Source organism: Phaeobacter sp. S60 (assembly GCF_000826845.1).
GTDB lineage: Bacteria > Pseudomonadota > Alphaproteobacteria > Rhodobacterales > Rhodobacteraceae > Phaeobacter > Phaeobacter piscinae.
Map to the genome: position 1 here is coordinate 1 of NZ_JSWJ01000001.1, position 113,253 is coordinate 113,253.

110 protein-coding genes (1 of these 110 only partly in view) are annotated in these 113,253 nt (G+C 61.4%); 61 read left to right on the top strand and 49 right to left on the bottom strand.

Annotated elements, in window-relative coordinates; all coding sequences use genetic code 11:
• Positions 1 to 166: 166 nt before the first annotated feature.
• The 4 genes from OO25_RS00005 to OO25_RS00020 all read left to right on the top strand — a co-directional run bounded on the left by OO25_RS00005 (position 167) and on the right by OO25_RS00020 (position 2,756).
• On the top strand, positions 167 to 541 hold the full coding sequence (locus OO25_RS00005) for a VOC family protein (protein ID WP_040177900.1): 375 nt from the start codon (positions 167 to 169) through the stop codon (positions 539 to 541).
• A gap of 70 nt (positions 542 to 611) precedes the next feature.
• Positions 612 to 980, top strand: a complete 369-nt coding sequence (locus OO25_RS00010) for a MerR family transcriptional regulator (protein ID WP_040177902.1) — start codon at positions 612 to 614, stop codon at positions 978 to 980.
• Positions 973 to 1,344, top strand: a complete 372-nt coding sequence (locus tag OO25_RS00015) for a carboxymuconolactone decarboxylase family protein (protein WP_040177903.1) — start codon at positions 973 to 975, stop codon at positions 1,342 to 1,344. Before OO25_RS00010 ends, OO25_RS00015 begins: the two co-directional genes overlap by 8 nt.
• A gap of 131 nt (positions 1,345 to 1,475) precedes the next feature.
• On the top strand, positions 1,476 to 2,756 hold the full coding sequence (locus OO25_RS00020) for a DUF3422 family protein (protein WP_040172752.1): 1,281 nt from the start codon (positions 1,476 to 1,478) through the stop codon (positions 2,754 to 2,756).
• On the opposite strand, the gene OO25_RS00025 is transcribed toward OO25_RS00020, so the two are convergent.
• From OO25_RS00025 to OO25_RS00040, 4 genes are all read right to left on the bottom strand, one after another.
• Positions 2,692 to 3,765: a YeeE/YedE family protein gene (locus OO25_RS00025; RefSeq protein WP_040177904.1), complete on the bottom strand. Its 1,074-nt coding sequence runs from the start codon at positions 3,763 to 3,765 to the stop codon at positions 2,692 to 2,694. The two genes, OO25_RS00020 and OO25_RS00025, sit on opposite strands and share 65 nt — an antisense overlap.
• Positions 3,766 to 4,045: 280 nt before the next feature.
• Positions 4,046 to 5,017 carry an ABC transporter permease gene (locus OO25_RS00030; RefSeq protein WP_040172755.1) on the bottom strand — a complete coding sequence of 324 codons (972 nt, stop codon included), beginning with the start codon at positions 5,015 to 5,017 and terminating at the stop codon, positions 4,046 to 4,048.
• On the bottom strand, positions 5,010 to 6,017 hold the full coding sequence (locus OO25_RS00035; protein ID WP_040172757.1) for an ABC transporter permease: 1,008 nt from the start codon (positions 6,015 to 6,017) through the stop codon (positions 5,010 to 5,012). The genes OO25_RS00030 and OO25_RS00035 overlap by 8 nt, the downstream gene beginning before the upstream one ends.
• 149 nt (positions 6,018 to 6,166) lie before the next feature.
• On the bottom strand, positions 6,167 to 7,867 hold the full coding sequence (locus tag OO25_RS00040; protein WP_040177905.1) for a peptide ABC transporter substrate-binding protein: 1,701 nt from the start codon (positions 7,865 to 7,867) through the stop codon (positions 6,167 to 6,169).
• A gap of 328 nt (positions 7,868 to 8,195) precedes the next feature.
• On the opposite strand from OO25_RS00040, the gene OO25_RS00045 reads away from it, so the two are divergent.
• From OO25_RS00045 to OO25_RS00065, 5 genes are all read left to right on the top strand, one after another.
• Positions 8,196 to 10,016: an ABC transporter ATP-binding protein gene (locus OO25_RS00045; protein WP_040177906.1), complete on the top strand. Its 1,821-nt coding sequence runs from the start codon at positions 8,196 to 8,198 to the stop codon at positions 10,014 to 10,016.
• A 4-nt stretch (positions 10,017 to 10,020) separates the two neighbouring features.
• Complete coding sequence (gene argE, locus OO25_RS00050) at positions 10,021 to 11,187, top strand: acetylornithine deacetylase (RefSeq protein ID WP_040177907.1); 1,167 nt, start codon at positions 10,021 to 10,023, stop codon at positions 11,185 to 11,187.
• A gap of 224 nt (positions 11,188 to 11,411) precedes the next feature.
• Entirely contained in the window at positions 11,412 to 12,578 is a 1,167-nt protein-coding gene (locus tag OO25_RS00055) for a M20 aminoacylase family protein (protein WP_040177908.1), read from the top strand.
• A gap of 10 nt (positions 12,579 to 12,588) precedes the next feature.
• Entirely contained in the window at positions 12,589 to 13,752 is a 1,164-nt protein-coding gene (locus OO25_RS00060) for a M20 aminoacylase family protein (RefSeq protein ID WP_040177909.1), read from the top strand.
• Between the two features lie 91 nt (positions 13,753 to 13,843).
• A complete protein-coding gene (locus OO25_RS00065; protein WP_040178019.1) occupies positions 13,844 to 15,007 on the top strand; it encodes a M20 aminoacylase family protein in 1,164 nt (387 codons plus the stop codon).
• Between the two features lie 97 nt (positions 15,008 to 15,104).
• Here the strand turns inward: OO25_RS00065 and OO25_RS00070 are convergent, their stop codons facing one another.
• From OO25_RS00070 to moaA, 3 genes are read right to left on the bottom strand one after another with little or no spacing between them, the layout of a single operon-like run.
• On the bottom strand, positions 15,105 to 16,148 hold the full coding sequence (locus OO25_RS00070; RefSeq protein WP_040177910.1) for a glycosyltransferase family 4 protein: 1,044 nt from the start codon (positions 16,146 to 16,148) through the stop codon (positions 15,105 to 15,107).
• Positions 16,149 to 16,161: 13 nt separating this feature from the next.
• Positions 16,162 to 17,505, bottom strand: coding sequence for a 3-deoxy-D-manno-octulosonic acid transferase (locus tag OO25_RS00075; RefSeq protein ID WP_040177911.1), 1,344 nt, complete (start codon positions 17,503 to 17,505; stop codon positions 16,162 to 16,164).
• Position 17,506: 1 nt separating this feature from the next.
• Entirely contained in the window at positions 17,507 to 18,514 is a 1,008-nt protein-coding gene (moaA, locus tag OO25_RS00080; protein ID WP_040177912.1) for a GTP 3',8-cyclase MoaA, read from the bottom strand.
• Between the two features lie 102 nt (positions 18,515 to 18,616).
• Here moaA and OO25_RS00085 point away from each other — a divergent pair, with 102 nt between their 5' ends.
• Positions 18,617 to 19,090: a hypothetical protein gene (locus OO25_RS00085; RefSeq protein WP_040177914.1), complete on the top strand. Its 474-nt coding sequence runs from the start codon at positions 18,617 to 18,619 to the stop codon at positions 19,088 to 19,090.
• 70 nt (positions 19,091 to 19,160) lie between these two features.
• Here OO25_RS00085 and OO25_RS00090 read toward each other — a convergent pair whose 3' ends face one another.
• Genes OO25_RS00090 through glmU form a run of 3 tightly spaced genes read right to left on the bottom strand, consistent with a single transcriptional unit; the run spans position 19,161 to position 23,067 of the window.
• Positions 19,161 to 19,907: a DNA alkylation repair protein gene (locus OO25_RS00090; protein WP_040177917.1), complete on the bottom strand. Its 747-nt coding sequence runs from the start codon at positions 19,905 to 19,907 to the stop codon at positions 19,161 to 19,163.
• Complete coding sequence (gene glmS / locus OO25_RS00095) at positions 19,904 to 21,712, bottom strand: glutamine--fructose-6-phosphate transaminase (isomerizing) (protein ID WP_040177918.1); 1,809 nt, start codon at positions 21,710 to 21,712, stop codon at positions 19,904 to 19,906. Before glmS ends, OO25_RS00090 begins: the two co-directional genes overlap by 4 nt.
• Complete coding sequence (glmU, locus tag OO25_RS00100; protein ID WP_040177919.1) at positions 21,712 to 23,067, bottom strand: bifunctional UDP-N-acetylglucosamine diphosphorylase/glucosamine-1-phosphate N-acetyltransferase GlmU; 1,356 nt, start codon at positions 23,065 to 23,067, stop codon at positions 21,712 to 21,714. The genes glmS and glmU overlap by 1 nt, the downstream gene beginning before the upstream one ends.
• Before the next feature lie 132 nt (positions 23,068 to 23,199).
• On the opposite strand from glmU, the gene OO25_RS00105 reads away from it, so the two are divergent.
• Complete coding sequence (locus OO25_RS00105; protein WP_040177920.1) at positions 23,200 to 23,865, top strand: HAD-IA family hydrolase; 666 nt, start codon at positions 23,200 to 23,202, stop codon at positions 23,863 to 23,865.
• A 63-nt stretch (positions 23,866 to 23,928) separates the two neighbouring features.
• Positions 23,929 to 25,131: a DegT/DnrJ/EryC1/StrS aminotransferase family protein gene (locus OO25_RS00110; RefSeq protein ID WP_040177921.1), complete on the top strand. Its 1,203-nt coding sequence runs from the start codon at positions 23,929 to 23,931 to the stop codon at positions 25,129 to 25,131.
• Positions 25,132 to 25,138: 7 nt separating this feature from the next.
• Here OO25_RS00110 and OO25_RS22105 read toward each other — a convergent pair whose 3' ends face one another.
• Both OO25_RS22105 and OO25_RS22110 read right to left on the bottom strand, forming a co-directional pair.
• On the bottom strand, positions 25,139 to 25,903 hold the full coding sequence (locus tag OO25_RS22105; RefSeq protein ID WP_052465573.1) for an HD domain-containing protein: 765 nt from the start codon (positions 25,901 to 25,903) through the stop codon (positions 25,139 to 25,141).
• A complete protein-coding gene (locus OO25_RS22110; protein WP_052465574.1) occupies positions 25,900 to 26,496 on the bottom strand; it encodes a TetR/AcrR family transcriptional regulator in 597 nt (198 codons plus the stop codon). Before OO25_RS22110 ends, OO25_RS22105 begins: the two co-directional genes overlap by 4 nt.
• A gap of 156 nt (positions 26,497 to 26,652) precedes the next feature.
• Here OO25_RS22110 and OO25_RS00125 point away from each other — a divergent pair, with 156 nt between their 5' ends.
• Positions 26,653 to 27,813 carry an isovaleryl-CoA dehydrogenase gene (locus OO25_RS00125; protein ID WP_040177922.1) on the top strand — a complete coding sequence of 387 codons (1,161 nt, stop codon included), beginning with the start codon at positions 26,653 to 26,655 and terminating at the stop codon, positions 27,811 to 27,813.
• A 145-nt stretch (positions 27,814 to 27,958) separates the two neighbouring features.
• Here the strand turns inward: OO25_RS00125 and OO25_RS00130 are convergent, their stop codons facing one another.
• Positions 27,959 to 28,561 (bottom strand): OmpW family protein, encoded by a 603-nt coding sequence (locus OO25_RS00130; protein ID WP_040172784.1) that lies wholly within the window; start codon positions 28,559 to 28,561, stop codon positions 27,959 to 27,961.
• A 164-nt stretch (positions 28,562 to 28,725) separates the two neighbouring features.
• On the opposite strand from OO25_RS00130, the gene OO25_RS00135 reads away from it, so the two are divergent.
• The 27 genes from OO25_RS00135 to OO25_RS00265 all read left to right on the top strand — a co-directional run bounded on the left by OO25_RS00135 (position 28,726) and on the right by OO25_RS00265 (position 56,050).
• Positions 28,726 to 30,279 (top strand): AMP-binding protein, encoded by a 1,554-nt coding sequence (locus OO25_RS00135; RefSeq protein ID WP_082035269.1) that lies wholly within the window; start codon positions 28,726 to 28,728, stop codon positions 30,277 to 30,279.
• A gap of 76 nt (positions 30,280 to 30,355) precedes the next feature.
• Positions 30,356 to 31,960, top strand: a complete 1,605-nt coding sequence (locus OO25_RS00140) for a carboxyl transferase domain-containing protein (protein WP_040177924.1) — start codon at positions 30,356 to 30,358, stop codon at positions 31,958 to 31,960.
• 9 nt (positions 31,961 to 31,969) lie between these two features.
• A complete protein-coding gene (locus tag OO25_RS00145) occupies positions 31,970 to 33,907 on the top strand; it encodes an acetyl/propionyl/methylcrotonyl-CoA carboxylase subunit alpha (RefSeq protein WP_040177925.1) in 1,938 nt (645 codons plus the stop codon).
• A 104-nt stretch (positions 33,908 to 34,011) separates the two neighbouring features.
• Positions 34,012 to 34,872, top strand: a complete 861-nt coding sequence (locus tag OO25_RS00150; RefSeq protein ID WP_040172793.1) for a hydroxymethylglutaryl-CoA lyase — start codon at positions 34,012 to 34,014, stop codon at positions 34,870 to 34,872.
• A gap of 82 nt (positions 34,873 to 34,954) precedes the next feature.
• Complete coding sequence (locus OO25_RS00155) at positions 34,955 to 35,737, top strand: crotonase/enoyl-CoA hydratase family protein (RefSeq protein WP_040177926.1); 783 nt, start codon at positions 34,955 to 34,957, stop codon at positions 35,735 to 35,737.
• 238 nt (positions 35,738 to 35,975) lie between these two features.
• Entirely contained in the window at positions 35,976 to 36,341 is a 366-nt protein-coding gene (locus OO25_RS00160) for an NADH-quinone oxidoreductase subunit A (RefSeq protein WP_014874151.1), read from the top strand.
• Entirely contained in the window at positions 36,332 to 36,865 is a 534-nt protein-coding gene (locus tag OO25_RS00165) for an NADH-quinone oxidoreductase subunit B family protein (RefSeq protein ID WP_014874152.1), read from the top strand. The genes OO25_RS00160 and OO25_RS00165 overlap by 10 nt, the downstream gene beginning before the upstream one ends.
• Positions 36,866 to 36,889: 24 nt before the next feature.
• Complete coding sequence (locus OO25_RS00170; RefSeq protein WP_014879588.1) at positions 36,890 to 37,495, top strand: NADH-quinone oxidoreductase subunit C; 606 nt, start codon at positions 36,890 to 36,892, stop codon at positions 37,493 to 37,495.
• Positions 37,495 to 38,706 carry an NADH-quinone oxidoreductase subunit D gene (locus tag OO25_RS00175; protein WP_040172804.1) on the top strand — a complete coding sequence of 404 codons (1,212 nt, stop codon included), beginning with the start codon at positions 37,495 to 37,497 and terminating at the stop codon, positions 38,704 to 38,706. Before OO25_RS00170 ends, OO25_RS00175 begins: the two co-directional genes overlap by 1 nt.
• Entirely contained in the window at positions 38,706 to 39,899 is a 1,194-nt protein-coding gene (locus OO25_RS00180) for an NADH-quinone oxidoreductase subunit E (RefSeq protein WP_040177927.1), read from the top strand. The genes OO25_RS00175 and OO25_RS00180 overlap by 1 nt, the downstream gene beginning before the upstream one ends.
• A gap of 52 nt (positions 39,900 to 39,951) precedes the next feature.
• Positions 39,952 to 40,179 carry a DUF5337 domain-containing protein gene (locus OO25_RS00185; RefSeq protein WP_040172809.1) on the top strand — a complete coding sequence of 76 codons (228 nt, stop codon included), beginning with the start codon at positions 39,952 to 39,954 and terminating at the stop codon, positions 40,177 to 40,179.
• A 6-nt stretch (positions 40,180 to 40,185) separates the two neighbouring features.
• Positions 40,186 to 41,484 carry an NADH-quinone oxidoreductase subunit NuoF gene (gene nuoF / locus OO25_RS00190; RefSeq protein ID WP_040172812.1) on the top strand — a complete coding sequence of 433 codons (1,299 nt, stop codon included), beginning with the start codon at positions 40,186 to 40,188 and terminating at the stop codon, positions 41,482 to 41,484.
• Between the two features lie 18 nt (positions 41,485 to 41,502).
• Entirely contained in the window at positions 41,503 to 41,853 is a 351-nt protein-coding gene (locus OO25_RS00195; RefSeq protein ID WP_040177928.1) for a hypothetical protein, read from the top strand.
• A gap of 113 nt (positions 41,854 to 41,966) precedes the next feature.
• On the top strand, positions 41,967 to 42,371 hold the full coding sequence (locus OO25_RS00200; RefSeq protein ID WP_040178022.1) for a DUF5333 domain-containing protein: 405 nt from the start codon (positions 41,967 to 41,969) through the stop codon (positions 42,369 to 42,371).
• 3 nt (positions 42,372 to 42,374) lie between these two features.
• On the top strand, positions 42,375 to 44,393 hold the full coding sequence (gene nuoG, locus OO25_RS00205; protein WP_040177929.1) for an NADH-quinone oxidoreductase subunit NuoG: 2,019 nt from the start codon (positions 42,375 to 42,377) through the stop codon (positions 44,391 to 44,393).
• Entirely contained in the window at positions 44,390 to 44,776 is a 387-nt protein-coding gene (locus tag OO25_RS00210; RefSeq protein WP_040177930.1) for a hypothetical protein, read from the top strand. The genes nuoG and OO25_RS00210 overlap by 4 nt, the downstream gene beginning before the upstream one ends.
• A 6-nt stretch (positions 44,777 to 44,782) precedes the next feature.
• Complete coding sequence (gene nuoH / locus OO25_RS00215; protein ID WP_040177931.1) at positions 44,783 to 45,820, top strand: NADH-quinone oxidoreductase subunit NuoH; 1,038 nt, start codon at positions 44,783 to 44,785, stop codon at positions 45,818 to 45,820.
• Between the two features lie 3 nt (positions 45,821 to 45,823).
• Positions 45,824 to 46,318 carry an NADH-quinone oxidoreductase subunit NuoI gene (gene nuoI / locus OO25_RS00220; RefSeq protein ID WP_014879596.1) on the top strand — a complete coding sequence of 165 codons (495 nt, stop codon included), beginning with the start codon at positions 45,824 to 45,826 and terminating at the stop codon, positions 46,316 to 46,318.
• Positions 46,315 to 46,734 (top strand): carboxymuconolactone decarboxylase family protein, encoded by a 420-nt coding sequence (locus OO25_RS00225; protein WP_040172825.1) that lies wholly within the window; start codon positions 46,315 to 46,317, stop codon positions 46,732 to 46,734. Before nuoI ends, OO25_RS00225 begins: the two co-directional genes overlap by 4 nt.
• On the top strand, positions 46,731 to 47,333 hold the full coding sequence (locus OO25_RS00230) for an NADH-quinone oxidoreductase subunit J (RefSeq protein WP_040172828.1): 603 nt from the start codon (positions 46,731 to 46,733) through the stop codon (positions 47,331 to 47,333). The genes OO25_RS00225 and OO25_RS00230 overlap by 4 nt, the downstream gene beginning before the upstream one ends.
• 4 nt (positions 47,334 to 47,337) lie before the next feature.
• A complete protein-coding gene (gene nuoK, locus OO25_RS00235) occupies positions 47,338 to 47,643 on the top strand; it encodes an NADH-quinone oxidoreductase subunit NuoK (protein ID WP_014874166.1) in 306 nt (101 codons plus the stop codon).
• A gap of 6 nt (positions 47,644 to 47,649) precedes the next feature.
• On the top strand, positions 47,650 to 49,764 hold the full coding sequence (gene nuoL / locus OO25_RS00240; protein WP_040177932.1) for an NADH-quinone oxidoreductase subunit L: 2,115 nt from the start codon (positions 47,650 to 47,652) through the stop codon (positions 49,762 to 49,764).
• Entirely contained in the window at positions 49,764 to 51,311 is a 1,548-nt protein-coding gene (locus tag OO25_RS00245; protein WP_040177933.1) for an NADH-quinone oxidoreductase subunit M, read from the top strand. Before nuoL ends, OO25_RS00245 begins: the two co-directional genes overlap by 1 nt.
• 13 nt (positions 51,312 to 51,324) lie before the next feature.
• Complete coding sequence (gene nuoN, locus OO25_RS00250) at positions 51,325 to 52,764, top strand: NADH-quinone oxidoreductase subunit NuoN (protein ID WP_040177934.1); 1,440 nt, start codon at positions 51,325 to 51,327, stop codon at positions 52,762 to 52,764.
• Positions 52,765 to 52,834: 70 nt separating this feature from the next.
• Entirely contained in the window at positions 52,835 to 53,584 is a 750-nt protein-coding gene (locus OO25_RS00255; RefSeq protein ID WP_040172839.1) for a biotin--[acetyl-CoA-carboxylase] ligase, read from the top strand.
• A gap of 20 nt (positions 53,585 to 53,604) precedes the next feature.
• Positions 53,605 to 54,393 carry a type III pantothenate kinase gene (locus OO25_RS00260; RefSeq protein WP_040177935.1) on the top strand — a complete coding sequence of 263 codons (789 nt, stop codon included), beginning with the start codon at positions 53,605 to 53,607 and terminating at the stop codon, positions 54,391 to 54,393.
• Entirely contained in the window at positions 54,383 to 56,050 is a 1,668-nt protein-coding gene (locus tag OO25_RS00265; protein ID WP_040177937.1) for a ribonuclease J, read from the top strand. Before OO25_RS00260 ends, OO25_RS00265 begins: the two co-directional genes overlap by 11 nt.
• 194 nt (positions 56,051 to 56,244) lie before the next feature.
• Here the strand turns inward: OO25_RS00265 and OO25_RS22900 are convergent, their stop codons facing one another.
• From OO25_RS22900 to OO25_RS00295, 7 genes are all read right to left on the bottom strand, one after another.
• Positions 56,245 to 56,418: an RSP_7527 family protein gene (locus tag OO25_RS22900; RefSeq protein WP_162894045.1), complete on the bottom strand. Its 174-nt coding sequence runs from the start codon at positions 56,416 to 56,418 to the stop codon at positions 56,245 to 56,247.
• A gap of 223 nt (positions 56,419 to 56,641) precedes the next feature.
• The gene (locus tag OO25_RS00270; RefSeq protein WP_040177938.1) at positions 56,642 to 58,189 is read right to left on the bottom strand and encodes a DEAD/DEAH box helicase; all 1,548 of its coding nucleotides are present in this window, start codon (positions 58,187 to 58,189) and stop codon (positions 56,642 to 56,644) included.
• Between the two features lie 180 nt (positions 58,190 to 58,369).
• The gene (locus OO25_RS00275; RefSeq protein WP_040177939.1) at positions 58,370 to 59,335 is read right to left on the bottom strand and encodes a glycosyltransferase family 2 protein; all 966 of its coding nucleotides are present in this window, start codon (positions 59,333 to 59,335) and stop codon (positions 58,370 to 58,372) included.
• The gene (locus tag OO25_RS00280; RefSeq protein ID WP_040177940.1) at positions 59,332 to 60,078 is read right to left on the bottom strand and encodes a hypothetical protein; all 747 of its coding nucleotides are present in this window, start codon (positions 60,076 to 60,078) and stop codon (positions 59,332 to 59,334) included. Before OO25_RS00280 ends, OO25_RS00275 begins: the two co-directional genes overlap by 4 nt.
• A 37-nt stretch (positions 60,079 to 60,115) precedes the next feature.
• Complete coding sequence (locus tag OO25_RS00285; RefSeq protein WP_040172857.1) at positions 60,116 to 61,723, bottom strand: peptide chain release factor 3; 1,608 nt, start codon at positions 61,721 to 61,723, stop codon at positions 60,116 to 60,118.
• Positions 61,724 to 61,810: 87 nt separating this feature from the next.
• Positions 61,811 to 62,242 carry a nuclear transport factor 2 family protein gene (locus OO25_RS00290; RefSeq protein ID WP_139044741.1) on the bottom strand — a complete coding sequence of 144 codons (432 nt, stop codon included), beginning with the start codon at positions 62,240 to 62,242 and terminating at the stop codon, positions 61,811 to 61,813.
• A gap of 180 nt (positions 62,243 to 62,422) precedes the next feature.
• Positions 62,423 to 63,439: a Hint domain-containing protein gene (locus OO25_RS00295; protein ID WP_040177941.1), complete on the bottom strand. Its 1,017-nt coding sequence runs from the start codon at positions 63,437 to 63,439 to the stop codon at positions 62,423 to 62,425.
• Between the two features lie 294 nt (positions 63,440 to 63,733).
• Here OO25_RS00295 and OO25_RS00300 point away from each other — a divergent pair, with 294 nt between their 5' ends.
• The 3 genes from OO25_RS00300 to OO25_RS00310 all read left to right on the top strand — a co-directional run bounded on the left by OO25_RS00300 (position 63,734) and on the right by OO25_RS00310 (position 66,900).
• Positions 63,734 to 64,513, top strand: a complete 780-nt coding sequence (locus tag OO25_RS00300; protein WP_040177942.1) for an SDR family oxidoreductase — start codon at positions 63,734 to 63,736, stop codon at positions 64,511 to 64,513.
• Between the two features lie 12 nt (positions 64,514 to 64,525).
• Complete coding sequence (locus OO25_RS00305; RefSeq protein WP_040177943.1) at positions 64,526 to 65,650, top strand: hypothetical protein; 1,125 nt, start codon at positions 64,526 to 64,528, stop codon at positions 65,648 to 65,650.
• A 122-nt stretch (positions 65,651 to 65,772) separates the two neighbouring features.
• Positions 65,773 to 66,900 carry an ABC transporter ATP-binding protein gene (locus OO25_RS00310; RefSeq protein WP_040177944.1) on the top strand — a complete coding sequence of 376 codons (1,128 nt, stop codon included), beginning with the start codon at positions 65,773 to 65,775 and terminating at the stop codon, positions 66,898 to 66,900.
• Positions 66,901 to 66,909: 9 nt separating this feature from the next.
• On the opposite strand, the gene OO25_RS00315 is transcribed toward OO25_RS00310, so the two are convergent.
• Positions 66,910 to 67,599: a YafY family protein gene (locus OO25_RS00315; protein ID WP_040177945.1), complete on the bottom strand. Its 690-nt coding sequence runs from the start codon at positions 67,597 to 67,599 to the stop codon at positions 66,910 to 66,912.
• Between the two features lie 74 nt (positions 67,600 to 67,673).
• Positions 67,674 to 67,982 carry a hypothetical protein gene (locus tag OO25_RS00320; protein ID WP_040177946.1) on the bottom strand — a complete coding sequence of 103 codons (309 nt, stop codon included), beginning with the start codon at positions 67,980 to 67,982 and terminating at the stop codon, positions 67,674 to 67,676.
• 222 nt (positions 67,983 to 68,204) lie between these two features.
• Here OO25_RS00320 and tatA point away from each other — a divergent pair, with 222 nt between their 5' ends.
• The 5 genes from tatA (at position 68,205) to OO25_RS00345 (ending at position 71,352) form a co-directional block, all read left to right on the top strand.
• A complete protein-coding gene (tatA, locus tag OO25_RS00325) occupies positions 68,205 to 68,423 on the top strand; it encodes a twin-arginine translocase TatA/TatE family subunit (RefSeq protein WP_040172879.1) in 219 nt (72 codons plus the stop codon).
• A gap of 6 nt (positions 68,424 to 68,429) precedes the next feature.
• Complete coding sequence (gene tatB / locus OO25_RS00330) at positions 68,430 to 68,915, top strand: Sec-independent protein translocase protein TatB (RefSeq protein WP_040172881.1); 486 nt, start codon at positions 68,430 to 68,432, stop codon at positions 68,913 to 68,915.
• The gene (locus tag OO25_RS00335) at positions 68,912 to 69,880 is read left to right on the top strand and encodes a twin-arginine translocase subunit TatC (RefSeq protein WP_040177947.1); all 969 of its coding nucleotides are present in this window, start codon (positions 68,912 to 68,914) and stop codon (positions 69,878 to 69,880) included. The genes tatB and OO25_RS00335 overlap by 4 nt, the downstream gene beginning before the upstream one ends.
• Positions 69,881 to 70,005: 125 nt before the next feature.
• Entirely contained in the window at positions 70,006 to 70,461 is a 456-nt protein-coding gene (rpiB, locus tag OO25_RS00340) for a ribose 5-phosphate isomerase B (RefSeq protein ID WP_040177949.1), read from the top strand.
• Between the two features lie 48 nt (positions 70,462 to 70,509).
• Positions 70,510 to 71,352, top strand: coding sequence for an ATP-binding protein (locus OO25_RS00345; protein ID WP_040177951.1), 843 nt, complete (start codon positions 70,510 to 70,512; stop codon positions 71,350 to 71,352).
• A gap of 108 nt (positions 71,353 to 71,460) precedes the next feature.
• On the opposite strand, the gene OO25_RS00350 is transcribed toward OO25_RS00345, so the two are convergent.
• The 19 genes from OO25_RS00350 to OO25_RS00445 all read right to left on the bottom strand — a co-directional run bounded on the left by OO25_RS00350 (position 71,461) and on the right by OO25_RS00445 (position 91,493).
• Positions 71,461 to 72,696 (bottom strand): peptidoglycan DD-metalloendopeptidase family protein, encoded by a 1,236-nt coding sequence (locus OO25_RS00350; protein WP_040177953.1) that lies wholly within the window; start codon positions 72,694 to 72,696, stop codon positions 71,461 to 71,463.
• A gap of 137 nt (positions 72,697 to 72,833) precedes the next feature.
• Positions 72,834 to 73,481, bottom strand: coding sequence for a protein-L-isoaspartate(D-aspartate) O-methyltransferase (locus OO25_RS00355; protein ID WP_014874191.1), 648 nt, complete (start codon positions 73,479 to 73,481; stop codon positions 72,834 to 72,836).
• The gene (gene surE, locus OO25_RS00360; RefSeq protein WP_040177954.1) at positions 73,478 to 74,260 is read right to left on the bottom strand and encodes a 5'/3'-nucleotidase SurE; all 783 of its coding nucleotides are present in this window, start codon (positions 74,258 to 74,260) and stop codon (positions 73,478 to 73,480) included. Before surE ends, OO25_RS00355 begins: the two co-directional genes overlap by 4 nt.
• 281 nt (positions 74,261 to 74,541) lie before the next feature.
• Positions 74,542 to 75,195 (bottom strand): SDR family oxidoreductase, encoded by a 654-nt coding sequence (locus OO25_RS00365; protein WP_040172891.1) that lies wholly within the window; start codon positions 75,193 to 75,195, stop codon positions 74,542 to 74,544.
• Positions 75,196 to 75,306: 111 nt separating this feature from the next.
• Entirely contained in the window at positions 75,307 to 75,576 is a 270-nt protein-coding gene (locus OO25_RS00370) for a hypothetical protein (protein ID WP_014874194.1), read from the bottom strand.
• 233 nt (positions 75,577 to 75,809) lie between these two features.
• A complete protein-coding gene (locus OO25_RS00375; protein ID WP_014874195.1) occupies positions 75,810 to 76,352 on the bottom strand; it encodes a DUF2199 domain-containing protein in 543 nt (180 codons plus the stop codon).
• Between the two features lie 123 nt (positions 76,353 to 76,475).
• Positions 76,476 to 77,933, bottom strand: a complete 1,458-nt coding sequence (gene purF / locus OO25_RS00380) for an amidophosphoribosyltransferase (protein ID WP_040173288.1) — start codon at positions 77,931 to 77,933, stop codon at positions 76,476 to 76,478.
• Positions 77,934 to 78,193: 260 nt separating this feature from the next.
• Positions 78,194 to 78,898, bottom strand: a complete 705-nt coding sequence (locus OO25_RS00385) for a Hint domain-containing protein (protein ID WP_040172897.1) — start codon at positions 78,896 to 78,898, stop codon at positions 78,194 to 78,196.
• Between the two features lie 558 nt (positions 78,899 to 79,456).
• A complete protein-coding gene (locus OO25_RS00390; protein WP_040172899.1) occupies positions 79,457 to 80,011 on the bottom strand; it encodes a CvpA family protein in 555 nt (184 codons plus the stop codon).
• Between the two features lie 40 nt (positions 80,012 to 80,051).
• Entirely contained in the window at positions 80,052 to 81,416 is a 1,365-nt protein-coding gene (gene radA, locus OO25_RS00395; protein WP_040172902.1) for a DNA repair protein RadA, read from the bottom strand.
• A 177-nt stretch (positions 81,417 to 81,593) separates the two neighbouring features.
• A complete protein-coding gene (locus OO25_RS00400; protein ID WP_040177956.1) occupies positions 81,594 to 82,040 on the bottom strand; it encodes a paraquat-inducible protein A in 447 nt (148 codons plus the stop codon).
• A 635-nt stretch (positions 82,041 to 82,675) separates the two neighbouring features.
• On the bottom strand, positions 82,676 to 83,422 hold the full coding sequence (locus OO25_RS00410) for an ABC transporter ATP-binding protein (protein ID WP_040177957.1): 747 nt from the start codon (positions 83,420 to 83,422) through the stop codon (positions 82,676 to 82,678).
• Positions 83,419 to 84,219, bottom strand: coding sequence for an ABC transporter permease (locus OO25_RS00415; RefSeq protein WP_027247608.1), 801 nt, complete (start codon positions 84,217 to 84,219; stop codon positions 83,419 to 83,421). Before OO25_RS00415 ends, OO25_RS00410 begins: the two co-directional genes overlap by 4 nt.
• A complete protein-coding gene (gene alr, locus OO25_RS00420) occupies positions 84,216 to 85,253 on the bottom strand; it encodes an alanine racemase (protein WP_040177958.1) in 1,038 nt (345 codons plus the stop codon). The genes OO25_RS00415 and alr overlap by 4 nt, the downstream gene beginning before the upstream one ends.
• Positions 85,254 to 85,530: 277 nt before the next feature.
• Positions 85,531 to 87,051: a replicative DNA helicase gene (locus OO25_RS00425; RefSeq protein ID WP_040177959.1), complete on the bottom strand. Its 1,521-nt coding sequence runs from the start codon at positions 87,049 to 87,051 to the stop codon at positions 85,531 to 85,533.
• Between the two features lie 303 nt (positions 87,052 to 87,354).
• Positions 87,355 to 88,035: an orotate phosphoribosyltransferase gene (locus tag OO25_RS00430; protein ID WP_040172919.1), complete on the bottom strand. Its 681-nt coding sequence runs from the start codon at positions 88,033 to 88,035 to the stop codon at positions 87,355 to 87,357.
• Between the two features lie 72 nt (positions 88,036 to 88,107).
• The gene (pyrC, locus tag OO25_RS00435) at positions 88,108 to 89,148 is read right to left on the bottom strand and encodes a dihydroorotase (RefSeq protein ID WP_040177960.1); all 1,041 of its coding nucleotides are present in this window, start codon (positions 89,146 to 89,148) and stop codon (positions 88,108 to 88,110) included.
• 102 nt (positions 89,149 to 89,250) lie between these two features.
• Positions 89,251 to 90,210: a hypothetical protein gene (locus OO25_RS00440; protein WP_040172924.1), complete on the bottom strand. Its 960-nt coding sequence runs from the start codon at positions 90,208 to 90,210 to the stop codon at positions 89,251 to 89,253.
• A 215-nt stretch (positions 90,211 to 90,425) separates the two neighbouring features.
• Positions 90,426 to 91,493: a glycosyltransferase family 2 protein gene (locus OO25_RS00445; RefSeq protein ID WP_040177962.1), complete on the bottom strand. Its 1,068-nt coding sequence runs from the start codon at positions 91,491 to 91,493 to the stop codon at positions 90,426 to 90,428.
• A 296-nt stretch (positions 91,494 to 91,789) separates the two neighbouring features.
• Here OO25_RS00445 and OO25_RS00450 point away from each other — a divergent pair, with 296 nt between their 5' ends.
• From OO25_RS00450 to OO25_RS00460, 3 genes are all read left to right on the top strand, one after another.
• Positions 91,790 to 92,701 (top strand): MoxR family ATPase, encoded by a 912-nt coding sequence (locus OO25_RS00450; protein WP_040178025.1) that lies wholly within the window; start codon positions 91,790 to 91,792, stop codon positions 92,699 to 92,701.
• Between the two features lie 15 nt (positions 92,702 to 92,716).
• Positions 92,717 to 93,982: a VWA domain-containing protein gene (locus OO25_RS00455; protein WP_040177963.1), complete on the top strand. Its 1,266-nt coding sequence runs from the start codon at positions 92,717 to 92,719 to the stop codon at positions 93,980 to 93,982.
• A 123-nt stretch (positions 93,983 to 94,105) separates the two neighbouring features.
• Positions 94,106 to 95,971 (top strand): OmpA family protein, encoded by a 1,866-nt coding sequence (locus OO25_RS00460; protein ID WP_040177964.1) that lies wholly within the window; start codon positions 94,106 to 94,108, stop codon positions 95,969 to 95,971.
• Positions 95,972 to 96,061: 90 nt separating this feature from the next.
• On the opposite strand, the gene rsgA is transcribed toward OO25_RS00460, so the two are convergent.
• The 4 genes from rsgA to OO25_RS00480 form a co-directional block, all read right to left on the bottom strand.
• Positions 96,062 to 97,153 (bottom strand): ribosome small subunit-dependent GTPase A, encoded by a 1,092-nt coding sequence (gene rsgA, locus OO25_RS00465; protein ID WP_040177965.1) that lies wholly within the window; start codon positions 97,151 to 97,153, stop codon positions 96,062 to 96,064.
• Positions 97,154 to 97,405: 252 nt separating this feature from the next.
• Positions 97,406 to 98,590, bottom strand: coding sequence for a VWA domain-containing protein (locus OO25_RS00470; protein ID WP_040172931.1), 1,185 nt, complete (start codon positions 98,588 to 98,590; stop codon positions 97,406 to 97,408).
• Positions 98,591 to 98,643: 53 nt separating this feature from the next.
• Complete coding sequence (locus OO25_RS22905) at positions 98,644 to 98,811, bottom strand: hypothetical protein (protein WP_040177966.1); 168 nt, start codon at positions 98,809 to 98,811, stop codon at positions 98,644 to 98,646.
• Positions 98,812 to 98,906: 95 nt separating this feature from the next.
• Positions 98,907 to 100,334, bottom strand: a complete 1,428-nt coding sequence (locus OO25_RS00480) for a DUF2927 domain-containing protein (protein WP_040177967.1) — start codon at positions 100,332 to 100,334, stop codon at positions 98,907 to 98,909.
• Positions 100,335 to 100,550: 216 nt separating this feature from the next.
• On the opposite strand from OO25_RS00480, the gene OO25_RS00485 reads away from it, so the two are divergent.
• Positions 100,551 to 100,928, top strand: coding sequence for a hypothetical protein (locus OO25_RS00485; protein ID WP_027247597.1), 378 nt, complete (start codon positions 100,551 to 100,553; stop codon positions 100,926 to 100,928).
• A gap of 1 nt (position 100,929) precedes the next feature.
• Positions 100,930 to 101,280 carry a DNA-binding transcriptional regulator gene (locus tag OO25_RS00490; RefSeq protein ID WP_036767018.1) on the top strand — a complete coding sequence of 117 codons (351 nt, stop codon included), beginning with the start codon at positions 100,930 to 100,932 and terminating at the stop codon, positions 101,278 to 101,280.
• Here the strand turns inward: OO25_RS00490 and OO25_RS00495 are convergent.
• Positions 101,274 to 101,909, bottom strand: coding sequence for a DUF998 domain-containing protein (locus tag OO25_RS00495; RefSeq protein ID WP_040177968.1), 636 nt, complete (start codon positions 101,907 to 101,909; stop codon positions 101,274 to 101,276). The genes OO25_RS00490 and OO25_RS00495 overlap by 7 nt on opposite strands.
• 136 nt (positions 101,910 to 102,045) lie before the next feature.
• Positions 102,046 to 102,885, bottom strand: a complete 840-nt coding sequence (locus OO25_RS00500; protein WP_040172939.1) for a MoxR family ATPase — start codon at positions 102,883 to 102,885, stop codon at positions 102,046 to 102,048.
• A gap of 193 nt (positions 102,886 to 103,078) precedes the next feature.
• Here OO25_RS00500 and dksA point away from each other — a divergent pair, with 193 nt between their 5' ends.
• Both dksA and OO25_RS00510 read left to right on the top strand, forming a co-directional pair.
• Positions 103,079 to 103,501, top strand: coding sequence for an RNA polymerase-binding protein DksA (gene dksA / locus OO25_RS00505; RefSeq protein WP_040173297.1), 423 nt, complete (start codon positions 103,079 to 103,081; stop codon positions 103,499 to 103,501).
• Between the two features lie 119 nt (positions 103,502 to 103,620).
• Positions 103,621 to 104,847, top strand: coding sequence for an FAD-dependent monooxygenase (locus OO25_RS00510; RefSeq protein ID WP_040177969.1), 1,227 nt, complete (start codon positions 103,621 to 103,623; stop codon positions 104,845 to 104,847).
• Between the two features lie 252 nt (positions 104,848 to 105,099).
• Here the strand turns inward: OO25_RS00510 and xth are convergent, their stop codons facing one another.
• Positions 105,100 to 105,906: an exodeoxyribonuclease III gene (gene xth / locus OO25_RS00515; RefSeq protein ID WP_040177970.1), complete on the bottom strand. Its 807-nt coding sequence runs from the start codon at positions 105,904 to 105,906 to the stop codon at positions 105,100 to 105,102.
• Positions 105,907 to 106,293: 387 nt separating this feature from the next.
• Here xth and OO25_RS00520 point away from each other — a divergent pair, with 387 nt between their 5' ends.
• Together OO25_RS00520 and OO25_RS00525 are read left to right on the top strand one after the other, a co-directional pair.
• A complete protein-coding gene (locus OO25_RS00520) occupies positions 106,294 to 106,530 on the top strand; it encodes a DUF6749 family protein (RefSeq protein ID WP_040173300.1) in 237 nt (78 codons plus the stop codon).
• A 70-nt stretch (positions 106,531 to 106,600) separates the two neighbouring features.
• Positions 106,601 to 107,857 carry a hypothetical protein gene (locus OO25_RS00525; protein WP_052465575.1) on the top strand — a complete coding sequence of 419 codons (1,257 nt, stop codon included), beginning with the start codon at positions 106,601 to 106,603 and terminating at the stop codon, positions 107,855 to 107,857.
• Positions 107,858 to 107,911: 54 nt separating this feature from the next.
• On the opposite strand, the gene OO25_RS00530 is transcribed toward OO25_RS00525, so the two are convergent.
• A complete protein-coding gene (locus tag OO25_RS00530; RefSeq protein WP_014874225.1) occupies positions 107,912 to 108,235 on the bottom strand; it encodes an iron-sulfur cluster assembly accessory protein in 324 nt (107 codons plus the stop codon).
• A 99-nt stretch (positions 108,236 to 108,334) separates the two neighbouring features.
• On the opposite strand from OO25_RS00530, the gene OO25_RS00535 reads away from it, so the two are divergent.
• From OO25_RS00535 to OO25_RS00550, 4 genes are all read left to right on the top strand, one after another.
• Positions 108,335 to 109,519, top strand: coding sequence for a deoxyguanosinetriphosphate triphosphohydrolase (locus tag OO25_RS00535; RefSeq protein WP_040172952.1), 1,185 nt, complete (start codon positions 108,335 to 108,337; stop codon positions 109,517 to 109,519).
• Between the two features lie 112 nt (positions 109,520 to 109,631).
• Complete coding sequence (locus tag OO25_RS00540) at positions 109,632 to 109,961, top strand: hypothetical protein (protein ID WP_040172957.1); 330 nt, start codon at positions 109,632 to 109,634, stop codon at positions 109,959 to 109,961.
• 205 nt (positions 109,962 to 110,166) lie between these two features.
• Positions 110,167 to 111,912, top strand: coding sequence for an arginine--tRNA ligase (argS, locus tag OO25_RS00545; RefSeq protein ID WP_040177971.1), 1,746 nt, complete (start codon positions 110,167 to 110,169; stop codon positions 111,910 to 111,912).
• Positions 111,913 to 112,004: 92 nt separating this feature from the next.
• On the top strand, positions 112,005 to 113,253 hold the 5' portion of the coding sequence (locus OO25_RS00550; RefSeq protein ID WP_040177972.1) for an SPOR domain-containing protein. It continues 134 nt past the right edge of the window; the window shows 1,249 of its 1,383 coding nt (coding positions 1–1,249); it begins with the start codon at positions 112,005 to 112,007; its stop codon lies off the right edge, out of view.

The following is a 113,253-nucleotide window of genomic DNA, read 5'->3' on the forward strand; positions in this document are numbered from 1 at the left end:
TTCTATGGCGATGCAAAGGCCAGCCTCGACAAGCTGCTGACCATGATCAGCTGATTGTTCGGCTCATCGCTGCACACACCGAAAGAGCGCTCCTGACGGGGCGCTCTTTTTATTGGCCAATGCGGACTGGGGCCTGTGCTATCATAGGGCAGCCGAGGAGGATGATATGGAAAAGGCCCAAGGCATAGGCGGCGTGTTCTTCCGCGCCAAAGACCCCGAAGCGCTCAGCCGATGGTACAATGACCATCTGGGAATTGACCCCGTTGGGGGGACACCCTGGATGCAGGGAGGCGGCTATACTGTCTTTGCCCCGTTTGCTGAGGACACCGACTATTTTGGAGCCACAAGCAAACAGTGGATGATCAATTTCCGGGTAACGGATCTGGCCGCGATGATCGCGCAGTTGCAGGCCGCGGATATTTCAGTGGAGACACGGCCGGAGTGGGACGGTGAGATCGGCTATTTCGCGCGGTTGCACGACCCTGAGGGCAATCCAATAGAATTGTGGCAACCGATTGGGCGGGCTGCAGATACCGCTTGAGCTGGAGTGTACTCCAGCCGCTAGGGTGTCCCGACTCACCCATGGTGGGTGGGCAGCAAGAGAGACGTGCATGAAGATTTCAGACGTGGCGATGGCCACTGGCCTGAGCGTGGATACCCTGCGCTTTTACGAGAAGATCGGGCTGATAGAGCCGCCCGCGCGGGATGCCGCCGGGCGGCGGGTCTATGACCGCGATATCCTCGGCTGGATCCGTTTTCTGGGGCAGTTGAACGCCACAGGGATGAAGCAGGCGGACCGCGTCCGCTATGCCAGATTACGGGCAAAGGGGCGGGAGACACTGGCCGAACGGCGCGAAATGCTGGAAGCCCACCGCGAGGTGATCCGCCGGCAGCTGGAGCAGCTTCATGACACGCTTGCCCTAATGGATCGCAAGGTGGCGATCTACCATGACCTGGAAAAGGACAGCGCAGATGTCTGACGCATTGACCAATGGCCGCAAGCTGCTGGCAGAGATGAACCCGAACCTGGAAGCGATCCTGGCAGAGCGCTACGACGCACATTTGCCGGGAATGGCGGAGAGCCTGGTGGAATGGGCCTATGGACGCCACTACGCACGTCAGGGCCTGGACCTGCGCACACGGCAGCTCTGTACAATTGCCGCGCTGACGGCGCTTGGCGGTCAGACAACGCCGCAGTTGAAGGTAAATATCGCGCACACCCGTTCGGCGGGCGCAAGTGAGGCAGAGATTCTGGAGGTGATTTGGCAGATGGCGGTTTATGGCGGAATGCCTGCGGCCATCAATGGTTTGAATGCGGCGATTGAGGTGTTTGAGGCGGCATAATGCCCTCGTCTGGCGTCAGGCTTGCCTCGATTGTATACGGTTGTATCCAGTTAAGGCATTGAAATAACGTAATTCTTTACAGGTCAATTCGCCTCCGCTAACCTGTGGTCTGCCGCTCAGGGAGACCACAGATGCCGCCAATTCAAGACCACCCGCTGCGTTACCAGCTGGCAAATGAGCTGCACGCCCGCCCGTTCCCGACGATGAGCAATCCGTCGACGGTGATCTATCTTGCGATCAAGCAGCCGCAGGAGGCGGTGCATCGCGATCGCAGCCGGGATCTTGCCCATCTCATTGAGCTACTGGACCGACACGGGGTGCCGCATCCGAAACCGGGCGCGACACATCATTCCGCACAGCTGGGGCGCCATACCCTGAAATGGGAACAGCATACCGAGTTCGTGTCTTACACGCTGTATTTCGACGGCATCAGCGAGCGGCCTTACGATCCTGCGGATTTCGATGTGTTCCCGTCTGACTGGCTGTCCGAGGCGCCGGGGCAGCGCATCACCTCGCTGATGCTGCGGGTCCTGCCGCGCGGCGAGGTTGCGGATGTACGCCGGGCGCTGACCGATTGGTTTGTGCCTGAGAGTCTGGCCGTTGCGCGGGTGCTGGATGACAGCTGTGTGGTGGCTGGGGATTTCCGGATCGACCCGGCAGGCCACATGCGGTTCGCCGTTTTTCCGAACACGGAGACGGGCGCCCAGCGGATTGGCCGGGTGGTGCAGCGTCTTTGCGAGATCGAAACCTATCGCGCCATGTCGATGCTGGGGTTTTCGCGGGCGCGTGGCCTCAGCCCCACAATCGGGGCGCTGGATACCCATCTGAGTGAGATGATGGTGGAGATGACCGGCGACCGCATGCCTGCCGAACAGACGCTGTCGCAGCTGTTGATCGTCTCGGCAGAGTTGGAAGCGATGGCGGCGCAGGCGGCGTTCCGCTTTGGGGCGACAGGGGCCTATGATGCGCTGGTCAACCAGCGCATTGCCCTGCTGCGGGAGGCGCGATTTGAAGGGTATCAAACCTTTGCCGAGTTCATGCTGCGCCGGTTTGAACCGGCCATGCGGACCGTAAAATCAACCGAAGGACGGCTGGCCACATTGGCGGATCGCGCGCGGCGGGCAGGGGAGCTGTTGCGGACCCGCGTTGATGTAGAACGCTCCGCACAGAACCAGGCGCTACTGGAAAGCATGGACCGCCGCGCAGATATGGCGCTGCGGCTGCAACATACGGTGGAGGGGCTGTCTGTGGTGGCGATCAGCTACTATGCGGTGTCGCTGGCGTCCTATGCGCTCTACCCCCTTGCCGCGGTTCTGGGCCTCAGCAAGGGGATGATGACGGCAGCCCTTACTCTGCCGGTTGTACTGATGGTGTGGCTCGCGGTGCGCCAGATCCGGAAGCGGCTGCATTGAGCCAGGCATTTGCGGCCAGGCCACCTGCCGCAATCGACGCCAGTGCCAGCACCGCAGCCAGGCTGAGTGTCGGAATACCCGCAAGGCCTGCGCCGACGGTGCACCCGCCTGCAAGAACACCGCCAACGCCCATCAGCACAGCGCCGCTGAGGTAGCGGCCGGTCTGGCGCGGGCTCTCAAAGCTCTGCCAGTGAAAACTGCCACTCAGCAGTGCGGCGACCAGTGCACCGATCAGCACGCCACCGACCAGACCCGTGCCAAAGCCAGCCGGTACGGCGCTGGACGCCAGCGTGTAGAACAGGGTCTCAGCTGACGGCGCGGTGAAGGAGAGGCTTTCCATCGCGATGGGGTCAAATTCGTCGAACAGCACATAGCCAGTGCCCACCCAGGCAAGGGGCACCAACGCGCCGATCAGTGCCCCACCAAGAAGGGGTAGAGCGCGGTTTCCGGATTTGAGGGCGACCGCGACAGCGACAAGGGCGATCAGCGCAGCCACGACCAGTGGTCCTCCGGCCAAGGCCGCAAGAGAGGAGTAGTCGCCTATGGGGACCGTCAGGCCGCCAATCCAAGTGCGGAGCGGAGCCAGTACGCCCTTAAGTGTCGCATGGGCGACGATGGCGAAAATCACGATCACCACCAGCGCGCGCAAATTGCCGCTGCCGGTCAGCACCATCAGCCGGGAGACACAGCCGCGTGTCAGCACCATGCCGACACCGAACATCAACCCGCCAAGGACCACCGCTGCCACGGGCAGATCGGCCACCATCAAGCGGTGTTCACCAAAGTTGATCCAGCCAAGCGCCACAGCGGCTTGGGTGCCAAGAACCGCAACCGCGAGCGCCATTGCCCAGACACCAGCGGCTTGACGGCGATCCGCACCGACTACAGCACGGCGAAAACAAAACCGGGTCAGCTGCGCCAGCCCACCAAAGAGGATCCCGACACCCAGGGCAAACAGGACCGAAACCGCACGGGCGGTGGTGTCTTCAAAGCCAAGTGTTTCGAACATATGCGGTCTCCGTGACTGCGATAGGGAGGGGCGACGGGATCCATCGCTTTTGGAATATTTTCCCGAAATGGCCGTTTTTTCGGCAGGCAGCAAGCTTTGAGGCCAGATGGCATGGCGTATTGTGCAGGAAATTATTCTGTCCAAAGTGATCTCTCTGGATCAGACGTCCCGCCGCGCTTGCAGTGGGCAAAAACAAATCGGCCACTCTGAGGGAGTGGCCGATTGATATGTTTTTATTTGAATGTGTAGGGGTGTTATGCCCTGTACTGCGTCTTCGGTATCAGCGCCCCCGGATCCGAGGGTCCAGCGCGTCGCGCAGGCCGTCGCCGAGGTAGTTGACGCTCAGCACGGTGAGAGAGATCGCCATGCCGGGCCAGAACACCCGCTCAGGATACTGCTGGAGATAATCCGTCGCATCATAGAGCAGCCGGCCCCAAGTCGGGAAATCCGGCGGGAAGCCGAGGCCGAGGAAGGACAAGGCCGACTCGGTGATGATCGCGGTCGCAATACCCAGTGTGGCCGACACCATGATCGGTGACAGCACGTTGGGCAGGATGTGGCGCGAAATCAGCTTGCTGTTGGTGGTCCCGATGGAGCGCGCCGCCAACACGAATTCCCGTTCCTTGATCGCCAGAACATCGCCCCGCACAATCCGTGCGGTGGGCATCCAGCTGGTGATGCCGATGGAAGCCACGATCAGGATGAAGATGCCCTGTTCCGGCCCGAAGGTCGCGTTCAGCGGCTCGCGGAACAGCAGCATCATCACCAGGAGGAGCGGCAGCAAAGGCAGCGCCAGAAACAGATCTGTCAGTCGCATCAGCGGCCCGTCGAGGCGCTTGAAGAACCCCGCCAATACGCCCACCAGCGAGCCGAGGAACAGCGCCAGCAGCATTGCGGTCAGACCAACGGAAACGGAAGTCGCCCCCCCTGCCATCATCCGGGCCAGCATGTCGCGGCCCAGCTGATCGGTCCCGAAGGGGTGCGCCCAGCTGGGGCCCTGATTGCGGGCGCGGATATCAATGCGGGTGGCATCGATATCCCAGAAAAACGGACCAAGATAGACCGTCAGAACGATCAGAAGAAACAGCGCACCGCCAAGCATGGCGCCTTTGTGCGATTTGAACTGATCCCACACATCCAGCCACTGGCTGCGGGGCGGTTGGTCCAGCTCTTCCATCGCACCTGCGGCGGGCAGGGCAGTGGAGGCGGGGGCAATCCCTTCGTCGGGAACCAGACGGTCCTTATCAGTCATAGCGGATCCTCGGGTCTAGAATGCCATAGAGCACATCTGCGATCAGGTTGAACAACACGATGAGCACAGCAAAGATAAAGGTCAGCGTTTGCACCATCGGCAGATCGTTGGCCTCAATCGCGCCGATTAGCAGCTGGCCGATGCCGTTTACCTTGAACACTTGTTCGGTGATGATCGCACCGCCGAAGATGGCCGGAATACCAAGCGCAATCACGGTAACCACAGGGATCATCGAGTTGCGCAGCACATGGACCATCACAACCACATATTCGCTCAGGCCTTTGGCGCGGGCGGTGCGGACATAATCCTGATTGAGGTTGTCCAGCATCGAAGCGCGCATGAAGCGGCTGAGCTGTGCGGTAATTTGCAACGCCAGAACCATGACCGGCATGACCATCTGTTGCAGCTGTTTGACGAAGGAGTCCCAACTGTTCACCACATGCGTGGTGTCATAGATCGAGGGGAACCAGCCAAGCTGAACCGAGAAAATCACGATCACCAACACGCCGGAGAAAAACGGCGGCACCGAGAAGCCGACCATCGACACAAAGGTGCCGACCTGATCGAACCAGCTATACTGGCGGTAGGCCGAATAAATGCCAATAGGCAGGGCGATGGCGATCGCCACCAGATAGGCCGTGCCCACAACCCAGAGGGTCTGCGGCATGCGCTGTACGACGATATCCATCACCGGCGAGCGGGTCTGCCAGGAGATTACGCGCAGGTCACCGGCTGAAAAGCTGGTGCCTAAATAGTGGTCGATCAGAACCTGAGGTTCGATCCAGAAGAACTGTACGATCCATTTCCAGAATCGGATATGCGCGGGTTGGCCAAGGCCAAGCGCCTCACGCATCTTTTCTTTGACTTCGGGGGGGACGGTCAGAGGAACCTGAGCCATCGGATCACCGGGCGCGAGTTCAAGCAGCAAAAAGATAACAAGGCTGATGAACAGAAGCGTCGGAACCGACAGAACAAGGCGTCTGATTGTAAAGGTCAGCATCCAGTAGGCGCCTTTGCAATTGGAAGAATGGGGTGGAACTGGGCGGTCTTTTGCCTGAGATCCATTTCTGGCCGATGCAATGACGTCATTCGGACGTAAATGGCAAGAGGCCCCGGCGCATTACCGGGGCCACTGCAGGCGTTTGACGCTTACTCGGTGCGGTGCCAGTCAGCTGCGTTCCACAGCTCGGTGTCCCAGACGTTCAGATCCACGCCACCCAAGGTGTTGGAGCGCGCGGACAGACGACCACGGTGAACCAGCGGAATCATGCCACCTTTTTCGACGATGATATCGTTCAGGCGCTTGGCGATTTCCGCGCGCGCTTCCAGACCAGCCGTTTGGGACAGTTCGGCGTGCAGCTTGTCGAATTCCTCATCGCAGAAGCGGGAGATGTTCTCACCCTGCCACTGGCTGTCAGGACGCGGTGCCTTGTCGCACAGACCGTTGCCCAGATAGGACTGCGGGTCGGTGCCGTTAAAGGTGTTTGCGTACATTTCGACGTCAGCATAGAACTTCTGGAAGGTGTCGGGGGAACCCGGATCACCACCGAAGAAGACCGAAGAGTTGATGTTGCGCAGCTCGGTCTCAATGCCGATTTCGCTCCACCACTGTTTGATCAGCGCCTGGAAATCCTGACGCACAGCGTTGGTCGATGTCTGGTACAGGATTTTCATTGGCTTGCCGTCGGGAGTTTCCCGCACGCCATCACCGTTGGTGTCCTTGTAGCCGGCTTCGTCCAGCATCGCGTTAGCGGCGGCGAGATCCTGAGTGGAGCAGTCGAACGTATCCGACGCAAAGGCTGCAGGGGCAGGAACCCAGTTACAGCCGACTTTGCCTGCCTTGCCATAGCCGATTTCCACCAGCAGCGGACGGTCGATGGCCAGTGACATGGCTTTGTAGACCGCCGGATCGCTGAGGAAAGGATGCGGGCGGATCACCGAACGCTCATCCGGGCCAAGCGCCGGATCGGGGTTGGTGTTGTTCAGCATGATACGCTCAACCAGAGGACCAAAGCCCGCGACTGGCACGCCTTTGCCGCCAGTTTCCATCTGCGCAATGACTTCGGGGGCCAGCTGGAGATTCCAAGCATAGTCGAACTCGCCGGTTTCCATAACGGCACGACCTGCTGCGGTTGCGTCGCCGCCACCTTTGAACAGAACCTTGGCAAAGGCAGGCTTCGCCGGGTCACGGTAGTTGGGGTTGGCCGACATGGTGATCACGTCGTTAGGTTTGAACTCATCGACGACAAACGGGCCGGTGCCGATGGGCGCAAAGTTGGCGGTGGTGCATTCGGGTGCCTTGGCACCGACGCAATCAGCAAACTGCGCAGCCTGGATGATCGGGCTTTCGCCGCCAACAAAGGGGCCATAGGGGAAGGGGGTCGGTTTGTCGAAAGTGACCTTGACGGTCAGATCGTCGACCGCTTCGACGCTGGTGACGCCTTCGAATTTGGTGACCTGTGCGCAGCCGCCTTCGGGGTGCATACAGTAGTCAGCGGTGAATTTCACATCCTTGGAGGTGAAAGGCGTGCCATCAGACCAAAGAAGGCCCGGCTTGATCTTCCAGGTGATCGAGGTGAGATCTTCGCTCACGCCGCCATTGTCGACGGTGGGGATCTCTTCAACCAGATAGGGAACCATTTCGCCCTGTGGGTCGTATCGTGCCAGCGGTTCGATCACCAGCGACGCAGATTCCACATCCTTGGTGCCGCCCGACAGGAACGGGTTCAGGATGGAGGGGGCTTGCCAATAAATAATGTTAACCTGGCCGTCCGATCCCCGTTCGGCAAAGGCTGCGGGGGCAAGCGCGGCGGACGCAATTGCACCCAGCAAAAGGGTCTTAATTTTCATAATTCACTCCTTGTCGGACACGTATGTGCCTTCTTTTGACCGGGTCTGTTGCACCCCGGAGATTTGCCACATCGCTGTGGTCTGTGCGGTTGAGCACGCGGTCTCTGCCGGGTTGTGGCTGCGGTCACGTTACCGCGATCTTGGCTTGCAACCGGAGGCAGGCGTGGCTGCACTGCGGGTATCGAATACAGACTCCTGCCAAAATGCAAGACTTGCAGCCGAGAAAAAATTGCGCAGGCTCTGGCCCTGGGTTTGACGGGGTCAGCGCAGGTGCGTACACCTTCCTGTCAACGCCATCGAAAAAGAAGAATACGAAGGGGACGTCACGGTGCTGGATCAACCAATCGCGCAAATCAAAGGGCTCCGGGTGGAGTTTCAGACCAAAGACGGCCCGGTGGTGGGCGTAGAGGATGTCTCCTTCGACGTTAATCCCGGCGAAACCGTTTGCATTGTTGGCGAATCCGGGTCTGGGAAATCGGTGTCCTCGCTGTCGCTGATGCGTTTGGTTGAGTTTGGTGGCGGCGATATCACTTCAGGGCAGCTGCTGTTTGACCGCCGCGACGGAGGTGAGGTGGATCTCGGCAAAACCGATCAGGCGCTGATGAAACAGATTCGCGGCAATGAGATCGGAATGATCTTTCAGGAGCCGATGACCGCGCTGAACCCGGTGTTCACAGTTGGGCGTCAGCTGACAGAAGGGCTGCGGATCCACAAAAACCTCAGCAAGAAAGACGCCGAAGCACGCGCGCTGGAGCTGCTGCGTGAGGTTCGCATCCCAGAGCCGGAACGCCGCCTGAAACAGTATCCGCATGAATTGTCGGGCGGGATGCGTCAGCGGGTGGTAATCGCGATGGCGATGGCCTGCGAGCCGCGTCTGCTGATCGCGGATGAGCCGACGACGGCGTTGGATGTGACCATTCAGGCTGAAATCCTTGCGCTGATGGACCGGTTGAAGCGGGAAACCGGTACAGCCGTGATGTTCATCACCCACGATATGGCGGTGGTCGCGCAGATGGCAGACCGTGTGGTCGTCATGTTCCGTGGCAACAAGGTCGAGGAAGGCACCGTCACGGAGATCTTCGAGAACCCGCAGCATGACTACACCAAAGCCCTGTTGGCGGCGGTTCCTAAGCTGGGCGAGATGCGCGGCAAAGACTACCCGGAGCCGATGAAGCTGATGGGTGTGGAGCAGCAGGAAATCGCACCCATCAAGGGCAGCGACGAAGTGCTGCTGGAGGTTCGCAACCTAGTGACCCGTTTCCCGGTGAAGGGAGGCATCCTGCGCCGTACCGTGGCCAACGTGCATGCGGTCGAAGATGTGTCTTTCAAGGTGTTCAAGGGGCAGACCCTGTCGCTGGTTGGTGAATCTGGTTGCGGCAAATCCTCTGCCGGTCGGTCGCTCCTGCGCTTGGTGGAGCCGCAATCCGGTGCGGTGGAATTCGAAGGCCGCGATATCCTTGGCCTGAACCAGAGTGAGTTGCACAAGGCGCGGCTTGATATGCAGATGATCTTTCAGGATCCTTTTGCCTCTCTCAATCCGCAGATGCAGCTGCTGGACCAGGTGGCGGAACCGATGCGCAACTACGGTCTGGCTTCTGGTTCAGAACTGCAGGACCGGGTCGCCACCCTGTTTGATCGGGTGCATTTGCCGCGCAGCTTCATGCGCCGCTATCCGCATGAAATGTCCGGTGGTCAGCGTCAGCGGATTGCTATTGCCCGCGCCCTTGCACTCAATCCGAAACTGATTGTCGCGGATGAGGCCGTTTCGGCGTTGGACGTGTCGGTGCAGGCGCAAGTCTTGAACTTGATGATGGAACTTCAGTCCGAACTGGGGCTGTCGTTCCTGTTTATCAGCCATGATATGGCCGTTGTCGAACGCGTCAGTCATCAGGTTGGCGTGATGTATCTGGGCCGCATTGTCGAACTCGGACCGCGGGCGCGCGTGTTTGAGAACCCACAACACGCCTATACGCAAGCGCTGATGAAGGCGGTGCCGATCGCTGATCCGAACCAGCGCAAATCGGAGAAGGATCTGAATTTCAAACCGATCCCGTCACCGATCCATGATCTGAACTACCAGCCCGAACCCTCGCAGTACATGGAGGTGGAACCGGGGCATTTTGTTCTGACCACTGATAGCGGTTATTAAGAACATGGCAGAGCAGCTCACCCCGCTGGAGATCATGAGCAAGCTGATCTCTTTTCCCACCGTCAGCAGCGAAACCAACCTGCCGCTGGTGGATTGGGTTGAGGGCTATCTGGCCAGTCACGGCATCACCGCGCACCGCTGGGTGGATCCCGATCAGCCGCATAAGGCGGCGGTTTTTGCCCATGTCGGCCCCGAGGTCGAAGGCGCTGTGGTGCTGTCAGGGCATACGGATGTTGTGCCGATTGAGGGGCAGCCCTGGGACAGCGATCCCTTCACCGTGGTTGAGCGGGACGGCAAGTATTTTGGTCGCGGCACCTGCGACATGAAAGGTTTTGACGCGCTGGCGATCTGGGCTTTAGTGGCGGCGCACCACCGAGGTGTCGCGCGGCCTTTGCAGCTTGCGCTCAGCTTTGATGAGGAGGTGGGCTGCACCGGCGCGCCGCCGATGATTGTCGCAATGCAGGAGGTTCTGCCCAAGGGATCCTGTGTCATCGTTGGGGAACCTTCGGTGATGCGCCCGGTGACCGGGCACAAGGGTGGTATTGGCTACAGCACTCATCTGGTGGGCTTTGAGGTGCACAGCTCGCTCATGCACACGGGTGTCAGCGCCATCATGCAGGGGGCCCGGCTGATTGATTGGGCCAATGCGCGCAATGCGGAGAATATGGCCAAGACGCCGGATGACGTCGCATCTCTGTTCACGCCGCCCTTCACCACCTGCCACGTCGGTATGATCAATGGCGGCACGGCCCATAACATCACGGCAAAAGATTGCCGTTTCGTGATGGATTTCCGGGTTGTTCCCGGCGAATCTGCGGCCGAATGGGAAGCGGCCTATCTGGCGAAGCTGCGCGAGATCGAGGCAGAGATGCAGGCGGTCCATCCCGACACCCGCATTGATGTCAGCAAGAAGTTCAATGTGCCGGGCCTGGTTCCCGAGGTCGAAGGCGAAGCCGAAACTCTGGTGCGTGCGCTCACCGGCGACAACGGCACCCATGTGGTGAGCTATGGGACCGAGGCGGGGCAGTTTCAGGAAGCGGGCTATTCCGCTGTGATCTGCGGGCCTGGTGATATCGCGCAGGCGCATCAACCGAATGAGTATATCGAGGTATCGCAGTTCAACGCGGGCCATCGGTTCATGCAGCAGCTGGTTGACCGCCTCGCAGCCTGACGACTGGCCTGCGCCGGTTTCGGGGCTCTGCTTGGGCTGATCATGGCCGACGGCGATCTGCTTGCACCTCATTACTTGATAAGGCAAGTTTTCTGAAAGAGAGTGGCCGCAGACCTCACCGTTGATGCGGCTATCCGCCTGCTCGCGCCATTGGAAACAGTGTTTTCGTTGCTTGGCAGCCAGCGATGCAGCTGGGACAGCGGACCAATATTAGGGAGATGCCCATGCCGATCAAGAATCGCCTGTCTGAAATGCACGCTGAGATCACCGGTTGGCGGCGTCACCTGCATCAGATGCCGGAACTGCTCTATGAGGTGCATAAGACCGCCGCTTTTGTCGAGGAGAAGCTGCGCAGCTTTGGCATCACAGACATCACCACCGGTGTTGGCCAAACCGGGGTCGTCGCCGTCATCCAGGGCAAGACCAACACCTCGGGCCGCGCTATCGGCCTGCGTGCCGATATGGATGCGCTGCCAATCACCGAGGCGACCGGGCTCGATTACGCCTCCCAGACGCCGGGGCTGATGCATGCCTGCGGCCATGATGGCCATACCTCGATCCTGCTCGGCACTGCGAAATATCTGGCTGAGACCCGCAATTTTGACGGCAAGGCAGTGCTGATCTTTCAGCCGGCAGAAGAAGGCGGTGCCGGAGGCAAGGCGATGTGCGATGACGGCATGATGGCGCGTTGGGGTATTCAGGAGGTCTATGGCCTTCATAATGCGCCGGGCATTCCGGTTGGGGAATTTGCCATTCGCTCCGGTCCTCTACTGGCGTCTTCCGATGAATTCGAGATCACCGTGACCGGGCTAGGGGGGCACGCGGCTACTCCGCATGAGGCGATTGATACCACGCTTGTGGCCGCACAGATTGTTGTGTCTTTGCAGTCGATCGTGGCGCGTAATATCGACCCGCTGAAGCGTGTGGTGCTGACCGTTGGCACCTTTGAAACCGACAGCACCGCCTCCAATGTGATCGCCCATTCGGCCCGGCTGCAGGGCACCGTGCGGACGCTCGACACGGAATGCCGAAGCCAGGCCGAAACCCGCGTGCGCCGCATTGCGGAGGATATCGCCTCGGCCTACGGCGCGCAGGCTGAGGTCAATTGGATGCCGGGCTATCCGGTGACCGTGAATACCGAAGCTGAGACCGGCTATGCGGTGGAGGCGGCGCGCGCCGTGTCGCCCAAGGTGAGCGACAACACGGATCCGATCATGCCATCGGAAGACTTCTCCTACATGCTGGAAGAGCGCCCGGGCGCCTATATCTTCCTTGGCAATGGGGACACCGCCATGTGCCACCATCCGGCCTATGATTTCGACGATGAGGCGATCCCGCTGGGCTGCAGCTGGTTCGCCGAGCTGGTCGAACGACGTATGCCCGCAGCCTGAGGATGACCCGATGCCCGTGAAGAACCGCTTTGCTGAAATGCACGCCGAAATCACCGCCTGGCGTCGGGACATCCATCAGCACCCGGAAATCCTCTACGAGACACATCGCACCAGCGCACTGGTGGCCGAGAAGCTGCGTGCCTTCGGCTGCGACGAGGTGGTGACGGGGATCGGTCGGACCGGTGTTGTCGGACTAATCCGGGGCCGCAGCGATACGCAGAACCGGGCGATTGGTCTGCGCGCCGATATGGATGCGCTTCCTATGGCAGAAGACACCGGCCTGCCGCATGCCTCGCAGATTGAGGGCGCAATGCACGCCTGCGGCCATGACGGCCATACTGCGATGTTGCTGGGAGCGGCCAAATACCTCGCAGAGACGCGCAACTTCGATGGCACTGCGGTGGTGATTTTTCAGCCCGCCGAAGAGGGCGGCAATGGCGCTGAGGCCATGTGCAAGGATGGTCTGATGGACCGTTTCGGTATTGATGAGGTCTATGCCATCCACAATTCGCCGGGGCTTGAACTGGGCAAATTCGCCCTGCGCCCGGGGCCGATCCTGGCCTCTGTCGATGAGTTCATTATTCGTCTGCAAGGACGCGGTGGCCATGCGGCCAAACCGCAGGAAACCGCCGATACCACGGTGATGATGTGCTCTCTAATCACAGCCCTGCAGACCATCGTGTCGCGCAATGTCGATCCCGTGATGCAGGGGGTTTTATCGATCACCTCGGCAGAGACATCGTCGAAGGCGTATAACGTCATCCCGGACCGGGCGGAGGTGAAAGGCACCATTCGAACCCACTCGCCGCAGGTCCGTGAACAGATCCCGGAGCGGCTGCGTGCGGTCACTGCCGGAATTGCGCAGAGTTTTGGCGGCTCTGCGGAGGTGGAGTTTGTGAACGGTGTCCCCGTGACCATCAATGATGCGGAGGCGACCACATACGCCCATGCGGCAGCGCTGGCGGTGGCAGGTGACTGTGAGGAGGTGGCACTGGCCATGGGCGGAGAGGACTTCTCCTTCATGCTGGAGGAGCGCCCCGGTGCCATGATCCGTGTTGGCAATGGACCCTCGGCTGGCCTGCATCACCCGGCTTATGATTTCAACGACGATGCCATCCCAGCCGGATGCAGCTGGTTCGTCACCCTGATCGAACAGCGGCTACCACTGCCCTGATGGGAAAGGGTCGTCTGCATCAACCGTCATTCAACTGAAAACAGCGCGGACCAAGATCGTCAGCGCATTGATAGAGAAAAAGGACCTTACCATGCCTGTGAAGAACCGTTTCGCCGAACTGCAAAGCGAAGTCACCGCTTGGCGACGTGATATCCATGAAAATCCTGAAATCCTGTTCGAGACCCATCGCACCAGCGCGCTGGTTGCGGAGAAGCTGAAAGAGTTCGGCTGTGACGAGATTGTCACCGGCATCGGCCGCACGGGTGTTGTTGGCGTGATCAAGGGCAAGTCTGACAGTTCCGGCAAGGTGATCGGTCTGCGCGCCGATATGGACGCACTGCCGATCCATGAACAGACTGGCCTGGACTATGCCTCCAAGACCGATGGCGCGATGCACGCCTGTGGCCATGACGGCCACACTGCAATGCTGTTGGGGGCGGCCAAATACCTGTCTGAGACCCGCAATTTCGACGGCACCGTGGTGGTGATTTTCCAGCCCGCCGAAGAAGGCGGCGGCGGTGGCAAGGAAATGTGCGACGACGGCATGATGGATCGCTGGAACATCCAGGAAGTCTACGGCATGCACAACTGGCCGGGCCGTCCGGTTGGCTCCTTCGCGATCCGCCCGGGCGCATTTTTTGCGGCGACCGATCAGTTCGACATCACCTTTGAAGGGCGCGGAGGTCATGCGGCGAAGCCTCAGGAAACCATCGACACGACCGTGATGTCGGCGCAGGCCGTGCTGGCGCTGCAGACCATCGCGTCGCGTAATGCAGATCCCGTGCATCAGATCGTGGTTTCGGTGACCTCGTTTGAGACCTCCTCCAAGGCCTTCAACGTGATCCCGCAGAGCGTTCAGATCAAGGGGACAGTGCGGACCATGTCTGGCGAGATGCGCGATCTGGCGGAGAAGCGGATCAATGAGATTTGCGACGGCATTGCCGCGACCTTTGGCGGTACGGCGGCCGTGACCTACCACCGGGGGTATCCGGTGATGGTGAACCATGACGAACAGACCGAGTTTGCGGCGAAGGTGGCGCGGGATATCTCTGGCGGATGCGAGGATGCGCCCCTTGTGATGGGTGGCGAAGATTTTGCCTTCATGCTGGAAGAGCGCCCCGGTGCCTATATTCTGGTTGGCAACGGCGACACCGCTGCCGTGCACCACCCCGAATATAACTTCAACGATGAGGCCATTCCTGCCGGGTGCAGCTGGTGGGCAGAGATTGTCGAACAGCGGATGCCCGCCGCCTGATCACTGAGGCAAAAGACCGGCTAAGAGGATCGCCTGTCCCGTTGTGGGCAGGCGATTCTTTTGGCGTTATCTAGGGGGCTTGAGAGGCTGCTCGCGCTTAGCCTGCGGACCAGAGGTCTTGATAGACGGCATCGATGCCATCTGCCTCCGCATGGGCGCTGAAGGCGTGGACCGCCAAATCGCGACCAGCTTGTCCGCGGCGTGACAGTTCTTCGGGTGCCGACAGCAACTGACCTGCGGCCTCTGCCGCGGCGTCGGCGGCCTCCAACGGCACCACGGTGCCGACGGTCCCTTGCGCCGAAAAGGCACGATAATATCCGGTGTCTGAACCGACAAAGGGCACAGCACTGGCCAACCCCTCCAGCGGAGCCATACCGTAGCCTTCGTAGAGGGGCAGCTGCATCACCAGCGACAGCGCGCGCATCACGAGCGGCAGATCGCTTGCCGGAATTTCGCCGGGAAACAGAATGCGTTCGCCAAGGCCCGCCGCGGCGATCTTTGCCTGCAAGCCCTTCAGAAAGCCCTGATGCTCTCGTGCGGCACGCCCGATCACCAGAGCGACAGCGCCGGGGTGTTTGGGCAAGAGGCGCAGCATAGCGTCAACAAACAGATCGGTGCCTTTCTCGGGCCGAATACGTCCGATTGTGGCAATCCCTTGCTGGCCGCCATAGCCAAGCGCGGCCCACGCCGAGCCGCGGTTCTCCGCCGGTGTGAATAGATCGGTGTCGACCCCATGCGGCACCACGGAACGCACATGGGGGACATAGGTTGCGGCGGCTTCGGTGGTGGCAATCACCGCATCCATGCGCGAGATCAGCCAGCGCGGAAACGCAGAATGCCGCCGTTGCGCCGCTGAGGTGAAAACGATCCGCACCGGCAGGCGCAGGACGTCGCGCGCCCAGATCGCGGCACGCATTTCGGTGTTGCGCCGGACGTGCCAGATCGCGAAGGGTTTGGCGGGGTCATGATGGCGTGAGGCCGCGCGGGCGGCGGCGATGCTAATCGGATCCGGGCAGCCGGGCAGGGCGCGTCCCACCAGCGCCATCTCGTATCGTCCGGCCTGTTGACGCACCACATTCGCAGCGGTCGCCGAGACACCGGTGAAGTTGCGATTGAAGTTGGTGACAAGCAGGTCGGCCATCTGGCGGTTCCGATCAGTTGCGTGTGTTGGGCGAAGGGAGCGCCAGATGGGTGATCAACAGGTCCACCACACCGTCAAGGGCTGCCGCCTGCGCCTCGACCACGCCGCGCGCAGCAGTGCGAGCCGTGTTAAGGGCGGTGTCATCCGTCAACCAATGCTGGACTGCGCCGGCCAACGTTGGGGCGTCGCTGACCTCAACCGCTCCACCGGCGTCGATCAGGGGTGGATAGGTCTCGGCAAAGTTGGAATAACCCGGGCCGGTGATGACGGCGGCGCCGGCCTGTGCCACCTCAAACGGATTATGCCCGCCGATGGGGGCAAGGGAGCCGCCCAGAAACACGATGGGCGATAGCGCATACCATGTGCCGACCTCGCCCAGTGTATCCGCCAGATAAACCTGCGTGTCAGGGGTGAGGGCATCGCCTGCGCTGCGACGGGCAACGCTGAGACCCGCCTTCTTGATCAGCGCGATCACCTCTGTTGCGCGCTCCGGGTGACGGGGCGCCAGTAACAGGCAGAGGTCGGGGGTCTCGGCCAGCAGTGCTTTATGCGCGGCGATCACGGTCTCCTCCTCTCCACGGTGGGTGGAGCTTGCGACCCAGAGCGGGCGCGCTCCCAGCTCGGCCTGAACAGAGGCAAGGGCGGTCTGATCAACGGGCAGCGGGGCGGACCCGGCTTTCAGGTTGCCGCTGGGATGGACGCGATCAGCCGGGGCGCCAAGGTCGATCAGGCTCTGGCCCATCTGCGGGTTCTGGCTGAGCAACACATCGAAATGCTGCATCACAAAGGCGGCGGTGGCCGGTTTGGATTTCCACTGCGCGATGGATCGGGCCGACAGTCGGGCATTGACCAATGCCAGCCGCACGCCGGAGCGTTTGGCCGCGTCCAGCGTTACCGGCCACAGCTCACTTTCGACAAAGAGCGCTGCGTCCGGCTGCCAATGCCGCAGAAAGCGGCGTACGGGGGCTGTAGCATCCAGCGGCGCAAACTGGTGGCGGCAATTGGCGGGCATACGCTTGGCCATCATCTCGGCAGAAGTTGCGGTGCCCGAAGTCAGTAGGAATTCCGCGCCGGGCAGGCGGGGGGCCAGTTTGTCGATCAGGCTCAGCGCGGCCAGGCTTTCACCGACCGAAGCACCGTGAAACCACAGCAACGGCGCAGGGTGGCCATCGGGTGTTTGGGGTGTTGGGCGCGGCTCTGTTGGATAGCCCATCCGTTCGCGCTGGCGGGCAGCTGACACCCCGTGATCGGTGAGCTTGCCTGCGACTTTGCGATAGGCAAACGGCGCCAGCGCCGCAGTGACCGCGCGGTAGAGGTGAAACAACAGCGGCGCTGCGCTGGTCTTGCGGCTGGACATATCAGCCGCCGGTATGGCTCATGTGGCGGGGCATTTGCCCGTCGAGCTTCTGCCGCGAATAATCGAAGTCATGGCCTTTGGGTTTCAGGGTGATCGCGGCACGGATCGCATCTTCCAGCGCCTGATCATTCTCAGGATGATTGCGCAGGGGCGCACGCAGGTCTGCCATGTCTTCTTGACCCAGACACATGTACAGCTCACCCGTGCAGGTCAACCGCACGCGGTTGCAGCTTTCACAGAAATTATGCGACAGCGGCGTGATGAAGCCGATTTTCTGACCGGTTTCTTCCAACCGCACATAGCGCGCCGGCCCACCCGTGCGCTCCGCCAGATCGGTGACATTGTAGTGATCGTCATAAGCGCGGCGCACGTCTTTCAGCGACCAGTATTGACCCAGTCTGTTTTCGTTGCCGATATCGCCCATTGGCATGACCTCGATCCAGGTGAGGTCCATATCACGCCCCGCGCACCAGCGGGTGATGGCGGGCAGCTCGTCTTCGTTGAAGCCCTTGAGAGCGACCGCATTGATCTTGATCCGCAGCCCGGCCTTCTGTGCGGCGTCAATCCCGCGCAGCACCTGCGGCAGGCGGCCCCAGCGGGTGATCTCGGCGAATTTGCCCTCATCGATGGTATCAAGCGAAACATTCACCCGGCGCACACCCGCGTCGTAGAGGTCCTGCGCGTATTTCTCCAGCTGAGAGCCATTGGTGGTCAGCGTCAGCTCCTTTAGCGCACCACTTTCGAGATGGCGTGTCATGGAGCGGAAAAAGGTCATGATGCCCCGGCGCACCAGCGGTTCGCCGCCGGTGATGCGCAGCTTCTCAACACCCAGATTGACGAAGGTCGAACACATCCGGTCCAGTTCCTCCAGCGTCAGCAGTTCCTTCTTCGGTAGGAAGGTCATGTTCTCGGACATGCAGTAAACGCAGCGAAAATCGCAGCGGTCAGTGACCGAGACACGCAGATACGTGATGGCGCGGGCGAAGGGATCGATAAGCGGAGCAGTCATCCCTCTTAGGTAAAGCGGGGGCGCGCTTGCGGCAAGGCCTGAGTTTAGCCGAAACGGGGATTGCCGCTGGCAAAGCCGTGAGGTGAGAGCTAGTGTCGCGCTATGCGTTATTCTGTTTTGATCCTGTCTTCTGTCGTGCTGCTTGGGGCCTGTGGCCCCTTGCAGTGGAATTCATCGGTTCTGGGCGGGCGGACGTCCGCTGGCACCGCCGGGGAGTCGGCCACCGATACCGCCACCAATACCGTGCCGCTGGCACCGGGTGTCGAACAGGCACCCTTGGATGCGGCAGAAGGGCAGAGCGCCTCTGCCGGTGTGACCGCAGGCTACAGTGGGCGCGCGTCGACCGTCGCCAGCTTGGGCGACCCCTCGCAATCGGGCCTGTGGATGGAGACGCCGCTGGTCGATAGCCCGCAGACAGCCCGCGTGCGTTCGCCGCGCGGCACAGAGGTCACGCTGACCCTGCGGCCCATCGGCGGCGATACCGGAGCCGGAAGCCGCTTGTCCATTGATGCGATGCGCGCACTGGGGCTGCCATTGACCGAGCTGGTCGAGGTGCAGGTGTTGCCAGCGGGGTGATCTGACATCCTGAAGCGATGAAAAAGGGCGCGAGGGATGTCTCCCTAGCGCCTTTTCTTAGTGTATCGAATTATGCGTTGTCGCTGGTGGTTGTATCTGCGGTGGGTTCACCAGCGGGCCCTAGATATTTGGCCGCTTCTTTCCGGGCAAAGGGTTTCATCGCGGCGCCATGTTCGACCAGAAACGCGCGGCTGCGGTCGGCATCATGTTTGCTGAGATCGCGCAGCCACCAGGCGATGGCTTTCTGAATGAACCAGTTGCGGTCCGGCACGTAGCGTACCGCCCAGCCGAGGATCCGTTCACGCGCGGCCAGCTCTTCAGGTTTTGGATTGGGCAGTTTTGCCCAGGGCAGGGTCGAAACCAATGCGGCGCGGCGGGTCCACATGTGGTCGCTGGACGTCCAGCCCTCAACTGTGTCCAGCCGCTCGGGCTGCGCCTGAAGCCGTTTCTGAATGGCTGAGGCGGCGTGGTCGGCAATGGCCCAGCTGTCAAAATCCGGCACCCAGCTTTGCAACAGATCCCAGACCGGCGCGTCCTCCTTGATCCGGGCCTGGGTCAGCAGCTTGCCCGCGGCAATCCGGGCTTCGAACACATCGCTGGCCCACAGCTCCTGTGCCAGCACGCAACGGGCGGTAAGGCCGTCATCCTGCGCGCTGAGCATCTTGCGCCACTCCTGGCTGAGGCTGTTGATCACCGGGTTCGGTACGCCTAGCACCCGGCGTTTTTGCTTGTGATAGCCCGCCATCTGGGTCGCGCGCGCAGGCTCTGCAGCGGCCTCCAGCGCGGCCAATGCCACCTCAATCGTCAGCATGTTCATTCCACGGTCACCGATTTGGCAAGGTTGCGCGGCTGGTCGACATCGGTGCCCTTGGCGATTGCGGTGTAATAGGCGATCTGCTGCGCAGGTACCGCATAGAGGATCGGTGCCAGCGTGTCGGGGACTTGCGGCATTACAATGACCTCATGGGTGCCATCGCCCGCGATTTTAGCCCCTTCCGCATCCGTCACAAGGATCACCTTGCCGCCGCGCGCCATCACCTCCTGCATGTTGGAGACGGTCTTGTCGAACAGCGCATCACGGGGGGCGAGGACCACCACCGGCACCTTTTCATCGATGAGGGCAATTGGCCCGTGCTTCAGCTCGCCGCTGGCATAGCCTTCTGCGTGGATATAGCTCAGCTCTTTGAGCTTTAGCGCGCCTTCCAAAGCCAGCGGATAAAGCTGCCCGCGTCCGAGGAAGATAATGTCCTGCGCCTTGGCCAGCCCGCGCGCTGAGGCGGTGATTTGCGTCTCTCCGGCCAGTGATTGGTGAATCAATCCGGGCAGGGCGCGCAGATCGGCAGGCATGTCATCCGGCAGTGGCAGACCGCGTTGCTCAGCCGCGCGCAGAGCCAGCAGAAGCAGAATCGACAGCTGGCAGGTGAACGCCTTGGTTGAGGCGACAGAAATTTCGGGGCCCGCGTGGAGCGGCAGCACCACGTCGCTCTCGCGTGCGATTGAGCTTTCGGGAACATTGACCAACCCGACGATCTGCTGTGCTTTGCCGTCCATGTAACGCAGCGCCGCCAGCGTGTCGGCGGTCTCGCCCGACTGTGAAACGAACAACGCCAGCGTCTTGTCCGAGACCGGCGGCTCGCGGTAGCGGAATTCGGAGGCGACATCGACCTCAACCGGCATCCGGGCGATTTGCTCAAACCAGTATTTCGCAACCATGCAGGCATAAAACGCGGTGCCGCAGGCCACCATGGTCAGCCGTTCGATCTTGGTGAAATCCAGCTCTGCAGGTAGCGCCAGCTGCCCGTCGTCGCCGAGATAGGCCTTCAGGGCGCGGTCAATGGCCACCGGCTGTTCGGCAATTTCCTTGGCCATGAAGTGCTTGTGCCCGTCCTTGTCAATGCGGGCATTCACTAGTTGGATCTGGCGTTTCTCGCGGTTGGCAATTGCACCGCGTTGATCCCAGATCTCGACGCTATTGCGCGTCAGGACGGCAAAATCGCCTTCTTCCAGATAGGTGATCTGATCGGTGAAGGGCGCCAGCGCAATGGCGTCGGAGCCAACGAACATTTCGCCGTCACCATGGCCGATTGCCAGGGGCGATCCCTTGCGGGTGGCGATCATCAAATCCTCTTCTCCCTCAAAGAGGAAGGCGAGTGCGAAGGCTCCCTCCAGCCTCCCGACGGTTTCACGCGCGGCCTCGATGGGTGCCCGGCCATCAGCGATCAACGCCTCACAAAGCAAAGCGACCGTTTCGGTATCGGTATCGGTTTGAAAGGTGATGCCTTTCTCGTTCAACGCGCCGCGCAGATCCTTGAAATTCTCAATGATACCATTGTGGACAACCGCGACTCCACCGGCCCGGTGCGGGTGGGCATTGCCGATGGTTGGGGCGCCATGGGTGGCCCAACGGGTGTGACCTATGCCTGATTTGCCGGGTAGCGGCTCGTGCACCAGGAGATCAGAGAGATTCACCAGTTTTCCCACCGCGCGGCGGCGATCCAGAGTGCCGCCGTTGACCGTGGCGATGCCCGCGCTGTCATAGCCGCGATATTCAAGCCGCTTCAGTGCCTCAACCAGAATGGGGGCTGCTTCGTGATTGCCAAGAACGCCGACGATGCCACACATTATTCGGCTCCTTTGCTCAGACGGGCCTTCTTTGCGCGCAGCATGTCCATCAGCTTGCGCGCGCGGCCCGGTTTGTTTTGTTGTTCAGCACGGGCAATCGCCAGCGCGCCGTCCTCAACCGATTTGGTGACGACCGCGCCGGTTGCGGTCATGGCTTCATTGCCAATGCGCACCGGGGCGACCAGCATGGTATTGGAGCCGATGAAGGCACCGGCGCCGATTTCGGTGCGATGCTTCATCACGCCGTCGTAGTTACAGGTAATGGTGCCCGCGCCGATGTTTGTCGCTGCGCCCACGCTGGCATCGCCGATATAGCTCAGGTGATTGACCTTGGCGCCCTCGGCGATTTCGGCATTCTTGATTTCCACAAAATTGCCGATGTGGGTGTTCTCGGCCAGCTCCGCACCGGGACGCAGGCGGGCGTAGGGGCCAACCTTGGAACCGCGCGAGATGTGGCAGCCCTCAAAGTGGGAGAAGGACCGGATAAACACCCCGCTTTCCACCGTGACCTCGGGGCCAAACACGACATTGGGTTCGATGATTGTGTCGCGACCGATGACTGTGTCAAAGGCCAGATAGACGGTCTCAGGGTCCATCAGCGTGACACCATCTGCCATCAGCTCGGCGCGTTTGCGCTGCTGGAAAACGCGATCCGCACGGGCCAGATCAGCGCGAGAGTTGATGCCAAGGGTCTCAACCTCATCACAGGACACAGCTGTAACCCGCAGCCCATCGGCGCGTGCCAATTCGACCAGATCGGTGAGGTAATATTCACCCGAGGCATTAACGCTATCAACCCGGTCAATCAGCGCAAACATCTGCGCCGCATTGCCTGCCATCAGGCCTGAGTTGCAGAAATCAATCGCCCGCTCCGCCTCGGTTGCGTCTTTATATTCGACAATCCGCTCAAGGCTGTCGCCATCCATGACCAACCGGCCATAGCGCGCGGGATCAGCCGCGGTGAAGCCAAGCACCACCAGATCGGCGTTCTGTCGCGCGGCCAGCATCCGCTGCAATGTCTCGGCGCTGACGAAGGGCGTGTCGCCATAAAGCACGACGATATCGCCTTCAAAATCGGACAAGGCGTCACGGGTTTGCGCAACCGCATGGGCCGTTCCAAGCTGTTCTTCCTGAACAACAATTTCAGCCTCTTCGTCGATATCAGCCATCACGGCGCGCACATAATCTGCCCCGTGACCGGCCACAACAATTGTGCGTTCCGGGTTCAGCGCGCGCCCTGCGGATAGCGCGTGTTCCAGCATCGGGGCGTGGGCAATGGGATGCAAAACCTTGGGCAGGTCGGAGTTCATCCGGGTGCCTTTGCCTGCGGCCAGAATGACGAGGGCGGTGCTCATGTGGTGTTTTCTCTTTGTCTTTTCAGCGCCCCCGTTTTATCCGCTAACAGCAGGCGCGCAAGGCAAAGCGCCATCAAACAAGGTTGCGGGTTGCAACAAGCGGTGGCGAAAACGCGCCGAGAGGGGGCAGATATGCGTACGGTTATCTTCGATCTTGACGGCACTTTGGCGGATACATCTGGCGATTTGCTGGCCGCTGCCAACGCCTGTTTTCGTCAGATGGGGTTGGGGGATCTGCTTTCCTTGCCGCGGGATGCGGGCGTAGCCCTGCGTGGCGGAAAAAGCATGCTGACGACCGGACTGAAGCGGGTTGATCACTATCACGAAGAAACCGTTGAAGAATATTACCCGCAGCTGTTGGAGCATTATCGCGATGCGATTGACCACCATACCGTGATGTATCCCGGTGCCATGGCCGCGGTCGAGCAATTGAAGGCGGACGGGTTTCGCGTTGGGATTTGCACCAATAAGCCTGAGGCGCTGGCCGAGAAGCTGACCCGCAGCCTGGGCGTGCGGGATGCGTTTCACTCGCTGGTTGGGGCGGATACCCTACCTGTGCGCAAACCTGATCCCGAACCCCTGCGCGAGGCCGCGCGCCGGGCAGGGGGGGACCCGGAGCGGACCATCCTGATTGGTGATACCGATACGGACCGCAAGACCTCCGCTGCTGCGGGTGTTGCCTCGGTGCTGGTCACCTTTGGTCCGTCTGGCGGCGACCTTGAGGCGCTGCGCCCGGAAGCGCTCTTGCAGCGATTTGAGGATCTGCCCGCACTGGCCGCGCGTCTGCTGCCGATTTAACGGTGCTTTGAGGCCGCAGGCCGGGGGCTTGACCTTATGTAGTCAGGCGCAGACAAACGCAGCATGACAGAAATCTTTACCGGTAGCTTCACCCAGCAGGAACCCATCCCAGAAGAGGCCATCGAGGCCGCTGTCGAGGTGATGCGCCACGGTCGCTTGCACCGCTATAACGTGTTGGGTGACGAGGCGGGCGAGGTGACCCTTCTGGAGGAGGAGTTTGCCGCCCAAATGGAGGCACCTTACGCGTTGGCGGTGGCTTCTGGCGGCTATGCTCTGGCGACCGCCTTACGTGCCGTCGGTGTAAAGCCTGGCGATCGAGTGTTGACCAATGCCTTTACCCTGGCGCCGGTGCCCGGGTCAATCGCGGCCGTGGGCGCAGTGCCGGTCTACGTTGGCGTTACCGAGACGCTGACACTGGATCTGGAGGATCTGGAGCGGCAGCTTTCGGTCGACGGGCACCCGCGCGTTCTGATGCTATCGCATATGCGCGGGCATCTGTGTGATATGGACCGGTTGATGGCGATCTGCGACGCTTCGGATGTCGCCGTGATCGAGGATTGCGCCCACACCATGGGGGCGCGCTGGAACGGGGTTTTATCTGGGCGTCACGGTGTGGTCGGCTGCTATTCCTGCCAGACGTATAAACATGTGAACTCAGGCGAGGGTGGCTTGCTGGTGACCTCTGATCCAGAGATTGCGGCGCGCGCAATTATGCTCTCTGGGTCTTATATGCTTTATTCCCGCCATCGCGCTGCGCCCGGACCTGAGGTGTTTGAACGCATCAAATATGAGACGCCGAATATCTCGGGGCGGATGGACAATGTTCGCGCCGCAATCCTGCGCCCGCAGCTGCGTGATCTTGAACAGCAGGTGCAGCGCTGGAACGCCCGTTACCGCCAGGTCGAGGAGGGCCTGCGCGACACGCCGGGCCTGACGGTGGTCGAACGCCCCGAAAAAGAGGCTTATGTTGGCTCCTCCATTCAGTTTCTGCTGCTGGACTGGCGCGAGGAGGCCGTTCGGGAAGTCCTGCGGCGCTGTGCTGCGCGGGGGGTCGAGCTGAAATGGTTCGGCACGCCCGAACCCGTTGCCTTTACCTCGCGCTATGACAGCTGGCGCTATGCCGAGACCCCCCGCCTGCCGCAGAGCGACCGCATCCTGGCCGGGATCGTCGACATGCGGGTGCCGCTGACCTTCAGCCTGGCCGACTGCGCCCAGATCGCCCGCATCATCCGCGCCGAGGTCGGGGCGGTGTTTCAGGAGGGGTGAGGCCGGGTCAGGCCCGGGGGCGGTCCAGCGGGTTGGCCAGTGCCAGATCCTTGAAGCCCAGCTTGCTTAAGATGCCGGCCCGCGTGTGCGGGTGATGCCCTGCGCTGACCGAAGCCGCGATCTCCTCGGCAAAGCCGTCGCGGGGAAAGCGCTTCAGCACGCTGCCCGCGCTGCGCCGGTGCAGCCGGTGCAGGTTGCGCCCCGTCACATCCAGATGCGCGCCAAGCGCCAGCAGCCGCGCTTCGGCGCCGTGGCGGGCGGCAGGAACCTCAAGGTTGAGATGCAGCGAGATCGCCTCGAACACGCTCCGGCGGCGGGCACTGTCCCATTGCTGCTGTTGCAGGAACAGGTCGGCGAGCCGGGCGCCGTTCACCGCAAAGCAGCAGCTCCGGGCCTTGGGCATTTCGCGGGCGGACAGGCCCAGGTCGTGCAGCAGGGCCGAGACATACAGCAGCTCGGGGTCCGGGCGCAGACCTTCGCTATGAGCCAGGAACATGCCCCAGTAATAGGTCCGGTGGCTGTGCAGGTCGAGAGCGTGGGACAGGCTGGAGGCCACGTGCTCCTCGGCGGCGCGACAGGTGGCGCTGTCGGGCACGGGGATGTCTGCCACGTCCAGCGGCAATGCGGCGGGGCCTTTTGCCAGCCCCAGCCGGCGGGCAAGCTCGCCCAGCTGCATCCCGGCCAGCTGCCGCATCAGCGCCACACGGTCGCGTCGGCGCAGAATGCCGCCGGTGGCCTGTGACCAGGCCTGGTCACCCAAATATTTCGTCATAAAAATCCTGCCTTTTCCTGTTCCTGGCGTTTGTCCGAAAAAATCCTGCGGATAATATCTGCGTCGTTCATGACATGGCCCACCGCAAATGCGCCCTGCATGGTGGCAAACAGGCCCGCGGCCGCGGTATCCGCCTGCGCGGCGCCAAGGCCAAGCGCGCGGTACTGCGCGGCCAGCCAGCCCAGGGTATGCGCCATGACCAGCTTGCGGTGTTCCTGGGCGGCCTCCGGGCGGGCCGGATCGGCGGCCATGTCCCCGGCCAGCGCCAGCACCGGGCAGCCAAGCGCCGCGCGGTCGGCGGCCAGCTTTTCGGCGCCCTCCCAAAAGAGGCGCAGGCGCTTGCGCGGATTCGGGGTGGCGGTCTCGATCTGCTGAAGCTGGCCGCTGAAATGCCGGTGATGCTGCTGCATCACCGCGTCGGCGAGGTCGGCCTTGGTGCGGAAATGGTAGAACACTCCGCCCGGCGGCACGCCTGCGGCCTTGGCGACGTCGGTGAGGCTGGTGCCGTCATATCCCCTAGACCGGAACAGTTCGGCGCCCGCCTGCACCAGCCTTGTCTGCTTTTCGCTCGCGCGTTTCTGGCGTTTCTGCATGAGTCGTCCTTTCCAGCCCTATGGGTAGAGCGTCAAATTGAGTGAGTCAACTCACTATCAAAAGTGGCCTCGCCATGGCGCTTGACGCGAGAGTTTGGATCAGCATAAATGAACACATGTTCAAATAATCCGCGACGACTCGGGAGGACCGGCAAGATGTTCAATGCAAGCATGACCTTTGATCTGGGCGAAGATGTTAACGCCCTGCGCGACATGGTGCACCGCTGGGCGCAGGAGCGCGTCCGCCCGATGGCGCAGGAGATTGACCAGAAGAACGAATTTCCGTCGGAACTCTGGCAGGAGATGGGGGAGCTGGGTCTTCTCGGCATCACCGTGCCTGAGGAGTTCGGCGGCGCTGGCATGTCCTACCTGGCCCATACTGTTGCGGTTGAGGAGATTGCGCGGGCCAGTGCTTCGGTCTCGCTTTCCTATGGCGCGCATTCGAATCTCTGCGTCAATCAGATCAAGCTGAACGGCAATGCCGAGCAGAAAGCCAAATACCTGCCGCGCCTGGTATCTGGTGAGCATGTTGGCGCGCTGGCAATGTCCGAGGCGGGCGCTGGCTCGGACGTCGTCTCGATGTCCTTGCGCGCGGAAAAGCGTAATGACCACTACCGCCTCAATGGCAATAAATACTGGATCACCAACGGTCCTGACGCTGACACGCTGGTGGTCTATGCCAAGACAGATCCGGATGCGGGGTCAAAAGGGATTACGGCCTTTCTGATCGAGAAAGAGATGAAAGGCTTCTCCACCTCGCAGCATTTCGACAAGCTGGGGATGCGTGGCTCCAACACCGCTGAGCTGGTGTTTGAAGACGTGGAAGTCCCCTTTGACAACGTTCTGGGCGAAGAGGGCAAGGGTGTGCGCGTTCTGATGTCCGGCCTCGATTATGAGCGCGTGGTGCTGGCCGGGATCGGCACCGGTATCATGGCGGCCTGCATGGATGAGATGATGCCTTACATGAAAGAGCGTAAGCAGTTCGGCCAGCCCATCGGGAACTTCCAACTGATGCAGGGCAAAATCGCGGATATGTACACTGCGATGAACACGGCCCGTTCCTATGTTTATGAGGTTGCGAAGGCCTGCGACAAGGGCACCGTAACCCGTCAGGATGCGGCGGCCTGCTGCCTTTATGCGTCCGAGGTCGCGATGACCCAGGCGCATCAGGCGGTGCAGGCCTTTGGTGGTGCGGGCTATCTCTCTGACAACCCGGTTGGCCGGATTTTCCGCGATGCCAAGCTGATGGAGATCGGTGCGGGCACGTCGGAAATTCGCCGCATGCTGATTGGCCGCGAATTGATGGGCCAGATGTAACCACGCTTGGGCCTTAGGGCGGTCGGTAGGACAGTTCGCGCTTATACTGCGCGGTTTCTTATCCGGAAAACGAAAAAGCGGCGCGCCATTCGGCACGCCGCCCCTCCCTGAAGCACTCGTCTCAGTCTGTTACTCGTCAAAAGGATCAAAAGCGGTGAACGTAGCCAAAGCCCACTGTGACCGGATCGATTTCGGCGGTGCCGATTTTGGCGCCGTTGAGGGTCACATCGGTTTCGATGTCCATGTAGCGGACGTTCACCCGCAGTGCGCCGCGGTCAGAGATCTGCCAGTCCGCACCAAGGTTCAGCGCCAGCCCGACACTGTCATCAAGCGAGATCACGCCCGCGGGGGAGCTTTCCTCAAAGAAGGTGGTGTAGTTGATGCCGATGCCGACAAAGGGTTTGAACTGGGTTTGTGTCGGAAAGTGATAGTTGACCGACAGGGTCGGCGGCAGATGCTTGGTGGTCGCGGTGTAGGCGCCGTTCAAGGAGATATCATGTTCGAACGGGCTGGCGGCCAGAAGTTCGATACCGATGTTGTCGCGGATGAAATACTCCGCAGTGAAGGTGAGTGCGGTATCGTCGTCAATCGTCGCAGCCGCGCCCGCAACGGTGCCGTTGTCGGACTTTGGATTGACGTTGGCGATACCGACGCCAAGGGTCCAATCCCCCTGGGACTGGGCAAGGGCGGGGCCGGCCAGAGCTGCCAGTGCAGCGCTAAGAGCCAGGGCGGAAACCATACGGGTCATTGGGATTATCCCTCTTCTATCGTGATCGGGTCGTTTGTTTGCAAAGAACGTATGCGCCTCAGGCAGCGACAGAACACTGATCTGGATCAAGAAGCGGCGTGCTTTCCCTTTGGGAATGAAGGGAAAAACTGCATATCAGTTATGCGTTCTTCGAAGGGCTTGGGATGAGCGGCATGTCTGGACATACTTCGTACCCGGGATTGCGCGCCGACGGTGGCTGGCAGTTTCCCGCCTGTCTGAACATGGCGGCGCAGGCGCTGGATCATCCGGACGAGCAGGTCGCCCTCATTGATCTGACCACCGGGGCGCGGCGCGATGTCCGCTACGGTGAGTTGCGGCAGATGGTCGATGTATTGGCGCGCGATCTGATGCGGCGAGTGCAGTCCGGCGACCGTGTCGGTGTGTTGCTCAGCCAATCTGTCGATTGCGCTGTGGCACATCTCGCGATCTGGAAAATCGGCGCCATTTCCGTGCCGTTGTTCAAGCTGTTCCAGCACGATGCGCTGGCCTCGCGTATTGGCGATGCGGGGCTTGAGCTGGTGCTGACGGATGGCGCAGGCGCGGCGCAGCTGGGCGTGCTGGCGCAGCCGCTGCTGGTGACAGATATCCTATCGGCAAGCGCAGATCACAGCGGGCATCTCCTGCCTTATGCGGAAACCACGCCAGAGACCCCGGCCGTGCTCATCTACACGTCCGGCACCACTGGCAGCGCCAAGGGCGCGCTGCATGGTCACCGGGTGCTCTCTGGTCATTTGCCGGGCGTGGCCATCAGTCATGATCATCTGGGACAGCCGGGTGACTGCCTTTGGACCCCTGCGGATTGGGCATGGATCGGCGGCCTCTTCGATGTGCTGATGCCGGGTCTGGCGCTGGGCGTGCCGGTTGTCGCCGCCCGGCTGGACAAATTTACGCCGGAGGCCTGCGCCGAGATCATTCGTCAGGGCGATGTGCGCAATGTGTTTTTCCCGCCTACCGCGTTGCGCCTGCTGAAGGCGGCGGGGCAGGGGCTCGACGGTCTGCGCTCCGTCGCCAGCGGCGGAGAGCCCCTGGGCGCAGAGATGCTCGCCTGGGGCCAGCGTCACCTGGGCGTGACCATCAATGAATTCTACGGCCAGACCGAATGCAACATGACGGTGTCCTCCTGTGCCGTTGATTTTCCGGTGCGGCCGGGCTGCATCGGCAAGCCGGTTCCGGGATGTGTGGTTGAGGTTATAGACACCGACGGCACCCCCACCAAAGATGAGGGCGATGTCGCCGTGCGCCTGGGGGCTGCGTCGATGATGCTGGAATACTGGAAGCGCCCCGACGCGACGGCGGAGAAATTTCGCGACGACTGGCTGGTAACGGGAGATCGCGGCATCTGGGAGGGGGACTATCTGCGCTTTGTCGGGCGTGAGGATGATGTCATCACTTCCGCCGGCTACCGCATCGGTCCAGCTGAGATTGAGGACTGTCTGATGACCCATCCGGCCGTGGCGACTGTTGGGGTCGTCGGCAAACCCGACGCGCTGCGCACCGAGATCGTGAAAGCCTATGTGGTGCTGAAACCGGGCCATTCTCCGGCGGAGAAAGATCTGCAAGACTACGTCAAATCTCGTCTGGCAAAGTATTCTTACCCTCGAGAAGTGGAGTTCTTGGACGCCCTCCCGATGACCGTGACCGGCAAGGTCATCCGTAAGGAATTGAAGGCGCGGGCGGCGGGGGAGGATTCCGCATGATCCGGGCCAATGCACGGCCGGCGCAGGCCTCAATTTATGAAATGACAGATCTCAACCCTACAACGGGAGAGTGGACATGAAACTCACATCCAAGGCGATGCCTTCCTCCGAAGGCTTCAAACAGAACCGCGCGGCGCATCTGGATGCGCTGGCGCAGATCAGCGAGGCGGCAGAGGCCGCGCGCATGGGCGGCGGCGAGAAATCTCGCGCCCGGCACGAAAGCCGGGGCAAGATGCTACCGCGCCGCCGGGTGGCAAACCTGTTGGATCCCGGCTCTCCGTTTCTGGAGATCGGCGCGACTGCGGCCCACGCGATGTATGACGGTGCAGCCCCGGCGGCAGGCGTGATCGCGGGTATCGGGCGGGTGCACGGCCAAGAGGTCATGGTAGTCTGCAACGACGCCACCGTGAAAGGTGGTACCTACTACCCGATGACGGTGAAGAAACACCTGCGCGCACAGGAGATTGCCGAGGAGAACCATCTGCCCTGCATCTATCTGGTCGACAGCGGCGGTGCCAACCTGCCCAATCAGGATGAGGTCTTCCCCGACCGCGACCATTTCGGGCGCATCTTCTACAACCAGGCCCGCATGTCCGCCAAGGGGATCCCGCAGATTGCCGTGGTGATGGGCTCCTGCACCGCGGGCGGCGCCTATGTGCCTGCGATGTCCGATGTCACCATCATCGTGAAGGAACAGGGCACCATCTTCCTGGCCGGTCCGCCGCTGGTGAAGGCTGCCACGGGCGAGGTTGTCAGCGCCGAGGAGCTGGGCGGCGGTGATGTGCACACGCGCCTGTCCGGCGTGGCCGATTACCTCGCCGAGGATGACGCCCATGCACTGGCGCTGGCGCGGCGCGCGGTGCAGTCGCTGAATATTACCAAGCCGCTGACGGTGAACTGGGCCAGTCCCGAGGAGCCTGCCTATGACCCCGAGGAAATCCTTGGCGTGGTGCCGGGTGATCTGCGCACGCCCTATGACATCCGCGAGGTGATTGCGCGTTTGGTGGACGGCTCGCGGTTCGACGAGTTCAAGCCGCGCTTCGGCGAAACCCTGGTGACGGGCTTTGCCCATCTCAAGGGGTGCCCGATCGGCATCATCGCCAACAACGGCGTGCTGTTCTCCGAAGCGGCCCAGAAAGGCGCGCATTTCGTCGAACTGTGTAGCCAGCGCAAGATCCCGCTGGTGTTCCTGCAGAACATCACCGGCTTCATGGTGGGGCGCAAATACGAAAACGAAGGCATCGCCCGTCACGGCGCCAAGATGGTGACGGCGGTGGCGACAACAAACGTACCGAAGGTAACCATGCTGGTAGGCGGCTCTTTTGGGGCGGGCAACTACGGCATGTCGGGCCGCGCCTATTCCCCGCGCTTCCTCTGGACCTGGCCGAATTCCCGCATTTCGGTGATGGGCGGTGAGCAGGCGGCAGGCGTGCTGGCAACGGTGAAACGCGATGCCATCGAACGTCAGGGCGGCATCTGGAGCACCGAGGAGGAAGCCTCCTTCAAGCAGCCAACCATCGACATGTTCGAGGAGCAGAGCCACCCGCTTTATGCCTCTGCGCGGCTTTGGGATGATGGCATCATTGACCCGCGCAAATCCCGCGATGTGCTGGCGCTCTCCCTGAGTGCGGCACTCAATGCCCCGATTGAAGACACGCGCTTCGGCGTCTTCCGGATGTGAGGATCCCCCATGTTTGATAAAATCCTGATTGCAAACCGCGGCGAAATCGCCTGCCGCGTGATGGAAACCGCCCGTGCCATGGGGGTGCGGACCGTGGCCGTTTATTCCGACGCCGATGCGGCAGCAAAACATGTGCAGATGGCCGATGAGGCCGTGCATATCGGCGGCCCGGCCCCGGCGGACAGCTATCTCAAGGGGGATGTGATCATCCGTGTCGCGCAGGAAAGTGGCGCGCAGGCGATCCACCCCGGCTATGGCTTCCTGTCGGAAAACCCAGGGTTTGTGGACGCGGTCGAGGCCGCAGGCCTCACATTTATCGGGCCGTCTGCGGATGCGATCCGCAAAATGGGTCTCAAGGATGCCGCCAAGGCGCTGATGGAAGAGGCCGGCGTGCCGGTGGTGCCGGGCTATCACGGTGCCAATCAGGATGCCGAGTTTCTGGCAGGTGAGGCGGAGAAGATCGGCTATCCGGTGCTGATCAAGGCGGTTGCCGGCGGCGGCGGCAAGGGGATGCGGCTGGTTGAACAGCCATCCGAATTTGCCGATGCCCTGAAAAGCGCGCAGGGCGAGGCGACCACGGCCTTCGGCAACCCGGATGTGCTGATTGAAAAATACATCCAGCAACCCCGCCATATCGAGGTGCAGGTCTTTGGCGACGGGACCCGCGCGGTGCATCTGTTCGAACGCGACTGTTCTCTGCAGCGTCGCCATCAGAAGGTGATCGAAGAGGCGCCCGCACCCGGCATGACGGCTGAGATGCGCGAGGCCATGGGGCAGGCGGGTGTGCGTGCGGCTGAGGCCATCGGTTACAAGGGCGCGGGCACGGTGGAATTCATCGTCGACGGGTCTGATGGGCTGCGCACGGATGGCTTCTGGTTCATGGAAATGAACACCCGCCTGCAGGTGGAGCATCCGGTGACGGAACTGATCACCGGCGTCGATCTGGTGGACTGGCAGCTGCGCGTTGCCTCCGGTGAGAGCCTGCCTGCCCAGCAGGACGACCTCACGATCACTGGCCACGCGTTTGAGGCACGGCTGTATGCCGAGGACGTACCGAAGGGGTTTCTGCCAGCAACTGGCACGCTGACGCATCTGTCCTTCCCGGCTGAGTGTCGCGCTGACAGCGGTGTGCGGGCAGGCGATACCATCAGCCCGTGGTATGACCCGATGATTTCCAAGGTGATCGTGCATGGCGCCACCCGTGAGGTGGCCCTATCGAAGCTGCGCCGGGCGCTGGAACGGACAGAGGTTGCAGGGACAGTCACCAACCTTGCCTTTCTGGGCGCACTTGCTGCTCATGAGGGGTTTGGCCGGGGCGAGGTCGACACCGGCCTGATCGCCCGCGATCTTGAGGCGTTGACGGCGGTTGGTGAGGTTCCTGTGGCGCATTGGATTGCTGCCGCCCAGCGGGCGTTGGGCCTGCATCAGCCAGGTGAGGACAGCGGGTTTACCCTCTGGGCGCCGCTCCATCGGGCGGTGCAGCTCACCCATGGCGAAGCGTGTCTTGATATCTCGGTTGAGGTTCTCGGGCCGCAGGCGCAATGCTGGCAGTTGGACGACAGCAGTCATGAGGTCACCTTTGATGGCGCGGTCTGGCGACACAGCGGAGACCCCCTGCCAAATGTGGCTGAAGCGGATGGCCGGCTGACAGTGTTTGGCCGGATCAGCAGCATCTTTGATTGCATCGATCCGCTGGATCGGGCCGGGACTGCCGGTGGTGACACCAATGTTATCGAGGCGCCGATGCCCGGTTTGGTCAAGGCCGTGTTTGCGGAGGCGGGTGCCGAGGTCAAAGAAGGTGACAGACTGGCTATCCTTGAGGCGATGAAAATGGAACACTCTCTCTTGGCGGCGCGCGATGGCGTGGTGGCCGAGGTTCTGGCCTCTGCCGGTGATCAGGTCGAGGCCGGCGCCGCGCTGGTCCGTCTGGAAGAGGCGGACAGCTGAACAGCGATCAGATCGGGCGGTGCCACAGGTGCTGCCCCGTCTGCTACCGCAGCAACGTCTGTGGTTTGAGCGATGTCTGAGATTGCCTTGGGGAGAAGTGTATCATGAGCGAAAGCGTTGAAATTTTCGAAGTAGGTCCGCGCGACGGGCTACAGAATGAAAAGCGCGACATTCCCGTCGCTGAAAAGATCGCCCTCATTGACCGGCTGACCGATGCCGGATTCCGTCGGATCGAGGTGGCGAGCTTTGTCTCCCCGAAATGGGTGCCGCAGATGGCGGGGTCGGGAGAGGTGCTCGCGGGGATCCGTCGCAGTGCCGATGTGCGCTATGCCGCGCTGACGCCTAATATGCGGGGCTATGAGGATGCCCTGACCGCAAAGGCGGATGAGATTTCGATTTTTGCCTCCGCCTCCGAAGGTTTCTCCAAGGCCAATATCAACGCGAGCGTGGCAGAATCGATTGAGCGTTTTACGCCAATCATCGAGGCGGCGCGCCATATCGATATGCCGGTCCGGGGCTATATTTCCTGCGTGACTGAGTGCCCCTTTGACGGGCCGACCGACCCGGACGCAGTTGCGGCGCTGGCGGATCGCCTGTTCTCCATGGGCTGCTATGAGATCTCGCTGGGCGATACCATCGGTCAGGCGACACCGGATTCCATCGCGCGTATGTTGCTGGCGGTGCGGGAGCGTGTGCCGGTCACCCGTCTGGCGGGCCATTACCACGACACGGCCGGGCGGGCGATTGACAATATTGATGCGTCATTGTCACTGGGTGTTCGGGTCTTTGATGCCGCTGTCGGCGGGCTAGGGGGCTGTCCCTATGCACCGGGCGCTGCGGGCAATGTGGCGACTGAGGCGGTGCATGAGCACCTGACGCGTCTGGGCTATGAAACCGGCCTTGATGGGGATGTGCTGACCGATGCCGCAGCTATGGCGCGGGCGATGCGCAGCGACGGCAGCTGAGCCGCGGCGGGCGTCTTCATCATCACACCATAGGCAGCCCGTGGCCTTCGGGCTGTAACTTCGACAGGCAGAAAGACCCGATATGTATCAGACCATCACGCTCACGACGGATGAGCGCGGCGTTGCGACGCTGACGTTGAACCGACCGGAAAAACACAATGCGATGTCCGGTGAGATGTTGCAGGAGCTGAAAGCTGCCGCAGCCGCGCTGGCCAAGGATCGCACCGTTCGTGTTGTCGTCCTCACGGGGGCGGGCAAGAGTTTCTGTGCCGGAGGGGATCTGGGCTGGATGCAGGCACAGATGGAGGCAGATGCCGAAACCCGCGGGCGCGAGGCGCGGGTGCTGGCGGAGATGCTGATGGCCATCAACACCCTGCCGCAGCCGGTGATTGGCGCGATCCAGGGCAATGCCTTTGGCGGCGGCGTCGGTATGGCCTCGGTCTGTGATGTCGCGATCGGTGCGGATCATATCAAGATGGGCCTTACTGAGACCCGGCTTGGCCTGATCCCGGCCACCATCGGCCCCTATGTGGTGGCCCGCATGGGCGAAGCGCGGGCGCGGCGTGTCTTTATGTCGGCGCGGCTGTTTGGCGCTGCGGAAGCGGTGGAGCTGGGGATTCTCGCTCGGGCGGTTCCTGCAGCAGATTTGGACGCTGCGATTGAAGCGGAAGTGATCCCATATCTCAGCTGTGCGCCCGAAGCGGTGGGTGCGGCTAAGGCGTTGGTCCGTGATTTGGGGCCGAAAATCGACGATGCGGTGATTGACCACACCATCGCCGCATTGGTGGACCGCTGGGAAGGCAGCGAGGCACCTGAGGGGATCGCCGCGTTTTTTGCCAAGGAAAAGCCCAGCTGGCAGCAGTAATTCCGTCAAAAATGTCGGATTTCATTCACCAAGGCGTGCCTTTTGCGAGGCGCGCCTTATCCTATGAAAACAATAGGGTTTACCTGCCGTGATGTTGATCTGCCGCGTCGGTTACAGAAGGTTTATCCATTAACGATGCGTTGGTTGACGGTGAGGGGGCAGGGGAGTAGACACAGCCCCAAGTCAACACGCCAATTGACGGCGCGCAGAAATCCGCGCGCACGGAAAGGAGCCACTCGTGGAAGAGATGTTGCGGGAATACCTCCCGATTCTGGTGTTTCTGGCCGTAGCGGTCGGGCTTGGAATTGTTCTTATTTTGGCGGCAGTTGTGCTGGCCGTCCGCAATCCGGACCCCGAAAAGGTCAGCGCTTACGAATGCGGGTTCAACGCATTCGACGACGCACGGATGAAGTTTGATGTCCGGTTTTACCTGGTGTCGATTCTGTTCATTATTTTTGATCTGGAAATTGCATTCCTGTTCCCCTGGGCCGTCGGCTTCAAGGATATGAGCGATGCGGGCTTCTGGTCGATGATGGTGTTCCTCGCTGTGCTGACCATTGGTTTTGCCTATGAGTGGAAGAAAGGGGCCCTGGAATGGGAGTGATGACCGGAGCCAACACGGCTGGCGTCGACAAGGAAGTTGTCACCCAGGCCCTGAATGCGGAGCTGCAGGACAAAGGGTTTCTGCTGACGTCCGCCGAAGACATCATCAACTGGGCGCGCACCGGTTCGCTGCACTGGATGACCTTTGGTCTGGCGTGCTGCGCGGTTGAGATGATGCACACCTCGATGCCGCGCTATGATGCGGAACGTTTCGGCATTGCGCCACGCGCCTCCCCGCGTCAGTCGGATGTGATGATCGTGGCAGGCACGCTGACCAACAAGATGGCCCCCGCTCTGCGCAAGGTCTATGACCAGATGCCCGAGCCGCGCTATGTGATCTCTATGGGGTCCTGCGCCAACGGTGGTGGGTACTACCACTACAGCTATTCTGTGGTGCGTGGCTGTGACCGGGTTGTGCCCGTGGATGTCTATGTGCCTGGCTGCCCGCCCACGGCAGAGGCGCTGCTCTATGGTCTGATGCAATTGCAGCGCAAAATCCGCCGCACCGGCACCCTTGTGCGCTAAGTGGCTTTGGTTGGAGAGACAAAAATGACTGAAGCCCTGAACGAACTCGGCACCCAGATCGCGGCCAAGCGCCCGGATTGCGTTATCGGCTGGGATGTCAGCTTTGATGAGCTGAACGTGGATGTGGCGCCGTCGAATCTGGCGGGATTTGTTGAATTTTTGAAAGCGGACGCGACCTGCAAGTTCTCGTCGCTGGTCGATATCACCGCTGTAGACTACCCGGACCGCCCCAAGCGGTTTGACGTCGTCTACCATTTCCTGTCGATGTATCAAAACCAGCGGATCCGCCTGCGCGTGTCGATCCGCGAGGATGAGATGCTGCCGTCGATCGTCGGCATTCACCCCTCGGCCAACTGGTTCGAACGGGAGGTGTTCGACATGTTCGGCATCCTGTTCACCGGTCACCCGGATCTGCGCCGCATCCTGACCGACTATGGCTTCCGTGGCTATCCGCTGCGCAAGGATTTCCCGACCACTGGCTACACCGAAGTGCGCTATGACGAGGCGCAGAAACGCGTGGTCTACGAACCGGTGAGCCTGGTGCAGGAATACCGCCAGTTTGACTTCATGAGCCCATGGGAGGGTGCCGAATACATCCTGCCCGGCGACGAGAAAGAGGGGGCGAAATGATGGACGGCTCCAAAATGGATGACGCCCTGACCGGCGAACAGAAGATCCGTAACTTCAACATCAACTTCGGCCCGCAACACCCTGCTGCACATGGTGTTTTGCGCTTGGTTTTGGAGCTGGACGGCGAGATCGTTGAGCGCTGTGATCCGCATATCGGCTTGCTGCATCGTGGCACCGAAAAGCTGATGGAGAGCCGGACCTACCTGCAGAACCTGCCGTATTTCGACCGCCTCGACTATGTGGCGCCGATGAACCAGGAACATGCCTGGTGTCTGGCCATCGAAAAACTGACTGGCGTGGAAGTGCCGCGTCGCGCATCGTTGATCCGTGTGCTTTATTCTGAGATTGGCCGTATCCTCAACCACCTGCTGAACGTGACGACGCAGGCGATGGACGTTGGCGCGCTGACCCCGCCGCTCTGGGGCTTCGAAGAGCGCGAAAAGCTGATGATCTTCTACGAACGGGCCTGTGGCGCGCGCTTGCACGCGGCGTATTTCCGCCCCGGTGGGGTTCATCAGGATCTGCCGGACGCGCTGATCGACGATATTGAGGCTTGGACGCATACTTTCCCGGCGGTGATGGACGATATCGACGGGCTGTTGACCGAAAACCGGATTTTTAAGCAGCGTAACGCGGATATCGGTGTCGTGACCGAGGAGGATATCCTCAACTACGGCTTCTCTGGCGTCATGGTGCGTGGCTCTGGTCTGGCATGGGATCTGCGTCGTTCGCAGCCCTATGAATGCTATGATGAATTCGATTTCCAGATCCCGGTCGGCAAGAACGGTGATTGCTATGATCGCTATCTTGTCCGTATGGAAGAGATGCGCCAGTCGCTGTCGATCATCCGTCAGTGTATCGGCAAGCTGCGCGAGACACCCGGTGACATTCTGGCCCGCGGTAAACTGACCCCGCCCAAGCGCGGCGACATGAAAACCTCCATGGAGAGCCTGATCCACCACTTCAAGCTCTACACCGAGGGCTTCCACGTCCCGGCTGGTGAGGTCTACGCCGCTGTTGAGGCGCCCAAGGGAGAATTCGGGGTCTATCTGGTTGCAGATGGCACCAACAAACCCTACCGCGCCAAGCTGCGCGCGCCCGGCTTCCTGCATTTGCAGGCTATGGATTATGTGGCCAAGGGCCACCAACTCGCCGACGTCGCTGCCATCATCGGCACCATGGACGTCGTATTTGGAGAGATTGACCGCTAATGCTTCGTCGTCTGCATTCCGAACAACCCGATAGCTTTGCCTTCACGTCTGAAAACCAGACATGGGCCGAGGCGCAGATCACCAAATTTCCCGATGGCCGTCAGGCCAGCGCGATCATTCCGCTGCTGTGGCGTGCCCAGGAGCAAGAAGGCTGGCTGAGCAAGCCTGCAATCGAATATGTCGCGGACATGCTGGGCATGGCCTATATCCGCGCCCTTGAAGTGGCGTCTTTCTACTTCATGTTCCAGCTGCAACCAACTGGTTCGATTGCACATGTTCAGATTTGTGGCACCACCTCCTGCATGATTTGTGGCGCGGAGGATCTGATTGCGGTCTGTCAGGAGAAGATTGCCAATAAACCCTTCACCCTGTCCGCAGATGGCAAGTTCACCTGGGAAGAGGTTGAGTGCCTTGGCGCTTGCACCAACGCGCCCATGGCTCAGATCGGTAAGGACTACTACGAAGACCTGACCGCTGAAGGCTTTGCGAAACTGCTCGATGATCTGGCCGCTGGTCAGGTGCCGCTGCCGGGTCCGCAGAACGGACGCTATGCGGCAGAGCCGAAGTCTGGCCTCACCTCTCTCACCGAATATGAGAGCGGGAAGACGCAGTATAATGCCTCCGTCCAGCTGGCGGCTGATATTGGCGATACAGTTAAGCGTATCGACGGGACCGAGGTTCCGATCCTGACGCCTTGGATTGGTAAGGATGGTAAGGTTGCCGGACGCGACAGCGCCGATACCCCGCCGCCTGCGCCGAAAACACCGCTTCCCGCAGTGAAGCAGGCAGAGGTTGCCAAGGCGAAACCCGCCGCGCCAAAGAAGGCCGCACCGAAAACAGCGGGTGTTGGTGAACCGGCCTCTCCTGAGGGGGCCGCAACTGAGGCGGCTGCGGGTGTCGAGGAAAAGCCAGAGACGCTGACTGCAGCCCGCGATGGCGGTGCAGATGATCTGAAGATGTTGAAAGGTGTCGGTCCCAAGCTGGAGCAGACCCTGAACGATCTTGGCTTCTTCCACTTCGACCAGATCGCAGCATGGACCGACGAGCAGGTCGCCTGGGTCGACAGCCGGTTGAAGTTCAAGGGACGCATTGTCCGCGATGGCTGGATCGAACAGTCCCGGCAGCTTGCGGCAGGTGAGGAAACGGACTTCACCAAGAAGGCCAAGGCCGACGATCGCTACAAAGACGACTGAAACAAGATAACCGCCGCTGCCCATCGGGGCAGGGGCCAAAATTCAGGACCATATGAGCGCAGAACACGACAAAGCACTGGCAGCAAAGGGGCGGCACATCGCGTTGGTGATTGCCGCAACCATGCTTGGTTGGCTGGCGATGTCACTGTTCATCGGCCCCGCACTGGGGCTCGCCGGACGCTACGCTCTGCTGTTTGATTTCGCAGCCCTTGCAGGCTTCATCTATGCAGCGGTCAACATTTTTCAACTCTGGCGCATGCGCCAGGACAGCCAAAGGTAGGCAGACATGCTGAAGGACCAGGACCGGATCTTTACCAACCTTTACGGGATGCATGAGCGCACATTGGCGGGCGCAAAACAGCGGGGCCATTGGGATGGCACTGCGGGCATCATCGAAAAAGGGCGGGACTGGATCATCCAGAACATGAAGGATTCCGGCCTGCGCGGACGCGGTGGTGCGGGCTTCCCGACCGGCCTGAAATGGTCTTTCATGCCGAAGGAGAGCGACGGTCGCCCCTCCTATCTGGTCATCAACGCCGATGAATCCGAGCCGGGCACCTGTAAAGACCGCGAGATCATGCGTCATGATCCGCATACGCTGATCGAGGGCGCGCTGATCGCCTCCTTCGCGATGAATGCGCATACCTGCTACATCTACCTGCGCGGCGAATACATCCGTGAACGCGAGGCGCTGCAGGCCGCGATTGACGAATGTTATGATCAGGGTCTGCTGGGGCGCAATGCCGCCGGATCCGGCTGGGATTTCGACGTCTTTCTGCACCATGGCGCGGGCGCTTACATCTGTGGCGAAGAAACCGCTCTGATCGAAAGCCTCGAGGGCAAGAAGGGCATGCCGCGTATGAAGCCGCCCTTCCCGGCGGGTGCCGGTCTTTATGGCTGCCCGACCACGGTGAACAATGTGGAATCCATCGCCGTTGTGCCGACCATTCTGCGCCGTGGCCCGGATTGGTTTGCAGGCTTTGGCCGTCAGAACAACGCGGGCACCAAGCTCTTTGCGATCTCTGGCCACGTCAACAACCCCTGTGTTGTCGAGGAGGCCATGAGCATCTCCTTTGAGGAGCTGATCGAGAAGCATTGCGGCGGCATTCGAGGCGGTTGGGACAACTTGCTGGCAGTGATCCCCGGGGGCTCTTCTGTTCCCTGCGTGCGCGGCGAGAAGATGAAAGACGCCATCATGGACTTTGACTATCTGCGCGGCGAACTGGGCTCCGGCCTTGGCACCGCAGCGGTCATCGTGATGGACAAACAGACCGACATCATCAAAGCGATCTGGCGTCTGTCCAAGTTCTACAAACACGAGAGCTGCGGTCAGTGTACGCCCTGCCGTGAAGGCACCGGCTGGATGATGCGTGTGATGGATCGTCTGGTGAAGGGCGAGGCTGAGCTGGAAGAGATTGACATGCTGTGGGATGTGACCAAGCAGGTCGAAGGTCACACCATCTGTGCGCTTGGTGATGCGGCAGCCTGGCCAATCCAGGGTCTGATCCGCAACTTCCGCGAGGAAATTGAGGACCGTATCAAAGCACAGAAGTCCGGGCGCATGGGCGCCATGGCGGCTGAATAAGGTCCAGGGGAGCAGTTGATGATCACGGGTGTGAGCAAAACCATGGCTGTGCTGGCCCTCTGCGGTGGGGTACTGGCGGGGTGTGACGGGATCGTCAACGACCGTCCAACCTATGCAGGCGTTCCGTTCAAGGCGAAGTCAAAGCCGGTGAACAAGAAAGAGACGCTGGCGGTGTTTACCACTGCGGTATCCAAGGCGCCGCGTTCGCTTGAAGGCGCGCGGCTGGCTGCGCATCACGAAGGCACCCGCTACTGCATCGAGAATTTCGGATCCTCGCGTATCGCGTGGCAGGTGAACCCGCTTGATACGGATGTCGCGGTCCCATTGGATGGCGACACGGCGGTCTATGGTGGAACCTGCACCCCGTGAGCATGACGCCTGCATATCCTGTGGCTGCGCATGATGCGCCAGCGGCGGTGTTATTGCATAACGCCGCTGTCTGCGCGCGTGCTGAACGCTTTCCCACCAAGGAGCGTTCAACCATGCGAACCCTGATTGCAACCTGTGCCACCTGCCTGATGTTATTGCCTTCTATGGCGGCAGCGAAGCCATCTCTGCGCGACGTACAAGAGATTGAAGACCCGCTGTTTGCGGTCGCGCTGGCGAAGGAAGTGTCGGACCACTGCGACAGCATATCCGCGCGTTATTTCAAGGGGCTGACAGAGCTGCGTCGCCTGCGCGCGCGCGCCAATGCCCTCGGCTATACGGATAGTGAAATCCGCGCCTATATCGGCTCGGACACGGAAAAAGCCCGGATGCGGGCCAAGGGAGAACGCTTCCTGGCTCAAAACGGGGTCTCTTACGAGAAAACGGAAACATTCTGTGCGTTTGGTCGTGCGGAAATCAAGAAAAACAGCGCGATCGGCGTTTTATTGAGGGCGAAATAGACCATGTCTGACCTCCGCAAGATCAACATTGACGGAACCGAGATTGAGGTGGATGGGGCAATGACCCTGATCCAGGCCTGTGAAGAGGCCGGGGTGGAAATTCCCCGGTTCTGCTATCACGAACGCCTGTCCATCGCCGGCAATTGCCGCATGTGCCTGGTTGAGGTTGTTGGCGGCCCGCCGAAACCCGCCGCGTCTTGCGCCATGCAGGTCCGCGATCTGCGCCCCGGCCCTGAGGGGCAGGCACCGCAGGTGAAGACCAATTCGCCCATGGTGAAAAAGGCGCGCGAAGGCGTGATGGAGTTCCTGCTGATCAACCACCCGCTGGATTGCCCGATCTGCGATCAGGGCGGCGAATGCGATCTGCAGGATCAGGCGATGGCCTATGGCGTGGACTTCTCACGCTTCCGCGAAGCCAAGCGCGCGGTTGATGATCTGGATCTGGGGCCGCTGGTCGGCACCGCAATGACCCGCTGCATCTCCTGCACCCGCTGCGTCCGCTTCACCACCGAGGTGGCAGGCATCACCCAGATGGGCCAGACCGGCCGGGGTGAGGACAGCGAGATTACATCGTATCTGAATGAGACGCTGGATTCGAACCTTCAGGGCAATATCATTGATCTTTGCCCGGTTGGGGCGCTGACGTCGAAACCCTACGCTTTCACCGCGCGTCCGTGGGAACTGACCAAGACCGAGACCATCGACGTGATGGACGCGCTTGGCTCCAACATCCGCGTGGATACCAAGGGCCGCGAAGTGATGCGAATCCTGCCGCGCAACCATGACGGCGTGAACGAGGAATGGATCAGCGACAAGACCCGCTTTGTCTGGGACGGTTTGCGTCGCCAGCGTCTGGACCGCCCGTACGTGCGTGTTGATGGCAAGTTGAAGCCCGCCACCTGGCCGGAAGCGCTGGAGGCGGCTGCCACAGCGATGAAGGGCAAGAAAATCGCCGGTCTGATCGGGGATCTGGTCCCGGTTGAGGCGGCGTTTGCTCTGAAGCAGCTGGTCGAAGGGCAGGGCGGCAAAGTGGAATGTCGGACGGACAAGGCCCGTTTGCCCATCGGCAACCGCGCGGCCTATGTTGGCACTGCAACCATCGAAGATATCGACAGCGCCAAGGCGATCATGCTGATCGGTACCGACCCGCGCAATGAAGCGCCGGTACTGAACGCGCGCCTGCGCAAAGCCTGGATCAATGGCGCCAACATTGGCCTGATTGGTCAGCCGGTCGATCTTACCTATGACTATGCCCACCTCGGCACCGACCGTGCAGCGCTTGAGGCGCTGCTCAATGGCGAGACCGAAGGTGCGCTCGACAAAGAGACGCTGGTTATTGTGGGGCAGGGTGCCCTGCGTGAGGCCGACGGTCTGGCGGTGTTGGCGCACGCGCAGAAATATGCGGCGCTGACCGAAAGCAAGCTGATGGTGCTGCACACCGCTGCGGCCCGTGTTGGTGCAATGGACGTAAATGCCGTCACCGAGGGCGGCGTCGAAGCAGCCATTGACGGGGCTGAGGTGATTTACAACCTTGGTGCCGATGAGGTCGAAATCGATGCGGGTACGACGGTGATCTACCAGGGCTCCCACGGGGATCGCGGAGCGCATCGCGCTGACATCATCCTTCCCGGGGCTGCCTATACCGAAGAAAACGGCCTCTTTGTGAACACCGAAGGCCGTCCGCAACTGGCTCTGCGCGCGAGCTTTGCGCCCGGTGAGGCGAAGGAAAACTGGGCGATCCTGCGGGCACTGAGCGCAGAATTGGACGCCAAGCTTCCCTATGACTCACTGGCGCAACTGCGCACCGCGCTGGTCGCAGAGGTGCCGCATCTGGCCCGCATCGACGACGTGGCGGACAACGAAGGTCCGGCGCTTGAGGTTGAGGCGATGGGCAAGGCGGCGTTCCTGCCGGCGGTCAAGGATTTCTATCTGACCAACCCGATTGCGCGGTCGTCGCAGCTGATGGCGGAACTGTCGGCGGGTGCAAAGGCGCGCGGCGCTGAGAAGATCGCAGCGGAGTGATCCGGGCGGGCATCATATCGCCCTTGCTGCTGGCGGCCTGCGTGCAGGTCCCACAAGCATCGAAGGCGCCATTCACCCCCGATTATCAAGGGGTGGAAACGCGGCTGTTGGACGGCGATCTGGTGCAGTTCCACGTTGCCATGACCGGTGCAAGAACCAGCGCCGATCTGGATAATTATGCTGAATGCGCAGCGGCGCAATATGCGCTGATCCGCGGTTATGGATTTGCACGTCACGTGCGCACAAAAATGAAACAAGAGGGTGGCGTTCAGACGGCAGATGCTGTCTACACCATCTCGCCTTCCCTCCCGCGCGGACTGCGCACCATCGACGCTGAAGTCGTGGTCGCGGATTGCGAGGCTAACGGAATACCCACGGTGTGAGGACCTATGGCTGAATTCTTTAACACCCCAGGCGGCATTGCTGTACTGATCCTGGCGCAAGTGCTTGCAGTTGTTGCCTTTGTCATGATTTCGCTTCTGTTCCTCGTTTACGGGGACCGCAAGATCTGGGCGGCGGTCCAGATGCGCAGGGGCCCCAATGTGGTGGGCGTCTACGGCCTGCTGCAATCGGTGGCGGACGCGCTCAAATATGTGGTCAAGGAAGTTGTGATCCCGGCCGGTTCCGACCGAGCGGTCTTCATTCTGGCCCCACTGACCAGTTTTGTTCTGGCGATGATCGCCTGGGCGGTGATCCCTTTCAACGACGGCTGGGTGCTCTCGGATATCAACGTCGCCATCCTCTACGTGTTCGCGGTGTCCTCGCTTGAGGTTTATGGCGTGATCATGGGCGGCTGGGCCTCGAACTCGAAGTACCCGTTCCTGGGTTCGTTGCGGTCTGCGGCGCAGATGATCTCCTATGAGGTCTCCATCGGCCTGATCATCGTTGGCGTGATCATCTCCACCGGTTCGATGAACTTCGGCGATATCGTACGCGCGCAGGACGGTGATCTGGGGCTGCTGAACTGGTATTGGATCCCGCACTTCCCGATGGTGTTCCTGTTCTTCATCTCGGCGCTGGCAGAAACCAACCGCCCGCCGTTCGACCTGCCGGAAGCGGAATCTGAACTGGTTGCGGGCTATCAGGTGGAATACTCGGCGACGCCCTTCCTTCTGTTCATGGCCGGAGAGTATATCGCCATCTTCCTGATGTGCGCGCTGACAACCCTGCTGTTCTTTGGCGGCTGGTTGTCCCCGATCCCGGGCCTGCCCGATGGCGTCCTTTGGATGGTTGCCAAAATGGCATTCTTCTTCTTCCTCTTCGCAATGGTAAAAGCGATCACGCCCCGCTATCGCTACGATCAGCTGATGCGCTTGGGCTGGAAAGTGTTCCTGCCGTTCTCGCTGGCTTGGGTGGTCTTCGTGTCCTTTGCTGCAAAATTTGACTGGTTCTGGGGCATCTTTGCCCGTTGGACCGTGGGAGGCTAACTGATGGCGAACATCGACTACACCCGCGCCGCCAAATACTTCCTGCTGCAGGATTTTTGGGTCGGCTTCAAACTAGGGCTGAAGTATTTCTTTGCCCCCAAAGCGACACTGAACTACCCGCACGAAAAGGGCCCGCTGTCGCCCCGTTTCCGCGGCGAACATGCGCTGCGCCGCTATCCCAACGGTGAGGAGCGCTGCATTGCCTGCAAGCTGTGCGAAGCGGTCTGCCCGGCGCAGGCGATCACCATCGACGCGGAACCGCGCGAGGACGGCAGCCGCCGCACCACGCGCTATGACATCGATATGACCAAATGCATCTACTGCGGTTTCTGTCAGGAAGCCTGCCCGGTGGATGCCATTGTCGAAGGTCCGAATTTCGAGTTCGCCACCGAGACCCGCGAAGAGCTGTTCTACGACAAAGACAAGCTGCTTTCGAACGGCGAACGCTGGGAAGCTGAGATTGCACGCAACCTCGAACTAGATGCGCCCTACCGATGAGCGACGCCAAGAACCCATTTGAGGCCATGATGGCCCAGGCTCAGGACATGGCCAAAGCCCTGAACCCCGCGTTAGAGAGCTTTTCTCCCACCGGTGCGTTCAAGGAGTTTGAGGCGCTGTGGCCGACGATGCCAAAGGATGTCATGGAAATGATGTTCGGCAATACCGTCAACAAGGGCGGTCTGGATGCCAAAACCCGTCTGCTGCTGACGCTGGCCGGGCTGACAATGCAGGGCGCACAGGCAGATTCAGCCGTGCGCCAGACCGTGCGCCATGCCCTAGAGGCGGGCGCGAAGAAACAAGAGATCGTTGAAACGATCGGACAGATGTCGGTGTTTGCCGGCATCCCGGCCATGACCCGCGCGCTGGAGCTGGCGCAAGACGTCATGGACGCCAAAGGGGACGATGAAACATGAGCGTTTTTGCCTTTTACCTCTTTGCCATCAGCGCCATCACCGGCGGGCTGTTTACGGTGATCAGCCGTCAGCCGGTGCATTCGGTGCTGTGGCTGATCCTGGCCTTCATTTCCTCGGCCGGGCTGTTCGTCCTGCTGGGAGCTGAATTTGTCGCCATGCTGCTGATCATCGTCTACGTGGGCGCAGTTGCGGTACTGTTCCTCTTTGTGGTGATGATGCTGGATGTGGACTTTGCCGAGCTGAAGGCCGAGATGGCGCGCTACATGCCGCTGGCGCTGCTCATCGGTCTGGTCATCCTGATGCAGTTCGTCATGGCCTTTGGCGTTTGGGAGACCGCACCGGCGGCCGCCACGCAGCTGGCTCAGCCGATCCCCGCCGACCAACATAACACCGAGGCGCTTGGCCTCATCATCTATGATCAATACTTCCTTCTGTTCCAACTCTCCGGCCTGATCCTGCTGGTAGCGATGATCGGCGCGATTGTGCTGACGCTGCGCCATCGTCAGGACGTGAAACGTCAGGACGTCGTCGCGCAGATGATGCGCGACCCGGCGACAGCGATGGAACTCAAGGATGTGAAACCGGGGCAGGGGCTTTGAGACAATGATCACACTTGAGCATTATCTAACCGTCGCGGCGACGCTGTTCGTCATCGGCATCTTCGGGCTCTTCCTGAACCGCAAGAACGTCATCATCCTCCTGATGAGCATCGAACTGATGCTCTTGGCGGTGAATATCAATCTCGTGGCATTCTCGTCGTTCCTCGGCGATCTGGTCGGGCAGGTGTTCACGCTGTTTGTGCTGACCGTGGCCGCCGCTGAGGCTGCCATCGGCCTTGCGATCCTGGTTTGCTTCTTCCGCAACCGCGGCACTATCGCCGTGGAAGACATCAACGTGATGAAGGGCTAAAGCGTCATGGAAACCATCCTTCTCTTTGCCCCTCTGGTCGGGGCCATCATCTGTGGCTTTGGCTGGAAGTTCATCGGCGAGACCGCAGCGACGTGGACCGCAACCGGGCTTTTGTTCCTGTCGGCGCTCCTGTCGTGGATCGTCTTCCTCAGCTTTGACGGGGTGACCCAGTCGATTGAGATCCTGCGCTGGATCGAAAGCGGGTCGTTGTCGACCTCCTGGGCGATCCGGCTGGACCGGCTGACTGCGATCATGCTGATCGTGATCACCACAGTGTCCTCGCTGGTTCACCTTTATTCATTCGGCTACATGGCCCATGATCCGCAGTGGAAAGACGGCGAGAGCTACAAACCGCGCTTCTTTGCGTATCTGTCGTTCTTTACTTTTGCGATGCTGATGCTGGTGACCTCGGACAATCTGGTCCAGATGTTCTTCGGCTGGGAAGGCGTGGGCGTTGCTTCCTACCTGCTGATCGGCTTTTACTACCGCAAGCCCTCAGCCAACGCGGCGGCGATGAAAGCGTTTATTGTCAACCGTGTAGGTGACTTTGGGTTTGCGCTGGGGATCTTTGCGCTGTTCTTCCTGACCGACAGCATCAACTTCGATGATATCTTCACAGCTGTGCCACAGCTGGCAGAAACCCAGCTGAGCTTTCTGTGGGGCGAATGGAATGCGGCCAACCTGATCGCCATTCTGCTGTTCATCGGGGCGATGGGTAAATCGGCACAGCTGATCCTGCACACATGGCTGCCGGACGCGATGGAAGGCCCGACCCCGGTGTCGGCTTTGATCCACGCCGCAACCATGGTGACCGCGGGCGTTTTCCTGGTCTGCCGGATGTCGCCGCTGATGGAAGTTGCGCCTCAGGCGACGACGTTCATCACGGTGCTGGGTGCGACCACGGCGTTCTTCGCGGCAACGGTTGGTCTGGTTCAGACCGATATCAAGCGCGTGATTGCTTATTCGACCTGTTCTCAGCTGGGCTATATGTTCGTGGCTGCAGGTGTTGGCATGTATTCGGCTGCAATGTTCCACCTGTTCACACACGCCTTCTTCAAGGCGATGCTGTTCCTCGGCGCGGGCTCCGTGATCCACGCGATGCACCACGAGCAGGACATGATGAACTATGGCGGCCTGCGTAAGAAAATTCCCTATACCTTCTGGGCGATGATGATCGGCACGCTGGCCATCACCGGTGTTGGTATTCCGCTGACCCATATTGGTTTTGCCGGGTTCCTGTCGAAGGACGCCATCATTGAAAGCGCCTATGCCGGCGGATCCTCCTACGGGTTCTGGCTGCTGGTGGCGGCTGCCGCGATGACCTCTTTCTACAGCTGGCGTCTGATTTTCCTGACCTTCTACGGCAAACCGCGCGGGGACAAGCACACGCATGATCACGCGCATGAAAGTCCTTGGACCATGCTGGTGCCGCTGGGGGTTCTAGCGCTTGGAGCCGTCTTCTCCGGCATGATCTGGTACAACAGCTTCTTTGGTCACACCGATAAGGTCGGCAAATTCTATGGCATCCCCTATGCGGAAGCTTCGGCTGAGGGCCATGGTGATGCCCATGGGGACGATGCGCATGGCGACGTCACCGAGAGCGTGGCAACCGACGATCACGGCAACGCAGCAAAGGGCGAGCATCACTATGTGTTCACCGGCAAGCCGGGTGAGGGGGCGCTTTACTTTGGTCCCGAGAACACCGTATTGGACGACGCTCACGCTGCCCCGAAATGGGTCAAGGTGTCGCCGTTCATCGCGATGCTGCTTGGTCTGGTCCTTGCGATCCTGTTCTACATCGTGAACCCAAGCCTGCCTGGCCGTCTCGCCAAGCAGCAGCAGCCTTTGTATCTGTTTCTCAAGAACAAGTGGTACTTCGATGAGCTTTATGATGCGATTTTTGTCAAACCAACGCTGATGATTGGCCGCTTCTTCTGGAAGCGCGGTGACGGCAAAACCATTGACGGTGCCCTGAACGGTATCGCCATGGGCATCATTCCCTTCTTCACCCGCCTCGCCGGTCGCGCACAGTCGGGTTACATCTTCACTTATGCTTTCTGGATGGTGCTGGGCATTGCTGCTCTGGTTACCTGGATGTCGATCGGCGGAGGAACGCACTGATGGACAATCTCCTTTCTATCGTCACCTTTATCCCGGCGCTTGCGGCGGCCATTCTGGCCCTGTTCCTGCGCGGCGAGGATGAGGCGGCGCAGCGCAACGCCAAATCTGTTGCGCTTTTTGCCACCACGATCACCTTCCTGGTCAGCCTTGGCATCTATTTTCAGTTCGACCCCTCTGACACGGGCTTTCAGTTCGTCGAAGAGGCGGAGTGGATTTTTGGCCTGAAATACAAGATGGGCGTGGATGGCATTTCGGTGCTCTTCGTGATGCTCACCACATTTGTGATGCCACTGACCATACTGGCCAGCTGGGGCGTCAGCACCCGTGTGAAGGAATATATGATCGCCTTCCTGATGCTGGAGACGCTGATGCTTGGCGTCTTCATGGCGCTGGATCTGGTGCTGTTCTACCTGTTCTTTGAGGCAGGCCTGATCCCGATGTTCCTGATCATCGGAATCTGGGGTGGCAAGGAGCGGATCTACGCCTCGTTCAAATTCTTCCTCTATACCTTCTTCGGCTCGGTGCTGATGCTGGTGGCGATGGTCGCGATGTATGTAGATGCAGGCACCACAGATATTGCGCAGCTGCTGACGCATAGCTTCTCTGCGGGCAGCTTTGATCTCCTGGGCATCCACGTAGTTGGCGGCATGCAGACCTTGCTGTTCCTGGCCTTCTTTGCGTCGTTCGCGGTGAAAATGCCGATGTGGCCGGTTCACACCTGGCTGCCGGATGCGCACGTTCAGGCACCAACTGCGGGATCTGTGGTGCTGGCAGCGATCCTGTTGAAGATGGGCGGCTATGGCTTCCTGCGCTTCAGTCTGCCGATGTTCCCGGTTGGTGCCGATGTAATGACCGACGTGATCCTGTGGATGTCTGCCATCGCGGTGGTCTACACCTCGCTTGTGGCGCTGGTGCAGTCGGACATGAAAAAGCTGATCGCTTATTCCTCCGTGGCGCATATGGGCTTTGTGACGATGGGGATCTTTGCCGCGAACCAGCAGGGTATTGACGGCGCAATTTTCCAGATGCTGAGCCATGGCTTCATCTCGGCGGCGCTGTTTCTCTGCGTGGGCGTGATCTATGACCGGATGCACACCCGTGACATCGACGCCTACGGCGGTCTTGTCATCCGCATGCCTGCTTATGCGCTGGTCTTCATGTTCTTCACTATGGGCAATGTCGGCCTGCCGGGCACGTCTGGCTTTATCGGTGAATTCCTGACCCTGATGGGGACCTTCCAGAAAAACACCTGGGTGGCAGCCGTTGCTGCAACCGGCGTCATCTTCTCGGCGGGATATGCGCTGTGGCTGTACCGCCGCGTGGTGTTTGGCGATCTCATCAAAGGCAGCCTGAAAACCATCAAGGATATGACTGCGCGTGAACGGTTTATCTTTGCACCGCTTGTCGTGATGACCATCCTGTTGGGCGTCTACCCGGCGGTTGTCACCGATATCATCAGCCCGTCGACTGAGGCGCTGATTGCTAACTTCAACCAATCTCTGGCCGCTGCGGATCTGTCCCCGGCGACCCAGATGGCTTCGCACTAAGGGGGCGTGGGCGATGATCCCAGCTGATCTCACCGTTATCCTGCCAGAGATTGTTCTGGCGCTCAGCGCAATGGTGGCGCTCCTCGTCGGTGTCTACACGGGCAAGGACAAACTGGCCCCGGCTCTGATCTGGCTGATGGCCGGGCTGATGTCGGCGCTGGCGATCTGGATCGGGACAGGCGCGTCGGGCAGCCGCGAGGCGTTCAACGGCATGTTTGTCGATGACGGGTTCGCCCGCTTTGCCAAGGTTGCCATTCTGCTTTCGGCTTCGGCGGTTCTGGTCATGGGCCAGGACTACATGTCGCGCCGGGGCATGCTGCGGTTTGAGTATCCCATCCTTGTCGCGCTCAGCGCGGTGGGCATGATGGTGATGGTCTCCGCCGGCAACCTGATGTCGCTTTACATGGGCCTCGAACTGCAGTCGCTGGCGCTTTATGTCGTGGCATCGCTGCGTCGTGACAGCGTGAAATCGACCGAAGCCGGCCTGAAGTATTTCGTGCTTGGCGCGCTGTCCTCCGGTTTGCTTCTGTATGGCGCATCGTTGGTCTATGGCTTTGCCGGTACGACCGATTTTGCGGGCATCTACGCCGTTGCCAAGCACGGCGACGTGTCTGTCGGCCTGCTGTTTGGCCTGGTCTTCCTGATCTCCGGCATGGCGTTCAAAGTCTCGGCAGTTCCGTTCCACATGTGGACCCCGGACGTCTACGAAGGTGCGCCGACACCGGTCACAGCCTTCTTTGCCTCGGCACCGAAGGTCGCGGCCATGGGTCTGTTTGCGCGCGTGCTGCATGATGCCTTTGGCCATGCGGTGCAGGACTGGAGCCAGGTCATCGCGCTGCTGTCGCTGCTATCCATGTTTGTTGGCGCTGTCGCCGCGATTGGTCAGCGCGATATCAAACGTCTGATGGCCTATTCCTCCATTGCCCACATGGGCTACGCGTTGATGGGGCTTGCAGCAGGTACGGCCTATGGTGTGCAGGCGTTGCTGGTCTACATGGCGATTTACGTCTCCATGAACATCGGCACCTTCGCCTTCATCCTGATGATGGAGAAAGACGGCAAGCCAATCACCGATATCCGCGCGCTGAACCTCTATTCACGTCGTGAGCCGGGCAAGGCGCTGGCCATGCTGATCCTGCTGTTTTCACTGGCGGGTGTGCCGCCGATGCTGGGGTTCTTTGGCAAGCTATACGTGCTGAACGCGGCCTATCAGGCCGGCCTTGCGTGGCTGGCGGTTGCTGGTGTGATTGCCTCTGTCATCGGGGCCTTCTACTACCTGCGCATCGTCTACTACATGTACTTCGGTGAAGAGGGCGAGGAGCTGGAAACCAATCGTTCGCCTATCCTCTGGGGGTTCCTGATGGCGTCGGCTGCGGTGATGCTTCTGGGTATTATCAACATGTTCGGCATCGAGGGTGCAGCGGCATCAGCGGCTGCCACGTTGGTCAACTGACCGCTCTGACACAGAACACACAAAGGCCTGGTCTGCGGACCGGGCCTTTTTGCCTTGAAGGGACAGGATCATGAGTGAGTGGCCAGAGGGATACGGGCGCAGCCTGCTAGAGGAGGTGGACAGCACACTGGATGAGGCCGCGCGCCGCGCGCCGACGCTGACCGGCCCGGAATGGATCATGGCCAAGCGCCAGACCAAGGGGCGCGGCCGCAGAGGGCGGGCCTGGAAGGAACCGAAGGGCAATTTTGCAGCAACTCTGGTGATGCGGCCGGACGGCGCGCCGGAGCAGGTGGCGCTGCGCAGCTTCGTGGCGGCCCTTGCCTTGCATGAGGCTTGCGTCGCACTCTGCGGGGAGACCGCGGGACTGGCGTTGAAATGGCCCAATGATGTGCTTTTGAATGGTGGTAAGCTGGCGGGCATCCTTCTGGAGAGCGCAGGGGCCGCGGGCGGCGTCACTCATCTATCGATTGGGATCGGGGTCAATCTGATTGAGACGCCGATGCAGGAATGGCTGGAGCCGGGCGCGGTCTGGCCCGTGTCACTGCTGTCGGAGACGGGTATCCACATCACGCCTGAGGTTTTCCTGACCGAGCTGGCGGCCGCCTATGCCCGCTGCGAACAGCAGTTTGTCACCTTTGGCTTCGAACCGATCCGCACCGCCTGGCTGGCCCGTGCAGCCCGTCTGGGTGAGGTGATCATCGCGCGAACCTCCAATTCCGAAACCGAGGGCACGTTTGAGACGGTGGACGGCAGCGGTAACCTTGTCCTCAAGACCGCCAAGGGCCGCGTCAGCATCCCTGCGGCGGATATCTTTTTCTAGGAAGAGGAGCAGGGCAGGTCATGCTTCTGGCAGTTGATTGCGGCAATACCAACACGGTGTTTTCAATCTGGGACGGGGAGAATTTCATCGCTACCTGGCGGACTGCCACCGATTGGCGGCGCACGGCAGATCAGTATTATGTCTGGCTCAACACGCTGATGCGGCTGCAGGGGATCGAGGCAGATATCACCGATATGATCATCTCCTCCACGGTGCCACGTGTGGTATTCAACCTGCGGGTTCTGGCGGATCGCTACTACAACACGCGCCCCCTTGTGGTTGGGAAACCCGATTGCCTTCTGCCGGTTTCGGTGCGGGTGGATCAGGGAACGAATGTGGGCCCCGATCGTTTGGTCAATACGGTTTCCGGGTTTGATCAATATGGTGGCAATCTGATCGTGGTCGATTTTGGCACAGCAACAACCTTTGATGTGGTGGCCGAAGATGGCGCCTATATCGGCGGGGTCATTGCGCCGGGCGTGAACCTCAGCCTTGAGGCGCTGCATCAGGCCGCCGCCGCCTTGCCCCATGTGGATATCTCCAAACCCCAATCCGTCATCGGCACCAATACGGTTGCATGTATGCAGTCAGGTGTGTTCTGGGGGTACGTAGGACTGGTGCGTGAAATCTGCGCCCGCATCAAGGCGGAGCGTGACGTGCCGATGAAAGTAATCTCGACAGGCGGGCTGGCGCCTTTGTTCCAGCAGACAGCCGATCTGTTTGACGCATTTGAGGATGATCTCACGATGCACGGGCTACAGATCATACACAAATACAACAAGGATAACGGTCTCAAGGATGAGCACTGAACGTTTAATCTACCTACCCCTGGGTGGGGCGGGCGAAATTGGCATGAACGCCTATATCTACGGCTACGGCAAACCGGGCAAGGAACGCCTGATCCTGGTGGATCTGGGCGTCACCTTCCCGGATATGGACAGCAGCCCCGGCGTGGATCTGATCATGCCGGACATTCGCTGGCTGAAAGAGCGGGCCGACCAGCTGGAAGGGGTGTTCATCACCCACGCGCATGAGGACCACATCGGCGCCGTCGCGCATCTTTACCGCGATCTGAACGTGCCGATCTATGCCCGTGCCTTCACCGCCAATCTGGCGCGCCGCAAGATGGATGAGGCTGGTCTCGACAGTGAAGAGGTGAAAACCGTTTCCGCGTGGCCCGAGGTTACAAAACTTGGTCCCTTCACCGTCGGCGTCGCTCCGATCTCGCATTCCATCCCGGAAAGTGGCGGTCTGGTGATCGATACACCTGCGGGCCGTATCGTCCACACCGGCGATTTCAAAACTGACCCGACTCCCATCGTGGGCGAGGCGTTCGACCCGGAAATGTGGGCGGAGATCGCCAAGGATGGTGTCAAGGCGCTGGTCTGCGATTCCACGAATGTGTTTTCGCTGAACCCGGGCCGGTCCGAGGTCGAAGTTGGCCCGGAGATCACCCGTCTGGTGGGCCAGGCTGAGGGCATGGTTGTTGCAACCACATTTGCCTCAAACGTGGCGCGGGTAAAAACCCTGGCCGAGGCAGGCCATGCCGCGGGCCGTTCCGTTGTCCTTCTTGGCCGGGCGATGCAGCGCATGGTCGAGGCTGCGACCGAAACAGGCGTTCTGAAGAACTTCCCAAAGGTGGTCAGCGTTGAGGCGGCGCAGGAGCTGCCGCGCGAAAACCTGATGTTGGTGGTGACCGGCAGCCAGGGGGAACGCCGCGCGGCGTCTGCCCAATTGGCACGCGGCAAATATCGCGGCGTTGAGGTGAAAGAGGGTGATCTGTTCCTGTTCTCCTCCAAGACGATCCCTGGCAACGAACGCGGTGTCATCCGCATCATCAACCAGTTCTCCGAAAAAGGCGTGGATGTGGTAGATGACAGCTCCGGTCTTTATCATGTATCCGGCCATGCCAACCGCCCCGATCTGGAACGGATGCATGACATCATCAAGCCGCAGATGCTGATCCCTATGCATGGCGAACACCGCCATCTGCGCCAGCACGCCCGTCTGGGCGAGGCGAAGGGTATCGCCAGCGCCGTGGCCGTGAACGGCATGATGATGGATCTGACAGGTGACGCGCCGAAGGTGGTGGATTACGTCGACACCGGGCGCACCTATCTGGATGGGTCAGTCAAATATGGCGCGCTCGATGGCGTAGTCCGCGACCGGATCCGCATGGCGCTCAACGGTCATGTGGTTGTCACTGTCATCTTGGATGAAGAAGACGAACCACTCGGCGAACCCTGGTGCGATATCAAGGGGCTTGCGGAAACCGGTCGATCCAATGCCGCGCTGGTTGAGGTAATGGAAGAGGATCTGAACCAGTTTATCATGCGTGCCGGTGCGAAGACCCTGCGCGATGATGACAAGCTGGAAGAGAACCTTCGCCGTGTCGCCCGCCAGACCGCGCAGAATGAGATCGGCAAGAAACCCGAGGTGACCGTTGTGGTCAGCCGGATGCGCTGAGCCAGACCGTTTTGATCTAATTTAAGGGTCCGCCGCACCTGATGTGGCGGGCCTTTTTTGATCCGTTGTTTCGGTCATATGCCCATAGTTGATGGGCTGTAACGAAAAAGCCCCGGCAGCGTGCCGGGGCTTTCATCTGTGGTAGGGGATTGACCTTACCGTCTGCTCTCAGCTGCCTGCGCGCAGGCGTCGGATCAGGCGTGACGGGGGCGCGAGATCAGCGCGGCCAACTTCCCCGGCAGGCTGGCAATGCCCCGGCCAAGGCTGCGCAGGAAAGCGGCCATTGCCTCGGCACGCAGCTCATGCGCGCGGGCTTCGATGGCGCGAATTTCGTCGGCGGTCACGGTTGGAAACTCCAGATTGTTCATGGCAGGCCTCTTGGGTGTCTTATGTCTTGTTGACCCTCAGATAGGCTTTTCGGGGTCGGGCGACATCCGCAAAAATGGGCAATCCCGCCATGCTGCAAGTGCAAAGCTCAGAGGCGTTTGGCCGGCAACTGGCGCATAGCTCTTGTTGGTCCGGTGACCCGGCGCAATGAAAAAGGGCCACCCCAAGAGGCAGCCCTGATGATTTTAGCAATCGCCGAGAATATTACCCGGCGCGGCGCTCGGCAAAGCTGAGGGCGATAAAGCTCGGCATGTGGTCGCCCATGCCAACCACATTGCGATCATTGCCACGGTCGTTGCCGCCACGGCCACGACCGGATTTCTGGTTGCCCTTCTGCCCGGATTTCTGCCCGGAAGATTTGGTCTCGGCAGATTTGCCACGGCCAGACGCGCGCTTTTCCTGCTCAGGGGCCTTCTGCTCCTGTGCTGTTGCATCGACCTCAGCGGTCGCAGCGTCGTTTGCCTGCTGGGCGTCTGCCGCCTCGTTCACATCCTTGGCAGCAGAGCTGCGGGAAGAGGAGCGACGACTGCGGGTCTTGCGCTCAGGCGCCTCGCCGCTTGCATCGTCCTTGCTGTCTTTCGCCTTTGGCTCGGCCTTGGCTTTCTTCAGCGGGTTCTCGATGCGCGGGATCTCGTTCTGGACCAGACGTTCGATGTCTTCGAGGTTCTTCTCGTCCTTGGGCACGCAGATCATCATCGCGGTGCCGTCGCGTCCCGCACGACCAGTCCGACCGATGCGATGGACATAGTCCTCTGCATGGCTCGGCACGTCGAAGTTGAACACATGGCTGACGCTGGGCACATCAAGGCCGCGTGCGGCCACATCGGAGGCAACGAGGAACCGCAACGAGCCTTCGCGGAATCCTTCCAGCGTTTTGGTGCGCTGGCTCTGATCCAGGTCACCGTGGATCGGGGCCGCGTCATAGCCATATTTCTTCAGAGATTTGGCGACGATATCCACATCCGTCTTACGATTGCAGAAGATGATCGCATTGGTGCATTTCTCGCCTTCCTGATCAATCAGGTGACGCAGCAACTTGCGTTTCTCGCTGCCCTCACGGTCCCGGCGGGAGGCTTTGAACAGCACCACGCCTTGGGTGATGTTCTCAGACGTCGTTGCCTGACGGGCCACTTCCACACGCTCAGGCGCGGAAAGGAACGTATTGGTGATCCGCTCAATCTCCGGCGCCATAGTGGCGGAGAAGAACAGTGTCTGACGGGTAAAGGGCGTCAGGCCGAAGATGCGTTCGATATCGGGAATGAACCCCATGTCGAGCATCCGGTCGGCTTCGTCCACCACCATAACCTTAACGTCAGAGAGGATCAGCTTGCCACGCTCGAAATGGTCGAGCAGACGACCGGGCGTGGCGATCAGCACGTCCACCCCTTTGTCGATCAGCGTGTCCTGCTCCTTGAACGAAACACCGCCAATGAGCAGCGCCTTCGTCAGTTTTAGGTGTTTGGTGTAGGTGTCGAAATTCTCCGCCACCTGGGCTGCCAGTTCGCGCGTGGGGCAGAGCACCAGGCTGCGCGGCATGCGCGCCCGGGCGCGACCGCGCGCCAGCAGGGTGATCATCGGCAGGGTGAACGATGCCGTCTTGCCGGTGCCGGTCTGTGCGATTCCCAATACATCACGCCCCTCCAAAGCAGGCGGAATTGCCCCTGCCTGAATGGGAGTGGGGGATTCGTAACCCGCTTCCTCAATCGCTTTGAGAACTTTGGGGTTCAGGTTCAGATCTGAAAATTTTGTCATATGCGTCCGTTTTTGCGGACACTGACCTGGCCCGCGCGTGTATGTCAGGGCCGATTCCGCATGGTCTTGCGTCCTGTCTTGATCGGCTTGCGGCGGGGCATAGCAAAATCCGCTGCAATCGTCAAACGAAGCCGGGGTTTCGCAGGTTATTGATCCTGTAACGGGCAAACCCGAAACAGTTTAGTCAAATTGAGGGAAATGTTGACGTCGCTTGGCCGCCAAATCCAGCGGGCAGTAATGGATCATACCCCGCAGGCGTAGCGCATCATAGACCTCAGGCAGCTCCGCATTGATTTCGCCGAAGAAGCGTCGCAACCCGTCTATACCGTGGTCCTGTTCGATCATGGTCAGCAGCTCATGCTTGTTCAACCCGCCGAAACGCGCCGGAAAGCCTGCACCCAGACCTGGCCGGTAGGAGCCACGCGCCAGTCGGAATCGGTAGCTGCCTTGCCAGTCATCCCAGCTGGCGGCGTGGCGATGACAGATCTGCAATTCCTCCTGTTCGGTCTCGCGGGTGTTTTTCTCACCATGCTGGAACAAGTTATGGATTCGGTACTGAATATCGGGGAGGCCGGTGCGGGCAAACAGCTTACCTGCCGTGTGGCTGAGAAAGCCGCCTTTGAGAAAAACGCCGAATTCGGGATAGATCGCCCTTACCTCATGCTCGCGTTCACCACCAGAGGGGACCATGGCCTTGTAGTGATCCGCATGCCCGGCCAGCGCCTCCAGCGGGCGCATCCGCAGCACATCCGTCTCAGCAGGCAGCGCGGCGAGCGTTTCTGTGATCGCCCGGCTTTGGTCAGCGGCTGCAACATGAGGCCAGAGAAACTCATCCACATCGATATGGGCGATCCAGTCGGTCTGGATCCGCTCGTAGGCATGGGTCGCGTTCATCGTCTGGCGGGGCTGGTGCATCTTTGGACGCGGCGCCTTGTGCTGCTTCCAATAGCGATCGTCGCAGGTGATCACCCGAATTTTCGGATGCGCCTTTAGATGTGGGTAGACGTCGGGATTTTCTGCATCAAGGTACAGATGTAACCGGTGGGCACCCAGATCCAGGTGGTAGGCGGCAAAATCCAGGATAGATTTGGCGTCGGCCTTGGTGGTGCTGACAAGACCCCATTTCGGTTGGCTCGGCGTAGTCATGACCTGCGATGTGTCTTGTAGCGCTGAATGCGTCCGAAAATGCTGCGGGGATCTTCCATCACCATGCGCAGCATCCTGATGGCGAGCGGTCGCAGCACCAAATCCCGTTCGCCATACCGCCACAGCCGCGCCAGCATCTGTCGATCCAGATCGCCATGGGGCAGGTGGTAAGGTGTCATGCCAAGGCCGATGTCATCCAGATCCTTGCCCTTTACACGGGGAAGGCCGCTGTCGGTCGGTCGCCCTGACAATCTTCGTTCACTGTCGTGCAGTTTGATCATATGGAACAGCAACTGAAGCCCTTGCCCGCCAAGCCGCTGATCAATCGTGTCCCCATGATCCGCAAAGGTGGTTGCCGCTGAGATCAGCCAGCGCGTCGGCAAACCCGCCGCCAATGCGCCCCCATGCTCCGCCCAGATCCGCAGGAACAACGCCCGCGCATCCGGTGGCGCATCCCGGCGGCGCAAGATCGCAATACAGAGCGCATGGACCGCCCAGATTTCAGGATCGCCTGCAAACTCTTCCCGCAGGGACTGCCATTTATGCGCGATATGATGGATCGGCAGATCCTTCTGCGTCGCGGGCTTAGGGCAGGGATCTGTCAGCGGACCAAAGAGAGCGGTCAAATCGGCATCCGCCGCCGGCAAGGCCGACAGCGGCTCGACAAACGGCACCTCTTTCTTTTCGAGCTGCCGCAGCAGTTTATAGAACCCGCCAGGATAGTTTTCGTTGTCGATATCCATGGCGGGCTGGTGTCACCGATGATCTGGGAGGCTGGTCTTAGACCATCATCTCCTTGGTCGCGGTCAGTTTCAAGTCCGGATAGTCGCGCTCAACCCGGTCAATGTCCCACTGAAGGCGCGTCAGATAGACCACATCGCCATCATGATCATGGGCAATGTGCTGCTTGTTGGTGTTGATGAACTTGTCGAGCGCGGTCTTGTCGCCGCTGACCCAGCGGGCAGACGTGAACTGAGAGGCCTCAAACCGGACGGGCAGGCCGTATTCCATCTCGATACGGCTGGCGAGCACTTCAAATTGCAACTGCCCCACCACGCCAACAATGAACCCGGATCCGATGGAGGGTTTGAACACTTTGGCGGCCCCTTCTTCGGCGAATTGCATCAACGCCTTTTCCAGATGCTTGGCCTTCATCGGATCGCCCGCGCGCACGCCTTGCAAGAGTTCCGGTGCAAAGGACGGAATACCACTCACGCGGAGCGCTTCACCCTCGGTCAGCGTATCGCCGATGCGCAGCTGGCCGTGGTTCGGAATACCGATGATATCACCGGCCCAGGCTTCCTCTGCCAATTCGCGGTCCGACGCCAGAAACAGCACCGGGTTGGAGATCGCCATCGGTTTCTTTGACCGCACATGTGTCAGCTTCATGCCGCGTTTGAAATGGCCCGACGCCAGCCGCACGAAGGCTACGCGGTCGCGGTGCTTGGGATCCATATTGGCCTGCACCTTAAATACAAAACCGGCGACTTTCTTTTCGTCCGGCGCAATCTGGCGCGGTTGGGCGGTCTGCGGCTGCGGTTCCGGCCCATAGGTGCTGATGCCGTCCATCAACTCCTTCACCCCAAAGGAGTTGATCGCAGAGCCGAACCAGATCGGCGTCATGTGACCTTCCAGAACCGACTGCGGATCAAGTGTCGGCAGCAGCTCGCGTGCCATTTCGACCTCTTCCAGCAGCTTCTCCAGCAGGTGCTCTGGCACATGCTCCGCCAGTTTCGGGTCGTCCAGACCGTTGATCTCAATGCTCTCGGCGATCTTGTTGCGGTCGGCCCGGTCCATCAGCTCCAGACGGTCGCGCAGCATGTCGTAACAGCCGATGAAATCGCGACCGACGCCGATCGGCCAGCTGGCCGGTGTCACGTCAATCGCGAGGTTCTGCTGGATCTCGTCAATGATCTCAAATGTGTCGCGGCTTTCGCGGTCCATCTTGTTACAGAAGGTCAGGATCGGCAGGTCCCGCAGGCGGCAGACCTCAAACAGTTTCTGGGTCTGGCTTTCCACACCCTTTGCGCCATCAATCACCATGACCGCGGCATCAACGGCGGTCAGCGTGCGATAGGTATCTTCCGAAAAGTCGGAGTGACCGGGCGTGTCCACCAGGTTGAAGCGGTAGTTGGCATAGTCAAACGACATCGCGGAGGCCGAAACGGAAATACCGCGATCCTTCTCCATCTGCATGAAGTCTGAGCGCGTCCTTCGGGCCTCACCCTTGGCGCGCACCTGACCTGCCATCTGAATAGCACCACCGTAAAGCAGGAACTTCTCAGTCAGCGTGGTTTTGCCGGCATCCGGATGCGAAATGATCGCAAAGGTGCGGCGCCGGGCGATTTCTGCCGGCAGGTCGGGGCGGTTTGGGACGGTATCGAGCATGAGCGCGCGTATATCAGGATGGCGCGCCGAGGCAAGAAAAACAGGGGGCAGGCCCCCTGCACATTACCGACAATCGGGGCCGGCGTTTCAATCCCAGATCAGGGCCTGTCCGGCAAGACAGGCAGGCATTGCATCTGCGGGCAGCTGCCCCAGCTGTTCAAAGAAGGCGAAGGCGTCAAATCGGGACGTCAGTTCAGCAATCTTGTCGCCTTCAAAACGAATCATCATGATCCCCTCAGCATGAACAGGCGTGACCCCGTCCGGGCCGTCCGCCGTCAGCAGGTAGCGCGTTGAGGTCCAATCGCCGTCTTCCATGTAGTGCAGCATCTGCACCCGCAGCTCACCCGCAAGCTTGTGAACAACCTCAATCAGGACCGGATAGTCCTTGCGCGGGTTGGTCAGCCCATCCAGCAGCTCAGTACCCTCCAGTGTGGGGGCCAGCATCAGGGCAAATGTGGACATGTCGCGATTTTCCCAAACTTCGGAAAACCAGCGCTGTACAAGGTCTCGCTTGGTCATGGTCAGGCAAAGCTCCATAAATTCCACGTCGGAGTGCAGGACCTATGTGCCAAAATGATTATGGAGATTTCCATCAGAGATCGTAATCCTCGCCAAGGTGTATCGAATTTTTTCAGAATTTGCGCTGCCTGTGTCGATCCGGCGTTTCGCCGACGGCCTCCCGTGATCGGACGCAAGCAGTCACATGGTGCGGCGTTTCAACCCGGAGACCGACTGACCACGGTCCATCAGCGCCGGTCGAACATCCAACCCAGAGGCCACCCGCTGGTGGCCCAGCAAGAGACCGGGTGTTCGGTTCAGGTTCTCCTGAGGCAGCGCGGCGCGCGTCAACGGGTCAAGCAGGAGGCTTTCAGCCGCGATCCCTTCAGCGAAAATGATTTGATGGCGATCAAACAACAGCTGGAAATAATCCACGAATCCGCCGCTTTGTACGATGATATCAATCCCATTCACCAGTTCCCGCGCCCGGACCAGATGCTCAGGGCGACCCCTGCGTCGGATGTCGCGTCGTGGATGTACCAACAAACGGTGGTCCGGGCTGACCAGGAGGTCATTTTCATTGTTGAGCGCACCGGCCCGGATCAGGATCGGGGCCATTTCACCAACCGCGCGGCTTGTGCATTGTCCGATCCAGCGCACTTCTTGGGCACCGTCATCGCGCGTCAGTACCCGGTCGCCAGCCACAAGATCCTCAATTGGCCGCTGTGCACCGGTGTCGAGGGTGATATGAGTGCCGCGCGTGAAGGAGACGCAGGCCAACTGCGCAAGCTGCTGGTGCGTGCCCTCGCGTGTTTTGCGCACCAGTGTATAGCCTGTCTGCGGGCGCAGTGGTGCTAGCGGCAGCAAATAGATCGCTGCAATCAAACCGCCGTCGTCCACCTCGACCATGACCAGAACCTCAACGTTGGCGCCGATATCGGGCATTAACGTCAAAAGGCAATCAAGATGCAGGCGCGCACCTGGGGTCCCGATCGCAGTCGCGTGATCCAGCGTAAGGCGCCCGTCCATGCGCGCGGTCAAGCGAATTTGCCGAAGCGGAGCGTTTCGGGCCAGCTGATAGACATCGTCCAAATGTAGATCATCGTAGACCCCAAGGCTGTCACCCAGATTGGCCCCCATTTCGACACGGAAATCGGCCGCCGCGAACACCGGTAGCGTTTGGGCGGCGATGGGGGTCTGATGCAGCTGTGTCAGCATGGATAACCTAACCAATAGCGGCGCGCGTCCTGCGCGTGTGAACTCTCATTGTGGCGGGAAATGTGGCGAGATGCGGACCAGACGGGGGTGGTTTTGCGAAGCCAGCAGGACCGAAAGGCGCCCATGCGCAGGCCCGGGTCGTCTTCGGGCAGCATCGGCAGCTGCTGTTTGTGTTTGGGCTGGTCAATACCGGGACAAGGGTGCAAGCTCCGCCGCGACAGAAACAGCGTCGGATCCCGGCTTGCAAACGGCCTGGCCGGAACAAAATATCGCGACGCAACAGGGAGGTATGTCATGGACTTGGGATTGGCGGGAAAGCGGGCATTGGTCTGTGCCAGCAGCAAGGGGCTTGGCCTCGGCTGCGCGGAGGCCCTGGCAGAGGCCGGGGTGGATCTGGTGATGAACGCGCGGGGAGCGGAGGCGCTTCTGGCCTCAGCCCAATCCATCCGGGATGCCCATGGCGTCAACGTGGAGACCATTGCCGCGGATGTCACCACCGAGGCGGGGCAGGCCAAGGTCATCGCCGCAGCCGAGGGGGTCGATATTCTGGTGACCAATGCAGGCGGCCCGCCGCCGGGGCTGTGGTCCGACTGGGAGCGTGAGGATTTTATCAGGGCGCTGGATGCCAACATGCTGACCCCGATCGCGCTGATCAAGGCGCTGGTGCCGGGTATGATGGAACGGGGCTGGGGCCGGGTGGTCAACATCACGTCACAATCGGTGAAGGCGCCAATCCCGGTTCTGGGCCTTTCGAATGCGGCGCGCACCGGGCTGACTGGCTATGTGGCGGGCACCTCCCGTCAGGTTGCCGCGAAGGGCGTGACCATCAACAACCTGCTTCCCGGTATCCACGCCACGGATCGGGCGGTCTCGCTGGATACCGGCGTGGCCCAACAGCAGGGGATCTCCCTTGAGCAGGCCGCCGAGCAGCGCGCCGCCAGCATTCCCGCCGGTCGCTATGGCACGCGGCAAGAGTTCGGCGCCACCTGCGCCTTCCTCTGTTCGCAGCACGCGGGCTTCATCATCGGCCAGAATATCCTGCTGGACGGTGGCGCCACCAATATGACCATTTAACGGGGCGGGCAGATGGCATCCGGTTTCTCGCTGAAGGATCAACTGTTTAATCAGGAGAAGACCCGCTACCTAGCGGGCCTTTTCGCGGCGGCGGATTCCGGATTTGACGCCGCGGCGTTTGAGGCTGAGGTGATGGCTCAGCTGCCGGATCTGGAGCTGAAGGAGCGCATTACCCTGATCGCAGAGGTGCTGGCCCGCCATCTGCCTGCGAATCTGGAGGCCGCCGCACCCGTTCTGCGACGGGCGCTGCCGCCGCCTCTGGATCCCAGCCTGTCGGATGATGATTTCGGCGACTTCATCTTTGCGCCGCTGGGAGAGTTTGTGGTGCTGCGCGGGTTGGAGGCGGCCCCGGATCTGTCGCTGCAGCTGCTGTCCGAAATCACCCAGCGGTTTTCCATGGAATGGGCTATCCGTCCGTTTCTCACCCATTGGACCGATCAGACATTGGCCGTGATGCAGGGTTGGGCGACAAGCGACAGCTATCACGTTCGGCGGCTGGTCAGCGAAGGCACCCGGCCAAGGCTGCCCTGGGGCCAGTCGGTTCCGCTCACATTGGCGCAGCCCTTGCCCCTGCTGGACCAGCTCCACGCTGACCCGACCCGCTATGTGACACGTTCAGTGGCCAATCACCTCAATGATATCTCAAAAAAGGATCCGGAGCTGGTTCTGGATCGGCTGCGCAGCTGGCAGGCGGCAGATCAGCAGCGCCCGCAGGAGCTGGCCTGGATGACCGTCCATGCGCTGCGTGGGTTGGTGAAGGCGGGGCACAGCGGCGCGATGGAGATGCTGGGGTATGACCCGGACATGCCTTTCGCCGCGACGGTCACGCTGCGCGATGATCCTGTGCATATTGGCGGTGCTCTACAATTTGACTGCCAGCTGGACGGTGCACCGGACACCCCCGTGCTGGTGGACTATCGCCTGCATTTTCAACGCCCGGGCGGCAAGGTGTCGGCCAAGGTCTTTAAGCTGAAACAATCGGTCCTGACCGGCGGTAGCACGCGTCTCAGCAAACGCCATCCGCTGAAAGCCGGGGCGAGCACCTTTACTCTGGTGCCGGGACCCCATCGGCTTGAACTGCTGGTCAACGGGCGCGTGCGCGCTGAGTTGAGTTTTGATTTGTTGCCACCGCAGTGAACATGCTGCCACTGACGACCCTTGATGTCGCGCTTTGGTGCGCTCCCTTGCATGGAGACATTGGCGTTGATATCTGCAGGCCAATCCCGATCATTTAGGTCGGACACGAATAACGAGGTCGCATGACATCTGCCCCCCCTGACCCGATGCTTGGTACCGACAGTGCGTCTATATCTGCGCCACGTCTCGAAATCCGCAATCTGCGGCGGTTCTTTGATGGGCGCGCGGTGGTGGATGATGTGTCGATGCAGATCCAGGCCGGGCAGGTGACCTGTCTGCTTGGCCCGTCGGGATGCGGCAAATCCACGACGTTGCGGATGATCGCCGGGGTGGAAATGCAGGACAGCGGCGAAATCTACGTCGATGGCAAGCTGATCTGCGATACCGTGTTTCGGGTGCCGCCAGAGCGCCGTGAAATTGGCTTGATGTTTCAGGACTTTGCCCTGTTTCCGCATCTGAGCGTCGCCGACAATGTTGCCTTCGGACTGAAGGGCAGCAAGGATGAAAAACGCGCCCGCGTGAAAGAGCTGCTGCAAAAGGTCTCTCTTTCACAGTACATTGATGAATTCCCGCATCATCTGTCCGGCGGTGAACAGCAGCGCGTGGCTCTGGCCCGTGCGCTGGCCCCACGCCCACGGATCATGCTGATGGATGAGCCGTTTTCCGGGCTTGATAATCGCCTGCGTGACGGCATCCGCGACGAGACCCTGACACTGCTGAAAGAAGAGGACGCCGCCGTCCTTCTGGTCACCCATGAGCCGGAAGAGGCGATGCGGATGGCTGATGAGATCGCTCTAATGCGATCCGGAAAAATCGTGCAGCAGGGTGCGCCCTACAATGTCTATACCCGGCCAGTTGATCGTGCGGCTGTGGGGTTCTTCAGCGATACCAATGTCCTGCACTCCGAGGTTAACGGCGCGCTTGCCGAAACCCCGTTTGGCCAGTTTTTGGCGCCTGGTGTGCCGGATGGTACCAAGGTTGACATCGTGTTCCGCCCGCAGCACCTGCGCATTGATTTTGACCGCAACGGGCGCGGTCCTCATCCGACTCCCAGCGACGGGGTTGCCGCGCGCGGGGTGGTCAAGCGAGCCCGCTTCCTCGGACATGAGAGCCTGGTTGAGTTCCGTATGGATTTTGACGGCAGCATATTGAAGGCGACGGTGCCAAATGTCTTCCTGCCGGATGCCGGGCGGGTGATGTGGCTGACGGTGCGCCGCAACCGTTGTTTCGTCTTCCCCACCGGCTGCTGACGCGGCGGATCAGTTCGGCGCGGGCGTGTCGGCATAGGGCTGATAATCCATCAGGCGCTTGCCCGGTTCATCCACGAACAACTCCGGCAGGGGCTCGGCGGCCTCGATGAGGTCTACCCGAAACACCCTGAAATCCTCACGTGCCTCGCACCAGGCGGTGAGGGTCCAGACCCGGCCCCAGTATTCCATATGCAACGGGCGGATGACCCGCTCGGTCAGCGTGTCATCAATACGTCTGTAGGTGAGATGCAGCTTTTGGCGCGCCTTGATTGCTGCGCGCAGCGTCGGCATCTGGGTAAACCCTCGCGCTGCGTCGGCGAAGGGGTAGACTGCAAATTTCCACGCATCAGCTTCGGCAATGGTACCCTCGGGCAGAACCGCATCCACCTTGGCGGCCAGACTTTCGGCGGCGGCCTTCAGATCCGGATCGGCAGCCTCAGCGACAATCGCCATGCCAAGGTTCAGCGCCTCCAGCTCCTCGCTGGTGAGTGTGAGGGGCGGCAGGGTGATCGCCTCGCGCACCATGTAGCCCACGCCGCGGGCACCCTCGACCGGCACACCGCTGGCGACCAGCGTGTCCATGTCGCGGTAGATTGTGCGGGTCGAGACCTCCAGCCGTGCGGCAATGTCCTGCGCGCGGTGCAGTTTTCCATCGCGCAGGATCTGGATAATGTCGAACAGGCGGTCGGTGCGGCGCATGTCCTAGCCTTTATACGGGGCGGGGAGGAGGTCAAGACCACCCTCCGCCCCTTGAGCCTGTAAGTTATCTGACCCTAGCTGGCCATGGACCAAAGGACCTCCTCATGACGCATCTTGGCCGTATCGGGCGCGATTGCCGCCATTACCTCTGCCGAGAACTCCTGCGTCATGAAGCTTTGTGCGACCTCCTTTGCTGTCGCCATATCCTGCCAGACCACATAGTCGGTCCAACTGCCATCTGCACCCTGGGTCAGCTGACGATGCAGAAAGCCGGATTGCGCGCGCACAAACCCCTCTGTGCGCTGCATCAGCGCCACAAATTCCGCTGTCTTGACGCCCTCAGCCAGGTGAAAGGTCACGATCTCTGCCACATGTTTGTCCATCACTTGTCTCCTTTTCGGTGTGATACACTGGCAATAGCGCCCCTCAACTGACATAAACCTGTCAGTTGAATTGCGTCGCCTCGTATAAAACTGCTTTTTTGTCAGTTTCCGATGCCGCCCATGCAGCTCAGATCTTTGCCGCGCCGGGGTGGGGGCGTAAAACCGTCATCAAATGACATCTGCGGGCCATCCCCCGGTCCGCACGCAGAAGGAGACCCTCTCATGCTTAACAATATCGGCCTTCCGGGCCTGCTGCTCATCGCCGTTGTCGTGCTGGTCCTGTTTGGCCGCGGCAAGATTTCGTCGCTGATGGGCGAAGTGGGCAAAGGCATCACCGCCTTCAAGAAAGGCGTCAACGACAGCACCAAGGAACTGGAAGAAGACAACTCCGCAGAGGCCGCGCGCGACGTGACCCCCGAGACCGAAAAAGACAAGGTCTAAGCGGCGATGTTTGATCTTGGGTGGACCGAACTCATGGTCATCGGCGTTGTGGCGCTGATTGTTGTCGGGCCCAAGGACCTGCCGGTTTTGTTCCGCAACGTCGGGCGGTTCGTGGGTAAGGCCAAGGGCATGGCGCGCGAGTTCAGCCGGGCCATGAATGACGCTGCCGATGAGGCGGGCGTCAATGACATGGCCAAGGGGCTGAAGGCGGCGGCCAACCCGGTCAATACTGCAATGGATGGCGTCAAACAGGCGGCACAGGATATGGCAAAGTCAATCGACCCGACCAAATTCGACCCCGACAGCGAAACCGGGAAACTGGCGGCTGAACGGGCAGAAGATGCCAAGAAAATCCAGGCTGCCACCGCCCGTGCCGCGGCAGACCGCAAGGCGCGCGAGGCCGCTGAAGCGCAGGCCAAAGCGGCTGAGGCGGAGGCAGCTTTGGCAGCTTCGGACACGCCGACAACGCCGGAAAGTGAGACCAAGACATGAGCGCGTCTGAAGACATCGACGACAGCACAGCGCCGCTGATTGAGCATTTGGCCGAATTGCGCACCCGCCTGATCCGGGCGGTGGGCGCGTTCATCGTGGGGATCGTGCTGGCCTTCACTGTTGCAGAACCGATCCTGCAATTCCTGCTGGGCCCGATTGAGGAAACCCTGCGCAATCTGGGCGATCCCGCACCGACACTGCAATACACCAGCCCGCAGGAATACCTGTTCACGCTGTTCCGCATCTCCATGGTGTTTGGCTTTGCACTGTCGTTCCCGGTCATTGGCTTTCAGCTCTGGCGCTTTGTGGCGCCGGGTCTCTACAAGACTGAGAAGAACGCGTTTTTGCCCTTCCTCATCGCCTCGCCGGTGATGTTCCTCTTGGGGGCGAGCTTTGCGCATTTCGTGGTGACACCGCTGGCGATGGCTTTCTTCCTTGGCTTTGCCGATGTGTCGTCGATCTTTGCCAACCTTCTGTCTGGCGCGGTCAGCAGCCTGCCTGCCGATGCCGCCGTGGTGCCGGAAACCACCGAAGGGGTGCGGATCACCTTCTTTGGCAAGGTGAACGAGTCGCTGGATATCACGCTGAAATTCATCATGGCCTTTGGCCTGTGCTTTCAGCTGCCGGTGCTTCTGACCCTGATGGGGAAGGCCGGTCTGGTCAGTGCTGACGGGCTGGGGAGCGTGCGCAAATATGCGGTTGTCGCCATCCTTGTATTGGCAGCTCTTGTGACCCCGCCGGATGTGATCACGCAAGGGATCCTGTTTTCGGTGGTCTATGGTCTTTATGAGGTGTCGATCCTTCTGGTGCGCCGGGTTGAGAAAACCCGCGAGGCGAAGTTGCGCGCCGAAGGTTACTATGACGACGACGATGATCTCGGCGAGGAAATGGATATGCATCCCGAAGATGATCCTCTGATGGCCGAGTTTGAAGATGATGATCAGGACGACGGTAAGGCCAAGTAATCCCTACCGGAACGGATGACAAAAGGCGCGCTGGAAACGGCGCGCCTTTTTGCTTTGGCGGCTGCCCTCTTGCCCGCGCAGCCTGAACATGCTTTGACCCCGGTAACCCACCGACGGAGACTCCCATGGACCAGAAAAAACCGACCCGCGTTGTGCTTTCCAGCGACCACGCCGCGATTGAGCTGCGCCAGGCCATCGCGGACCACATTGCCGCCAACGGCTGGGAGGTCGTCGATATTGGCCCCACCACCCCGGAGAGCACCCATTACCCCAAGCACGGCGCAGCCGCGGCGGAGCGTGTGGCCTCGGGCGATTGCGACCTCGGGATCATTCTTTGCGGCACCGGTCAGGGCATCATGATGGCCGCAAACAAGGTGAAGGGCATCCGTTGCGGCGTCTGCTCCGAAACCTTCTCTGCCAAGATGATCCGCCAGCACAACAACGCCAATATGCTCTCCATCGGGGCGCGTGTGGTTGGTGACAGCCTGGCGATTGAGATTGTTGATGCCTTCCTCAATGCTGAGTTCGAAGGCGGTCGCCACGCCACCCGCGTGGATATGATTGAGCCGCGGGACAGCTGATCCCACAGAGGGTTGCGCCCCCAAGCCAGATAACCGGAGGCCCCGATTATGGATGAGACAAGCCTGACCCGCATCGCGGATGCGCTGGAGCGGATGGCGCCCGCACCGTTGAAGGCACCGGATTTTGCTGCGGCGTCGGCCTTTGTCTGGCATGTCGCGCCGGACCGGCTGGAGCCTGTGAGAAGCGTCAGCCGCGTTGATCTGGACCTGCTCTTGGGGATTGATCGCGCGCGGGACACACTGCTGGACAACACCCGTCGCTTTGCCTCCGGGTTCGGGGCGAACAACGCGCTTCTATGGGGCGCCCGTGGCATGGGGAAATCCAGCCTGGTGAAGGCGATTCACGGCCAGTTATCACCGGAGTTTCCGGCGCTCAAACTGGTGGAATTGCAACGCGAGGATCTGCCCTCGGTGGCACGGCTTCTGAACCATCTGCGCGCCGCGCCTGAGCGCTTTATCCTGTTCTGTGATGACCTCTCCTTTGGCCATGATGATCAGCACTACAAAAGCCTGAAAGCGGTGCTGGATGGCGGCATCGAAGGGCGCCCTGATAATGTGCTGTTCTACGCCACCTCCAACCGTCGCCACCTGATGCCGCGCGATATGATCGAAAACGAGCGTTCCAGCGCCATCAACCCCTCCGAAGCGGTTGAGGAAAAGGTCTCGCTCTCGGATCGGTTCGGGCTGTGGCTCGGTTTCCACCCTTGCGATCAAGACGAATATCTCACCATGATTTCAGGCTATTGCACAGCCTACGGTGTAGAGGTTGCGGAGCAGGAGCTGCGCGCCGAGGCAATTGAATGGCAAGCCACACGTGGCGCGCGTTCGGGGCGGGTGGCCTGGCAGTTCTTCACCGATCTCGCCGGTCGGCACGGTGTGAAAGTCACCTGAGAAGGCCGCGCGCGGCTTTGGAACGACCCCACCGGACATCAAATGGAAAAACGGCGCTCAGGGGTCTCCCGGGCGCCGTTTCTTATGGTCCGGTGTACGGGGGCGACGTCACTGCAGATAGGGCAGGGGATCAACGCTTTCGAAGCCGTTGCGAACCTCAAAATGCACATAGGCCGACGGCCCGTCACGCAGCGCAGCAATCGTCTGGCCGCGTGATACCGTGTCGCCTTTGTTCACTGCGATTTTGTCGACATTGGCATAGACCGTCAGCAGCTTGGCGTCATGGCGGATCACGATGATCGGGATATTGTTTGAATCCTTGGTGATCGCCGCGACGGTGCCGCCATCGGCGGCCTGTACCGGCGCGCCCGCAGCCCCCGCAATATCAATGCCGTCGTTCTTGCCCTTGGCATAGGTGCGGGTGATCTTGCCCTTGACCGGGTAACTCATCGCGCTGCTGGCGCTGCGGGTGGGGGCGGGAACTTCTACCTTTGGCAGATCCTTGGGAGCTTCAGCGGCGGGGGCAACGGTTTCCTGCGGCAGCGGCTTGGTCGCGCTGGGTGGGGTGGGCGTGCTGGTGCCCTCACCGGGGGCCGTGACGGTTGCGACAGCGGGCACGGCTGTTGCTGTTGCTGCGGAGGCTTCCTTGCGCGGTGCCGGACGGTCCTTCAGCGGGATCAGCAGGAACTGGCCTTCACGAATGGCAAAATCGCTGCCGAGACCGTTCCATTCCGCCAGTGCCTTTACTGGCACCTGATAGAGCCGCGACACGGTATAGGCTGTCTCGCCGCGTTTCACCTTGTGGCGCACCGGCTCCGGCCCGCTCTGCACCTGCGGCTTGCTCCCCGGAGGCTGCGGCGCCAGCGGTGTGGTGTTGACGGTGCTTGCTGCATTTGGCGTGGTAGAGGGGGCACTGTCGATAGCATCCCCCGCCAGCGAGGCGATATCTACACCGCCTGTGCTGTTTGAAGCGGTGCCAGGTGCCCGGCGGGGCAGGGCGATGATTTCGCCCTGGCGCAGCGGATCGTCCGTCTTCATGCCGTTGAAACGGGCCAATTCGCTGGCGGGCAGACCAATGCGGCCAGCCACGTCATTCAGCGTATCGCCGCGTCGGGCCACGGCCACCTGATAGGACGGGTAGGTGATCAGCCCACTGGAATCCGGTTTCGGACGGCTGGTGGTGGCGGTTTGTGCCGCCTTGGTGGTGTTGAAAGCACCGATCTGGCCGCGCAGATCATAGTCAAGCGGCGCCTCGCAAGCGGCCAGCACGGCCACCAGAGGCAACGCCATCAGCACCTTGCGGCCTGTCGCGCGATCGCGGCGGGTGGGGTCAGTCACTGTCATTTCGCTCTCCTCAGAACGCCGTTCCCGTCTTGCGGGCCCCCATTATCCCTGGGGCTTGCCAATAGTCCGTCGGCCAGCCACGTGATCCGGCTCGGGATCTTCCCGAACTTTGGGGGAGGGCAGGTCTTGCCTCTCCCTTACGTGTCTTTGCCGATCCCCTCAAGCAGGGGAACAAAACGCACCGGGCGCAATTCGTCGTATTCCAGACCGCTGGCGGTTTTTTGAACACGGATCAGGGTCTGTACGGTGTCCGACTGCCCCACGGGCACCACCATGATACCGCCGGTCTTCAGCTGCGCCAAGAGCGGGCCGGGCGGATCCTCGGCAGCGGCGGTCACGATGATTCGATCAAAGGGCGCCTGCTCCGGCAGCCCGTGGCTGCCATCCCCCACCAGCGAGGTGATATTGGACAGATGCAGCTGGTCAAAAATCTGCCGCGCCTCCCGCACCAGCCGGGCATGACGGTCCACGGTATAGACACGCCGCGCCAGCTTGCTCAGGATCGCCGCCTGATAGCCGGACCCGGTGCCGACCTCCAGAACCGTGTCGCGGGGTGAAATCTGCAAAGCCTGAGTCATCAGCCCCACGACTGAAGGCTGCGAAATGGTCTGCCCGCAGGCAATCGGCAGCGGCATGTCCTCATAGGCGCGCGCCGAAAACAGCCCCCGCACAAAGGGGCCGCGATCGATCTGTTCCATCGCGTCCAGCACCTGCGCATCCGTCACCCCGCGTGAGCGCAGGGCAAACAGAAACTGCATCTTGGTTTCGGCAGTCGGCTCGCTCATTCAATGCCCTTCAGGCGCTCCAGCGCGTCCGTCGCCGTCAGATCAGCCCGCATCGGTGTGACCGAGATATAGCCCGCCAGATTTTGTGCTGCATCCGTGCCCTCGGCGGTGGCGATATGCTGATTGCCGCCCCGGATCCACAGGTAGCGCCGCCCGTTGGGAGAGGTCTGCTCCTCAGCGGAGAAATGGCTGCCACGCCGAAATCCCTGCGGTGCGATCCGTCGCCCTTTGACATCCTCCGCAGGAACGGGCGGGAAATTTATGTTGTAAAACAACCGGTAATCCGCGTCTTCCTTGGGTTGTGTGTCAAGGATTGAGCAGATGAGATCGGCGCCGTGCTGGGCGGCGGCTTCAAACGGGTTGTTCAGCTGGTTGTTTTCTGGCCCAAAATACTGCGACAGTCCCATCGCGGGGATGCCCTGCAATGCTGCCTCCATCGCGCCACCCAAGGTGCCGGAATAGAGCGCGTTCTCAGCCGAATTGTTGCCCCGGTTCACGCCCGACAACACCAGATCCGGCAGTTGATCCTTCATCACCACATGCAGCCCTGCCAGCACGCAGTCCGCAGGCGATCCTTCGGCGGCAAAGCGGCGCTCGCCCAGCTGGCTGAGCATGAAGGGGCGGGTGTAGCTGATGCAATGGCCGACGCCTGACTGTTCAAACGCGGGCGCGACGGTCCAGACCTCGCCGTCGGGCCCTGCCACGTCGCGGGCGATCTGCTCCAGAACCGCCAGACCGGGGGCGCTGATGCCATCGTCGTTGGTGATCAGAATTCGCATGAACTGGGCCTCTCGTCTGGCTCTGGCGGGCTGTATCTCGGGCGCGGTCACGCCGATCCGCATGTCCGACCTGAATAAGATGTGGGGCAAAAGGGGGCAAGAGTTTCCCCGCTGTGACCGCGCGCAAGCTGCCCGGTGACGGCCCCTGCGGCACAGAGGCCACAGGTTTGCCGCCCGGCCCTGAAACCAAGGCGACCGGCGCCCCTGTCGGGCACCGGTCGGCGGAATATCGCGCGTCTGCATTGCCGTTGGGCGTCATGCAGCCGATGGGCAGCGTTTGGTCAGTCGGCGGCGGTCAGGATCTGGGGCAACAACCGGGCGGCTTCCTGCTGCGGGCTGGCCAGCGCGTCGCGATCCTCGCCGGGGAAAAACCGGGCACGGACAGCGGTAGCCATGGGCTGCGGCGTCAGCACCTGTACCTTTGGGCCGGTCTTTGCGGTCTCAATCTGCCAGCTGTTGGCCAGCGACATCTGGGCCGCCTTGGTGGCACCATAGGCGCCAAAGAACTTCTCGCCCGCGCGAGGATCCTCAAAGAACACGGCCTGACCGGTTTGCCCCAGCAGCGGCGCCACATAGGGGATCAGCACGGAGGTCGCTGTGGCATTGATCGCCATGGATTTCTGCCAATCCTTCGCAGCGACGAAATTGGCCGGGCTTAGAGGCGCAGCGTGGATCGCGGTGTGCAGCCAGAGATCCAGCTGCCCCCAACGGTCGTGGATGCCGCGGCAGAGCGTCGCCATAGCCTCGGGGACAGTGATGTCCATCGGGGCCAATGTGGCAGAACCGCCGACGGATTTGATCCGGTCGTCCAGCTCTTCCAGCGCGCCGGTGGTGCGGGCCACGGCAACGATGTGATGCGTCGGCGCCAGTGCCTCTGCGAGGGCGGCGCCCAGACCCCGAGAGGCCCCGGTGATGAGAGCAAGTTTCTGTGTCATGGGCGCCTTGTGCGGTGCGGCGTGACGCGGGTCAAGGGGCCAAAGCGGCGCAGCCTCCGTCCCAGTACCCCGTCAGCCCTCCGTCAGTCCTTTTGCCGACACCAAGGCAGGTCAGCTGCCGGGCATCTCGATCCGCGCAGCTTTGCCGTTTTTCTGCAGGATCAGACCGTCGGCATCAATCGCAATGACCTCACCGCCAGACAGTCGGCTGCCACGGGTCACCACCTGCGTGCGCCCACTGGGCATGCGCACCATGGCGCTGAGGTTGTTGCTGGCGCCAAACAGTCCCAACAGGCTGAGGCGGTTGCGGCGCAAGGCGTCTTTCTGGGTGGCATGACCTGCAACATTCGCCGGGGTCTTGCCGCTATCACGATTTGCCATTCTGGTAACTTGGTTCTTTCTCTAGTGCGCTCAGGGCGGATGCCGGTCGGCTATCAGCTTCGCTTTCCGCCGAACAGAGGGGGCGGCGCATGGTGGCAAGCGACTGCCGGTGGGCCGCCCATTGGTGCGCAAGCCCTTGCGCATGGCCTGTTCTGACGCTGCGCAATTGCGCGCAGGCCCTTGAACGTTTGCGGGGGGAAGCAGGCTAGGAAGCGGGGGGAACTTCAGTGGGGTCAGGCGTCGTAGATCAGCGACGGCAGATCGTGGCCATAGGCATAAAGCAGGCCCAGCAGCTCCTCCAGCTGCGCACCGACCATCTGCAAATTGTAAAGCGGGTGATCCGGCTCAGAGATCTGCAGCTCAGGATATTGCCCCTCAGGCCGCATATGCAGCATCGCCTCGACTGACTCGCTGCCGTCTGGTGGGATGGCATTGGCCAGCCAGGCGCGTTTGCTGCCCAGATCCTCGGTCTCCTGCATCTCGAACCGGTCGAGATAGGCCTCGAAATCCTCCTGGCTCAGCCGCGCCCAAGTGCCCAGAATGAACTCCTCACCACGGGTATCCGCCAGTGGCACCGCCAGCACTGCCCGCACAAAGCGCAGTTTGCCAAGGCGGCAAAAATCTTCGGTCAGCACATCACCGGCCTGAGCAGAGATGGCGGTGTTGTCATGCACGAACATATCTTCCGGGCAGACATCGGGCCGGTCACAGCTGAGGCTCAAGAGCTGGGCAAAGGTCGCCCCGCAACAGCGGCACTGGCGCTGTGAGCCAAGCATGCGGGCGAGATGTGGATCCAAAGGGTCGGCCTTTCGGTGGCGGGCGGTGGTGGTCGCAAAACGGCAAGAGGCGCCGATCCGGTGATCAGCGCCTCATGAGTCGAACTGATATCGGCTGCGCTCTTACTCTGCTGCGGCTTTCATTTCAAACCCCCGTTCCACCATATCGGTGGGAACAACCGGGTATTCGCCAGAGAAACAGGCATCGCAATACTGCGGGCAGGCGCTGTTGCGCCCCTGATCCTGACCCACGGCGCGGTAAAGCCCGTCCAGTGAGATGAACTTCAGACTGTCCACGGCAAGGTGCTTGGCCATCTCATCTTCGGACATGTTTGCCGCCAGCAACTTGTCACGGTCGGGGGTGTCCACGCCGTAGAAACAGGGCCAGGCGGTTGGCGGAGAGGCGATGCGGAAATGCACCTCGCTGGCCCCGGCATCCAGGATCATCTCCTTGATTTTGCGCGATGTTGTGCCGCGCACAACGGAATCGTCCACCAGGATCACGCGTTTGCCTTCGATCAGGGCGCGGTTCACGTTCAGCTTCAGCCGCACACCCATGTTGCGGATCTGTTCGGTTGGCTCGATGAAGGTCCGGCCCATGTACTGATTGCGGATGATCCCCATCGCATAGGGGATCCCCGATTGCAGCGAATAGCCAATCGCCGCCGGGGTGCCGCTGTCGGGAACGGGGCAGACCAGATCCGCCTCGACCGGGTTTTCTTTGGCCAGCTCGCGGCCAATTGCTTCGCGGGTCTCATAAACAGAACGCCCGCCAAGGATCGAATCAGGGCGGGAGAAATAGACGTGTTCAAAGATGCAGAATTTGGACGCTTGGCGGCGGAACGGGAAATGGCTCTCGACGCCCTTGTCGGTGATCACCACCATCTCGCCCGGTTCAATCTCGCGCAGGAACTCGGCACCGATGATGTCCAGGGCGCAGGTCTCCGAGCTGAGCGCATAGCCATCGCCGATCTTGCCGAGGACCAGCGGGCGCACGCCCAGCGGATCCCGCACGCCGATCAGTTTGGTGCGGGTCATTGCCACGACGGAAAACGCCCCTTCGACCCGGCGCAGCGCGTCTTCCATCCGCTCCGGGATATTGCGCTGCAGGGAGCGCGCCATCAGGTGGATGATACACTCGCTATCGGATGAGCTCTGAAAGATCGAACCACGTTCGATCAGCTCTTTGCGCAGGGCATCGGCATTGGTGATGTTGCCATTGTGGGCAATAGCTGCACCGCCCATGGCAAACTCGCCAAAAAACGGCTGTACGTCGCGGATCGCGGTCTGTCCTTTGGACCCGGCGGTGGAGTAGCGCACATGGCCAATCCCAATCGGGCCGGGCAGGGTGGACATCACATCCTGCGAGGTGAAGTTGTCGCGGACATAGCCAAACCGGCGGGCACTCTGGAACCCTTCGACAGGATCGTGGGTGACAATGCCGCCGGCCTCCTGTCCTCGGTGTTGCAGGGCGTGCAGGCCAAGAGCAACGAAATTGGAGGCGTCCTGGACGCCGACGACGCCAAAGATGCCGCATTCTTCGCGCAGCTTGTCATCGTCAAACGGGTGGGCGGGGGGCATCTGCGGCATCGGCAAGGCGGTGTGGCTCCGAATCCGGTTGTCAGGATGCCCCCCACATAGAGGGTCCGCCCGCCCATGTCACCAAAGGATCACGGTTTCACGACAGTTGGGGTGAAAAACCCCGCCCGGCTGCTGGTGCTCTCTCTAACGACAAAGACCTGCGAGCGGTCGCAGGTCGGGTGTCTTGCCATGGTCGGGGCTAGAAAACGCAGGGCCTCAGCATGGCTGAAGCAGATCGTGATCGCGCCCTCAGGCCGCCCTCAGGCCGCCAGCAGACCGCGCAGCATATCAAAGGCGGAAAGCACGTCATCGCTTTCCTCATTGCGCTCATCCGCGTCGCCTTTACCAGCATCGGTAAGCGCGCGGCCGTCTTCGCTGGCCAGGATCTGACGCGTCTCGGTCAGTGTCAGCATGCGAAACGCGCCGTCGTCGTCTGCGCCAGTCTCACCTGCCACATGCACCAGCATGCCACATTCGGCCCAGATCATTTCTTCCTCGGCAAAGGTGAGATAGATGCGCGCCATCTTCTCCGGCATGGCGGCAGAGATACCGTTGTAGCCGATCAGCGAGACCACTTTGGTCATCGCAGTGGGGATGTCGAACAGGCGCTCCACTGCGGCCAGTTCCAGACCAACCTTCTGATCCGCAGGCAAGGTGAGGTCATTATCATTCCCCAGCGCACCGGCGGGGACATGCACCAAGGAGGTCAGGCGCGGCACCGCATGTTTGACGCCGGTCACTTCCTGCGCGCCGCCATCCAGTGTGTAGATCTTGTCACCAGGCTTCACATCACGGGCCTGAACAAACCCGCGATCCGTTTCCACCATCACATGCGGCAGCAGACCACCAGTGCGCGGACGGGGCCGGGCACGGCTGGGAGCGGCGGGGGAGACAGCTGCCGGGAAATCCAGCAGAAGACCAACGGGCTGACAGTCAGCAAACGATGTCGAATGGTCCAGCAGCATGGTGTCGTCCTTCTGAGCGATATGCCTGACATTCTGTCCGGCGTCTTGTTGACACCAATGTGCGCTGCGAAATTGGACGGAAATGGGGCAAGGATCGGGCCGATTGGGACAACTCAGGGGTTTTTGGCCGTCAATCCTGCCTCATTCACCAAATTGTTGCCCGAAAACACCTCGGATCGCAGGATTTGTTAACTTTTATCGGGCTGCGTTCCGGTGTCACCCGAGGATCAGCACGCGTTCCGATGCCCCAAAATAGCGATTCTAATTGGTTAACAGAGTGTTAATGAGTGTTTTTGATGTTAGGAAAGGTAAACGTGCCTGCCTCTGGGAATGTCGTCATTGGACAAGTGGCGCGTGCAAAACCTCCGCCCTCGCCTTAGCCCTCGCCGCGAGCGGTCACATGGCGATGGCGCCGGTGGTCAATGCTGGGGCTTGCAACCCTGCCAAACCTCAACCCTTCCCATCCGGCCACGAAAAAGGGCGCCAGAGGCGCCCCGTTCCAATCATGATCATATGTACCACTGTCGCAGATGCGCGATCAGCGGTGGCGGTAAGCGCTTACTTCTCGCAGGCGCCAATCAGGCTCTCATACTGCGTGGTGACCCAGCCAAGCGCCTGCTCGGGGTTGCGGTCCTCGATCTTGCCGATCATCCGCTCAAACACCACGGCAGAGCGGCTCTCATCCACGATGGTAAAGCTCTGACCGGTCATCACGACATTGTAGAGGAAGAAGGCAATCGCCACCAACAGGATGCCGCGCAGCACCCCAAAGAAGAACCCGATGCCCTGATCCAGCCCGCCAAGCGCAGAGCGCTGCACCAGCGAAGAAAACAGCGGTGTGAAGAACGACACCACAATCAGCGCCAATGCAAACACCGCAGCGAAGGCGGCGATGATTGACAATTCGCAGCTGTCCGCGATGAACTCCCCGATCACCGGGATCTCGGCCATCAGCGGCTCGACCTGCGGCGCAAACAAAAAGGCCAAGATGGCGGCGGCAATCCAACCAGCGATGGCCATCGCCTCACGCACGAATCCGCGCGAATAGGCCAGCAACGCTGATACAACAATGACAAGGGCCACGACCCCGTCGATAATGGTGAAACCTTCCATGTCCCTCGCCCGTTAACCTGCGATTAGAATTCTTGCGACTTTAGCCAGCCCCAAAATACTCGCCAACAAAACCGGCGAGATCAGAGGCCTGTCGCACCGCAAGTCCGGAGACCGCGACGGATTTGCCACCACTTGGAGCTATGGCTGCGGTGAAACCAAGTTTTTGCGCTTCTTTCAACCGGTTTTCGGTCTGAGGGGCCGGTCGCAGGGCACCAGAGAGCGATATTTCTCCGAATACCACCGTATCTGCGGGCAGCGCGGTGTCTTCGCGCGCGCTCAGCAGCGCCGCTGCCACCGCAAGATCCGCCGCCGGTTCCGAGATTTTCATCCCACCGGCAACATTAAGATAGACATCAAGCCCCGCAAACGGGATGCCGCAGCGGGCCTCCAGAACGGCCAGGATCATCGCCAGGCGCGAGGAGTCCCAGCCCACCACGGCCCGACGCGGCTGCGAATGCGGCGAGGGTGCAACAAGCGCCTGCATCTCCACCAGAACCGGGCGGGTGCCTTCGATACCGGAAAACACCACCGACCCGGGCGAGGGGGTGCCGCGCTCTGACAGGAAGAGCGCGGAGGGATTGCGAACCTCGCTCAACCCGCCGCCAGTCATCTCAAAGACGCCGATCTCATCTGCGGGGCCAAAGCGGTTCTTGACGGCGCGCAGGATGCGGAACTGATGCCCGCGTTCGCCCTCAAAATACAGCACAGTATCGACCATATGTTCGACCACGCGGGGGCCTGCAATCTGGCCCTCCTTGGTGACATGGCCGACCATGATGATGGAAATGCCGTTGGTTTTGGCGAATGTGGTCAGCTCATGCGCCGCAGCACGCACCTGGCTCACGGACCCCGGCGCGCTGTCGACATGATCGGCCCACATGGTCTGGATGGAATCGATGATGGCCAGCTGCGGCCGCTCCGCCTCCAGCGTGGTCAGAATATCGCGCAGGTTGGTTTCCGCTGCCAGCTTGACCGGCGCCTCCGCCAATCCAAGGCGCTGCGCGCGCATCCGCACCTGTGCGCTGGCTTCCTCGCCGCTGACATAGATCGTCTTCAGGCCCGAGCGGGCAAACTGCGCTGCCGCCTGCAACAACAGCGTCGATTTCCCGATCCCCGGATCCCCGCCGACCAGAATGGCAGAGGCAGGCACCAGCCCACCACCCAGAACCCGGTCCAGCTCGCCCACACCACAACAGGTGCGCGGCGGCGGTGTTTCCTCTGTTGCCAGATCGCTCAGCGGGATCGTTTTGCCCCGCCGCATGCCGAGGGATTTCGACGCAGGGCCGCCCTTGGACAGGCCCTTGTCTTCAGTGATGGAATTCCACTCGCCGCAGCCATCGCAGCGCCCGGACCATTTTGAAAAGGAGGCTCCGCAGGCAGAGCAGGAATAGGATGTTTTAGCCATGCGCTAGCTGTGGCAGATGTTTCCGGTTTGTTCAAGCGCTGCGGCGCTTCAGACCGGGCATGCGAGGGTCTGCCTCGCGCTCCGGGATATTTCGGGCCAGAAGATGAGGGCGCACAGAACATCTTCTGGCGATAAATGTCCCGGCGCAGGCCGAAAGCCGGGGGCAGCGCCCGGTTTCTAGTCGTCCTGCTGGCGCAGATGGCGCGCAGTCAGAAGAGACAGGACAATTGACGCCAGAATACAGCCCGTAAACAGATAAAGCCCCCAGGCGGTCTCAATCGTCGCGTAGCCAATCCCCTTGGCCAACGTGATATAGAGCGCGATGAGAAACACATCCGCCATCGCCAGCTTGCCCAAGACATGCAGAACTGGCTGTACCCGCATGTCCAGCAGGCCCCATTGGACCAGCGCCAGCCCGATGGTCTTGAGGTAAGGCGCGAATATCGCGAAAGCCGTGACCGTCAGCGCCAAAATGACGTCGCTGCCCCAAAGGCTCTGCAACCCGGTGATCACCGAAATCTCGCTGAGGCCAAAGATCGGCAACAACCCCGCCCGCATCAGCGGCGCGAACCACGCGACGGGGTAGAGGATCAGGAGCGACAGGGTGAGGAGGCGGAGGGTCATGGCGGCTCTTTGTCTTGCGGTGGTCAACACTTGTGCGTTTCAGGCTAGATTGGAAAGGGGGAAGCAATAGGTTTCTTCCAGCAAGGTCGCTTGCGGCCCGGCCAGCGCCCGTCCGCCACCGTCAAGTCACAGATTTGCCCGCGGTAAAACGGAGGGCGCTGCGCATACGACCGCGAACAGGCACTGGCTTCGTGTTGAATGCGGTTAGCGGGGGGCTTGGACAAAAAGGAAGTATGCGCTGTTTAACCCCAGATGACCGAGAGCTTAGAGAAAGATCGCTGTAAAAATGGCAAACCCAGCTAGACCGCATAGCGCCGCCGCACCTGCTGCATGCAGGCGAAATGGGCCGACTATTATCGTGCGGATGAGTGAAAACTCGACAGCTAGGAATGCGGCAAGTGTCACGAAATGAACCTGCCACGACAAATGTCGCCTTAGATCGGAACCGCTTGCTAGTATGAAGAATAGAACAGCGAACCAAAGCAGCGTCATCGGTGGCAGAATTACCAGCCTAACTCCTACTTTTTGATGCACTGTCTCTCGTTGCAGCTTCATCCCTAGCCACATTGTAACCGCTGCAGCCACAAAGGGAGAAGCTAATAACAGGAGCGCTAGCAAGCCTTCCATCGGGCCTGTCACCGCACCGCTTCAATCGGCCCCTCTGCGCGGCCGTGGATGAATTGCTCCATATAGGGATCGCCCGATTGGTCCATATCTGCCACCGGACCAGTCCATTGGATCACCCCGCCATGCAGCATCGCCACATTGTCGGCAATGGCCCGGACAGAGGTCATATCGTGAGTGATGGTCATCGCGGTGGCGCCCATCTCGACCACGATCTCGCGGATCAGGTCGTTGATCACGCCGGACATGATCGGGTCAAGGCCGGTGGTGGGCTCATCGAAAAAGATGATCTCCGGCTCGGCGGCAATGGCGCGGGCAAGCCCGACACGTTTCTGCATGCCGCCCGACAGTTCTGCGGGCAGGCGGTCCGCCACATCGGCCTTCAGCCCCACCCGGCGCAGTTTTTCAATGGCGATGGCGCGCGCCTCATCCACCGGGCGCTTTAGTGAGCCGCGCAGCAGGCGGAAGGCGACGTTCTGCCAGACGGGCAGGGAGTCAAACAGTGCAGCTCCCTGAAACAACATGCCAAACCGCGCAAGAAACTTATCGCGGTCACCACTGTCGGCGGGCTTGCCGTCAACCAGGATCTCACCGCTGTCCGGCTTGATCAGCCCCAGAATGCTCTTGAGCGCGACCGATTTCCCGGTGCCGGAGCCACCAATGATCACCATCGAGCTGCCCTTGGGGATCTCAAGCGTCATGCCTTGCAGGACCCGGTTGTCGCCAAAGGCCTTATGGACGTCATTCATCTGGATCATAGCGAGAAGAAAATCCCTGTGAGGACAAAATTGGCAGCAAGGATCAGGACGGCTGCGGCCTCGACCGACCCTTTGGTGGCGCGGCCCACGCCTTGCGCGCCGCGGCCTGATTGCATGCCATAGTAGCAGCCCATGGTGGCAGCGATGGTGCCAAAGGCCGCCCCCTTGACCAGCGAGGAGACGATATCGCGCAGTTCAAGGAAATCGACGGTGTTCTTCAGATAAGCCGCCGGATTGAAGCCCAGATTTTGCGTCGCGACCACATAGCCGCCCATGATGCCGATAATATCGCCAACGCCCACCAGCACCGGCACTGTGATCAGCGCGGCCAGAACGCGGGGCGCCACCAGGTATTTCATCGGATGCGTGGACAGTGTGACCAGCGCGTCGATCTGCTCTGTCACCTTCATCGTGGCGATTTCAGCCGCGATGGAGGAGGTGACGCGCGCGGCAATCATAAGACCAACCAGCACCGGTCCAAGTTCGCGCACCATCCCGATGGCGACGATCTGCGGTACTACTGCCTCGGCGTTGAAACGCGCGCCGCCCGCATAGATCTGCAAGGCCAGCGCCGCCCCGGTGAAAATCGCCGTGAGGCCCACCACCGGCAGCGACAGCCAGCCCACCTGCAACAGCGCATTCAGCAGCTCACGCGGGTAGTAGGGCGGCCGCAGCATATGGCTAAACGTGGACAGACCAAAGAGCGTCACCCGCCCCACAGCGCCCAGACCGGCCAGGACCAATTGTCCCAGCCGCGCAATCAGGCTGAGGGGAGAGAGACGCGAAGATGTGCTCATCCAGTATAGCTCCGTGCGTAGCGGCTGCCGAGAGAGGTGAGGATTTCATAGCCGATGGTGCCCGCAGCCTGTGCCAGCGTATCCACGGTCTGGCGCTCGTTCAGGATGCTGAGGTGGCTGGGATCGTCGCCAAGGTCGCTGACATCGACAGTGATCAGATCCATGGAAACGCGGCCGACCACCGGGCAGGGCGTGTCGCCTGCGTAGACCTGGATCTGGCCGCCGCCCAGTGCGCGGTGCAGACCATCGGCATACCCGGCTGCGACCGTGGCGATGCGGCTGGGGCGCTGCGCTGTCCAGCTGTTGCCATAGCCCACGGTTTCGCCCGGATCGAGGCTGCGGATCTGGATCACCGGCAGGTCCAGCTGCGCCACGGGCAGCGCATCGCCATAGGGCTGCCCGCCATAAAGCCCGATGCCCGGACGACACAGGTCAAAGTGGTAGTTGCGCCCCAGCAGCAGCCCGCCAGTGGCGGCAAGAGAACGGGGCAGATCCAGACCTTCTGTCATCTGTACAAATGTCTGCAGCTGATGGTCATTCATCGGGTGCGAGGCCTCATCGGCGCAGGCCAGATGCGACATCAACAGAACCGGTCCCTGGCTCAGGGCAATGTCGCGGACAGCGGCCCATTCGGCGGCCTCCATGCCGAGACGGTTCATCCCGGTATCAAGCTGCACGCCAAAGGGATGGCCCGGCAGGCTCTCGAAATGGCGCAGCATCTGGTCGAGCGAATTCAGCATCGGCGTCAGTTGGAAATCGCGCAGCAGTTTTGCGTCGCCCTCCATATGGCCGGCAAACACCGAAATGCCGGGGCCGGGGCCGATGGCGCGGCGCAGGGCCACACCTTCCTCTGCCATTGCCACGAAGAAGTTGCGCGCACCGGCATTGGCCAGCGCCTTGCCGACGCGGCCTGCGTCCAGCCCATAGCCGTTGGCCTTGACCACCGCGGCGGTTTCGCAATTGGTCAGCGCATCGAGGTTGCGCCAGTTGGTCACCAGCGCATCCAGATTGAGTGTCAGTCTAGCAGTCGTCATGCGCTGTTCATGACACGGGGGGCACAGGGGTCAAGGGGGAAACCGCATTCCGACCCCGGCGAGGGGGCGGTTGGCGGATTTCGCGCCCAGGCTGGGGGTTGCGGCGGGCGGCGTGGGCAGCCCCCGCACCCGTCAGCCTGCAGGGCAAGCGCTGGAATTTTGAGTATTTGTGGAAAGGTGACAGGCGCGTTTAAAGGCGCCCCGCCGGGTCCAGCCGCCGGGGGCTATTGGCGGGTGTCCCCGGCGGCGCGCTGCGATCTTGGTGCTGCGACGCGGATCAATACTCCGGCGCGTGATCCTGCTGCCACGCCTTGGCGAGGTTGCCAAAGCGGGTGAACTGCGCCTCAAAGGCCAGCTCAACCGTGCCGATGGGGCCGTGACGCTGTTTGCCGACGATGACCTCGGCCTTGGCGTGCAGGCGTTCCATCGCCTGCTTCCACTCTTCCATCTTGTCCAATTCGTGATCGCCGGGTTTTTCCCGTTCCTTATAGTATTCCTCGCGGAACACGAACATCACGACGTCGGCGTCCTGCTCGATCGAGCCTGATTCCCGCAGATCCGACAGCTGCGGACGTTTGTCTTCGCGGCTTTCGACCTGACGTGACAGCTGGGAGAGGGCAACCACCGGGATGTTCAACTCCTTGGCGATGGCCTTCATCCCCATGGAAATCTCCGCGATTTCATTCACCCGGTTCTCGGCCATGCCGCGGCAGAGCTGCAGGTAGTCGATGACCAGCAGATCCAGCCCATGGGTCCGCTTCAGACGGCGCGCGCGGGCCGCCAGCTGCGAGATCGGCAGGGCGGGGGTGTCGTCGATGAACAGCGGGCAGCTCTCAAGATCCTTGGCCGCCTGCACAAAGCGGCGGAATTCTTCCTCCGTCATGTCGCCCTGGCGGATCTTATGCGAGGAAATCTCGGAGGCTTCGGCCAGAATACGGCCCGCCAGCTGTTCGGCGGACATCTCCAGTGAGAAGAAGCCAACGACGCCGCCATCCACGGCGCCTTCGGTGCCATCCGGTTTCTTGCCGCGCTTATAGGCCTTGGCGACGTTGAAGGCGATATTGGTCGCAAGCGAGGTTTTCCCCATCGAGGGACGCCCCGCCAGGATCAGAAGGTCCGACGGGTGCAGACCACCCAGCTGTTTGTCGAGATCGGCCAGCCCGGTGGAAATCCCCGCCATGCCGCCGCCGCGCTGATAGGCCTCGTTGGTGACATTGACCGCTTCGGTAACCGCCTTGAGGAAGGATTTGAAACCGCTTTCGGTCTGGCCCTGTTCGGCCAGTTTATAAAGCGACTGTTCCGCCTCGACGATCTGTTCCTTGGGTTCAGAGGCGACATCGACCCGGCGCGCCTTATCCGCAATGCTGCGCCCCAGCGCGATGAGTTCCCGCCGGATCGCCAGATCATAGATCATCTGCGCATAGTCGCGCACCGCAAAGGCCGAGATGGATGCGCCCGCCAGCTTGGCCAGATAGGCCGGGCCGCCCAACTCCTTCAGCCCTTCGTCATCCTCCATGAAGGCCTTCAGCGTCACCGGCGAGGCCAGCGCATTCTTGGAGATCCGCGCGGCGGCAATTTCGTAGATGCGGGCGTGGACCGGGTCGTAGAAATGCGCCGAGGTTATGATCGAGGCGATGCGATCATAGACGTCGTTGTTGGTCAGGATGGCGCCCAGCAGCTGCTGTTCAGCCTCAACGGAGTGCGGCAGGATGCTGGCGTCGTCGCCGGTCGCCTCGCCATTGGCAGCAGGCTCCGGGGCGGCGGGCAGATTGGGATCAAAAGGCGTAATATCGTTCATCGCTGCTCTCGTCTGCGGCCGACGTTATGTGGCCTGCGTGATTTGGCCTGTGTATACCGGCGGGGCGCTCGGTCTGGCTATCTGGAAAACTCTGAGGATAAGCTGTGAACAGCCTGTGGATATCCGCAGGCTGACCTGTGTGTCGTTTCTACAGAAGCCGGGTTGGGGTCTGAGTAGTCTATATGATGGGGTGCATTCTGGGAAGCTGTCTATATCTGCGCTGATCTGCTTGCTTCCAAGTTGATTCGGGGCGACCCTGTCCACAGGCCGCCCCAGATAAGATGCACGTCACACAGAGGGTGATCAGGCGGATTTATGCGCCTCCTGCCAGGCCCGCGGATCCTTCAGGAATGTCTCCACCTCATCCAGCGTTTCGGCGCTAAAGCTCTTCTGCGCCTTGGCTTCGGCCAGGACATCCCACCAGGTGCACAGGTAATGCAGCTCAACACCGTGGTCGCCGAGGCGCTGGGTGGTTTCGGGGAAGATGTCGTAATAGAAAATCACCGCGGTATGCCCGCAGGTGGCGCCGGTCTCGCGGATCGCATCGACAAAGGACAGTTTGGAGCCGCCGTCGGTGGTCATGTCCTCCACCAGCAGCACGCGCTGGTCCTCGGTCATCACCCCTTCGATGCGGGCATTGCGGCCATAGCCTTTGGGTTTTTTGCGCACATAGGTCATCGGCAGCGCCATGCGTTCCGCCACCAATGCGCCAAAGGGGATGCCGGCCGTTTCACCGCCCGCGATATTGTCAAACGCCTCAAAACCCGCGTTGCGCATCACCGTGACGGTGAGGAAATCCATCAGCGTCGTGCGGATCCGCGGAAAGGAGATCAGCTTGCGGCAGTCGATATAGCTAGGCGAGGGCAGGCCGGAGGCCAGCGTATACGGCGTGTCTGTGTTGAAATTCACCGCGCCGATCTCCAGCAACATGCGGGCAGAGAGGCGGGCGATTTCTTCGCGGGAGGGGTAGGAGGAGGGGATCATTCTATCATCCTTTTGGTCGGCGCGAGACGCCGGTGGCAGAAGCCTCCGGCGGGGATATTTGGGGCCAGAAGATCAGGCGACCTTCCAGAACACATCAAAACCGGGATCAAAGACGGTAACCGGGCCTTCCTCGGTGCTGATCTGCTCGGGGAAGATGACCGGGCTGTCCTGTTTTTCCAGCGTCAGGCGCGCGCTGTTCACCGGCAGGCGGTAGAAGGCCGGTCCGTTTTCAGAGGCAAAACCTGCCAGCTTGTCCAGCGCGCCGTCTTCCTCAAACACATGCGCCAGCAGCGGCATGGTGTTGGGGGCGGTGAAACAGCCGGCACAGCCGCAGGCGCTGAGTTTGTTGGGATCGGTGTGGGGCGCCGAATCCGTGCCAAGGAAGAACCGCTTGTCGCCAGAGGTCGCAGCCGCGCGCAGGGCCAGACGGTGCTCCTCGCGTTTGGCCACAGGCAGGCAATAATAATGCGGCTTGATGCCGCCAGCCAGAATGTGGTTGCGGTTGATGATCAGGTGATGCGTGGTGATTGTCGCGCCAAGGTCTTGGTCCTGGCTGGTCACATAATCGGCAGCGTTCTTGGTGGTGATATGTTCCATCACCACACGCAGACCGGGGGTGGCGCGACGGATCGGATCCAGCACCCGGTCGATAAACACAGCCTCGCGGTCGAAGATGTCGATGTCGTGGTCCGTCACCTCGCCATGGGTGCAGAGCGGCAGGCCGATGTCGGCCATTGTCTCCAGCACGCCGCGCACCTTGTCGAAATCACTGACGCCAGAGGCGGAATTGGTGGTCGCCCCGGCCGGGTAGAGCTTCACGGCCTTGACCAACCCGCTGCCATGGGCTGCGGCCACATCCGCCGGATCTGTGTCCTCAGTCAGGTAGAGCGTCATCAGCGGCTCAAACGCCATGCCATCGGGCAGGGCGGCCAGAATGCGGTCGCGGTAGGCTGCGGCCTGATCCCCTGTCACCACCGGCGGCACCAGATTCGGCATGATGATTGCGCGGGCAAAATCGCGGGCAGTTTCAGGCAGAACGGCTGTCAGCATTGCGCCGTCGCGCAGATGCAGATGCCAGTCATCGGGGCGGGGGATGGTGAGCTGAACGGTCATGGCGCCCGCCTAGCACAGGGGCGCGCGCAGGGGAAGCAACGGCATCACCTGCGACAGCGATTGGCGGCACCGGCATTTGCACCGGGCGCCGCCGGGCTGCCCTTACCGTTCGGGGGGCAGTTTGATCTGGCCGTCTGCGGCGCTTTTGCGCAATGCCTCCAGACGGCGGCGGAAGCGGGGCGCGCGCAGCCTGCTGGTCACATTGCGGCACAGCAGCGCCATCAGATAGGGGCGCTCATCCTGTTCCAGACGGGCCATCAACTTGCGCAGGTAGGGGCCATTGCTGCGGCGAGCCCGGTAGAGCTTGTAGAACTGCCGCTCGGTCAGCCGGTCCGCCCCAGCCAGAGCGAGGATATTATAGAGGATTTCCATCTCGATCAGCCGCGTCTGAACGGTGTCGCCCAGATGCGGCGTGCGCAGCCGCAGCACATTCTTGCGCGCAAACAGGGCGGCATGCATCGAATCCAGCCGCTCACGCGGGTCGTAGATGACAAAACCCTGCTTGGCCGCATCCATCATGTCCGGGGCAAAGCCGTAGCGATCGGTGAAGTCAACGCGGCGCATCTCGCTGAACCGATCGTCCCAATCAGTGAGACGCGGATCCAGCGTTGCCTGTGGTTGCACCGCCACGACAGTGGCGCCGGGGGCCGCAACAGAGAAGGCCGCCGCCGCATAGCCACAGGGGCCCGCGCCATAAAATACCACCTTGTCGAATTCATCGAAGAAGCCGTCGTCAACCAGCTGGTCGAAGAACCCGTAGATACGCTCGTTGCGGAACCAGGTGTCGCCATTGGAGATGATGCACAGGTGCGACCAGCCGAGGTTCTTCACCAGGTCAAACCCCAGCGGCTGCGCCACATCCGACAGGTTGTGGATCCCTTGGATGGTCTCGAAACTGACCAGCAGCGTATTGCCCTGATCAATGAAACTGGCAAAGTGACGGCTGCCCAGCGGCTGATACATGCCGTTTTCCTCGGCCAGGGCGGCCATACGGGCCTGCCACTGCGCGGGTTTCAGCCCCGACAGGTCCTCGTCCAGCGTGTCCAATGTATCCTGCTGCATTGCATCGTCCTCTTGTCCCGCCCTTGTTCGGACGGGTTTGCGTCTGGCAACATCTAAGGGCGAAATAAGGCTAAAATTGGAAATTGTAAGGCCGGTTTATCGGCCATCGGCGCGGGTTTCGTTGAAAAAGATGCCCGTTAAGGCCAGCGCCATATATCCCATGTCCTGCCGTCTGACTGGCTGCTCTGCGGCGCCGACCGCGATATTGCGCCGGATCAGTCGCTCTTGTCGCCGCCCTGCGGTACGCCATGGCGGCCTAGCGTGGCAAAGCCGGTGAGCGTGCGTGCGGTGCCGGGGCTGATCAGCCGTGAGGGCGGCGTCATCATCAGCCGCGAAAACAGCGTCCGATACGCCTCTTGCTGCATCAGTCTGCGAAACTGCTCGTGGCGCCATTGCACCGCGCGGGCGTGCAGCTTTTGCAGCTTGGCGTCCTCGCGCAGCAGATCGGCAATGGCTTCGCGGGCGGGGCGATAGCGGGCAATACTCTCATCCTCATCGGTGTTGAAATTGCGTTCAACCCAGTAGTCCATACCCAGATCGCCCGGACGGTTGACCCGGCCCCGCTCAGCCTTCAGCACATAGCTTTCCATGGACCCCAGCGGATAGTGGTTCAGCTGCACCAGATCGAAATTTGCCTGCCCGTAGTCGGAATAGACCCGCTGCGTCTTGAACCCGTGATCCAGTTCCCGCCCGGAACCATCGAACCAGCGAAACCCCTCTAGGGTGGCGCCGTCGTCCGGGCTGCGCGGGCGATGCACCCCCAGTTTGCGATAGGTGCCATCGTTGCGATAGAGCGTCTTGAACATGGCCGCGCGCCACGGCCAGTGGATCACCTCCGGCGCGCAGCGGGTGAAGCTGTCGGTCACCGGCTGGTCCTGATAGCGCACCGTCTCGCCATTGCCGAACAGCCGCCAGGTCAGGGTGATGGCATCCGCATCGGGCAGCGCTGCGTGAAGATCCGCCAGCCGACCCTCGCCGGCATGGATATTGACGAATTCATCCACATCCAGCGCCATCACCCAGTCGGCCTTGCGCATCAGGCGGTGTTTGTCGGCCTTCTTCAGCCCGGTGAACTGAATGCCGCCCTTGTCATAGGGACCATCGTTGCGCAGATGGGTGACATGGCCCAGCTCATCCAGCCGGTCCAGCATCCGGTCCGTGCCATCCGCGCAGTCGTTGGACAGGATGAGGATATCGCTGAAACCCACCGCCTTGTGATGGGCAATCCATTCCAGCAGGAAAGCGCCTTCGTTCTTTACACATGTCACGGCCAGTGTTCGCATGCTGTCTCCTGCCACGTCTGTACCGGACCCGCCTGGGCCGATGGCGTGTCTCTGTCATCGCATTGCAGCGCAGGCCGGTCAATGTGTCCGGAAGCCGGGCACAGTCTCGTCCACGGATGACCTATGGGACCAAAGTGGCATGTCCAGCCGCTTGACCCGCTTCCATCGCCGTGGCCTCTTGGGCAGAGCTAAAGGGGAGCCAGATGTCGCAGCAGACGAAGACGAGCCAACCGCAGACCACCAGCTATCCCACCAGTCACGCTGCCAGCCCCTCTGCGCCGGCCGGCGCGCGCGGAATGCCCGGCTCCATTGATGCGGTGGAAACCCTGCTGACGGAGGCCGGATATGTCGCCGACCGGGGACTGGCGACGGTGGTGTTTCTGTCGCTGCGCCTTGGTCGCCCGCTGTTTCTGGAGGGCGAAGCCGGTGTGGGCAAGACCGAGATCGCCAAGACCCTCGCCGCCGCGCTGGGCCGTCGCTTGATCCGGTTGCAGTGCTACGAAGGGCTGGATACCTCCAGCGCGGTCTATGAATGGAACTTCGCGGCCCAGATGATCGCCATCCGCGCCGCCGAGGCAGACGCTGGCGAACCGCGTGATCGCGCGGCTCTTCAGGCGGAACTCTTCAGCGACGACTATCTTATCCGCCGCCCGCTGCTGGAGGCGATGCAGCCCGATCCCGCTGGCGCGCCAATTCTTCTTATTGATGAGTTGGACCGCACCGATGAGCCGTTTGAGGCGTTCCTGCTGGAGGCGCTCAGCGATTTTCAGGTCACTATCCCCGAACTCGGCACCATTACGGCGCCGGAACCTCCCATCGTGATCCTGACCTCCAACCGCACCCGCGAGGTGCATGATGCGCTGAAACGGCGCTGCCTCTATCACTGGGTGGATTACCCGGATTTTGACCGCGAGATGGAAATCCTCACCGCCCGCGCGCCCGGTCTGGCGCCGCGCCTGTCGCAGGAGGTCGTGGCCTTTGTGCAGGCTTTGCGCACGGAAGATCTCTTCAAACATCCGGGCATTGCCGAGACAATTGACTGGGCCAACTGCCTGTTGGCGCTGGATGTCATTGATCTGTCGCCCGAGGTGATCGCCGACACATTGGGGGCCATTCTGAAATATCAGGATGATATCAGCCGCCTGCAGGGCTCCGAGGCGAAGCGCATTCTGGATCAGGCGCGCGCAACGCTGGGTCCTGCAGGATGATGCGGACCTGCGCTGATGCCTGAATACCCGCCGCTGCCGCTGCCGGAGGCCCCCCGGCTGGCGCAGAATATCACCCATTTCGCGCGTGGCTTACGGCGGGCCGGGCTTCCCATCGGCCCCGGCCGGGTGGCCGAAGCCGTCGAGGCGGTGGCCACGGCGGGTTTCACCTCGAAGCAGGATTTCTACTGGACGCTGCACGCCTGCTTTGTCTCCAAACCCGAACATCGTCAGGTCTTTGCACAGATCTTTCGGCTCTATTGGCGGGATCCGCGCTTTCTGGAGCATATGATGGCGGCGATGCTGCCCGCGATCCGCGGCACGCAGGAGGAAAAAGCCGCAAAGCCCGCCCAGAAACGCGCCGCCGAGGCGCTGTTGGATGGTGCCGAGGCCCCAGATCGCCCTGATCAGCCGGAGGGGGAGGAGCCACCGGAGCAGCTGGAGTTAAACGCCGAACTCACCATGTCGCGGGAGGAACGGCTGCGGCAGCTGGATTTTGAGCAGATGAGCACCGCCGAAGTCGCCGAGGCCAAGCGGATGTTGGCCAAGATGCAGCTGCCCATCCGCCCCATCCAGTCCCGCCGCCTGATCGCCTCCGCCGCTGGCAACCGCATCAACTGGCGCCGCACCATGGCGCAGGCCGCCCGTCAGGGCGGTGAGATCACAACGCTCGCACGCGCTCAACGCCGGTTACGCTGGCCCAATCTGGTGGTGATCTGCGATATCTCCGGCTCAATGAGCCAATATTCCCGCCTGATCCTGCATTTCCTGCATGCGGTCGCCAATCGCAAGGGGCCGGGCTGGGCGCGGGTGCATGGCTTTACCTTCGGCACACGGCTCACCAATATCACCCGCCATCTGGCGCAGCGCGATGTGGATGCCGCCCTTGCAGCCGCCGGGGCAGAGGCGCAGGATTGGGAGGGGGGCACACGGATCGGCGCATGCCTGCACGACTTCAACCGTGACTGGTCGCGCCGTGTCATGGGGCAGGGCGCCGTGGTTCTGCTGATCACCGACGGGCTGGACCGCGACGACAGCGATCAGCTCAACGCCGAAATGCAGCGCCTGCATCTCTCCGCGCGCCGCCTGATCTGGCTCAACCCCTTACTGCGCTTTGATGGCTTTGCACCTAAGGCACGCGGCATCCGCGCCATGCTGCCCCATGTGGACAGCTTTCGCGCAGGCCATTCGATTGCGGCGCTGCAGGATCTGGCGGATGTCCTTACCCGCGCGGAGGACAGCGGCGAAAAACGGCGGCTGATGCAGATGTTGACGTCTGAATAACGGATACAGGGGCGACCTCTGATCGGCAGGCTCTGGCCGAAAATCATCGCTCACAAGCAACTTATTTGCCTCGGCGCGGGTTGTGTTTCTAGGCTTTGCACCGCACAGCGAAAGGAACACCGCATGGTTTCGCAGCTTCTCAGATCCTCGACCGCGCTGGCGGTCATCGTCTCTCTCACTCTCCCGGTTGCCGCCCCCGCGCAGTCGAAATCGGACCCGACCGACCTCAGCCAGATGGCCCCTGAAGAAATCACACAGGCGGTGCAGCGCTGCCTACGGTGGCTCAAGAATGGGCGCATCAGCCCCGAAGGGGAGATCCTGAAGGGCAAGGGAAAAGGGGCCAAAGCGAAGTTCTGCCAAGCCTATGTCACCGGTGAATTGGACGCTGGTTTGGATCCCGCCCTTGCCTCCTCCGCACTGATGGCCGGCGCTGAACAGGCTGAGGCTGCACCTGCGGCGGGCGAACAGGCCGAGCCAGCAGCCCCGACCGAGGCAGAGCAGGCCGCCGCTCCGGTTGAACCTGCCCCAGAACCCGCCACAGACGCGGCCCCCTCTCAGACCGCGCAGACCGAAGCTCCTGCCGAGACGGCAGAGACAACCGCTGAACAGAACGCAGGTGAAACCACCGCAGAGGCAGAGACTCCGGTGGAGCCGGTCGCCAATGATGGGGTGAACACAGCGCCCAACGCAGAAGCAGGCGCCACCGCGCCAGAGGATACGGCTGAGGCCGGAACCACCTCCGACACCGAACTGGCCGCAGCGCTGGCAGAGGCGGAGGAGGGGACCGACCCTGCACCTGCGTCCGAGCCTGAACCCGAACCCGAGGTCGAACCACTCGACAGTCAGGCGCAGGCCGACGCGCTGGCGGAGGTTGAGGCCGAGGATGACAGCGCCGCCGCCGCCGCGAGCGCTGACGCCACCGGAGAGGCTGAGGTGGTGGAAGAAACCGTGACCGAAGACACCGCGCGCAGTTCGGATGAGGAATTTGAAACCGCCGTCAACACGCCCGCAAGCGAGGCTGAAACCACCGCAGAGGCGGACACTGCTGCGCCGACTGAGAACAGCGCAGCCGCCGCCCCAGCCGCAGAGGAGGACGACGGCCTCAGCAAGCTGCAGAAGGCCGCGCTTCTGGGGCTTGGCGCCGTTGCCATTGGCCAGCTGCTGAAGCAGGGTGAAACCGTGGTGACCAACTCCGGTGACCGTGCGGTGGTGGAACAAAACGGCCAGTACCGGGTGATCAAGAATGACGACGCCCTGCTGCGCCAGCCCGGCAGCAATGTCACCACGTATAAGTTCAAGGATGGCTCCACCCGCACCGTTGTCGTGCGCGAAGACGGGACGGAGGTTGAAACCATCCGCGCCCGCGATGGCCGCGTTCTGCGCCGTACCCGTACGCTCACCGATGGCAGCAGCGTTGTGCTGTTCGATGACACCCAGCGCGCCGACAATGTGGTGGTGTCCGAATTGCCCACCGCCGCCCCGCGCAGATCCGCCTTCAGCAGCGATGCGATCAACGCGGATGAGCTGGCGCTGGCGCTCGCTGCCAAGGAAGCCCCCGCCGTCAGCCGCCGCTTCTCCCTGCGCCAGATCCGCAATATCGATGCGGTCCGCCAACTGGTCCCGGAAATCACCGTGCAGTCGATCAACTTTGAAACCGGCTCCGCGGTGATCCGCGCAGCAGAGACCGAAGAACTGGCGGCGCTGGGCAATGCGCTGCGCGAGATGATCGCGCAGAACCCGCAGGAGGTGTTCCTGATCGAAGGCCACACGGATGCGGTCGGTGCCGCCCCCTTTAACCTCGCACTGTCAGATCGCCGCGCCGAAAGTGTCGCGCTGGCCTTGACCGAGTATTTCAAGGTGCCGCCCGAAAATATGGTGGTGCAGGGCTATGGTGAGACCGATCTGGCGGTGGCGACCCAACGGGCCGAGCGCGCCAATCGCCGCGCCGCCGTGCGCCGGATCACGCCGCTTCTGCAGGGCGGTAACTGATCGGTCTTCTGTCGGGTTCAAGCCTGAACAACACATCAAAGGGCGCCCAGATCGGGCGCCCTTCTGTTGGTTTGAAACCTGCGATAGCGGCTATTTTCGACTGCGCTTCTTGATGGTTTTCGCTGTTTTCACCATCTTGCCAAAGCTCTTGTCCTTGGCGCGTTTTTGCGCCAGAGAGGCGGAATTGAAGGCTTCTTCCGCGGCCAGTTTACGCCAGCGGTCCAACCGGCTGGCGTCAACCTCACCGGCGGCAATGCCCGCCTGCACCGCGCAGCCCGGCTCCCCTTCATGGGCGCAATTGCGGAAGCGGCACTGTGTCGCCAACTCTTCAAGATCGGCAAAGACATCGCCGACACCGCTGGCCGCATCGGTCAGCTGCAATTCCCGCATCCCCGGTGTGTCCAGCACGCCGCAGCCGTTGTCGAGGAAATAGAGCTGCCGCCGGGTGGTGGTGTGGCGTCCGCGCGCGTCATCCTCGCGGATGCCCTGCGTTGCGATATCCAGATCCTCGCCAAGCGCCTTGGTCAGCGTCGATTTGCCAACGCCCGAGGTGCCGAGGAAGGCAATGGTCTGCCCGGCCCGCACCCAGGGCGCCAGCGCCTCGCGCGCGGCCGCGCTCTTGGCGTTCAGCGGCACCACCTCCACCATATCGGAAATGCTCCTGGCCTGGCTGATATACTCCGCCGGATCCTCGCAAAGGTCGATTTTTGTCAGCACGATCACCGGCGTGACCTCAGCATCAAACGCCATGGCAATAAACCGCTCCAGCCGCGCGACATTGAAATCCGCATTGCAGGAGGTGACCACAAACATCGTGTCGATATTGGCGGCGATCAGCTGGACCTTGCGATCCTTGCCCGGTGCGCGGCGGCGGATCAGGCTTTTACGCTCCAGCACCCGGCTGTGGGTTGGCAGCTCAGAGTCCAGCATCAGCCAATCCCCCACAGTCGCCTCGGGGCCAGGGGGGATCACCATGTCGATGCCGTCGCCCATGGCGCGCAGCCCGTTGCGGTTCACTTCGGTGATGCGCACGGGCGGGTGGCTCGTCATTTCGTCCAGATCGGTCTGCTGGGAGAAGACCCCCTGCCAGCCAAGATGCTCCAGCGCGCTCAAAGGGCGCGTGCTGTCGGCGGTGTCTTCAGGCGCAGGGGTGCTCAGGAATTGGGAATAGTCCCTTGTCATTGGGAATGTCTTTCTTGGTGTGATCGCGGGGTTGGCCCGGATCTGTATGTCTGATGAATGTCGCGCAAATCTTCCCTGACACCTGCCAATAGGGGCAGGCGGCATTCTCCGGGGCAATCTGCAAACCGGGGTGGCCTCTGCCGCCCCTTCTTCACCAGGACATAAACTCTCCAATTCTCTGGAGCTTGGTCTACCCGAGGCAGGGTGACTTGGCAAGCTTTCGCCGCGCGGGGCCGCTCCGGGCCGCCCGGCCTAGCGCGTCAGCTCCCGCATCCCGCGTTCCAGCCCCGCCAGCGTCATCGGCACCATCTGATCGGCAAAGATCTCCCGGATCATCTGGATCGAATGGGTGTGGGGCCAATAGGCCTCCGGCACCGGGTTGATCCACAGATGCGATGCCCATTGCGCCCGCGCCCGCTCCAGCCAGACCTGACCGGCCTCGGGGTTCCAATGCTCATTGGCGCCGCCCGGATAGGCAATCTCATAGGGGGACATCGACGCATCGCCGACAAAAATGCACTTATAGTCCGGCCCATAGGTGCGCAGCACCTCATGGGTGGGGATCTGCGCATCCCAGCGGCGGCGGTTGTCGCGCCAGACCCCTTCATAGAGGCAATTGTGGAAGTAGAAATATTCCAGATGTTTGAACTCACTGCGCGCCGCCGAGAACAGCTCTTCCACCACTTTGATATGCGGATCCATCGACCCGCCGACATCCAGAAACAGCAGCACCTTGACCGCATTGTGCCGTTCCGGCCGGGTTTTCACGTCCAGATAGCCGTGTTCCGCAGTGGCGCGGATGGTGCCCGACAGGTCCAGCTCCTCCGCCGCGCCCTCGCGCACCCAGCGGCGCAGACGTTTCAGCGCCACCTTGATGTTGCGGGTGCCCAGTTCGACATCACCATCCAGGTTCTTGAACTCGCGCTTGTCCCAGACCTTGACCGCGCGCTGATGGCGGCTTTCCTTCTGGCCGATGCGCACCCCTTCGGGGTTGTAGCCATAGGCGCCAAAGGGCGAGGTGCCCGCCGTGCCGATCCATTTGTTGCCCCCCTGATGGCGGCTTTCCTGATCCTTCAGCCGCTCCTTCAGGGTCTCCATCAGTTTTTCAAACCCGCCAAGCGCCTCGATTTCGCGGCGCTCTTCCTCGCTGAGGTGCTTCTCCGCCATCTTGCGGATCCACTCCTCGGGGATGTCCACGGCCTCCATCACCGCCTCAGCGGGGATCGCCTCCAGCCCGGAGAATGTCGCGGCAAAGGCGCGGTCGAACTTGTCGATATTGCGCTCATCCTTCACCATGGCGGCGCGCGCCAGATAGTAGAAGGCATCAATATCATAGGTCGCAAGCCCCGCTTTCATCCCTTCAAGAAAGGTCAGATATTCCCGCAAGGACACCGGAACCGCCGCCTTGCGCAGGTTTTCAAAGAAAGGCTGAAACATCTGGGTCTCCGTCAGGGCTGATCAGGCGGCCATCTTGCGCCCCGCGCGCTGCGTCAGAGCAGCATACGGTCGGCGAGAATGGTCGCAAACAACCCCAGAATAGCAAAAACCATGGCGTATGCAGCGCCATATTGCAGCTTATCCGCCAAGCTGCCGCCGCGTTTTTGGGCCGTGCGGACCCCCAGAAGTGCGCCAAGAAGCAATGCGCCGATTACGATCATGCCGATGTCCGTCTGTTAAGAATGTTCATGTCTCAGGTGGGGCCGAGCCGGTCCGGGTCAAGCTGTGACGCCGCTGGCGCTGCGCCAGCCGCAGATCAGTGCGGCGGCGCAAGGGCCGCAATCTCGGTCATCGCGCTGCGCACCGCCCAATCCGGGCCGAACCCGTAGCGTGCCCATCCCTGGCTGTCCAGTCTCACCGCATAGGCCGCGTCAGTTTGGCCCTGCAACAGCAGCGCCTCGGCCTCCAGCAGCATCAGACTGGAGAGCAGCACCGCGTTCTCCCCCCGCGCCGCCACCGGCAGGGCAGGCCGGATGCGGGCCAGTGCCATGGCGCCATCGCCGCGAATGATATCAAAGGCGGCCATGCGGCTCGCGATCTGGGCGCGCAGCAGCGGGCTGTCATAGCGTCCTTGCAGATAGATCAGCGCGGTCTCGAAATGCTGCTGCGCCAGTTCCGGGTCATCCCGTTGCAGAATGCGCCCCAGCACATAGTGGTTGAAGGCCCGCCGGTGATCCTGCCAGCCCTGATCACGGGCAATCGCCGCCCCGCGATGCGCCGCCCGCAGCCGAACGGCACGGCTGCTGCCCGGTGTCAGCGCCGCCTCGGTCGCGTCGATCCAGTCGCGTGAGGTGGCGGGCAGTGGCCGGGCCGCCCGACCCGCGCCGCCGGGATTCAGCCGCGCCAGAATGGCTGGCAGACGGGCGGCAACCTCAGCCCGTGTCATGCCGCTGCGCAGCTCGGGCGCATAGCCCACCCGCAGGATCAACATGTCAAATCCGGTCAGCACCGTATGCACATTGTCGTCGTTGAACACCGAATCCGACAGCCGGTAGAGATCGTTGAGCGGCCCGATGGCCTGTGCCAGCTCCTCATGCAGGCAGTCGCGGGTCTCCTGCGGGCTCACATCATTGGGCACAAAAATCGCCAGCCTCTGACGCGCGCGCAGATTGGCCCAATTGGTCCGGGGTTTGCGCTTGGAGCGGCGGTATTCCGCAAGCGAACTGACATTGGGCACCACGAAACAGGCCGCGCGGGGCGAGGCGCGGCGGATGGCTTTGCGCGGCACCGCCTCAATGGTGATATTGGCAGCAGGGCCCGCAGCCTCCCCGCCCAGCAGCCGCAGATCCAGCCCGGCCTCGCGCTGCAACCGCTGCATGAGCGCCGCCAGATCCCGGTTCAGGCTTTTGGTGGGCTGGCCGATAAGGCGCAGCGTGATCGGGTGTTCAAACCGGGTAAAGACGGGCAGGGCGGTGCCGCTTTCCAGCTGAAAATGCAGATCGAGGAAATCCCGCGCAATATCGCTATTGGCCCGCTGCGGCGCCACCGGATGTGCGCGGGCAAAGCTCTTGGCCGGGGCCAGCGGCGCCAGGGCCGCAGCGGTGCGGTTCGGGGGCGCATATCGTGTCTCAGCCCCGCATGCAGCCAGCGCCGCCACCATCGTCAACGCCGCAAACCCGCGCCAGCACCGCAGCGGGGAGGGCCGCCCTGCAAGAGGATCGGCAGAAGGACCAGCGGGCAGCATACGGGGCCGGAATGTGAACAAGCGATCTCTCCTGCGACAGGACAGCCCCAGCTTGTGCCAAGACAGGGTTAAAAATCAATGTTATGGCTGGCCATAGCGCAGCAGAGCCGCAAAGAGAAGGGCACCCCGGCAACACCTCTCCTGACGTGGGGCGAGGCACGACCATCCGCCCCGGGTCAGGGGCAAACGCAGAGACAGGTTGAAAAGGCTACGCCAATGGCGTATATACGCAAAGAGACACAGAAATGCCTGCGGGTGGATTACCGCATCACCCCGGTCGCGATCGAGGACGCCATCCACGCCTATCTGGACGAGGATGAGCTGGCCCGGCTGATCGCCACCCTGGTGCGCGACCCCACCATCGGGCGCAAGACGGATGAAGATTACCACCATGTCGCCGGGGATCTGACGCTGCGCTACCGCATCCATCAGGCCAGTCCCGATCTGATGATGGTCTATGTGCTCAGAATACACCGCCGACAGCGGGATCCGCGCCTGTCGGGATTGATGGCGCAGGGCGCGCGGGCGGTGGGCAATCTGGCGCTGGATGTGGTGAAATCCCGCATCAAGGCGCTGCTGAAGGAGGATAATTGATATGGCAGAGCATAAGGCAAACCATCAGGCCAGAGGCACCGGCCGTATCCGCCAGCAAAGCGAGGCGGACCGTGATGCCATGGCGCTGCAGCAGATGCAGGACGATATCTCCGGGAAAACGCCCTTGGAGACCATGGCCAGCCGCGAGGTGCCGATGGTGGACGTTGTACGCCTGCGCAAAACCCTCGGCATGTCCCAGGAACGGTTTTGCAGCCACTTCGGCTTTCGCCTCGGCTCGGTGCGCAACTGGGAGCAGGGCCGCCGCCTGCCGGAACGCCCGGCCCGCATTCTGCTGCGCATGATTGAGGATGATCCAGAGCGCGTCGAACGCTTCCTGCGCGAGGCTTACTGAGGGCGCAGGCACAAGGCGGCGTGGACCCCCAGTGCAATGAACTGCGCGTAGATCCACGCCTCAATCAGCCTTTGGAACAGGCCCTGTGCCTCCGGGACAGCAATAATGGCGCCGAACAGACCGACCCCGACAGCCAAAGACGGCAGCGCAAGGCGCCGCAAAAGCGAAGGTTGCGGGAGGGTCAGCACCAGCAGGAACAGGCCGATCAGCGCTAGCGGGTAGGCCACGGCTGCGGCAATCATATGCGCGATATGGACCGCGCTCTGCCCGTCGTCTCCGCCGTTACATCCCGCGTCGCAGGGCAGCCCGGCAGCCAGCATAAGCAGGCCCGCATAGGTCGCCAGCAGGATCAGCGAGAGCCGTGTCAACCGTCGGTCCGGCAGGCGCGCATTGAGCAGCGCCAGAAAGCCGAGGAACCACAGTTCAGTCGGGATGAACACCGCATAATTGGTCCAGGCGGCATAGGGCGCCCCGGCGGCTCCCAGCACGCTCATAAAATGGCTGACATGGGAATAGCCGGGGCTGAGCGCCGCAAGCACACCCACGCCAATGGCCAGCCAAAGCCCGCTGATCACAGGCAGGGCAATCAGCGCCCATGACGCGGTGTCACGCAGTGGTCCTGGCCGCAATTCTCGCTCTCCCCGCAACACTACACAACGATCGGATCGCCCAGATCACACAAGAAGAGGACACCAGATATGTCAGCCGAAAACCGTCATATATCAAGGCGTCCTCGCAAGCGCTTCGTGTTGTGCGCCCGTCTCCTCAGCGACGGCCCCGCGCCATGAAGGCGAGCCGCTCGAACAGATGCACGTCCTGTTCGTTCTTCAACAATGCACCGTGCAGTTTTGGCAGCGCATCCGCGCCGTCGCGTTTCAGATCTTCCGCTGTCAGATCCTCGGCCAAGAGCAGCTTCAGCCAGTCCAGAACCTCTGACGTCGACGGCTTCTTCTTCAGCCCAGCCGTGTCACGGATCTCGTAGAACTGCGTCAACGCCGTGGTCAGCAGGCTGTCCTTGATGCCGGGGTGATGGACCTCGACAATCTTGCGCATGGTCTCGGCATCGGGGAACTGGATGTAGTGAAAGAAGCAGCGACGCAGAAACGCGTCCGGCAGTTCCTTTTCATTGTTGGAGGTGATGATCATGATCGGACGCTGACGCGCCCGGATCGTCTCGCCGGTCTCGTAAACATGGAACTCCATCTTATCGAGTTCCTGCAACAGGTCATTGGGGAACTCGATATCGGCCTTGTCGATCTCATCAATCAGCAGCACCACCTTCTCGTCCGCCTCGAAGGCCTCCCAGAGCTTGCCGCGCTTGATGTAGTTTTTGACGTCATGCACCCGCTCATCGCCCAGCTGGCTGTCGCGCAACCGGCTGACCGCATCATATTCATAAAGCCCCTGCTGGGCGCGGGTGGTGGATTTCACATTCCACTCAATCATCCGCAGCCCCAGCGCATCGGCCACCTGCCGTGCCAGCTCGGTCTTGCCGGTGCCCGGCTCCCCCTTCACCAGCAGCGGCCGCTCCAGCGTAACCGCGGCGTTGACCGCAATTTTCAGATCCTCTGTCGCGACGTAATCCTTAGTGCCCTGAAACTGCATCTCTTTCCTGCCTCGTTGCCTCTGTGCAACCCCTGGGGGCGCTCTTATGCAGGTTTTAACCCTTTGTGCGTACTATTGTGTAGTGACAATCGCTGACGCAGGGGATAAACGCTGCGGCATGCGGGGGGAGCCGCTGAGTTTGTAAACAATACCGAGGAAGACCGGCAGTATGGGGCAAACCAAAGGTAGTGAAATGAAGCAAGAGGTGTTTCTGCCGGATGATTATCGTCCGGCTGATGATGAACCCTTCATGAATGACCGGCAGCAGGAATATTTCCGTCGCAAGCTGCATGAATGGAAACAGGAACTCCTGGCCGAAAGCCGCGACACGATTGAGGGGTTGCAGGACAACACCCGCAATATTCCCGATGTTGCCGACCGCGCCAGTGAAGAAACCGATCGCGCGCTGGAGCTGCGCACCCGGGACCGCCAGCGTAAGCTGGTTGCCAAGATCGACTCGGCCATCCGCCGCATCGACGAAGGGGAATACGGCTACTGCGAAGTTACCGGTGAGCCCATTTCGCTCAAGCGTCTGGACGCCCGGCCCATCGCCACGATGAGCCTTGAGGCACAGGAACGCCACGAGCGCCGGGAAAAAGTCCACCGCGACGACTGATTTTCTTGCATTTGTAAAAAAAATCATAACGCCGGGGCCTGTTGCTCCGGCGTTTTTCGTTTATCTGGGGGTATCGCGCGGCCGGAACGGACCGGCCTGTGTGCAGATAGCGGGACAAGATGAGACTGACAGACCGAAAAATCACCATAATCGGTGCGGGCATTGGCGGACTGGCGGCAGCGCTTGCCTTCAGCCGACAGGGCGCAAAGGTCACGGTTCTCGAACAGGCAGACGCCATCACCGAGGTTGGCGCGGGCCTGCAAATCAGCCCCAACGGCGTTGCGGTTCTGCGGGCGCTGGGGCTGGCGGATGATCTCGCTTGGAGCGCGCCGCGCGCCCGCGCCGTGGTTCTGCGCAGCCACCGGCAGGGCCGCGAGGTTCTGCGGCTTGATCTCGACCAATATGCGCCGGGACAGAATTTCTACTTCGCCCACCGCGCCGATCTGATCAACCTCCTGGCCGATGCCGCGCGCAAGGCCGGGGTCAAGGTGCGCCTGCTGCAAAAGGTCGACCGCATCACCAGCGGTGCCCGCCCGGTGGTGCATCTGGCCAATGGCGCACAGTGTGGCGGGGATCTGGTGATTGGCGCCGACGGGCTGCATTCCAAGGCGCGGGCGGCGTTGAATGGCGTCGCGACGCCCCGCTTCACCGGGCAGGTGGCCTGGCGCGCGACTGTCGCCAATCTGCACAATCACCCGGCGGAGGCACAGGTTTTCATGGGGCCGGGTCGCCATCTGGTGACCTATCCGCTGCGCGACAGCAGCCTGATGAACATCGTCGCGGTGCAGGAACGCAAGACCTGGGCGGAGGAAGGCTGGCATCACCGTGACGACCCGGAGGCGCTGCGCAGCGCCTTCACCGGATTTGGTGGCGCCGCCGCCGATCTGCTGGCGCAGGTCGATCAGGTGGCCCTCTGGGGGCTGTTTCGCCATCCGGTTGCCGAGGTCTGGCATCAGGGCAACCTTGCGATCATGGGCGATGCTGCGCATCCCACCCTGCCGTTCATGGCGCAGGGGGCCAATCTCGCGCTGGAGGATGCCTGGGTTCTGGTCGATGCCCTGCGCACCGCCACCAGTGACGAAGAAGGGCTCGCCACCTATCAGAGTCGCCGCCGCAACCGCGCCGCCAAAGTGGTGGCTGCCGCCACCGGCAATGCCTGGAAATACCATCTGCGCCAGCCGTTCGCATGGCCCGCGCATCAGATCCTGCGCCTCGGCGGGCGGCTCGCGCCCCAGCGCATGGTGCAGCAATTCGACTGGATCTACGGCCACGACGTCACCGGCGGCACCCCCGCCCCAACAGGCAACGACCCCGGCGCAGGTGGTCCCATCACGACATTGGCCTAAGGTGACGGAACAGCACGCCTAGCAGCTGTACGTCGCGGCCCTGCCGTTGATTATTGATGGGGTAACGCCTGAGCGATTTCTCAGCGGCGACCAGACCGGCATGTCCAATGAGCAGCAGGCCGCGTGGACAAATTTCTTCGACGTTATTGAACGTTTTCAATAATGTATAGGATGTGCACGCGCGACAGCATAGCTGGCTGAATAAGACCCACCCGCGCAGCGCGCCGTCGGTGCGGACAGGCCCTCAGCGCCTCACAGATCCAGATCGACCCAGACCGGCACATGATCTGATGGCTTGTCACGGCCGCGCACATCCTTGTCGATCTGGCAGTCACGCAGCAGGTCGGCGGCCTGCGGGCTCAACAGGAAATGGTCGATGCGGATGCCATTGTTGCGGTTCCAGGCCCCGGCCTGATAGTCCCAGAACGAATAATGCCCCGGCCCCTGATGGCGCGCGCGGAATGCTTCGGTAAAGCCAAGCGCCATGATCCGCTGGAACGCGGCCCGGCTTTCGGGGCGGTGCAGCGCGTCGTCTTTCCAGGCCTCCGGGGTCTTGGCATCTTCAGCCTGCGGGATGATGTTGTAATCCCCGGCCATCAGGGCAGGCATTTCCTCGGCCAGCAGATCCTTTGCCCGCTGCCGCAGCCGCTCCATCCAGGCCAGTTTATAGGCGTATTTGCCGCCCTCGACCGGCTGGCCCTCTGCGTCCAGCTCTACCGGGTTGCCATTGGGCAGGTACAGCCCGCAGATGCGGATCGCCTGTTTACCCACCACTGTCGCCTCGATCCATCGGGCTTGTTCGTCGCTGTCATCACCGGGCAGCCCGCGCCGCACATCCTCCAGCGGCAGTTTCGACAGGATCGCCACCCCGTTAAAGCTCTTCTGACCGTGGGTTTCGACATTGTAACCCCGGTCCTCGAACAGCTCGCGCGGGAAGGCCTCATCGACAGATTTGATCTCCTGCAGAACCACCACATCGGGCTGCGCCTCATCCAGCCAGTCCGGCAGCGCGTTGATACGGGCCTTGATACCATTGATGTTGAAGGTGGCGATTTTCATATCCGGTCTCCTGCCTCTGTGGCCCGGGGTGGGGCGCCTGATCTATCGCCCAATCCGGGCGAGGGGGCAAGGGCGCGGCGGGACGCCCATGCCGAATCATCGCCATAGAAAATGCGGCATATCGAAATGCCGGCGACACTGGGTTTGCAGCGCTGCAAGGTCGCGGGCGGGCGATCCGGCCCGGCTTTGTATGGCTGGGGTTGTGGACAGCTCTGTGGTTAACCTGTGCAGAAGCGGCTTATTTGTATCCTGATCAGAAGGCTGTCGCGCAAAGCTCATCTGTTGCGTTACGTTAAAAACAACCAGGGGGCGTGTTTTGGTGTTGCCGGGCAGGCATTCCGTGTCAATCGTCGACAGGTGTTTTTCACCTGAAACGGGAGACGATCCATGACCACATCCACACAGCGCCGCCAGACCGCCGCACCGCAGGCGACCATTGCGCATATCGACCTTCACAGCGGCCAGGGGGCTGAGCTGTTTTCCTCCGGATCACTCTGCCGCGACAGCCACGGTGACATGGTTGAAGGTGCCGGAACCGCGCTGTTTTCCTCAGGCTCAGCGCCCCGCGCTGATCGCGCCACCACCAGCGGTGCCGCAACCGGGCTGTTCTCCTCCGGCAGCTGATTTTCGACGAACCAACCTTCCAGATTGCGCCCTGCCACCGGGGCGCAAACTCCGCATTGGTGCAAGATCCATGACTGTCATCCTGCCTTTCACACGCCCCATAGCGGGGCGCCGCAAAACCCGTCGCGCCGACATCGGCACGCTGCCCAGCCATCAGCCCCCGACTGGGCCGGGGCTTTCGGTGGCTGGTGCAGTTGCCCCGTGGGTTGAGAGCTTTGCCCGCCACCGACGGTCGCCACAGGATGTCTACTGGCTGAAGGAAAACGCGGAGCTGCTGAGCCTTCTTCGGGTGATGCAGCAGCGGGTTGGGGGAGGCGCGGGCGCAGGCGATTTCGGGGATGAGGCAGCCCTGTCCCCCCTGCGCCCGTTTTACGATCGCGCCGCACGGCAGTTGCAGTTTTTCCCGCAATACTATCGGTTTATCCTATCTATCTGTCTCGATTACGAGGATCTGATCGGGACCGGTCACTTTGGGCCCAACACCCGCGCGGCGGAACTCGCGCATTGGGTGGCCCATCAGGGGCTGGTCGAGGCAGAGATGTCAGACCTGCAACGGGCCGAGGCGCGGCAGCTATTGGCGCGACGCGGCATTTCACTGCCGGTGGATCCGGGGCTTGATGACAGGTTGCGGCGCTTCGTCCGCCGCAGCCAGACCTTCGCCATCCCCAATCGCAAGGCTGCTTATGAGCTGACCCATATCGTGTTCTACCTTTCCGACTATGGTCGCCGCGATCCGGGGCTGGACGGCGCGGTGCAGCGCAGCCTGACTTACGCCGGGCTGCTGGCCTGCCTTGATCAGGATCTGGATCTTCTGTCGGAGATCTGCATCGCGCTGCGCTATTGTGGTGTCACGCCGCCATCCCTGTGGGAGCAGGCCCTGACGCGCGCCCTGGAGGGCTTTGTTATCACGCCAGACGGGTTTGACGGGCATATGGACGGCTATCACGCCTACTTCGTCACACTATGGTGGCAGCAGATCTGCGGCCCGGCGCAACAGCCGCTGGGGGTGGATATCGGCGGCTTGCGCGCCGGCGCACTCCATATCGCGATGCCTGAAACCACCAGCCTGCTGCGCCCGCTGTCGGCTTGGCTGCTGGATGTCGGGGGACACTCGCAGACGACCGCGCCGCAGCTCTGGCGCAGCGCGGTGAATGAGATGACGGCCCAATACGGGCCGCAGGCGGGTCAACAGCTGTGTGACCTGCAGCACAGCAGCCCGATGTTTGAGGGCTTCTGGAAGATTTTCAGCCGGTCAGGCGATTGCGGCTCAAAGCTGCGCCTGATTGGTAGTGATGGCCTCAGCCTGCTGCCACGCTCACCCGCATAGCGCAGATACCGTACAAGATGCAGCCACCCGCGCCTTCATGCGGCCAAGGGAGGACTACATCGAAAACGAGGTGCCGCAGCCGCAGCTGGAGGTGGCGTTGGGGTTGTTGATCACAAACCGTGCGCCGATCAGCTCTTCGGTGAAGTCAATCACCGCGTTTTCCAGAAATGGCAGCGAGACCTCATCGACCACAACTTTCTGCCCCTGACCCTCAAGGATCAGATCATCCGCCTGCGGGGCGTCCAGGGCAATTTCATATTGAAAGCCGGAACAGCCGCCGCCTTCCACTGCCACACGCAGCGCCTGACCCTGATCAGCGGCGCCAATTTCGGCCAGCCGGGCAAAGGCACGTTCAGTCACTTTCGGGGGCAATTGCATCTCTGGTCTCCCAATGAGGTGATCACTGCCGTGTTGCAGCGGAGACAATAATATAGAAAGGTGACGCGACAGGGACAAGATTGACCGGGGAAAAGATTAGTGACCTACGCGCCTTACGCGACCATGCCGGACCGCAGCCGTGGTCGTCAGGTCCCCGAGGAAGAAAGCAGCTTCCGCTCGCCCTATCAGCGGGACCGCGACCGGATCATCCACGCCAGCGCCTTTCGCAGGCTGAAACATAAAACACAAGTTTTTGTCGAACATGAGGGTGACAACTATCGCACCCGGCTCACCCATTCGATTGAGGTGGGGCAGGTGGCCCGCACCATCGCGGGCGCGCTTGGCCTCAATCAGGAACTGACCGAGGCGGTGGCGCTGGCCCATGATCTGGGGCACACGCCCTTTGGTCACACGGGTGAGGATGCGCTGCATGCGCTGATGGCGCCCTACGGCGGCTTTGATCACAATGCGCAGGCCATCCGTATCGTCACCTCGCTGGAACGGCATTACGCCGACTTCGACGGGCTGAACCTCACCTGGGAGACGCTGGAGGCGATCGCCAAACACAATGGTCCGGTGGTGGGCGATCTGCCTTGGGCGCTAGCCGAGTGCAATGCGGCGGTGGATCTGGAGCTGCACACCCATGCGAGTGCGGAGGCGCAGGTGGCGGCATTGGCTGATGACATCGCCTATAACAACCACGATCTGCACGACGGGCTGCGCGCGGGATTGTTCACCGATGCCGATATCATGGACCTGCCGGTGATCGGGGCCGCGTATCATGCGGTGGACAGCCGCTATCCCAGTCTGGATGCGCGCCGTCGCCGACATGAGGCGCTGCGCCGGGTCTTTGGCGTGATGGTCAGCGATGTGATCGACGGCGCCCGACGTCGCCTTGCCGCCAGTGGCGCGCGCAGCGTCGAGGATGTGCGCTCCCTCGGGGCACCTGTGGTGGTGTTCTCCGATGCGCTTTGGGCCGATCTGAAGGACATCCGAGCCTTCCTCTTTACCCGCATGTATCGGGCCCCCAGTGTGATGCGCAAACGCGCCGAGGTCTCCAAGGTGGTCGAGGCGCTGTTTCCCTATTTCCTCAACCACCCCGAGGAGATGCCCGCCCGCTGGCAGGGAGATATCGCCGCCGCCGCAGGTGAAACCGCGCTGGCCCGCATCGTGTCGGATTACATTGCAGGGATGACAGACCGCTTTGCACTGCAGGAACATCGCCGCCTGTTCCCGGCCGAGGCGGCCGCCGCTGCGGAGGTCGACCTGCGCGCGGGGGAATAAGCGCGGGCTGCGCAGCGACTGGCGGTATCGCTGATGCCAACTGGCTCTATCGTCGGGCGGGCGCGATGCGGTTTGATAGGCAGGACACAGCCGCAAACCGCAAGAGGGCGCCATGATCCCTACGGGCACCACAACCAGTGGCCTGACACATTGGACCGTCACCTTTCAGGACGCGCCGGAGATGGCGCGGATCCGCGCGGATCGGCTGCGCCGGGATGCCCATATCGCCTTTGTGCGCGCCCATCCCGAATTGCAGATCGGCGGCGCGCTGGCGATGCGGCCCGAGCAGGATTTCCCCGGCGCCATCTGGAACGTCGAGGCCAAAACGCGCGGTGATGTGGAACGTTTGATCCTGCGCGATCCCTATTATGTCGCGTCGCTGCGCCGCTATCAGATCACCCGTTGGGGCCGCCTGCCGGTGCGCGACGCGCCGGTGGCCTGATCCGCCGGCTTGCGGGCCTGCACGGACCTAGGCGACAGCGGGCGCGCTTCCAGCGGTCGCGCCCAATTTTCTGACCGAGGAAATGGACCGGAAAACTCAAATTTTCCGCCCGCTGGCCCGCGCAGAGGAATTGGCGTCCTGCAATCCTGTTGACCCTGCCGCTGGCCCTCGCTATCCGCAACGGTGAACAGATGGGACGCCAGACATGAACCTCTTTACCGATATCCGCTCGCTCGTGCTTGACTGCCTCAATGGAATGGTGGCTGAGGGCACCCTGCCCGAAGGGCTCGATTTTGCCAATGTCGCGGTAGAGCCGCCGCGCGATGCGGCGCATGGGGATATGGCAACCAATGCGGCGATGGTGCTGGCCAAACCCGCCAAGATGAAGCCGCGCGATATCGCCGATGCGCTGGCAGGGAAACTGGCCGCGGACGCGCGCGTCACCTCAGCCGAGGTGGCAGGCCCCGGTTTCCTCAACCTGCGTCTGGATCGCGGCAGCTGGCAATCGGTGCTGGCGGCCGTCCTGGCGGAGGATATCAAATTCGGTCGCTCCGACCTTGGCGCGGGCAAGCGGGTCAATGTGGAATATGTCTCCGCCAACCCCACCGGCCCCCTGCACGTCGGCCACACCCGTGGTGCGGTGTTTGGCGATGCGCTGGCCAGCCTGCTGGATTTTGTCGGCTATGACGTCACCCGCGAATACTACATCAACGATGGCGGCGGTCAGGTCGATGTGCTGGCGCGCTCTGTCTACCTGCGCTACCTTGAGGCCCACGGCCAAGAGGTCGCCTTTGTCGATGGCACTTACCCCGGCGACTATCTCGTCCCGGTTGGTCAGGCGCTGAAGGAGAAGGTTGGCGATGCCTATGTGGACCAGCCCGAAGATGTCTGGCTGGAGGAGATCCGCAATTTCGCCACCGATGCGATGATGGATCTGATCCGCGCCGATCTGGCCTCGCTTGGCATCCAGATGGACAAGTTCTTCTCCGAGAAATCCCTCTACGGCACTGGCCTGATCGAATCCGCGCTGAAAAGCCTGGACGACAAGGGCCTGATCTATGAAGGCGTGCTGGAGCCGCCGAAGGGCAAGAAGCCCGACGATTGGGAACCACGCGAACAGACCCTGTTCAAATCCACCGAACATGGTGATGACGTCGACCGCCCGGTCAAGAAATCCGATGGCGCCTGGACCTATTTCGCGCCGGATATCGCCTATCACTATGACAAGGTCGAACGCGGCTTTGATATGCTGATCGACATCTTCGGCGCCGACCACGGCGGCTATGTGAAGCGGATGAAAGCAGCCGTCTCAGCCCTGTCTGATGGCAAGGTGCCCTTGGATATCAAGCTCTGCCAGCTGGTGAAGCTTTTCAAGGACGGTCAGGAATTCAAGATGTCCAAACGGGCAGGGACCTTTGTCACCCTGCGTGATGTGGTGGATGCGGTGGGGCCGGATGTGACCCGCTTCATGCTGCTCACCCGCAAGAACGATCAGGGCTTTGATTTCGACCTTGATAAGGCGCTGGAACAGTCCAAGGACAACCCGGTCTTTTATGTGCAATACGCCAATGCGCGGATCTGCTCGACCCTGCGCAAGGCGGCGGAGGCGGGGATCGCCACCGACGACGCCACGCTGGCAGCTGCGGATCTGTCGCTGTTGCAGGATGACGCCCAATTGGCTGTCGCCAAGAAGCTGGCGGAATGGCCGCGTCTGGTGGAAATCGCCGCCCGCACCAATGAGCCGCACCGCGTGGCCTTCTACCTCTACGATCTCGCGTCTGAGCTGCACGGGCTCTACCACCTCGGCAAAACCAACGAAGGTTTACGTTTTGTTAACGAGAGCAACCCATCTGCAACACATGCGAAAATGGCGCTGGCCAAGGCCGTTTCCATTGTCATTTCCGCCGGTCTTGGTATTCTTGGGGTCACACCGGCGCAGGAGATGCGATAGCTAAAATCGCCCAGGCCGCCGGATCGAGGCAGATCATCAAGTAGAAACCCGGGGCGGTGCATCGCGCACCGTATGCGGGCAGTGAGGCGGAAATGGCGTATTTTACGCAGGCAGGTCACGGCCAGTCGTATTCCAATGGAGGGGACCGTTCTTCGGACCCCGCCACAGAAACGCAAGGGATCCGGCAGGAGCCGTCTTTCGCCGATGCGCATCTGCGCGATCCCGTTGCCCAATCGCCCTATCCGCAGCCGGAACACCCCTTCGGCCATGATCCGCAGACACCCGCTCCGCGCCCGCAGGCCGCCGCAGGGTATGACCAGCAGCCGCAAGCGGGTGGGTATTTTGCACAACATCAGCCGCAGGCGCCCGCGCAGGGCTATAGCCCTTATCAGCAGGCAGCCTCCACCTATGGCGACCCGGCAGAGGACGCCTATAGCGGTCCCGGCACCGATCAGGGGCACCGCTATGATGACTATGGATTTACCCCCGACCCCGTCGGCACAGGCCGCGCCGGACTGGCGAAGGCGTTTAGCGCCCTTGGCGCCGTGGCCTCGCTGGCGCTGGTCGCAGGCATCGGTCTCTGGGGCTATCAGCTGATTTCACGCGACGTAAGCGGCGTGCCCGTGGTGCGCGCTGTCGAAGGCCCGTTGCGGGTGCAGCCAGACAACCCCGGCGGCCTGCCCGCCGATCATCAGGGCCTTGCGGTCAACGCGGTTGCCGCCAACGGCAATGTCGAAAGCCCCGCCGACCGTCTGACGCTGGCCCCCGAAGATGTGGCGCTGACCGATGATGATCAGCCCATGCAGGCGGCCCTGACAACCAACATCTCTGGCGCCGGGCGGGATCGCGCGCCTGTGGCTGACACCTCCGATCTTTCGACTGAGGCGGTAGCCGCCTATCAGGGCGGCGACATCGACGCGCTGGTGGCAGAGCTGACCGACGGTGTCACCCCACTGGGACAGGATGCGCTGAACGGGGCTGAGCAGCTTTCCGCTGCCGCTGCCGCGCCCAACACCGCCCCGGCAATTGTGCAGCCGGAACCCCTGCAACCCGTGAGCATTGCCGCCGTGGCCCCGGCACCGAACGCGGCCCTGCGCAATGCCCCCGGTGTGCGCGTCTCACTGCGGCCCGCAGCGCGCCCGGCGCGGTTCTCTCCCACCCGTGCGGTTGCGGCCACCCCGGCGGCACGCACCACCCAGGACGTCTCGCCCGACAGCCTGCCCGCAGGCACCCGGCTGGCCCAGCTTGGCGCCTACGAAAGCGCAGAGGTGGCCCGCGCCGAATGGGACCGCATCCACGGTCGTTTTGCGGACTATCTGGAAGGCAAGAAACGCGTGATCC

Bases quoted from the DNA above. Each gene is read 5' to 3' on its own strand.
- OO25_RS00005 (WP_040177900.1), top strand. From the start codon at position 167: ATGGAAAAGGCCCAAGGCATAGGCGGCGTGTTCTTCCGCGCCAAAGAC.
- OO25_RS00010 (WP_040177902.1), top strand. From the start codon at position 612: ATGAAGATTTCAGACGTGGCGATGGCCACTGGCCTGAGCGTGGATACC.
- OO25_RS00015 (WP_040177903.1), top strand. From the start codon at position 973: ATGTCTGACGCATTGACCAATGGCCGCAAGCTGCTGGCAGAGATGAAC.
- OO25_RS00020 (WP_040172752.1), top strand. From the start codon at position 1,476: ATGCCGCCAATTCAAGACCACCCGCTGCGTTACCAGCTGGCAAATGAG.
- OO25_RS00025 (WP_040177904.1), bottom strand. From the start codon at position 3,765: ATGTTCGAAACACTTGGCTTTGAAGACACCACCGCCCGTGCGGTTTCG.
- OO25_RS00030 (WP_040172755.1), bottom strand. From the start codon at position 5,017: ATGACTGATAAGGACCGTCTGGTTCCCGACGAAGGGATTGCCCCCGCC.
- OO25_RS00035 (WP_040172757.1), bottom strand. From the start codon at position 6,017: ATGCTGACCTTTACAATCAGACGCCTTGTTCTGTCGGTTCCGACGCTT.
- OO25_RS00040 (WP_040177905.1), bottom strand. From the start codon at position 7,867: ATGAAAATTAAGACCCTTTTGCTGGGTGCAATTGCGTCCGCCGCGCTT.
- argE (WP_040177907.1), top strand. From the start codon at position 10,021: ATGGCAGAGCAGCTCACCCCGCTGGAGATCATGAGCAAGCTGATCTCT.
- OO25_RS00055 (WP_040177908.1), top strand. From the start codon at position 11,412: ATGCCGATCAAGAATCGCCTGTCTGAAATGCACGCTGAGATCACCGGT.
- OO25_RS00060 (WP_040177909.1), top strand. From the start codon at position 12,589: ATGCCCGTGAAGAACCGCTTTGCTGAAATGCACGCCGAAATCACCGCC.
- OO25_RS00065 (WP_040178019.1), top strand. From the start codon at position 13,844: ATGCCTGTGAAGAACCGTTTCGCCGAACTGCAAAGCGAAGTCACCGCT.
- OO25_RS00070 (WP_040177910.1), bottom strand. From the start codon at position 16,148: ATGGCCGACCTGCTTGTCACCAACTTCAATCGCAACTTCACCGGTGTC.
- OO25_RS00075 (WP_040177911.1), bottom strand. From the start codon at position 17,505: ATGTCCAGCCGCAAGACCAGCGCAGCGCCGCTGTTGTTTCACCTCTAC.
- moaA (WP_040177912.1), bottom strand. From the start codon at position 18,514: ATGACTGCTCCGCTTATCGATCCCTTCGCCCGCGCCATCACGTATCTG.
- OO25_RS00085 (WP_040177914.1), top strand. From the start codon at position 18,617: ATGCGTTATTCTGTTTTGATCCTGTCTTCTGTCGTGCTGCTTGGGGCC.
- OO25_RS00090 (WP_040177917.1), bottom strand. From the start codon at position 19,907: ATGAACATGCTGACGATTGAGGTGGCATTGGCCGCGCTGGAGGCCGCT.
- glmS (WP_040177918.1), bottom strand. From the start codon at position 21,712: ATGTGTGGCATCGTCGGCGTTCTTGGCAATCACGAAGCAGCCCCCATT.
- glmU (WP_040177919.1), bottom strand. From the start codon at position 23,067: ATGAGCACCGCCCTCGTCATTCTGGCCGCAGGCAAAGGCACCCGGATG.
- OO25_RS00105 (WP_040177920.1), top strand. From the start codon at position 23,200: ATGCGTACGGTTATCTTCGATCTTGACGGCACTTTGGCGGATACATCT.
- OO25_RS00110 (WP_040177921.1), top strand. From the start codon at position 23,929: ATGACAGAAATCTTTACCGGTAGCTTCACCCAGCAGGAACCCATCCCA.
- OO25_RS22105 (WP_052465573.1), bottom strand. From the start codon at position 25,903: ATGACGAAATATTTGGGTGACCAGGCCTGGTCACAGGCCACCGGCGGC.
- OO25_RS22110 (WP_052465574.1), bottom strand. From the start codon at position 26,496: ATGCAGAAACGCCAGAAACGCGCGAGCGAAAAGCAGACAAGGCTGGTG.
- OO25_RS00125 (WP_040177922.1), top strand. From the start codon at position 26,653: ATGTTCAATGCAAGCATGACCTTTGATCTGGGCGAAGATGTTAACGCC.
- OO25_RS00130 (WP_040172784.1), bottom strand. From the start codon at position 28,561: ATGACCCGTATGGTTTCCGCCCTGGCTCTTAGCGCTGCACTGGCAGCT.
- OO25_RS00135 (WP_082035269.1), top strand. From the start codon at position 28,726: ATGAGCGGCATGTCTGGACATACTTCGTACCCGGGATTGCGCGCCGAC.
- OO25_RS00140 (WP_040177924.1), top strand. From the start codon at position 30,356: ATGAAACTCACATCCAAGGCGATGCCTTCCTCCGAAGGCTTCAAACAG.
- OO25_RS00145 (WP_040177925.1), top strand. From the start codon at position 31,970: ATGTTTGATAAAATCCTGATTGCAAACCGCGGCGAAATCGCCTGCCGC.
- OO25_RS00150 (WP_040172793.1), top strand. From the start codon at position 34,012: ATGAGCGAAAGCGTTGAAATTTTCGAAGTAGGTCCGCGCGACGGGCTA.
- OO25_RS00155 (WP_040177926.1), top strand. From the start codon at position 34,955: ATGTATCAGACCATCACGCTCACGACGGATGAGCGCGGCGTTGCGACG.
- OO25_RS00165 (WP_014874152.1), top strand. From the start codon at position 36,332: ATGGGAGTGATGACCGGAGCCAACACGGCTGGCGTCGACAAGGAAGTT.
- OO25_RS00170 (WP_014879588.1), top strand. From the start codon at position 36,890: ATGACTGAAGCCCTGAACGAACTCGGCACCCAGATCGCGGCCAAGCGC.
- OO25_RS00175 (WP_040172804.1), top strand. From the start codon at position 37,495: ATGGACGGCTCCAAAATGGATGACGCCCTGACCGGCGAACAGAAGATC.
- OO25_RS00180 (WP_040177927.1), top strand. From the start codon at position 38,706: ATGCTTCGTCGTCTGCATTCCGAACAACCCGATAGCTTTGCCTTCACG.
- OO25_RS00185 (WP_040172809.1), top strand. From the start codon at position 39,952: ATGAGCGCAGAACACGACAAAGCACTGGCAGCAAAGGGGCGGCACATC.
- nuoF (WP_040172812.1), top strand. From the start codon at position 40,186: ATGCTGAAGGACCAGGACCGGATCTTTACCAACCTTTACGGGATGCAT.
- OO25_RS00195 (WP_040177928.1), top strand. From the start codon at position 41,503: ATGATCACGGGTGTGAGCAAAACCATGGCTGTGCTGGCCCTCTGCGGT.
- OO25_RS00200 (WP_040178022.1), top strand. From the start codon at position 41,967: ATGCGAACCCTGATTGCAACCTGTGCCACCTGCCTGATGTTATTGCCT.
- nuoG (WP_040177929.1), top strand. From the start codon at position 42,375: ATGTCTGACCTCCGCAAGATCAACATTGACGGAACCGAGATTGAGGTG.
- nuoH (WP_040177931.1), top strand. From the start codon at position 44,783: ATGGCTGAATTCTTTAACACCCCAGGCGGCATTGCTGTACTGATCCTG.
- nuoI (WP_014879596.1), top strand. From the start codon at position 45,824: ATGGCGAACATCGACTACACCCGCGCCGCCAAATACTTCCTGCTGCAG.
- OO25_RS00225 (WP_040172825.1), top strand. From the start codon at position 46,315: ATGAGCGACGCCAAGAACCCATTTGAGGCCATGATGGCCCAGGCTCAG.
- OO25_RS00230 (WP_040172828.1), top strand. From the start codon at position 46,731: ATGAGCGTTTTTGCCTTTTACCTCTTTGCCATCAGCGCCATCACCGGC.
- nuoK (WP_014874166.1), top strand. From the start codon at position 47,338: ATGATCACACTTGAGCATTATCTAACCGTCGCGGCGACGCTGTTCGTC.
- nuoL (WP_040177932.1), top strand. From the start codon at position 47,650: ATGGAAACCATCCTTCTCTTTGCCCCTCTGGTCGGGGCCATCATCTGT.
- OO25_RS00245 (WP_040177933.1), top strand. From the start codon at position 49,764: ATGGACAATCTCCTTTCTATCGTCACCTTTATCCCGGCGCTTGCGGCG.
- nuoN (WP_040177934.1), top strand. From the start codon at position 51,325: ATGATCCCAGCTGATCTCACCGTTATCCTGCCAGAGATTGTTCTGGCG.
- OO25_RS00255 (WP_040172839.1), top strand. From the start codon at position 52,835: ATGAGTGAGTGGCCAGAGGGATACGGGCGCAGCCTGCTAGAGGAGGTG.
- OO25_RS00260 (WP_040177935.1), top strand. From the start codon at position 53,605: ATGCTTCTGGCAGTTGATTGCGGCAATACCAACACGGTGTTTTCAATC.
- OO25_RS00265 (WP_040177937.1), top strand. From the start codon at position 54,383: ATGAGCACTGAACGTTTAATCTACCTACCCCTGGGTGGGGCGGGCGAA.
- OO25_RS22900 (WP_162894045.1), bottom strand. From the start codon at position 56,418: ATGAACAATCTGGAGTTTCCAACCGTGACCGCCGACGAAATTCGCGCC.
- OO25_RS00270 (WP_040177938.1), bottom strand. From the start codon at position 58,189: ATGACAAAATTTTCAGATCTGAACCTGAACCCCAAAGTTCTCAAAGCG.
- OO25_RS00275 (WP_040177939.1), bottom strand. From the start codon at position 59,335: ATGACTACGCCGAGCCAACCGAAATGGGGTCTTGTCAGCACCACCAAG.
- OO25_RS00280 (WP_040177940.1), bottom strand. From the start codon at position 60,078: ATGGATATCGACAACGAAAACTATCCTGGCGGGTTCTATAAACTGCTG.
- OO25_RS00285 (WP_040172857.1), bottom strand. From the start codon at position 61,723: ATGCTCGATACCGTCCCAAACCGCCCCGACCTGCCGGCAGAAATCGCC.
- OO25_RS00290 (WP_139044741.1), bottom strand. From the start codon at position 62,242: ATGACCAAGCGAGACCTTGTACAGCGCTGGTTTTCCGAAGTTTGGGAA.
- OO25_RS00295 (WP_040177941.1), bottom strand. From the start codon at position 63,439: ATGCTGACACAGCTGCATCAGACCCCCATCGCCGCCCAAACGCTACCG.
- OO25_RS00300 (WP_040177942.1), top strand. From the start codon at position 63,734: ATGGACTTGGGATTGGCGGGAAAGCGGGCATTGGTCTGTGCCAGCAGC.
- OO25_RS00305 (WP_040177943.1), top strand. From the start codon at position 64,526: ATGGCATCCGGTTTCTCGCTGAAGGATCAACTGTTTAATCAGGAGAAG.
- OO25_RS00310 (WP_040177944.1), top strand. From the start codon at position 65,773: ATGACATCTGCCCCCCCTGACCCGATGCTTGGTACCGACAGTGCGTCT.
- OO25_RS00315 (WP_040177945.1), bottom strand. From the start codon at position 67,599: ATGCGCCGCACCGACCGCCTGTTCGACATTATCCAGATCCTGCGCGAT.
- OO25_RS00320 (WP_040177946.1), bottom strand. From the start codon at position 67,982: ATGGACAAACATGTGGCAGAGATCGTGACCTTTCACCTGGCTGAGGGC.
- tatA (WP_040172879.1), top strand. From the start codon at position 68,205: ATGCTTAACAATATCGGCCTTCCGGGCCTGCTGCTCATCGCCGTTGTC.
- tatB (WP_040172881.1), top strand. From the start codon at position 68,430: ATGTTTGATCTTGGGTGGACCGAACTCATGGTCATCGGCGTTGTGGCG.
- OO25_RS00335 (WP_040177947.1), top strand. From the start codon at position 68,912: ATGAGCGCGTCTGAAGACATCGACGACAGCACAGCGCCGCTGATTGAG.
- rpiB (WP_040177949.1), top strand. From the start codon at position 70,006: ATGGACCAGAAAAAACCGACCCGCGTTGTGCTTTCCAGCGACCACGCC.
- OO25_RS00345 (WP_040177951.1), top strand. From the start codon at position 70,510: ATGGATGAGACAAGCCTGACCCGCATCGCGGATGCGCTGGAGCGGATG.
- OO25_RS00350 (WP_040177953.1), bottom strand. From the start codon at position 72,696: ATGACAGTGACTGACCCCACCCGCCGCGATCGCGCGACAGGCCGCAAG.
- OO25_RS00355 (WP_014874191.1), bottom strand. From the start codon at position 73,481: ATGAGCGAGCCGACTGCCGAAACCAAGATGCAGTTTCTGTTTGCCCTG.
- surE (WP_040177954.1), bottom strand. From the start codon at position 74,260: ATGCGAATTCTGATCACCAACGACGATGGCATCAGCGCCCCCGGTCTG.
- OO25_RS00365 (WP_040172891.1), bottom strand. From the start codon at position 75,195: ATGACACAGAAACTTGCTCTCATCACCGGGGCCTCTCGGGGTCTGGGC.
- OO25_RS00370 (WP_014874194.1), bottom strand. From the start codon at position 75,576: ATGGCAAATCGTGATAGCGGCAAGACCCCGGCGAATGTTGCAGGTCAT.
- OO25_RS00375 (WP_014874195.1), bottom strand. From the start codon at position 76,352: ATGCTTGGCTCACAGCGCCAGTGCCGCTGTTGCGGGGCGACCTTTGCC.
- purF (WP_040173288.1), bottom strand. From the start codon at position 77,933: ATGCCCCCCGCCCACCCGTTTGACGATGACAAGCTGCGCGAAGAATGC.
- OO25_RS00385 (WP_040172897.1), bottom strand. From the start codon at position 78,898: ATGCTGCTGGACCATTCGACATCGTTTGCTGACTGTCAGCCCGTTGGT.
- OO25_RS00390 (WP_040172899.1), bottom strand. From the start codon at position 80,011: ATGGAAGGTTTCACCATTATCGACGGGGTCGTGGCCCTTGTCATTGTT.
- radA (WP_040172902.1), bottom strand. From the start codon at position 81,416: ATGGCTAAAACATCCTATTCCTGCTCTGCCTGCGGAGCCTCCTTTTCA.
- OO25_RS00400 (WP_040177956.1), bottom strand. From the start codon at position 82,040: ATGACCCTCCGCCTCCTCACCCTGTCGCTCCTGATCCTCTACCCCGTC.
- OO25_RS00410 (WP_040177957.1), bottom strand. From the start codon at position 83,422: ATGATCCAGATGAATGACGTCCATAAGGCCTTTGGCGACAACCGGGTC.
- OO25_RS00415 (WP_027247608.1), bottom strand. From the start codon at position 84,219: ATGAGCACATCTTCGCGTCTCTCTCCCCTCAGCCTGATTGCGCGGCTG.
- alr (WP_040177958.1), bottom strand. From the start codon at position 85,253: ATGACGACTGCTAGACTGACACTCAATCTGGATGCGCTGGTGACCAAC.
- OO25_RS00425 (WP_040177959.1), bottom strand. From the start codon at position 87,051: ATGAACGATATTACGCCTTTTGATCCCAATCTGCCCGCCGCCCCGGAG.
- OO25_RS00430 (WP_040172919.1), bottom strand. From the start codon at position 88,035: ATGATCCCCTCCTCCTACCCCTCCCGCGAAGAAATCGCCCGCCTCTCT.
- pyrC (WP_040177960.1), bottom strand. From the start codon at position 89,148: ATGACCGTTCAGCTCACCATCCCCCGCCCCGATGACTGGCATCTGCAT.
- OO25_RS00440 (WP_040172924.1), bottom strand. From the start codon at position 90,210: ATGCAGCAGGATACATTGGACACGCTGGACGAGGACCTGTCGGGGCTG.
- OO25_RS00445 (WP_040177962.1), bottom strand. From the start codon at position 91,493: ATGCGAACACTGGCCGTGACATGTGTAAAGAACGAAGGCGCTTTCCTG.
- OO25_RS00450 (WP_040178025.1), top strand. From the start codon at position 91,790: ATGCCCGGCTCCATTGATGCGGTGGAAACCCTGCTGACGGAGGCCGGA.
- OO25_RS00455 (WP_040177963.1), top strand. From the start codon at position 92,717: ATGCCTGAATACCCGCCGCTGCCGCTGCCGGAGGCCCCCCGGCTGGCG.
- OO25_RS00460 (WP_040177964.1), top strand. From the start codon at position 94,106: ATGGTTTCGCAGCTTCTCAGATCCTCGACCGCGCTGGCGGTCATCGTC.
- rsgA (WP_040177965.1), bottom strand. From the start codon at position 97,153: ATGACAAGGGACTATTCCCAATTCCTGAGCACCCCTGCGCCTGAAGAC.
- OO25_RS00470 (WP_040172931.1), bottom strand. From the start codon at position 98,590: ATGTTTCAGCCTTTCTTTGAAAACCTGCGCAAGGCGGCGGTTCCGGTG.
- OO25_RS22905 (WP_040177966.1), bottom strand. From the start codon at position 98,811: ATGATCGTAATCGGCGCATTGCTTCTTGGCGCACTTCTGGGGGTCCGC.
- OO25_RS00480 (WP_040177967.1), bottom strand. From the start codon at position 100,334: ATGCTGCCCGCTGGTCCTTCTGCCGATCCTCTTGCAGGGCGGCCCTCC.
- OO25_RS00485 (WP_027247597.1), top strand. From the start codon at position 100,551: ATGGCGTATATACGCAAAGAGACACAGAAATGCCTGCGGGTGGATTAC.
- OO25_RS00490 (WP_036767018.1), top strand. From the start codon at position 100,930: ATGGCAGAGCATAAGGCAAACCATCAGGCCAGAGGCACCGGCCGTATC.
- OO25_RS00500 (WP_040172939.1), bottom strand. From the start codon at position 102,885: ATGCAGTTTCAGGGCACTAAGGATTACGTCGCGACAGAGGATCTGAAA.
- dksA (WP_040173297.1), top strand. From the start codon at position 103,079: ATGAAGCAAGAGGTGTTTCTGCCGGATGATTATCGTCCGGCTGATGAT.
- OO25_RS00510 (WP_040177969.1), top strand. From the start codon at position 103,621: ATGAGACTGACAGACCGAAAAATCACCATAATCGGTGCGGGCATTGGC.
- xth (WP_040177970.1), bottom strand. From the start codon at position 105,906: ATGAAAATCGCCACCTTCAACATCAATGGTATCAAGGCCCGTATCAAC.
- OO25_RS00520 (WP_040173300.1), top strand. From the start codon at position 106,294: ATGACCACATCCACACAGCGCCGCCAGACCGCCGCACCGCAGGCGACC.
- OO25_RS00525 (WP_052465575.1), top strand. From the start codon at position 106,601: ATGACTGTCATCCTGCCTTTCACACGCCCCATAGCGGGGCGCCGCAAA.
- OO25_RS00530 (WP_014874225.1), bottom strand. From the start codon at position 108,235: ATGCAATTGCCCCCGAAAGTGACTGAACGTGCCTTTGCCCGGCTGGCC.
- OO25_RS00540 (WP_040172957.1), top strand. From the start codon at position 109,632: ATGATCCCTACGGGCACCACAACCAGTGGCCTGACACATTGGACCGTC.
- argS (WP_040177971.1), top strand. From the start codon at position 110,167: ATGAACCTCTTTACCGATATCCGCTCGCTCGTGCTTGACTGCCTCAAT.